The organism is Corynebacterium sp. MSK035 (assembly GCF_030232615.1).
Lineage (GTDB): Bacteria > Actinomycetota > Actinomycetes > Mycobacteriales > Mycobacteriaceae > Corynebacterium > Corynebacterium jeikeium_D.
Genome location: NZ_JASPJP010000011.1, coordinates 1 through 89,127 on the forward strand (window position 1 = coordinate 1; position 89,127 = coordinate 89,127).

Here is an 89,127-nt window from a genome sequence, read left to right on the forward strand (position 1 = left end):
ACCCGGAAGCTAAGTCCACCAGCGCCGATGGTACTGCACTCGGGAGGGTGTGGGAGAGTAGGTCGCCGCCGGCATAATAATCTTGTTTGTGGGTCGTGGTTGCCTTGCCCCTTGTGTGGGGTTGGGTGCTGCGGCCCACTTTTGTTTTACCCACAGGTTAACGGAATTAACTAAGCGTCGATCGGATCCTCGGTTTCCTCTTTTGGTGAATCCTCGTTGGCTCTCTGTGGCAGACTGTCTCTATGACTAATCAGACACCTAACTCCGATGTGGTTAACCTCGCTTCTTCTGAGGACGAGGCTCAAGACAACTTCACTCCCGTAACGACCGAAGAAGGTAAGCTACAACAGCTTATTGAATGGCTCGAAGAACACGTCTCGGCCTATTCCTACTTGAGCGAGGTTGTCCCCTTGGGTGCCTCTGAGGAAGACATTGAGAAGGCTCGTGCGTCAGTCAATGACCGCGGCGCTCGTATGCCAGACGCCATTATTCACGGTTCGATGATGGTCCTGGGGGCGGCTGTCAACCACTCTTCGCCATACCTTGCGTATGCCGACGGCAAGGTAGAGGTGACGGATACGACGGTGGGGGATAGTCCTAGCGTTCCGGTTCGGGTTTTTGTCCCGCAGGATCCAACCGGGTCTGTGGTAGTTGCTGCACACGGCGGCGCTTTCTGGATGGGTGACGGCAGTCTGCGTGAGGATTCCTTCGGCCCAAATATGGCTGCCCTGGCAGCCCGATCGGGCGCAATTGTTGTGGATGTGGATTACCGTCTCGCGCCAGAGCATAAAGTATCTGAGGCCGTCAATGACATCGCGCGGGTAGTCGCATCTGTTGCAGATGATTCGTTGCAGCTTCAAAAATTGGGTGCAATGCCCATCAGTGATCAGAACCCGATAGTTCTCTATGGTGTCTCTTCAGGCGGCCACAACGTTGTTTCTGCGGTGGACCAGATTAGTCAAGACACTCCGGTTGCTCTGTTGCTCGTTGCCCCGGCTCTAGACCTGCGTGGTGCTCCTGCGGTGTGGTTGCAGGCATTCTTCGGCACCTCTGATGATTCGGCAAAGGAAGTGTCACCGGGATTGCATGAGCCGTCGCGAAGCATGCGTGTCCACGTTCAGGCGGCCTCCCGCGATACTGTCGTTCGGCCAGCTACCGAGTACCTGAAGAAGGTTGAGGAGGCAGGGGGAGAGGCCTCTCAGGCGGTATTCTTGGCGACTCACCAGATTGCGGTTCCAAAGGTTCAGCGAGAACAGATTACGGACGCGGCGCGGTTCATTCTAGAGGCCACTCACACGGAACGTGAGCTGCCAGAGGATCCGGCAGGTGAATACGATAAGGAAGCGATCGACCGGCAGAACGAAGAGTCATGGGGCAAGAGCTAGTCAATCCGTTTCAGTTCCCAATGGCGCTCTCGCCGTGCATGTGAGCACCGCGGAGGGGGCGCTGCTAAGGGAAATCGGGGGCGGGTCTAGAACAGTTCAGTGCCAAAATGTCGGGGGCTAACAGCCCCCGACTAGTTCAGCGGCAGGAGATTGCGCTTCGTTGCGTGTACCTCTTCCACCCGGTCGATGTTGCGTTCGAGCACATTCCAATCGTTGACAGGAATATTGCGCTGGGCTTGGGCAATGATTGACTTGTCTGGAGTGGACCACGCGAGCGGCACTGGGGTGATTTCGTCGTAGAACTCGGTGCGGCTCTTGTGTGTACCGGCCACAGCAACAGCTGGCACCTTCGCGCCCACGCGGCGGGGAACACCGGAAATCGTGGTGACCGTACGTGTAGCCAGGGCCGGGACGGGCTCGCCATCGGAGGGGGTTTTACGCATGTCCACCAGGGTCATCAGCACCATGGTCCGCTCATCCACACGCGCAATCATGGCCGGAACCAGCGGGGATTCGTCGTAAAGCTCTTGCGGATCCTTAATTGCGCGTCGCACCTGGAAGGTAACGCCGACGTAGAGAGCTGCGAGGGCGAAAAGCATAACCGCGCTGCCGATAACAAACGGCGTGCGGTCGAAAACTATTAGAACCAGCACAGCGCCGACGAGCAGCAGAGCAGAGAAAATGCCGGAGGAGATGAGCAGTCGGCGGGCATCGCGGTAGTACTCGTTGTTGGCGTTGGTGTGCTCGCGGTTGACGGGGAAGTGAAAGTTCATGGCAGTCCTTTAGTTATCCAGTTTTCTAGGATTCCGAGCTAGCGGTGGAATCACCGGGCAGGGAGGGCCCGAGGTACTCGTCTGCGTCGACGATTCGGTAGGCGTAGCCCTGTTCCGCCAGGAAACGCTGGCGGTGAGCTGCGTATTCGGTATCGAGCGAATCGCGAGTCACCACCGAGTAAAAGACGGCGCCACCACCATCGGACTTCGGGCGCAGGAGACGCCCCAGGCGCTGTGCCTCCTCCTGTCGGGAACCGAAGGTGCCGGAGATTTGCACGGCGACGGAGGCTTCGGGAAGGTCGATGGAAAAGTTCGCAACCTTGGAGACCACCAGCGTGTTGATCTCGCCGCGCCGGAACTTCCCAAAGAGCTCCTCGCGTTTGGCGTTGGACGTCTTTCCTTCGATGACGTCGACGCCGAGCTCTTCGCCGATCTCTTCGAGCTGATCCAGGTAGGCACCAATCACCAGAGCGGGTTCGCCCTCGTGTCGGGCAAGGATTTGCTTGACGACGGGAATCTTCGTCGGCGTCGTTGCGGCCAGACGATACCTGTCGGAGGCCTCAGCCGTGGCGTAGAGCATGCGCTCGGACTCGGTTGGGGTCACGCGGACCTCAACGCAGTCAGCCGGTGCGATCCAGCCCTGGGCCTCGATGTCCTTCCACGGGGCGTCGTAGCGCTTCGGGCCGATCAGGCTGAAGACGTCGCCCTCGCGGCCATCTTCGCGCACCAGGGTAGCGGTGAGCCCCAGTCGACGGCGCGACTGCAGATCCGCACTCATTCGGAACACGGGAGCGGGCAGGAGGTGGACCTCGTCATAGATGATGAGGCCCCAGTCGCGGGAATCGAATAGCTCGAGTGCGCGGTATTCTCCCTTAGTCTTGCGCGTGACCACTTGGTAGGTCGCAATGGTGACGGGGCGAATTTCCTTCTTTTCGCCGGAGTATTCGCCGATTTCGTCTTCGGTCAGCGAGGTGCGTCGCAGCAGCTCGTCGCGCCACTGCCTGCCGGCGACGGTGTTGGTGACCAGGATCAAAGTGGTGCGCTGCGCGTCTACCATGGCCGCAGCACCGACGATTGTCTTGCCTGCGCCACAGGGCAGCACCACGACGCCGGAGCCGCCTTCGCGGAAGGAATCAGCCGCCATGCGTTGGTAGTCGCGCAGTTCCCAGGTGTCGTGGCCGCTGGTGCCCTGATCCTGCCAAGCGATGGCGTGTGCCTCACCATCGATGTAGCCGGCGGTGTCATTGGCCGGCCAACCGACCTTCAGCAGCTCCTGTTTGATTCGGCCTCGCTCGGAGGGGTGCACGGTCCAGGTGTCGGCGTCGATTTGCTCGCCGAGCATCGGACGAATCTTTTTGTGCTTGGTCACCTCGGCCAGTACCGCAGGGTCGTGTGAAACCAGAATAAGGCCGTGAGCTGGATGCTTGGTCAGGCTCAGGCGACCGTAGCGGTCCATGGTCTCCGCGACGTCGATAAGCAGCGGCTGTGGGACGGGGAACTTGGAGAAGCGCTCGAGGACATCGACCACCTGCTCCGCGTCGTGACCGGCGGCGCGGGCATTCCACAGCGCCAGCGGGGTGATGCGGTAGGTGTGCACATGTTCAGGAGCACGTTCGAGCTCCGCGAACGGTGCCAGCGCCGCGCGTGCCGCATCCGCCTCCGGGTTATCGACCTCCAGCAGCACCGTCTTATCCGATTGGACGATCAGCGGACCCGTACCGAAACCCATTATTCCCTCGCCTCGCAGACATTCGACCAAAAATAAGCTAAAGGTCAATTCTGCCACGATTACGCAGAAGATGCGGCACGGGCTCGAATTATCCCGAACCGCCACATTCGCTTCTGCATCGCTTTACGACGGTCCGCGCGCCCGCCGCCTAGTCGACAGGATGTACTTCGGTAATGCGATGCAGCAGGAAGCGCAGCACTTGACTGGTGGCCGGGTCGATAGCATCGACCTGCCCACCGGAGACGGTGACTGGGCGCACGCGCTTGCGGCCGGGTTTGCCGTTGCGGTCAACGTAGCTCAAATACAGGTCGTCGCCATGGCGAGCCGCGCGCTGCAGAAGCTTGAACGCTTCGGTGCCGGAGGCGTAGTCGCTCGTGCCACCGGTGCTAGCGCTGGCACCGGCAGCCGTGCCCGTACCTGTCGCCGAATCCGCAGCCGAGCCAGAGACCCCAGCAGTGTTGCCACTGGCTGCAGTGCCACTGGAACTACCAGCGTGCTCAGCAGCACGGTTGCCATCGGCAATAGCCGTCAACGCCTGGCTGATGCGTTCCGGTTCGGGCATCGTTGTACGCGCAGTAGGCACCGGAGCTGGCGCCTCAATGCGGCAGGGAGCGCGACCGAGATCCAGCACCAAACCCTCTGCATCTTCGGCGATGATGGAAAAGCCCGCATTTCTAGCGGTCTCAATCACCTGGGCAAGCGGGGCCTGGCTAATTAGCACCGTTTCGGCAATCTTCCGCAACGCCAGGCTTTGCCCAGCCTGGTGACTCTGGAATGAGGCCAGCAGGGCCGGATCGTCACAGCGGATAAACGAAGCTGCGGGGCCACCGCGGAGACGACCGTGGCGGCGGGCGACGTCGTCAAGCAAATAGGTAATGGACTGCGGCACCTCGCCGACGGCGTAGCGCGAAAGAAACTCCGAGATATCGGCGGCATTGATGCCGGCGTCGAGGGCATCGCGAAGGCTGTCTTCGGTCACGCGGTAGACGCTGGCGAGGCCGGGAGATTCCAGCTGCGCAATCGAACTGAGCATGCGTTCCATCTCCGGGGATGCGGGGCCCGGTACGACAATGGTGTTGTCCGCCTGAACCATCAGGTACGAGGCGTTCGGCGGCAAGAGGTTGTTACAGGCGGCACGCAGATCGTCGAAGGCCTCGGCGGTACCGGATTCGATGAGCGCGACCATGGCTTTGCCGACCTCGCTAAGGCCGACGGAAATCGTTTCCACGCCCGGGTCCCGCACGACGATGCCGAGGGCGACCAGCTCGTCGACCACGCCACTGAGCGTCTCGTCCGTGCACCTCGCGTTGGTAATCGGGTAGTAGTAGGCGGCGCATTCACGCAGGTCAGTCAGAGCAACGATGTCGTTGTCGCTTGCCGACGACGCCACCTGCGCACAGCAGGCCAGCACCATTTCCCGGATTGACGGTACCCCGGAGAGCCGAGCTTGTGGGGAGAGTAGAGCAATGCGCTTGCCTTCCTCATTGAGCTGGTCGACCCGCCAGGGAGCTGCGTCGCTAGTGCGAGTGCCGACCGTCAAACTCACCCACCGGTCAACCAGATCGGCGTCGAGGAAGCCGTCGGCTGCCAGCGTGGGGGCGAAATAGTCACCACCGCTGTCGTGCAGTGGCAGCGGATGCGGAGTGCCGACATGAACCAGGCCCGCTGCACTGAGGTTAGCCACGCCGCGAGCCAACTCCGAGATGTCGACGCCGAGCTCCTCGATGAGACTGCGGGTTTCCCGCACTCCGATGACACCGTTTTTCAAGGTCGGCGCGGGGGCGGTTCCCAGCAAGTCCAGCAGGTCAGTCGCCTGTCGCAAAGTTTCCCAGGCAGTGGCGGCAGCACGGTCGTTACCGCTGGCGATCACGTGGGTAGCGGGGGTTTCGGGGCGCAGGGGGACGTCGTCGTCGGCAAGCCCGACTCCACGCATAAGCGCGCGAACGGTGGCGGGCAGGCGAACGGTGCCCTCGTCGATGCGTTCGAGCAGGCCGGCGTTGATGAGCGCTGGGACCGGCAGCGAAGGGTCGGCATCCGGATGAGCGCCCTTTGTGACGCCGAGCCCTCCGGAGTTGGCGAGGGTATCCAGGAGACGCTGCTGCCTGTCTGTGACCTCGGTGAGTGCCGTGCGTAGCTGGCTGCGGCTGGGGCCATCGGGATTGGGCAGAAGATACCAGCCGGGTGGCAACGAGGTGGCGACCTCATCGCTGAGACAGAAGTAGTCCTGCCAGGGCAGAGGTTTCTTGCGGGTGGACTTGCCGGTGAAGGTGCCGCGGGGGCCGGGACCGTTGCCCCAGATGAGTCCGTATTCGCGCAGGGTATCGAGGCTTGTCCGAATATGCGTGGCCGTGGGCCGTTGATTGGCGGGAACCTCTGCTCGAGAGAGTAAGTCGAGAATGTAGTCGATGAGGGCGTCCGCAGTGACGGGTTCGGCGTCAGCACCGAGGTCGGCGGCGGCCTCAATGCAGGCGAGCTCCAGTGCGGGCAGTTTGGTCAGCGCGCGGGAGACAGAAGCGCGGAGCTGGAGCCTTGCCGCTAGCACCTGGGAAGACTTCGGCGGTGGCGACAGCGCATCGGGGCGATTGCTGAGGATAGTGCCCACAAATTGGTCTGGTTGACCTGCCAGCCAGTCGGAAAAGAGTGCAAAGGGGGTGGTGCTAGTCATGACAATCCCCACTTTAGTGAGATTTAAGGAGGGGAGAAGGTGACTGGGGAGAAAATTTTTGGGATAATCTCAGCATGGCTAACGTTGCAAAGAAATCCTATGTCGATCCCGGCTGGCCGAAGGACCTCGAGCCTGGTCAGCACGCTGTTACTGAACTGATTGCTCACCACGCTGGTGCAGATTCGCCTTTCGGCGACATTGAGTTCCCGGTTGATCCGGAGACTCTGGGTTACGTGCACCCGACCACGGTGATTAACAAGTAATCTTTTAGATTCTTAGCAGAGCTACTTCTGCTGGAGGCCCGCAGCCGTGACTGCTAGTTCAGCCATGGCTGCGGGTTTTCACATCAGTGGCCTCGGGGCGGGGGCTTGAGTAGGGGCGCTTGAAGTGGGGGCTTGAAGTGGGCGGGGGCTTATTCAAGCCCAGTTTTTTGGCCAATCCACCGGAATGGCCCCATGGATGCGGGCTGCAAATGTGAAACTGTGTAAGTTTATGACACTTTCAAGCCATTTTTCGGGCCATTTTTGTCATAAACGCAGTCACTAACTCGCGTTGGCACGCGGTCGCTAGCCATAAACGCAGGCAGTAACTCACGCAGTCACTAACTCGCGTTGGGTCGGTACCGCCAACCTGCGGAAGCCAAAAAGTAGCCCCGAGGGGGATTACCCTCGGGGCTACTGTGATGAGCTGGCTAGCTCGAAAGTCTTAAATCAGACCCTGCAGCTTCGACAGGTCGAACGGAATGGCTGCGACCAGTTCCTGCGGGAGCTCAACCTCGCCGGTCAGTGCACGGAACTCAGCGATGAGTGCCTGAGCGTCGGACAGGCTGTCGACGTTGGACAGGCGGTCAGCGAACTGCTGGACCAGGTCAGTCTTGGAGTCGGAAGCAGCAGCTGCCGGAGCGGCCTGTGCGCGAACAGGAGCGGAGCCCTGGCTCGGGTGCGGACGATCGGTCGGGCCGGAGGAGAGACCCAGGCTTGCGGAGCAAGCCGGCCATGCGCCCCAACCCTGCTGAGCCAGGACCTTCTCAGCAACGTAAATCTGCTGCTCGCGGGAAGCCTGATCAGCGGTCGAAGCGAACTCGTTACCACCGAAAGCGTTCCAGGTGCTTGCGGAGAACTGCAGACCGCCGTAGTAGCCGTTTCCGGTGTTGATGTGCCAGTTGCCGCCGGACTCACACTGTGCCAGGCGGTCCCAGTCGGAGTCCGGAGCTGCAGAAGCGGTCGGTGCGAAGATAGCGGCACCGGCACCGAGGATTGCGCCGGTCAGTGCAACCTTTGCCGAAGTGGAAGCGAAGGTGTTGGTCTTAGCTGCGTGGCGAGCCATATGAAAATTTCCTTTTCGTCGATTTTCTTTGTGGCGCCAGTGGGGCTAATGCAACCCCATCTCACTCTTATGGAAAGTTCTTCACGTTATTGATAACGGGCCGATGTCATCGCACTGGAGTGAGATGAAGGCGATCTATGCGACTTCGTCCGTTAAACGCGTCGATTGCACACCGTAGCGGTTGATAACGAAATAGTCACGCGAATCGCCGGATTCTTAATTTTGAGCGCAGGTGGGAAATATGCATAAAAGTAGGTGAAACTGCAGGTAAGAGACGTGACTGTTATTGGTGTTGTGTAAGTTAAAACTTCAAAATGTGATAAAGCTCACGTTATCGTCTTGTTATTTTTCCGGTTTTGGCGCGCCGCATGCACTGAGAAGGATGGCCATAAGAGATAGCCATAAAGAACCAACGCTGGCAGTTAGTTGCCGTCTCGGTGTGTCAATCCGCGAGCGTGCTCGCTTCACTCAAATCCGTCTTCCCTTTATGTCTCCATCTATGGGTATAATTGAGTTCTTTAGGTAATCGGAGGTGACGTGCACATGCACGCCGCTACCGCTGCCGCCACTTCGCACTAGTAAGCAGTAATAAATAATGTGTTCCCCGTTGGAGTGCGTCCTGTTTTGGTCGCACCTTAATTAAAGGAACACCATTAAGACAGCGCCCGGCCCGGCATATCCTCGCGATCCTGTCTGGCCAGGCTCGCCGCGAGCGAGCCTCTAACTCTGGCCGTTTGTGCGTGCGAGGACGGTGGCAAATGCGGAAGAATTGCATCTCCGATCCGAAGACCCCGAAGGGCAGTCACCGCTGCACAAGGGGGAACGAGGTTGAGTGCCCCCAGTCACAGGGCACGGGAAGGTTAGGTGGAAAGTGCCCATCGGTAAGGTCAGGTGGTACGACAAGGATCGCGGTTTTGGCTTCGTTTCGAATCCGGACGGTGAAGATGTCTACATCGGCAAGAACGTGCTGCCGAAAGGTGTGGAAGAACTCGTAACTGGTCAGCGCCTGGAGTACGACTACGCTGACGGCCGCCCAGGCCCGCAGGCTCTCCGGATCAAGGTGCTCGACGAGGGACCGCGCGGTGCCCGTCACCGCCGTGGCGGGGCAGGTGGGGGCGCAGGAGCCCGTCGTCAAGCAAAGAAGCACAGCCCCAGCGATCTCAACGGCATGATTTCGGACATGATTTCCATGCTGGAGTCGACGGTGCAGCGTGACCTGCGCGCCGGGCGTTACCCGGAGCGTAAGGACGGCCACCAGATGGCTGAAGTCCTGCGTGCGGTCGCGCGCGAGCTGGACTCGTAAGTCGGTAGAAGATGTGAAAAACGCCCGCTCACGAAGGTGGATAACCTCAGTGAGCGGGCGTTTTGCTGTGCTTTACGACTGTTCGTTGACGATCGACCAAGTAATACCGTAGGTGGTCTCTTCACCCTCGGAGTTCTTTCCGATGAGCGCGGTGGAAACCTCCACGACCCCGAGTGGGGTGCGTTTGCCGGCAACAGCTGCGGAGCCGGCGATGGTCTCGGTCGTGGCTTCGCCCGGATCCTTGCGAGAGGTGGAGTTGACCGCATCGTCGGAGAAGAAACGCTGCAGAGTCCAAGAGTTAGAGCCAACAGTGGAGCCGACGTTAACCTCAGCTGTCTCCTGCTCGCCCAGAGAAATCTTGGCGGCGTTGGCCTCAGTCGTGGTGCAGGCATTCTTCTCAAAGAGGTCGCAGACACGGTAGGGAAGAACCTCTGTGGTTTCGCCGTCCTGAATGACCTCGATGGACAGCGCGTGCGGGTCGTCGATTGCCTGGTTGGTCCACTTATTGACAGCAAGGACAATGCCGGTGACGACAAGACCCACCACGACAATAGCGCCGACAACCATGAACGCCTTACTATTCTGTTGCCAGCGGCGCCTACTCGATCCCATCAACTCTCACTTCCCGACATTCGTAACGGAATTGAAGCTACGTTCAGTCACACTAGCCGTTTTCGGGCCAGATACTGCTATTCACTCACGGTAACACGGTAGGCCGTGGGCCATTTCTTCCCTGTGAGCAGGAACTGGCGGGGGCCATTGGGGGAGGTAGAGGAAGAATCCGGCATTAGAGCAATGCCGTTGAGCACATCAATACTGTTTTGCTCTGCTGGGGAGAGCTGCGCGTACAAGTCGCGGAAGAGTTCGGTGGCATCGACGATGCCTGTGACCTTTCCGTCTTCCGGGTTGATGCGGTAGATGAATGGACTCTGCCAGACGTTGGCCCAAATCTCGCGGTGCGATTGCGGGGAGTTTGGTCCGTCCGCGTTGCTCTGGTTGTTTGAATCGCTCGTGTCCGCTGGTACTTCGTCCGGCACTTCGTCCAGAGCTGCGTCGCCGTTGACAGTGACGCACTCGAGTTCGTTGAGCCACGTTGTCTCTGTACCTGCTGCAGTGACCGCCAGTTGACGCTGGGAAGAGAGGTCATCGGGGGCGCGGAAAGTGAGGGTGCCACTGCCGTCGGAGGTCACGATGGTGTCATCGAAGGAGCACGCGCCCCAGCCCTCGGTGTCGAAGGGAACCTCGCGACGCTGCTTGAGAGTAGCCGCGTCGCGTTCAATGGCGCGTCCTTCCTTCCACGTCAGCTGCCACACGGTATCTCCATGACGGGTAATCCCCTCGCCGAAGAGTTCAGGCTGTAAATCTTCCACGTTGGTCGGCTCGGCTGCAGAGTTGTCGAGCCACTGCGGTAATCGGTAAATCTGGGACTCACCGTAGAGGCCGGTGCCCATCAACAAAGAACCATCGGGTTTGAACTCAAGGCCCTGGACAAAAGGCGCAGCGACATTCTTCTCCGTGGGAAGTGGTGGAGCCAAGACAGGATAGGACTGCTCGATGGCCAGTTTCAGTGTCGGAACGTCACCGAGCCCCGGCACCTTATCGGCACCGACCAGCTCGGAGGGATTAACCGATGCCGAAGTCGACCTTGGGGCGGTGCCGGAGTTCGAGTCCGCACTAGCTCCACTAGAAGGGGCCTCGCCTGAGGGATCGCCACCTGAACCAGTTTCAGCCGCACAGCCGGCCAATAGGGCGGCAGTTGCCACGGAGAGGATGGCAGCTCGGACCGTCGTAAAGCGTGATGAGTGGAAAGGGCGGGCGAGTTTTGCATCGCCCGACGGGAATCTGTCCATAGCTTCACTCTAGGATAGGAAACGTGACTGAAAATCGACGACGTTCCCGAAACAGCCGCCGACGGGGGAAGGTGATGAATCACCAGGCGGTCGACACTGCCCGTACCGCGATTGAAGAGCTCGGGGAGGGGCCTGCCGGCGCGCACACCGGTGTAAGTGTCGTAGGCGAGGGCGTTGCGGTGCATCGTTTTGCGGCTGACCTGCCCGGATACAGGGGCTGGGAGTGGCATGTGGTGGTCGCGTGCGCGCCGGGCACTCAACAGGCGACGGTCAGTGAAGTGGCTCTTGTCCCTGGCGAAACCGCGCTGCAGGCGCCTGAATGGGTGCCCTACGAGGAGCGGCTGCGCCCCGGTGACCTCGGTCCACGCGATTTGTTGCCGGCTGCAGTGGGAGATGAGCGACTCGACGGCGATGACTTGCAGACCCGCACCTTGTCGGCGCGTGGTGTGGAAGACACCGAGCAGCGTTGGGAAGAGGGCGATACCGGCCCCGAGAGTGACTTTGCTCGGGAAGCATTGCACCGTTGCCGAACCTGCGCCTTTATGGTCCCGCTGACCGGGCCGCTCGGTAAGAACTGGGGCGTGTGCGTCAACGAATGGACATTCGATGCCACGGCCGTAAGCTTTGACCACGGCTGCGGTGCTCACTCAGCTATCCCGGAAGTAACGGGGCAGGGTGCACCGGTGGCGGAACCCTACCAGGATTCCCACCTGTAGCTTTCCACCTAGGCAAACGCGATGACGAAGAAGGTGCAGTTTCGACGCCACCGTGGCCCCAGAGACTGCACCGTTACGGTTTTCGGCACAAAAATTCCGCTCTGACACGGATAAACACGTGACACGGATAGTAAAGAGACTCTAGAGAGGCATAAAAAATGGACAAAGGTACGTCCACCTCTGCAACATCCTCAGATGAGGCGAAGGACTCCAAGCCTGCACGGAAGGGGAGCCATCTTTCGGCAGTGGACCGCTATTTTCACATCACGGAGCGCGGTTCGACGACCGTGACCGAGATTCGCGGTGGCGTAGTGACCTTCTTCGCGATGGCCTACATCATTCTGCTCAACCCGCTGATCCTCGGCAATATCGAGGATGTCAACGGCAATAGCCTGGGGATACCACAGGTCGCTGCTGTCACCGCGCTCGCCGCGGGTGTCATGACCATTACTTTTGGTCTCTTTGCCAAGTACCCCTTCGGCATTGCGACGGGCCTGGGCATCAACACCCTGGTTGCCGTGACATTCGTTGCTAACGAGGGGCTGGCCTGGGAAGAAGCGATGGGCCTGGTCGTGCTGGACGGGGTGATTATCGTGCTGCTGGCGCTGACCGGATTCCGCACAGCTGTCTTCCACGCGATTCCGTCCGATATGAAGGCCGCGATGAGTGTGGGTATCGGCCTATTCATTGCCATGATTGGTCTGGTCGACGGTGGCCTGGTTCGCCGTATTCCCGATGCCGCTGACACGACTGTCCCGGTGCAGCTCGGCATCAATGGTCAGATTGCCTCGTGGCCGACCGCCGTGTTCGTCCTCGGGCTGATTATCTGCGGCATCATGGTTGTCCGCAATATTCCAGGTGGCCTGTTCATCGGCATCGTGCTGAATACCATCATTGCGCTCGCAGTCGAGGCCTTGACGGATGCGGGCCCCTCCTTCGCTGATGGCAAGCCAGTGCCGACCGGTTGGAATCTCGCGGTACCGACTCTGCCGGACCGCGTAGGCGGCATGCCGGACTTGTCCCTCGTTGGAGCTGTGGATCTTTTCGGATCCTTTGCCCGCGTCGGTGCCCTCAGCGCCACCATGCTGCTGTTTACCTTGGTCCTGGCGAACTTCTTCGATGCCATGGGCACGATGACTGGTCTGGGCAAGCAGGCCGCACTTGTCGATGAAGACGGTGTGCTGCCGGACATGAAGCGCGCACTGGTTGTCGAAGGCACCGGTGCCATTGTCGGTGGTGCAGTCAGCTCCTCGTCGAACACCGTCTTTGTGGATTCCGCAGCGGGCATCGCCGATGGTGCACGCACTGGCCTTGCCAACATTGTCACCGGCATCCTCTTTCTGGCAGCGATGTTTTTCACCCCGCTCTATGAAATCGTGCCCATCGAGGCTGCCGCGCCAGTGCTGGTCATCGTCGGTGCCATGATGATCGGGCAGATCACCGAGATTGATTTCACCCGTTTCGACATCGCACTGCCGGCATTTTTGACTATTGTCACCATGCCGTTTACCTACTCGATTGCAAATGGTATCGGCATCGGTTTCATCACCTTTGCTGCGATGGCTATCTTCTCGGGTCGTGCCAAGTCCGTACATCCGCTGATGTGGATTGTCTCCGGCCTGTTCATCATCTACTTCGCCGCCGATCCGTTCACCGCTCTGCTGGGCGGCTAAAGAGTTTCCATGAGTACCACCACATTCCTCGAACGCTTTGCGCCCATCGTCGTCGACGATCCCGCCGACAGCCGTCTCGATGACATCCGCAACCTCAACAAGTCCGATTCCCGCCCCGATTTGCCCGGTGGGAAGGGGCTGGTCATCGCCGAAGGCACGCTCATTGTGCCGCGGTTAGTGCGCTCACGCTTTCCGCTCCGCGCAGTCTTTGGTACTCGCCAGAAGCTCGCATCGCTTGCCGACGGACTGACCGCGAGCGAGGCCGCTATTGCGGAAACGGTGCCCTGGTTTGAACTCGACCGCGAGGTTCTGGCCGCAGCGGCCGGATTTGATCTTCACCGCGGCCTGCTGGCCACCGCTGACCGCGCGCCGGAGCTATCGGTGGACCAAGTTCTGAGCGGAGCCACCACCTTGGCCGTGATGGAGGGAGTCGGTGACCACGAGAACATCGGAGCCCTGTTCCGTAACGCGGCGGGCATGGGCGTGGATGGGGTCGTCTTCGGCGCGGCCTGCGCCGATCCGCTGTATCGCCGCAGTGTGCGCGTTTCCATGGGGCATGTGCTGACAGTCCCATTTGCGACTCTGCCCGGTACTACGACCACCTGGCAGCGAAGCCTGGACCAGCTCAAAGAGCAGGGCTTCCGCGTGGTGTCCATGACCCCTGCGGGCACGGTGGACCTGTGGGATGCCATGGACACGGACAAGGTCGCGATTCTCGTTGGCGCTGAGGGACAGGGGCTTACCGAGCACGCGATGGCAGCCACCGATGTGCGTGCTCGCATTCCCATGTCACCGGGAACTGACAGCCTGAATGTGGCTACCTCCGCGGCGATCGCGTTCTACGAGCGACTGCGCGTTCAGTCGCAGCGCGCAGGGCGGTAGAAACTATTTCCCGAACTTGCCTCGCGCCCGCTGCCAGGTGCGGCCAGCGAAGTTCTTGGCCTTAGCCCCAAAGCGACTGAGCTCCTCCAGAAAGTCTCGGTTCGGCTCTGCGTTGTGAACTTCGTAGTCGTCGTAGGCGCGGTCAAGCTCTGCGCCAGACTCGGACGAACCCGGCTCACCCATTAGCCCGCGTGGACTACGAGACGTCGAATACGAAGCCCCGGGAGCCGCACGACGGCCATCCACCGCAAAACCACTAACAGGGATATCGGTAGCGGGCGAATGCGGGTCGAATCCGAGCCAGTCGGTGATGACGGCGTCGGCAAGCTCTGCCGGAACGAACGGCAAACCGACCCCCTCGCGTGGACGTGAACCCGTATCTTCGAAAGCGTCGGGCAGCGGGCGGTGCTTGCCCGCCCAGAAACTGCCCTCTGCGGGGCAGGGAAGACCGATGTCTTCCAGTGTGCGGTAGCGAGTAGCGGAGAAAGCGCGCTTGAGCTCACCATCGTGCCAATGCGCAAAGGCACCGAAGCCCGTGGATTTATTCGACACACTCGCGTAGACGTCCGTGGCGGCAATCTCCTGCCGTAGACGAGGCGACAGCTTGGACAGCTGCGAGACATCATCGAGAACCGTCTGCAGTACGGCAACGCCCTCAAAGCCACCGATGTAGTATTCACCGTCACCGGTTTCCGCCGAGCGGTTGAGCGGGAAATCACCAATCGGTGTTACCGGCAGCGTTGAGTCATAGAGAGCTAGGAAACGACGCCCGAAACCGCGGTCGTGCTGAACACCTGTCTCCAGGGTCGCAGCAGGGTCATTGGTGCTGATAAACCAAATCGTGACTACACCGCGGCGAATCGCGGAGAATTCGAAATCAGAAGCGTTGCCACTGGTCATGGAGCTCATTGTCGAGGGAAACTCCTACTTCTTCGGGCCGTTCGGACGTACGCCGAGAAGCACATCCTCCCAAGACGGCATGACAGTCTTCTTCTTGCGCTTCGGCTGCTCCACGTCCGGGTGCTGCAAGAACTCCGCCTCGTCAATATCGTCGTCGGCGGCATCGCTTTGCGACGGAACATCCTGCTCCCCGTGGCCTCGCTGCGGCTCCGCCGAAGACTGCCATGCGGCTGGCATCTCAGAGGTGTCAGCGGTATCGGCAGCTCGATTGGCCTGCGGAGCCAAGTCTCGGTTGCGGCGGGCAAAGTCGGGGTCAATCAGCTCTGCTGCCAGCTCATTGCGAGCAATGGTGAGCGCGGAAAGTCCCTCCGCCTGGTAACTCCACTCGGCCACGTTGGTGGTATGGCCGACATTCCAAGTAACCGTCACAATCCACTGTCCACTCGGGTCGCGGTAGGCGTCCCACGAGGCATCGGCGAGTTCCTGGCCACGGGCGGCAAAAGCGGTGGCGAGAATCTCCCACAGGGACAACTTGGCCGGGCCATCAATGCGACGTGGCTTCGACTGCTTGCCGAGCTCCGCAATACGTGCGCGCTCTGCAAGCACCGGGTAGGCGAAGGACTCAATCTTGCGCGGCTGCATGCCGCTGTACTCAATGAGCTCCTCCACCGTTTGGCCGCTGCGAATGCGATCCTGGATTTCGCGCGGCGACAAAACTACGCGGGGCTCTTCCAGAACTGGCTTCGGTGCCGTTGGAGTCTTCTTCGGTGCCCCGCCTGCCGTAGCGGAGTTGCCGGTCGTCTCGCTGCCTTCCGCCGCGTCGCCGCTTGCGGTGGTGGCTTCCGCTGTGCTGTCACTAGTGGAACTTCCGTCGGTGGAGCCCCTCTCTGCGGTAGCACTCTCCCCAGAGCTACCGCTGGCAGTGGCGGTGGCGGCGCTGGATCCGTCGGCAAGCGATGCGGAATCAGCTACAGCAGGGGAACCAGTGGCATCGGCGAGCTCGAAGTGCTCGACCAGGAAAGTGCGCAGGTTCTCGTCGAGAGGCAGCGTGAAGCGAAGTCCCTCCTGCCGTTCCTGCTCGGTGATATCGGCGGGAACGAGAATCAGTGAATCGGTCACATCGCCGTCCAGAACGGGCTTCAGCTCCCTCATGCGAGAACCTCCTTGTTGGTCGACGTTATAAGTAATGCTCACTAATCATGGTAAACGACAAAACTCCCGCGTCACGGACAAATGGGGCAATGCCCTTGCGCGTGGCGCGGGAGTTATGCGGCTGAGGCCGGTATTTGGCTGTTACTTTGCAGCGTAGCCGTTGTCCAGAACCCAGTCGATAGCGCCAGTCAGACGACGGATGTCCTCCGGGTCGATGGCCGGGAACATACCGATGCGCAGCTGGTTGCGGCCCAGCTTGCGGTAAGGCTCGATGTCGAGGATGCCGTTGGCGCGCAGAACCTTGGCGATCTGTGCGGCGTCGATGTTGTCCTCGAAGTCGATGGTGCCGACGACCAGCGAGCGCTTTGCAGCATCGGTGACGAACGGAGTTGCCTCCGCGCGGTTCTCAGCCCAGTTGTAGAGGTGGGAGGAGGACTCGGTGGTGCGGGCAACCATGCCATCGAGGCCACCGTTGGCGTTCATCCACTTGACCTGATCAGCCAGCATCAGCAAAGTACCGACGGCCGGGGTGTTGTAGGTCTGGTTCTTGCGGGAGTTATCAACGGCAGTCTGCAGGTTCAGGAAAGCCGGGATGAAGCGGTCGGAAGAATTGATCTTCTCAATACGCTCGATGGCAGCCGGGGACATTGCAGCCAACCAGATGCCGCCGTCAGAAGCGAAGCACTTCTGCGGGGAGAAGTAGTAGACGTCAGCCTGGGACATGTCGACCGGGAGGCCGCCGGCACCGGAGGTGGCATCGATAGCCACGAGCTGGCCCTCGGAGCCTGCCGGGCGGGTGACCGGAACCATGGTGCCGGTGGAGGTCTCGTTGTGAGCCCAACCAATAAGGTCAACGCCCTCTTCGCCAGCGACAACCTCAGGTGCGGAACCCGGCTCTGCTTCGATGATCTGCGGAGCGTCGAGCCACGGAGCCATCTTGGAGGCCTTGGCAAACTTGGAGGAGAACTCACCGTAAGTCAGGTGAGCGGACTTCTTCTCGATGAGCCCAAAGGTGGCAGCATCCCAGAAAGCGGTTGCGCCGCCGAGGGACAGGACAATCTCGTAGCCTTCCGGAAGCTGGAAGAGCTCAGCCAGACCCTCGCGAACCTCACCAACAACGTTCTTCACTGCCGGCTGACGGTGGGAGGTACCCATGATAGAGGTACCGCCGTCAACGATTGCCTGAATCTGTGCCGGGCGAACCTTCGACGGACCGCAACCAAAGCGGCCGTCGCCGGGCTGGAACTCTTCAGGGAGGACTGGGAATTGATCGCTCATATGAGGCGCAACCTTTCAAAGTGCATTCAAAGTGAAGCTTGATATACAGCCGTTGTCTTCAAACTCTAGCGGTAATCGGGGGTACTTATAGCAAAAGGGTGGGGTTCAATTGCCCCCGCTTCCGTACTTTGCATAACAAAACAGGGTGGATTGGCGTATTTGCAAAGTTTGCGAAGAATTTTTTCCAGTTTTGTTGGTGCTGAAAACTTGGCGGTGTGGGGCCTCGGGCGGGCGGCGAGGGGTGAATTATTGTGGATTTAGTCGATGTGTTTTCGGGCGTCGGCTCGATGGCTTTTGAGCTTTTAAAGACATTGGCCGCTGAATGGGCTCCTGACCTCCTGATTAGTAAATGGGCAGTGACAACGTAATAAACCCGTTTTTTCCATTTGCATTTCGGGGTGAAGAAGGGTCAAGATTGGGTAAGCCCAGGCTGCCCGAATGGGGTAGAGGGTGTTGCACTGCTCACACTCTTTGATATTGTGTGTTCTAATCCACTGCAGGTGTCGGTTCTTTATGGTTACGACACGGTCGATGTGAACTAAGCAAACTTTTTTCACTGGGCAAGATGCAATGGAACGCAAATGTCGCGCATAATTGAATCATTGAAAACAATGCGACCCCGAAGGGGTGGCGTGGAGTTGGGAGGCAGCATGCTGTTTTCCGCTGTGCCTGCTTCCCCCGCACTCTGGAGTCGTTAAGAAGAATTTTTCTGTGAAAGGGAAGTTGTGGCTACTAAAGACGGCAAGGCTGTACTCCACTACCCGGGCGGCGAGTTCGAGATGGACATCGTCAAGGCAACCGAGGGTAACGACGGTATTGCACTGGGCAAGATGCTCCAGGAAACTGGACTGACCACCTTTGACCCGGGCTACACCGCCACCGGTTCTACCGAGTCCAAGATCACTTACATCGACGGCGGTAACGGCATCCTGCGCTACCGCGGTTACCCGATTGAGCAGCTGGCTGAGAAGGCTACCTTCAACGAGGTTTCCTACCTACTGATTCACGGCCACCTTCCGTCTGAGGAAGAGCTTGCGCAGTTCAACCACGACATTCGTCACCACACCCTGCTGGACGAGGACTTCCGTCGCGCATTCAGCATCTTCCCGCGTGGCGCACACCCGATGCAGACCCTGGCTTCCTCGGTCAACATCCTGGCTTCCTACTACCAGGACGAGCTGGATCCGCTGAACGAAGAGCAGCGCAACCTGGCTGCGGTTCGCCTGATGGCTAAGGTCCCGATGCTGGCTGCATACGCTTACCGCGCATCCAAGGGTGAGCCGTACATGTACCCGGACAACAACCTGAACGCTCGCGAGAACTTCCTGCGCATGATGTTCGGTTACCCGACCGCTGACTACGAGGTTGATCCGGTAGTGGTTGATGCTCTGGACAAGCTGCTCATCCTGCACGCTGACCACGAGCAGAACTGCTCCACCTCCACCGTCCGCATGGTCGCTTCCTCCGGCGCTTCCATGTTCGTCTCCATCGCTGCTGGTATCAACGCTCTGTCTGGCCCGCTGCACGGTGGCGCTAACCAGGCTGTTCTGGAGATGCTCGAGGACATCCAGCAGAACCACGGTGGCGACGCAACCGAGTTCATGAACCGCGTGAAGAACAAGGAGCCGGGCGTCCGCCTGATGGGCTTCGGTCACCGCGTCTACAAGTCCTACGACCCGCGTGCAGCTATCGCTAAGAAGACCGCTCACGAGGTGCTCCAGCACCTCGGCGGCGACGAGCTGCTGGATCTGGCTATGAAGCTGGAAGAGATTGCACTGGCTGATGACTACTTCGTCTCCCGCAAGCTCTACCCGAACGTTGACTTCTACACCGGTCTGATTTACCGCGCCATGGGCTTCCCGACGGACTTCTTCACCGTCCTGTTCGCCATCGGCCGCCTCCCGGGCTGGATCGCTCAGTTCAACGAGCAGGTCACTGACCCGGCATCGAAGATCAACCGCCCTCGCCAGATTTACACCGGCGAGACCGAGCGTGACTTCGTTCCGCGCGACCAGCGTTAAGGTTTTTAGCGATTACCGCGTAGGGGTTCCTCGCAGGTAACTCAGCATAGAAAAGTCCAGCGTTGAAAACGCGAAAAGGCGCGTACTAGCCTTCGAAAGGTTGGTACGCGCCTTTTATTTTTCCTAGAATTTTAAGAAGCCCCATTTGAGTTGGGTCCATTTAAGTTGGAATAATTGCCAGCTTTGATAAATGCCAACTGTGATAGGAGATTGTCTTGTCCAAGCCAGAACTCACTGCTAAGTCCGGTCCGGCTCCGACGGAACTCGTCATCAACGACCTCACTGTCGGTGACGGCAAGGAGGCCACCCCGGGTGCTCGCGTCGAGGTCCACTACGTGGGTGTTGACTACGAGACCGGTGAAGAGTTCGACTCTTCCTGGAACCGCGGCCAGTCCATCGAGTTCCCGCTGAACGGTCTGATTGCCGGTTGGCAGGAAGGCATTCCGGGCATGAAGGTCGGCGGTCGCCGCGAGCTGATTTGCCCGCCGGAGAAGGCTTACGGCCCGGCTGGTGCAGGACACTTCCTGTCTGGTAAGACCCTGGTCTTTGTCATCGACCTGTTGGACGTTAAGTAAAAGGCCACATGCTGGCTCTGTTGGCTGGCTGAGCTTCGCTTCGCGGTTCCTGTCCATTCCTCCGTCGTCGGTTTGCAGGATTTCCGGCGAAGAAAGTGACTGCGTTTATGACACTTCAGGCGTGAAAAATTGCCCAAAAGTGTCATAAACCCAGTCACTTTCTTGCTTTTTGAGGTTGGGGTGGGGCTGAAGGCCCAAACCAGGCCCAAACCAGGCCCACACCAGGCCCCAGCCCCCTTACTCGCTCAGCGCGAAGCGACGGTAGTGGTCGAAACGCTGCTCACGGCCAACGCGAGCCGGATTCTTCTCCAGCTCCCAGAGGGCGTGCTCGATAGCACTCAGAGCACGGCGGGGCAGTTCGGCCGGATTCTCAGGTTCGGCCACAATCTCGTCGATGACCCCGGTCTTCAGCATGGCCTCGGCGCCAACGCCCTGCTCCTCCATCATTTCCGGGGCATGCTCGGTGTCTCGGTAGATAATCGCCGAAGCACCCTCCGGCGGCAACGGAGACATCCAGGCATCGTGCATTGCCAGCACGCGGTCAGAGGGCAGCATGGCCAGCGCACCGCCACCGCAGCCCTGGCCGAGAATGAGTGACACGGTCGGAACCTTCAAGTTCACCAGCGTGGTCAAGGTGCGGGCAATCTCGCCGGCCATGGCATTTTCCTCGGCGTCCTTGGTCAACTCAGCGCCTGGGGTGTCAATGACCGTGACCAGCGGAATGTTCAGGCTTTCCGCGATGCGCATCGCACGGCGGGCAAAACGCAGTGAGCCCGGCCCCATTGGATGCGTGCCCAGCGGCGGCTGGTTATGGCGATCCTGGGCGACCAGAATCACCGGCCGCTCACCAATCCGCGCCAGGCGAGCCCGAACCGACAGCGACTTGTGGCCATCGCCAGTGCCGGAAATCGGCACGGAGCAGTCGACAAGGGCATCGATAATGTCGCCGCCACCTGGACGAGAAGTATCGCGGGTGCGCAGGATAGCTTCCCAGGTATCGCGACCGTCAATGGCTGCTACTGGCGGTGGGGTGGGTTCGCTGGGGTCTCCGTCGGCAAGCACGTCGATGGTGCGGCGGACAGCGCCGCGCAAACCTTCGAGCGGAATGATGCCGTCGATAATGCCCTGCTTGAACAGGTTCTCGGAGGTCTGAACGCCTTCGGGCATGGGTTCGCCGGTAGCCAGCTCGACGACGCGCGGGCCGAGGAAGCCGAGAAGTGCGCCGGGCTCTGCGAAGGTGAAGTGGCCTGCCGACCCCCACGACGCCATGACACCACCGGTGGTGGGATTGCGCAGGTACACCAGGAATGGCAAGTGAGAATCCTTGTGGCGCGCCACTGCGGTGGTAATAGAGATCATGAGCGCGAACGCCGCAGTGCCCTCCTGCATGCGAGTGCCACCCGAGGTCGGGGAGAGCAACAGCGGCAGCTGCTCCGCAGTCGCGCGCTCGATGCTGCGGATAATACGACGAGCGGTTGCGGCGCCGATAGAACCGCCGAGGAAGCCGAACTCAGAACAGATGACGGCGACGCGCTTGCCGCCGACGGTGCCTTCGCCGGTGATAACGGCCTCATCGAGACCGGTTTTCTCAGCGGCGCGGGACAGTGTGCCGCGGTAGGCCTCGTCGATGTTGCCGTGCTCGGGCGCGCCGTCCCAGGATGTGAAACTTCCGTGGTCGAGGACGGTATCTATTACTTGTTGGGCGCTGATTCTAGCCATACCTCCACGGTAGTAAACAAGGGGTAAACCGGCTTAGTTGATGGTGGGCGGAAAGGGGTAGCGCTATTGTCGGAAAAAACGTGTCCGCACTACCGAGGAGTCGAACCAATGCCGATTACTGAGCGCCTCACCGAGCTGGCTGAACAGAGGCCAAACGTATGTGTCGTCGGTTCCATCAACGCAGACCTGACCGTCACCGTGAAGCGCCTGCCGCATGGTGGCGAGACTATCGAGGGCAGTCCTCTGCGCATTCTGCCGGGCGGTAAGTCGGCGAATCAGGCGGCGACGGCTGGAAGACTGGGCGCGGCCGTGGAACTGGTCGGCGCGGTCGGTTCGGATCCCAATGCGCAGTTGCTGCGCGACGCGCTTACCGACGCTCACGTGGACATCTCTGCAGTTGAGACCGTCGACTTTGCCACTGGTACAGCCATGATTGTCGTTGATGATGCGGCGGAGAATTTCATTGTCATCTCCGCTGGCGCCAATGGTGAAGTCGATGCTGAGATGGTGCGCAGTCATGCGGACAAGATTCAGCGGGCTGGGTGCCTCGGTCTGTGTCTGGAGATTTGTGATGAGGCTGTCCTGGCCGCCGCACAGATTGCCCACGATGCGGGTGTGCCGGTGGTGTTCAACCTGTCGCCGATTCGGGCGGTCAGTGAGGATCTGCTCGCGCTGGTCGATGTCCTCATTGTCAACGAGCACGAACTCGCAGCCATCATCGGCTCCGAGCGCGCGGTCGCCGGTTGCGAGCACGGTCAGTGGGATGCGGTTGGGCGCGCGCTTGCCGACGAACACGGGATTTCCACTGCCATTGTCACACTTGGCGGGGAGGGGTCTGCGGTCTTGAGGACGTCGGAAAGCGAGGTGGCGGTCACTCGCATTCCAGCGCTGCCCATCGAGGTCGTGGACACCACGGGCTGCGGTGATGCGTACATGGGTACGGTCCTCACCGCGTTGGCCGCGGGCGATGATGTGGTGACGGCAGCTCGTCTTGCGGCGGTGGTCTCGGCTCATGCGGCGACAGGCGTGGGGGCGCAGACCTCCTATGGCGAGACAGGAAAAATCGCGCAGTTTGCGGCGGACCATGGTCTATAAGGTGCGCTGCGCAAAGGCCTATAAGGTGCGCTGAGCAAACTACGCGATTGACGATTATTCGGTTTTAGGTGACCGTGGCCGAAGGAGCCACGCTCTTTTGGGCAGGGCTGGGGCTAGCTCTTGGCTGTCAGAGCCTTCTTCCAGCTGACCGCGGCACCGGTGCGCAGGACATTGCGCGGGTAGATCCAGGCGGCGAGTGCGATGACTGCGGCTACTCCCACAACCATGATTAGCAGCGAAGCCGCCAACTGGAGTGCGGAGAAGTTGCCAACGGCGTACTGCATCGGGGCAGTGGTGATGGAAACCGGTGGAATCCACGCTGCAATCTGCATGACGGTAGAGTCCAGCTTGCTCCAGCCAAACAGCGGAACATACATCGTGATCAGCGAGAACACCAGTACCGGCATCTGTGCGCCCTGGAAATCTTCCATACGGCTGACCAAGGATGCGGAGGCTGCATACAGCGCGGCGAAGAAGAAGTAACCGAGGATGAAGCACGGGACCAGCAGCCAGACTGCGGACCACGGCACATCGAAGCTCTCCGCCAATCCGGTAATCATGAGGGCAACTGCGGCGCTGGCGGTCAGCACGCTCATCATGATGATGCCAGCCAGACCGGCGCCGAGGATCTTGCCGGCCAGCAGGTGCGCCGGGCGAACTGTCGAGAGAATGATCTCGATGACGCGGGAGGACTTCTCCTCGATGACGCTGGTGGCCACCGCGCCGCCGAAGACGAGGATGGCGGTCATCATGACCATCACACCAATCAGTGTGATGACCACTGCGGGCATCTTCTCGTCTTTGGCTTCATCCAGGGACTCCACCGACACGGCTGCGCTTTGAGTCTTGGAGAAAAACTCGCTGGGGTTGATTCCGTTTTCGCTGAGCAGCATGGCTTCATTTTGTTTCTGCAGCGATTCCTGCAGCATTGGGGCCAGCCAGGATGGGGCGTCGTCGGCAAGCAGCTTCCACGAGCCCTCCTTGCCTTCTGCGGTGTCGGGGACGAGAGCGGCGTCGGCGTCGCCGTCGGTGACGGCAGCGCGAGCGGCCTTGTCGTCTGCCGCGGACGTAATCTCCAACGGTGAGAGCGATGCTGTGGCAAATGCGCCGGCTGCGGCATCCGCGCCTTCAGCATCCTTTATTTCGGCGGTAGCGTCGGCGAGAGAGTCCGCGAACGGCGCTTCTCCGACGACCGCGATTTTTACGGTGTCATTATCGGACTTGGAGGTCATGTAGTCGGCAACGAAGATACCGCCGACGGCAGCCACCGCCATGATGATCAGCGTAATTAGCGAGCTCTTCTTCAGCAGATGCTCGCGGAGTTCGCGGACGAAAACAGTCTTAACGGCCGTTGAGGCGTTGTAAGTGTTGGTGCTCATTGCTGTACGGCCTCCTGGTAGAGCTCGGTAAGTGGAATTTGCAGAGGTCCAAACGAACGGACCGTTCCCGCTGCCATCGCGCTGTGTAGCAGCTTCTGGTCGGTGTCGGCGGGGGCGTTGGAATCGAGGTGAACGACGGTGGCACCGTGGGCATCACGCTCCACGCTTGTCACGCCTTCGACGGAGGTCGCCCAATCCTGGGGCGCACCATCGAGCTTGACGACGAAAGCCCGTGGGCCCCGTGCTCGCAGCTCATCAACAGTGCCTTCCACGAGCATGCGGCCGTCGCGGATGATGCCGACGCGGTCACACATGCGCTCGACAAGGTCGAGCTGGTGGGAAGAGAACACAATCGGGGTGCCGCGGTCGGCGTACTCCTTGAGTACGGAGCTCATCACCTTGACCGCAACTGGGTCGAGACCAGAGAAGGGCTCGTCGAGGACGAGTATTTCTGGGTCGTGGACGAGGGAGGCTGCCAGCTGCACGCGCTGCTGATTGCCGAGCGAGAGCGTGTCGACCTTGTCGTTGGCGCGCTCGGTGAGACCGAGGCGCTCCAACAAGTTGTCGGCGTTGGATTCCGCGCGCTTGGTGGGCACACCGTGTAGGCGAGCAAAGTAAATCAGCTGCTTGCGGACCTCATCCTTTGGGTAGAGGCCGCGTTCTTCTGGCATGTAGCCAATCGTGCGGCGCAGCGAGTCATTCATCGGGGTATTGCCGATGCGCACTTCGCCTTTATCGGTGGCCAGCACGCCGAGGGCAATGCGCATGGTGGTGGTCTTGCCGGCACCGTTAGAGCCGACGAAGCCGTAGATTTCTCCAGGGTGAACTTGGAAGCTCATGCCACGGAGAACCTGCAGGTCTCCGTAGGACTTCTCAAGCCCGTCAATAATGAGGCTGTTCATGGTGATCCTTAGATTGAGGAGTGAAGGGCAGAGGAGGGATGTGAGTTTTTTGAGCCAGTGCTAGTCGTCCCGCAGGTTCCAGGCGTAGACGACGGTGGGCAGCGTGGAAATGTAGAGGAAAGCGATAATTCCGAAGATTCCGAAGCTGTACGGAATGTAGTGTCCCCAGTCAGGCTGCGCGTTCAGGACATAGGTGCCCACCAGAACTAGAGCGAGGAAGGACACTAGGCCGAAGTAGATGAAGCAGCGGTATGTCAGTCCGCGCAGGTTCAAAATTTGTTCTTGCTGGTACTCGTCCAGCAGTGAGGTGGGTGCACTGTCGACCATGTCGACTGTGATGTTGAGGCTGGTCCAGACGACAATCACAATGAGGGAAATCACTGGCCAGAGCAGAGAAAGCCAGCCCGGGAAAATATCGGTCAGAGTGCCGAGAAGCGCGATGCCACTAATCAGCATCAGCACAAGGCATACCTCGAATGCGATGACCAGCTTCCGCCGCGCCGCCTGGTTGCGCCACTTGGGCAACCAGCTTGACATCTGCTCGACACGCTTTGTGTACTTCGCTTCGCGCCGGGCTTCTAGCTTTTCGAAAAAGTTCGGTGTTGCGTTTTCAGTCCGAATAGCTGGCATCGTTAGCTTTCCTTTCGGTATAGGGCAGAGGACATGGGCTTGAATTCCTCGCGAGAGAACACCGCCTCAACGGGGAGATCGAACACCGCGCAGATGCGAAATGCCAGATCCAAGCTGGGGTAGTGGTCACCTCGCTCCAACGCGCCAATCGTTTGAGGATTGACCTCTACTTGTTTGGCTAGTTCGGCTCGGCTGAGTCCGTGTTCTGCCCGCAGCACTGAAATTCTGTTGAATATCGGTTCTTTGGGTTTAATCTTTGGGGACACACTCCAAAGTGTTGTATAAACACAACGCTGCGTCAACTGTTTACAACAGAATGAAGCGCACTCACCTTTCTAAACCGCAGGTCAGCGGGGTAGAAAAAATCTAAAAAATTTTCAGTCCGTACACTCGGTTGGCATGACCACACTCAATCTGAAGTACGATGCAGCGACAACCGGAATTGCCAACGTGGAAATGGTCGATGGCAACGCCATCCCGATTCTGGGGTTCGGTACCTACAAGCTCGACGATGAGCAGGCGCGCGAATCCGTGCGCTACGCCCTGGAAGTCGGCTACCGCCACATCGACACCGCATCGCTCTATCGCAATGAGCGAGGGGTTGGGCAGGGTATTGCTGATGCGGTCGCTGCGAACGTCGTAAAGCGTGAAGATATCTTCGTGACCACGAAGGTCTGGAACGATGCGCAGGGGTCGGCGGCGACGCGCGAGTCCGTGCGGGCATCTTTGGAACGGCTCAGCCTTGACTACGTTGACCTGGTGCTTGTGCACTGGCCGGTGGAGAAGCAGGGGACGTTTGGGCAGTGTTTCGATACGCTGCTGGAGCTCAAGCGTGAGGGGCTGATTCGCTCGGTTGGTGTGGCGAACTTTTACCCAGAGGTGCTCGATCAGCTCTCGGAGACTCCGGTGGTCAATCAGATTGAGCTGCATCCGCAGTTCCCGCAGAATGAGCAGGTTGAAGACGATCGTCGTCGCGGTATTGTCACGCAGGCTTGGTCGCCGTTGGGGCGCGCGAAGTACTTTGAGGGCTCGCCGATTGCTGAAATCGCAGATCGCCTGGGTAAAACTCCCGCCCAAGTTGCTATCCGCTGGCACCTTCAGCGTGGCATCGTGGCCATCCCGAATTCGGGCACGCCGTCGCGCATCAAGGAGAACTTTCAGGTCACCGACTTTGAACTCACCGACGAGGACATGGAAACGATTGCGTCGATGGCGCGTGCCGACGGGCGCCTGAGCGGCGACCCGCGGGTATTCGGCAACGAATAAGCGAATTTAGATTTGCTTATAGCCCCATCACTATTGGTATTTCGCGGGTAGCCTAAATGCTATGACGAACCCAGCATCTGAAATCCGCGTCGAAGCCGACGGCGCAATTGTCACTATCACCATCGACCGAGATCATAAGCGCAACTCCTTGACTGCCGACGTGTGTCGTGACATCGCCGATGCGGTGGAAGCTGCCGCTGAGGTTCCAGAGCAGCGCGTTATCCTACTGCGCGGCGAAGGTCGTGCTTTCTGCGCTGGTGCTGACCTGAGTGGCCAGCATCATGAAGATTCCTTCCACGAACAGCTACGTCGAATGCTGCGCACAATCGAGGCCAGCCGTCTGGTGGTTATAGCGGATGTGCAGGGGCCGGCTGTCGGGGCTGGTATGCAGCTGGCGATGGCGGCCGATTTGCGCGTCGTGGGTGAGCGCGGCTGGTTTATGATTCCGCCGGTCAAGCTCGGTATCGCTGTCGATGCCTGGACAATTCGCCGCGTACGCGTACTCGTCGGCGGTGCCCGCGCCCGCACTATTTTGTTGGCGGCCGAGCGCATGGATCAGGAAGCCGCCCGCGGTTGTGGTCTGGCTTCCTACCTCGGTGGTCCGGACAAGGCGGAGGAGGTAGCGCTTCGTATCGCCACCTACGCGCCCCTGTCGCTGGCCTACCACAAGGCAGTGCTCAACGACGATGAGACACATAGCCCGTTGAAGGACTACCAGCAGGAGCTCTACGACACGGTGTGGGCTTCCGAGGATGCTGCGGAGGCATCGAAGGCGCGAGCCGAAAAGCGCGAACCAAATTTCATTGGCAAATAGGTCGAATAGGTTCAGCAATTAGGCGAATAGGGTAGGCAGGCATGGGCTCGTGGAAAACTCCCGACAGTGGTCTTACTCAACAGCAGGTCCAGCAACGCATCGAGTTGGGGCACGTCAACGAGCTGCCGCCAACATCCGGGCGCAGTGTGTGGGACATTATCCGTGCCAATGTGTTTACCCGGATTAACGGTATTCTCGCTGTTTTATTCGCAGTCGTGCTCTATACCGGCTCAATCGTCAACGGTGCCTTTGGTCTGCTGATTATCGCCAACTCTATCGTCGGCATCATCCAAGAACTGCGTGCCAAGCGCACACTGGACAAGCTTTCCATTGTCGGCCGTGCAAAACCCATGGTCATTCGCGACGGGGAGCCTGCTCGCGAGATCGACCGCGAGTCCGTCGTCCTCGACGATCTCATCGAGGTTGGTCCCGGTGACCAAATCGTCGTTGACGGTATTCTCCGCTACGCCTCTGACGTGGCTGTCGATGAGTCCTCTCTCACCGGTGAATCCGATGCCGTCGATAAGAGCGTTGGGGACATGGTCTACTCGGGTTCCTCGGTCGTGGTGGGGTCGGCGCGATATCAGGCCACCAAAGTGGGCAAGGAGGCTTACGCCGCCAAGCTCGCAGCTGAGGCCAACAAATTCACGCTGACTGATTCCCAGCTCTTCCGCGGCATCAACAAGATCCTGACCTACATTTCCTGGATTCTCATTCCCGTCGGCGCCTTGGCAATCTATACGCAGCTCTTTGTCGCCGGCGATGATTTCAACGATGCGCTGCTGGGGATGGTCGCCACGCTGGTGCCCATGGTCCCTGAGGGGCTTGTCCTCATGGCCACCATCGCATTTGCCCTTGGGGTGGTGCGCTTGGGGCGACATCGCGTGCTGGTCAATGAGTTGCCCGCCATCGAAGGTCTCGCGCGTGTCGACACCGTGTGTGTCGACAAAACTGGCACGCTCACCGAAAATGCGATGCAGCTAGTGGAAGTCGACATCGTATCGGGTGACGGTACCTCCCGCGATGAGGTCGACTCCGCACTCATCGATCTGTGCAAGCTCGACGATCGCCCCAACGCAACGGCTCGTGCACTGCTCGATGGGCTTGCGGACGCAGGGGACGTCGTAAAGCATGAACAAACCAAAACCCGCCCCTTTACCTCGGCGAATAAGTGGTCGGCGCTGACGTATCACGGCGGTGCGACGTGGGTTTTCGGCGCGCCCGATGTGCTTGTCGACGACTACGCGGTCGGCATGCAGAAAGCTCGGGAGCTTATGGAGGAAGGACTTCGTGTGCTCCTGCTCGCGCGGACCTCAGTTGGGGCAGATGACCTGCCCGGCGGTGCGCTGCGGAAGAGTGGCGAGGTGGAGTTGAAGCCAGTCGCACTTGTCGTGCTGGGGCAGAAGGTGCGTTCAGATGCGGCGGACACGGTGGCCTACTTCTATGAAGAAGGCGTCGAGGTCAAGGTCATTTCTGGTGACAATGACCGCTCCGTGGGGGCTGTTGCACGTGAGCTGGAAATGGAGGGGGCTAACAATCCTGTCGATGCGTCTGAGCTTCCGGTCAGCCGCGATGAGAATAGCGAAGCCAAGCCCACCGAGATCCGCAACGAGTTCGCAGACATTGTGGAGTCGCGGCAGATCTTCGGCCGTGTCACGGCGGAGAATAAGCGCGATATGGTTCATGCGCTGCAGTCGCGGGGGCATCATGTGGCGATGACCGGTGATGGTGTCAATGATGTGCTGGCGCTGAAAGCGGCGAACCTGGGCGTGGCTATGGGGGATGGGGCGCCGGCGACACGTTCGGTTGCGCAGTTGGTGCTGTTGGATAATCGCTTCGCCGTGATGCCGATGATTGTGGCGGAGGGGCGTCGCGTCATTGGCAATATCGAGCGTGTGGCCAACCTCTTTTTGACGAAGACCATCTACTCGGTGGTGCTGGCGCTGGCTGTGGGGCTGTGGGGGATGGATTATCCATTCGAGCCGATTCACGTGACGATTACGGGTTGGTTCACAATTGGAATCCCGGCGTTCGTGCTGTCGTTGGCTCCTAACTTGGAGCGTGCGCGCGATGGTTTCGTGCGGCGCGTGTTGCGCTTAGCGATACCGGCGGGCATCACGGTGGGGTTGTTGACCTTCATGTTTTGGTTGTGGGCAAACCCGGGAGTCGACGCCAGCGATGCGGCACGAGGGGAGGCGTCTACTGCGACCCTCATTGTGCTGATTGTTTCGGCATTTTGGGTTTTGGTGGTCGTGGCTAGGCCATACACCTGGTGGAAGGTTCTGTTGCTGGCGGTATCGGCAGGAGCCTACCTGTTCATCTTCTCGGTTCGTTCAGTGGCCACAGTGCTTAATCTGTACTGGGTAGGGCGGGAGCTGTTGATTCCCGCGCTGATCGTGGGGGCCATCGGCGCGGTCATTATCGAAGCGCTGTGGTGGTGGCGTCAGAGTAAGCCATTGCCGGAAGAAGCGGAGAACACGAGTACAACGGCGTAAATGGGGGTAGTAAAAACGGCGCCTAAGTATGCAGGTAATGGCGTTTTTGGGGGTGCCTTAAGGCTCGCTGAGAAGTAGTTAGCCGCATTTAACTTCTTTGCTAACTGTGTTCCAGGTAACTTTGTTTCCACACATAATGAAAAATGTGGTGCATGGCACACCTTCGGGGTGGCTGTGCTGAACCTCATTACGAACACCTGCATAACTTCCTGGAAAGGATTAGCCCGTGTCCGCAACTCCCTTGCCGGCAGACCGGCATAAGCCACAGGCGGCCGAGTACCGCTACGTGCAAAACTCAGCGCAGTTCCAAGAGCTCCGCTCTACATTCCGTTCTTTCGCCATCCCGATGACCGTCGCAGGTCTGGTGTGGTACATCGCATTCGTTTTGCTTGCGACGTTCGCGCCGGATCTCATGGCGACTCCCGTACTGGGCAATATCAACCTGGGCATCGTCCTTGGTCTGCTCCAGTTCGTGACCACCTTCGCCATCACCTGGGTGTACATCAACTTCGCCAACAAGAAGCTTGAGCCGATGCAGGCAGAGCTGCGCGAGGCACTGGAAAGCGGAGAAATCGCTGAAATCGTCGCAAAGAAGGAGGCATAGGCATGCTGACTAGTTTCTTTGCTGCAGATGACACTGCAGCAGCAGGTAACCCGATTCTCAACATCGCGGTCTTCGTCGCCTTCATTGTTGCGACCATGTTCATCGTTACTCGAGTGGGCAAGGGCGGAAACAAGGGAGCATCAGACTTTTACACCGGTGGCGCACAGTTCTCCGGTACCCAAAACGGTCTTGCCATTGCGGGTGACTACCTCTCGGCGGCTTCCTTCCTCGGTATCGTCGGCGCCATTGCGCTGACTGGTTACGACGGATTCCTTTACTCCATCGGCTTCTTCGTAGCCTGGCTGGTCGCGCTGCTGTTGGTTGCAGAGCCGCTGCGTAACGTCGGTAAGTTCACCATGGCCGACGTGCTGTCCTTCCGTCTTAAGCAGCGCCCGGTACGTACTGCGGCTGCTATCTCGACCCTCGCGGTGACCCTGTTCTACCTCATCGCGCAGATGGCCGGTGCAGGTTCCCTGGTCGCCGTGCTGCTCAACATTCACGACTCCACTCAGCAGTCCATCGTTGTCGCGGTCGTCGGCATCATCATGGTTGCTTACGTTCTCATCGGTGGTATGAAGGGCACGACTTACGTGCAGATGATTAAGGCCGTCCTGCTGGTCGGTGCTGTCATCATCATGACCCTGATCATCCTGGTTGGCGTTAAGGGTAACTTCTCCCAGCTCCTGCAGGACGCAGTGGACATGCACGCGAGCTCGGATCACATCGCCGAGAAGGGCTACGAAGCCTCCGCCATTCTTGAGCCGGGTCTGAAGTACGGCGGCTCCTTCGTTCAGCAGCTGGACTTCGTCTCTCTGGGCCTGGCACTGGTCCTCGGTGTTGCTGGTCTGCCGCACGTGCTCATGCGCTTCTACACGGTGCCGACTGCAAAGGAAGCTCGTAAGTCCGTGACCTGGGCAATCATCCTCATCGGTGGTTTCTACCTGTTGACCCTGGTACTCGGTTACGGCGCCGCCGCACTTGTTGGTCCGGACCGAATCAACGCCGCCCCGGGCGGAGCCAACGCTGCAGCTCCGCTGCTGGCCTTCGAAATCGGTGGCTCCATCTTCATGGCAGTGATTTCCGCAGTGGCGTTCGCTACCGTGCTGGCCGTGGTCGCTGGTCTGGCAATTACCGCTTCCGCGTCTGTCGGCCAGGACCTCTACCAGGCCGTGATCCGCAAGGGACAGGCCACGGAAGCCGAGCAGGTTCGTGTCTCCCGCATTACCGTAATCGTGCTGGGCGTTGTCGCCATTATCCTCGGCATCCTGGCCATGGGGCAGAACGTCGCCTTCTTGGTGTCGCTGGCCTTCGCAGTGGCAGCATCCGCAAACGTACCAACCATCCTGATGTCCCTGTTCTGGAAGCGCTTCAACACCGCAGGCGCAGTTGCCTCCATGTACACCGGTGTCATCGCCTCGCTGGTTCTGATTATCTTCTCCCCGGCAGTTTCCGGCAGCGAGTCCTCGATGATTCCGTCGGTTGACTTCTCCTGGTTCCCGCTGACCTCGCCGGGTCTGCTCGCAATCCCGCTGGCGTTCCTGGCTGGCATCATCGCCACCTACATGGGCAAGCCGGATAACTTCGATGACCTGGCAGCTGAGATGGAAGTTCGCTCCCTGACCGGTGTTGGCACCGAGGCTGCGGTTGATCACTAATAACCACTGAGTCCTTGGCTGGCAACGCTGCCCGAACAGCTCAGCCAATCTCAATTAACTGAATAGACAAATGCAAGGGCCCCGTTACCGTCACTGGTAGCGGGGCCTTTGTGGTGGCCGCGGGGTCGTCGTCAAGCATGTGCGAATCAGTGCATGATAGTTAATGGACGGGCCTGTTGCCCTGGCTCCGCAGGGGCTCGCGGAAGCGAGCGCGGAGTCTTAGATATAAGGTGGGAAGGTAACAATCTGGTTTGCCCCACCGCAATAATTGGAGTGTGTATGACTGACAATTCTGGCGCTTCTGAGAACAACAATTCTTTCCGTAGCGCCCTGCATGATGAGCACGTAAGCCTTGGCGCAGAAATGCGCAATGTTGGTGGCTACGAAGTGCCGTTCCGCTACTCTTCGGAAATTGCAGAGCACAACGCAGTGCGTGAGGCCGTTGGTGTTTTCGACCTGTCGCTGATGGGTATCATCCGCGTCACTGGTGAGGATGCGGCGGCGTTCCTTGCACACTCCCTGATTTCGGCAATCAAGCCGCTGGCGTTGGGTCGTGCCAAGTACACCATGATTGTGCAGGAAGACGGCGGCATTATTGATGACCTCATCATTTACCGCCTCGGTAGTCACGAATTCATGCTGGTGCAGAATGCCGCAGCCGCTGAAGATGTGTACTCGACGCTGCGCGAGCGCGTTGGTGGCTACAACGTCGAGGTTGAGCGCATGAATGACAAGAATGTGCTCCTGGCCATTCAAGGGCCGAAGGCTGCGAAGCTTCTGCGCCGTCTGTTGCCACAGGATCTGCACGCGACTCTCGATGGCATGAACTACTACTCTTGCACTCTGCTCGAGGTCGCAGGTGTGGAAATGATTGTTGCCCGAACCGGCTACACCGGTGAGGACGGCTTCGAGATCTTCCCGCCGGCTGACCGCGCCGTCGAGGTCTGGCGTGCAATCATTGCAGCAGGTGGCAAGGTGGAAAACCCGGAGGATCCGGCTGACAACGGCGCTGACCTCGGCCTGCTGCCGTGTGGTCTGGCCTGCCGCGACACCCTGCGTCTTGAGGCCGGTATGCCGCTCTATGGCTACGAGCTGACTCGAGACCGCACTCCGCTGGAGGCCGGCTTGAAGTCCATCATGGGGCCGACCAAGGGGCAGTTTATTGGTCGCAATGCCCTGATTAACCGTCCGCAGTCGAAGGAGCTGCTGGTTGGTCTGCGTTTCTCCGGTGATGAAGCTCCCAAGCGTGGCACCAAGCTCATTGATGCGGAAGGTAACGAGGTTGGTGTGCTGACTTCCGCCAAGGTGTCGCCGACTTTGGGCCACCCAATCGGTTTTGCATACGTTCAGCGTTGGCAGTCCTCCACTGGCACTGAGCTGACCGTTGAAGGCGCCGACATTACCGCCACCGTCGTGCCGACGCCGTTCTACAACCGCCGTCACCGCAAGTAGGGGAGCGCGGGTGCTCCGCCGCATTGTGGCGGGCTCAGATCTGTTCAGGTTCGTCTCTTCGTATCTGTTGGGTAAATAAAAAATCCGCTGCAGTATTGTTGCAGCGGATTTTGGTTTTTAGGGCGAGCTAGCGCACCTTACCTAACGGAGCCCCGAGCCGACGAACCTCGCAGCCCGAGACGAACCTAGCGGAACAGGCCGGTGAGCCCATGATTATCTTCGCTTGGCTGCTCTTCCTGCTCCGATTCTGTCGGCTCGCCGGAGGTTGTCGGAGTCGTTGAAGTATCGGGCGGCGTGGAAGTATCAGAGGTCGTCGAGCTCTCCGTTTCACTTGTCTCCGTTGTGCTCTCGCTCGGAGTCGTCGGCTCAGGTTCCTGAGGCAGTGGCTCAGTGGTCGTCGGAGTAGTGGAGATCCACATTTGCTGCGATGTCGGGTTCGCGGGGGTTTGCTGCAGCACCGTCCACACTTCCTGCTTGCCGACTTGTGCGCATTCAAGATTCTGGCCGTTGGCGCTCATTCGTATTTCGCCGGTCTGGTTCGGGCACAGCTGCCCGATGCGCGGCGTACCGCCTTCTCGAACCTTTGGTCCGGTCGTCGTCGGCGAACTCGTCGTCGACACCGTAGTAAGTTGGCTTGACGACGAGGTTTGCGTCGCGGCAACCTCCTCGCTTTCGCTGTTGGCACAGCTGGTGGCCGTGGCTGCGAAGGTGAGGAAGCAGCAGGCCAGCGCCAGCTGCCGGCGGTTCTTGCGCCGGACGGCAGTGAGTTTAGGGTGCTGTACGGCTGACAGCTGAGTTCGCGTATTCACATCCATCTCACTTTCTGGGCTTCTCGGGCCTGCGTCGCGTGGTTTAATTCTCGGCTTTCTGGGGCGGCGTCTCCTGAAAAACCACTGCGGGTGCCAGCTATAGGGGAACTTGCCAAGTTATTGGCAAGGTAGTTGCTGACACCCAATAGATAGGTTGATTCAACCGGCAACTATACAGTCAACTTTTCGATTTGCATACTGGATGCTTCTAATCGTGGCAGAACGGGTGCGGTAGGGAAAGGCAATTCGTCTGTGAAGTCATAAGTGGTTTTGATAGCGTGTGTCCCATGTATCGGCGCACCCCGAATCGATTCCCCGTAAAGAGTAATGCGGATTTGTTCGCTCGGCGCAGTGGCGCGTGGATACTGGATTCGTTCCTTGTAGGAATCTTTGTTGCCATCATTGTGGCACTTGGCAAACTTGCGTGGGAAGCAGCCATGGCGAACTGGGCGCTGCCGAGTCCGCCAGAGTTCAGGATTTTGTATGGTGTCATATTCCCAGCTGTCTTTTTCTTTGTGCGCGTGGTTGCAGAGGCTCGCGGTGAACAGACGTTTGGTAAAAGCGCATTTTTGCTACACGTTGTTCCAGCGCGGAAAGCAGACTCTGGGGCAACTCCGTTCGAAGTCGCTCAGCCAGAGGGAACATCGGAGCTCGAATCAGGAGACGATTCTTGGCACAGAGGTTGGCGGGCAGCGGTACGTAATTGTTACCTATTGTCGCTGGTTTTCTTGCCTACGGGTTTTGAGCCAAACGTTGAACTGTTTTTTGGTGTCCTGATGATTTGGGTTGCTGTTTGCCGCTGGCACCCATTCGACTGGTTGGCAGGAAAACGCGTCGTTGTTGAAAGGCGTAGCGAGCGCTAACGTTCGAGCAAGCGTCAGGCCCTGGCTCTTTCCTCCTCGGCCTCAACCTCAGCGTTGAATTCTCGTTTAGAAGACTGCCACTGGTCTTCGGTCATACCGATACGCCAGTAGCCAGAAATGGAAACGTCTTTCTTCGGGATCTCAGATTCGACGAAGAGGAAGCGGCGCAATTCCTTGATCATCTCGGCGACACCGTGGATGAACCAGCTAGTTTTCTTACCTTCTGGAATGCCCGCCTCGCGCACTGCGCGGGATAGCTCTGTGCCGTGGGTTGCGCCGTTGCGGAGGACCCAATGGACTTCCACACCCTCTCGGGTTGGGAGCTCAAACTTCCGATCTTCGGACTCGATTTCGATGTATGCGGTTGCGGTCGTGCCTGCTGGGAGGTGCTTCAGTCCGGCGCTGATAGCTGGCGCTGCGGACTCGTCTCCGGCGAGTACAAAGTGTTCATATTCTGCTGCAGGTCCCCATGCGCCTCCTGGCCCTAAGAAGCCACGCTTGTCTCCGATTTCGGCTACGCGTGCCCACGGTCCAGCCAGGCCGGAATCGCCGTGGGTGACGAAGTCGACGTCAAAGTCGCCGGTTTCGGAGTCCACATTAATCAGAGTGTAGGTGCGGGTGATTGGCAGTTTGTCTCGCGGCTGTTCGGCGCGAATTTTCGCAATATCGAACGGCCAGGAGTAATCAGCGTCCTCTGGCACAAACAATAATTTGATGTAATGGTCGGTAAACTCCAGCTCCTTGCCCACAAATGCAGGCGAGTTCATGCTCAAACGAACAAGGTCTGGGGAAATCTGGCGACGTCCAGTAACTGTTGCCTCGTGTGCCTTACGGGGCTTACGCTTCGGTGCTGCTGCTTTAGCTAGGCCAGCCATAGTTGTCACTGTCCTTCAACAAGTCTTGGGCTGTTTTGTACTGGCGGAAGTCTACACGCCACGTGATTAGGTAAGCCTAACACAAGTGTTTCTGGAAATTGCTGGGTGATGCGTTCTCAGGAGGGGGCGTAGTGGCCGGTCGTGAGAAAAACAAAGAACCCTCGCGCCCTATATGTAAAAGGTCACGAGGGCATTTGTGCCCCAGAGAGGAATCGAACCTCCGACACCGGCTTTAGGAGAGCCGTGCTCTATCCACTGAGCTACTAGGGCAATCATCTTCCGGGTAAAACAGCCGTGAAAACACATTCTCGGCGGCCGGAAAATTACTTCATCACTTTAACGCATCTGCGAGCTCTAGTGGCAATTGGGTCCTCGACCTGACACGCAAACATGCAGGAAGCTCGCTATTACCCCCATGTGCTTTTGTGCTCGGCGGTGCCGCCCGGAATCTGGCTAACATGGTTTATAACGAGCGACTTTCTTGCGCTTGCGGTCGCAACAGCGCTACTTATTTTCCGGTCGCTGTTTTGGAGGAGGATGACAATATGATTAAGCCAACTTTCACGGATGTCAACGGTGTCAAGATTAAGTGCTCCATGACCACGGACTCGGACAAGCCGCACCTTTTGGTTTCGCGCATGGAAGATGATGGCTCTTTGACTCCGATTCTGGAGATGAACGTGTACGACTCCAAGTACATGGCCAACGCTTGCGAGATTTACTTGAAGCAGGCCGCTTCGGCTAACCTCCAGGGTTCGATGGCTGGCCTGTCTCCAGATGAGATGGCTGAACAGTTCGGTTACGAGGGAGATCCGACCAATCACTAGTCGAAACGACGCCGCCCGCACTCAGGCCGAGAGCCCTGTATACAGCGGATATGTCGATGTAGACGTCATCGGAATCGGCGCCGGTAGTCCGAGCCACATTACGCTCGAGGCTATCGGCGCTCTTGCTGATGTCGACGTAGTTTTTGCTCTCGACAAGGGTGATGCCAAAGCGGACTTGTTGGCTGCGCGACAGGCGATCGTCGATAAGCATGCGCCGCATGTCGAACTCGTTGCCGTTCCCGACCCGCCACGTGACCGCACGCCCGATAACTACGGCGCAGTCGTCCGTGACTGGCATCAGCGCCGTGCAGAGCTGCTTGCCGACGCCTTCGTCGCTCACCTCGGACGAGAGGGCAAGCGCCGCGGTGCGTTCTTGGTCTGGGGTGACCCCTCCTTGTACGACTCAACATTGCGGATTTTGCAGCGCGTCCGCGACCTTGGGCTGGACGTGCGTTCGCGAGTTATCCCCAGTGTGACGGCGATTTCCGCGCTGACCGCAGCGCATGGAGAATGCCTGAACCAGATTGGTAAGCCGGTATTGATTACCACTGGTCGGCGCCTGGGGGAGCGTGCACCTGGCACGGATGCGGTGGTGATGCTCGATGGCGGTGCAGCCTGGCTCGACCACGCGGACCCGGAGGAAGAGATTCTCTGGGGTGCATTCCTGGGAACGGAGCTGGAAACGCTCCGCCGCGGCCGCGTTGGTGACATCGGCGAAGAGATTGCAGAGCTGAAAAAGAAGCTCCGTGCGGAGCACGGTTGGATTATGGATATCTACCTGCTGCGTTCCGGCGCCTAGGACTGAGCAGTCGCAGCGGTGCCAGTACGGCTAGCTGACTTTCTTGCCCAAGAAGCCCTCTGCCCATCGGTGGAGGGCTTTTTCGGCGGCTTCGACGCCGTCGGCGACGGTTACCTTGGTGAGGACCTGATCGTCGTTAGGCAACACGCGTGCGGGATCGCCTGCGGGACGGACGGTGATGCTGACGTGGTCGGCATTGATGACCTCGACGGTTGCTAGTGCGAGCATCTCGACGTTCGTCTGCTCAGCAACCGCAAAGCGGTAGGCGGTGTCGTTTTCCCACTCGGTGGTGGAGTTCCGAAGGAACTCGGCGACGGAGTCAGGGGCCAATTCTGTGAGTAATTGGGTTGCGACCGGGGCGTCATCGACGCGGGAATCGTGGCGCAGCGGACGGCAGTAGAAGCGGCCGGCATTTACTTCCATGGGTTCCATACCGTCCACTCTAGACGTCCTGAACAGTGTTTAAGGGCGCCGGGGGAGGGGCTGAAAAGAATCAAGCGGGGCTGGCTGCGAATCCCATCGCAACCAGCCCCGCTTAGAGCTTTAGAACTACTTCAGTTCCATCAGGACATCGCCCTTGCCGACACCTGAGCCAGCCTCGGTAGCCAGACCCGTGACAACGCCGTCCTTGTGAGCCTTGACTGGGTTTTCCATCTTCATGGCCTCAAGGACAACCACGGTGTCACCCTCGGAGACTTCCTGGCCCTCTTCGACGTTGACCTTGATGACGGTGCCCTGCATCGGAGCAACCACAGCGTCACCGGAAGCGGCCTTCTTGGAACCGCCAGCGCGCTTCTTCTTGCTCTTCTTCTTGGCACCAGCGTTGCCGCCGCCCAGAGCCAGGTCGCCCGGCAGGGCTACCTCGACGCGGCGACCGTCGATCTCGACGACAACCTTCTGAGCCGGAACGGTGTCGGTGTCAGCGTCGGAGTCACCGTCGTACGGAGCAATCGGGTTGTCCCATTCCTCTTCAATCCACTTGGTGTAGACGTCAAACTTCTCGCCATCGCCGACAAACGCCGGGTTCTCCACAATGTGGCGGTGGAACGGAATGACCGTTGCCAGGCCCTCAACCTGGTACTCGGACAGAGCACGAGCGGAGCGGCGTAGGGCCTCTTCGCGGGTCTCGCCCCAAACAATCAGCTTGGCCAGCATGGAGTCGAACTGGCCGCCGATGACGTCGCCCTCCTTGATGCCGGTGTCCATGCGGACACCCGGGCCGGACGGTTCGACGTACTTGGTGATGGTGCCCGGAGCCGGCATGAAGTTGCTGCCGGCGTCCTCGCCGTTGATGCGGAACTCGAAAGCGTGACCGCGCATCTCCGGGTCTTCCTTGATGGACAGTTCCTTGCCTTCAGCAATGCGGAACTGCTCGCGGACCAGATCGAGGCCGGTAATTTCCTCGGTGACCGGGTGCTCCACCTGTAGACGAGTGTTGACCTCGAGGAAGTTAATCAGACCGTCAGCGCCAACCAGGTACTCAACGGTGCCCGCACCGTAGTAGCCAGCCTCGCGGCAGATGTCCTTAGCGGACTGGCGCAGGCGCTCATCCTGCTCTGGGGTCAGGAACGGAGCGGGTGCTTCCTCGACGAGCTTCTGGAAACGACGCTGTAGCGAGCAGTCACGGGTGGAGGCGACAACGACGTTGCCGTGCTTATCAGCGAGAACCTGGCACTCGACGTGGCGTGCCTTGTCCAGGTAGCGCTCTACGAAGCACTCACCGCGACCGAAGGCCGCAACGGCCTCACGGGTAGCGGACTCGTAGAGGTCGGCGACCTCTTCCATCTTGTGTGCGACCTTCATGCCGCGGCCACCGCCACCGAAAGCGGCCTTAATGGCGATTGGCAGACCGTGCTCCTTAGCGAACGCGACGACCTCGTCTGCATCCTTAACTGGCTCCTTGGTGCCTGGAGCCATTGGAGCGTCAGCCTTCAGCGCGATGTGACGAGCGGTGACCTTGTCGCCCAGGGCGCGGATGGACTCTGGTGACGGGCCAATCCAGATCAGGCCAGCGTTCTCAACAGCCTCAGCGAAGTCGCCGTTCTCCGACAGGAAGCCGTATCCCGGGTGGATGGCATTAGCGCCGGACTTCTTTGCGGCGTCCAGAATCTTGTCGAAAACTAGGTAGGACTCAGCGGAAGTGGTGCCACCGAGAGCAAAAGCCTCATCCGCCATGGTCACGAAAGGAGCGTCCGCATCCGGCTCAGCGTAAACGGCGACGGAAGGAATGCCGGCGTCCTTCGCAGCGCGAATAACGCGAACGGCAATCTCGCCACGGTTGGCGACGAGAACCTTCGTGATTTTTTCAGTGGTCTGCTCGGACACGAAATCCTCCATTTTTCGTGGGCACCCCGAGAATTGGCCCTCGGGGCAAGGTTGCGACAGTCATTTGTAGGAATCACAAGCAGCACTGCAGTTAACTGAGTGGTGAACCGCAATACGGTTAACCACGCGGTAGCTAACAGCGTGTGACCCAATGTCTCCATTGTGTCACAGGTGCGGTAAGCAACCTCTTTTTGCTCGCTACATAAGGGGGTAGGGATTGTGGTCTTGAGCAGCGTTCAAGTGGTCATGGGGGCAGCTGAAGTGGCTATTTTCCGCCCAAAAACCTAGGTTTGTGGTTAAAATTATCACCCAAGAGTGCAAGAGCCGCCCCCTTGATTGGGGGCGGCAGGGGGAAACTAAATCTCCGGTGTAGCGTCAGCCGCTGACGCTGGAAAAACGGTGGGGGAAGCGCCCACCGGTTGCGTCGATCGCCTACAGGCTTCCCGGCTCCGAACCGTGGGCAATGGGCATGCCAATCATATTGCCCCACTCAACCCACGAGCCGTCGTAGTTGCGAACATTCTCGTGGCCGAGCAGGTGGTGCAGTACAAACCAGGTGTGCGCGGAGCGCTCGCCGATGCGGCAGTAGACAATCGCCTCATCTTCAAATTGGACGTGCGCGTAAATCTGCTCGAGCTCTTCGCGATCGCGGAAACGCGAGTTCGGGTGAACGGACTGATTCCATGGAATGTTTACCGCGGTTGGAATGTGGCCACCACGCAGGACGCCTTCCTGTGGGTAATCGACCATGTGGGTTCGTGCACCGGCATACTCCTCCGGAGTGCGCACGTCGATAATCGGAGCCTTTCCAATGAGCTCACGTGTATCGCTGAAGTAGGCGCGCAGTGTCTTGTCGTCGCGCTCGACGACAGGGTAGTCAGTGCGTGGGTAATTGGGGACCTCGAAGCTCGTGTCTCGTTCTTCAGTCATCCAGGCATCGCGGCCACCGTTAAGCAGGCGCACGTCGGGATGCCCAAAAAGCTCGAAAACCCAGAGTGTGTAGGCGGCCCACCAGTTGGACTTGTCGCCGTAGATTACGACGGTGTCATCGCGCGAGATACCCTTCTCGCGCATGAGCTCGGCAAAGCCTTCGGCGTCGATATAGTCGCGGCGCACAGGATCGTTGAGGTCGTGATGCCAGTCGATGCGAACCGCGCCCGGAATATGTCCAATGTCGTAAAGCAGTGAGTCCTCGTCGGATTCAACAACGCGCAGACCGGGAGAGCCCAGTCGGGCAGCAAGCCAGGAGCTAGAGACGAGGCGCTCAGGGTGGGCGTACTGCTGGAACTGGGGGTGCGGGTCGTGCGGAACAGCCATCGGATACTCCCTTGGCGCAAGTTGGGTGGGTGGGACTTTCTGACGTTTATCGTCAATTGCATATCTAGTTTACGGGTCGCGTGGCGAACGGCGGAATAGTCCCCAGTGTGAGCGCTTTCCGACGGCAACAATTGCGTCCGCGGCCACCCTGGGATACGCCTCACAGTTGGGGGTAAAAGCAGTGTTTTCAGCGCGCTTGGAGTCCAGGTAGTGCCCTAAAATTTAGCTGAGAGTTAGCGCAAAAACTGTGTTGATTCGTATCACTGGAAAATGGGCTGAAATGGGCTATCTGCCTGGGTATTCGCTGCGTTACGGAGACAATTGAGTGCCGGAAGTCCATGTATTTTCTTAAAAGGAGTGCCTGTGCACAAGAACATTGTTGTATTCGAGATCGAGGGCGGCTCGGACAAGTACTTCGACGGACACCGCAAGGACACCATGCCAATCGTCAACGCTATCCGCGAAGCCGGTTGGTCCGCTGAGGTCGTCTACTACCGACCGGAGTGGAAGGACGACCTGTACGACTACGTCTCCCAGAACTTCGACGGCTACATCTCCCGCGTAAACCCGGGCAACATCCCGGGTGGTGAGAGGGGCTACTTCGAGCTTCTGACCAGTCTCTCGGTCGCTGGTTTGGTTGGTATGTCCACCCCGGGCGAGATGATGGCCTACGGCGCAAAGGACGCACTGGTCAAGCTCAAGGATACTGACCTGGTTCCGTCTGACACCGCTGCTTACTACGACGTCGAGGCATTCCACAGCACTTTCCCGACCTCCCTGTCCTACGGCGAGCGCGTCCTTAAGCAGAACCGTGGCTCCACCGGATCCGGCATCTGGCGCGTGCGCATCGCTGACGAAGAGGTTGCTAAGAACGTTGAGCCGGGCACCCCGCTGCCGCTAAACACCAAGCTGAAGTGCACCGAGGCCGTGGACAATCACACTGAGACTCGTGAGCTCGGCGAGTTCATGGATTTCTGCGACCAGTACATCATCGGCGATAACGGCATGCTTGTGGACATGCGCTTCATGCCGCGCATCACCGAAGGCGAAATTCGCATTCTGCTGGTCGGCCCGCACCCGGTCTTCGTGGTTCACAAGAAGCCGGCCGAGGGCGGCGACGCTTTCTCCGCAACCTTGTTCTCTGGCGCGAAGTACACCTACAACAAGCCGGAAGAGTGGCAGGACCTCATCGACATGTTTGCTGAGGCTCGCCCGGTCATTGCCGAGAACCTCGGTGGCGACAATATCCCGCTGATCTGGACCGCTGATTTCATGCTGGCAGACGGCGAGAACGGCGAGGACACCTACGTTCTCGGCGAGATCAACTGCTCCTGTGTTGGCTTCACCTCCGAGCTGGATATGGGTATCCAGGAGCTTGTTGCTCAGGAGGCCATCAAGCGCGTTGAGGCTGCTAACAAGTAGTCTCAACAGCTAGGAAAACCGCACCAAATTGGTGCGGTTTTTGCTTTTCGACGGTTCTTGCGATGCCTACCGATTCCAGAACTGGGAGACCGAATAGCCGTAGCGATACAGAGCTCGGCGCACGACAGGTAGCGACAGTCCGATCACACTGGATGAGTCGCCATTGATGCCATCGACAAACCAGCCGCCTAGAGCCTCCAAAGTAAACGCGCCAGCGCACTTCAGCGGCTCGCCCGTCGCAGCGTAGGCACGGATGTCCTCTTCTGGGACTTCAGCGAAATCGAGGGAAGTAATCGCCACCTCAAGGTGCTCGCCCTTTGGTGTCACGACACAGTGACCAGTAATCAGCTCAGCCGTCCGGCCACTCTGTTGATGCCAGCGCTCAATGGTCTTTTCTTCCGTGTGGGGCTTGCCCTGCAACTGCCCGTCGAGAAGCAGCATTGAATCCCCGCCAATGACAATGTCATTGGGGTAGGCCGGAGAGGCAGCGTGTGCCTTGGCCTGCGCGAGTTCCTCGACGATGCGTACCGGCGATGCGTCCGGAAGGGCTGTGATTACGGCATCCTCGTCGACGTTGGGCGCTACTGTGATGGGCTCGATGCCTGCAGAGCGGAGAATGTGCAGTCGCGAAGGGGAAGTGGAAGCCAAGACGATTCGGGGGCTGCTCATAGTTAGTGATTTTAGTGAGGGCGGAATCGTAAAGCCTAATTTTTGTGGCAAACATGCGTGGGGTTGGCCCGATTGTAAGAACAGGCAGATTTTTTTAGATGGCAGCTGCCTTCTAGTGATGTAAAGTAAAGTGGACATCAAGTTAAAGAAAGTACACAGATGAGTGGGGAAGAACGTTCGAACCAGGTCAGGAGATACCGACGCTGGTTGGAGCTGAGCCAAGCGGATTTAGCCGCGCAGGTGGAGGTCTCGCGGCAAACCATTGCAAATATCGAGCGGGGAAATTACTCGCCTTCGGTGTATTTGGCGTTGCGTATCTGCAAGGTCCTGGGAAAAACAGTCGAAGAAATTTTTGGTGAGGAAGGATACTGACAATGTCCTATGCGGATGTCGTAATTGAACGCAACAGCGCCACGGTGGACGATGAGTATCAGCAGATGTTGCTGCATAAGTCCTACACGTACGGGTTCACAATGATGATGTGGGCTAACTACGTGCTTGCAACGGTACTGATTTGGCTCATTCCAGAGCCAAAGATGGTGGGCGTGACAGTGGCAATCATCTTGATGCCGCTGGTTGGACTCCTGTTTTCGCAGCGGTGGTTGCGACGTCAAGTGCCAATGCCGAAGATTAATGGTCTTACAAAAGGCGAGATTGCAGCACTCGTAGCCGTCATTGGGCTGTGGCTGATTGGTTTTATCAGAGTGCAATTGCTCTCTGAGGCAAGCGCTGGTGGGGCACTATCGGAATCGTGGGGATTCATTGCCGGCGCTGTGGTGGGTGCTGCCATCGGTCTGGCGTTTGTGTATTTCCTGTTCAAGGTGGTGTGGCCGGTAGCTCGCAACCGTGATCAGCGTCGGCTGGACCGGGAGCTCGATGACGAGTTTGATGGCGAGTCGCTGGGTGAACAACGCTAGTAATAAGCAGTGGTCAAGGCTAAGGCAGTAACAAAAACCAAAGCGCCACCATCGGAAAACCCGATGGTGGCGCTTTGTGCTAGCGAATCGACGCAGCTAGCGTGCGGTAACGACTACGCGCTAAGCGGTAGCTGTACTAGTAGAAATGGACGTTGCGGAACGTGCCCGGTACGTGCTGGTGCGGCTGGTGGAAACCCTCTTCCAGCCGACCCCAGTTGTTGCGCGGGCCGCGGTCCTCTGGGGCGCCGCCGGCTGCTGCCATACCTGCGAACAAAAGCGCGAGCGTGGCAGTTTCAGCGTCAGACGGGTTGCCCTTGAGGACGGACATGAACGGTGCAGCCGGGGCTGTAGCGGCGTCCTTGTCTTCGGTTGCTGGGGTGTTTTTGGAATCGGTCACAGCGGAATGTTCCCATGCTTCTTGGCGGGTACGTTAACAACCTTGCGATCCAGTAGACGCAGACCCTCGATGATCTGGCCGCGGGTCTCGCTCGGCGGGATAACGGCGTCGATGAAGCCGCGCTCAGCAGCCATGTACGGGTTGACCAGGGTGGCCTCGTACTCTGCCTCGTACTCCTTCTGCAGTGCGACGACATCCTTGCCCTCGGCCGCAGCAGCCTTGAGCTCCTTGCGGTAGATGAAGCCGACAGCGCCGGAAGCACCCATGACCGCAATCTGAGCGGTCGGCCATGCCAGGTTGATGTCAGCGCCCATGTCCTTGGAGCCCATCACACAGTAAGCTCCGCCGTAGGCCTTACGGGTGATGACGGTAATCTTCGGGACGGTGGCCTCAGCATATGCGTACAACAGCTTGGCGCCACGGCGGATGATGCCGTCGAACTCTTGGTTGGTGCCCGGCAGGAAGCCTGGAACGTCAACCAGCATGATGATCGGAATGTTGAAGGCGTCACAGGTGCGGACGAAGCGAGCCGCCTTCTCGGATGCCTTGATGTCGAGGCAGCCAGCGAACTGAATCGGCTGGTTGGCGACGAAACCGACCGAGCGACCCTCCACGCGACCGAAGCCGATGACCACGTTCTGTGCGTAGTCCTCCTGAATTTCCAGGAAGTCCTCGTCGTCGACCAGACGGGTGATGACGTCCTTGATGTCGTACGGCTGGTTTGGGGAGTCCGGAATCAGCGTGTCGAGCTCGAGGTCAGTCTCAGTGATGCTGTCAGCGATGGAGCCCTCGAACGGCTCAGCCTCCATGCGAGGAGCCTCAGCGCGGTTGTTGGACGGCAGGTAGCTGACTAATTCCTGAACGAAAGTCAGAGCGTCTTCGTCATCAGCGGCGGTGTAGTGCGAAGTACCGGAGGTGCTCATGTGAGTACCAGCGCCACCCAGCTCTTCCTGTGTGACCTCTTCGCCAGTGACGGTCTTAATAACGTCCGGGCCGGTGATGAACATCTTGGAAGTGCCATCGACCATGACAATGAAGTCGGTCAGAGCCGGGGAGTAGACGTGGCCACCAGCGCAGGCGCCCATGATCAGGGAGATCTGTGGAATAACACCAGAAGCCTGGGTGTTTCGGAAGAAAATCTGGGAGTAGAGGCCGAGGGAAACAACGCCCTCTTGGATGCGGGCACCAGCACCCTCGTTGATGCCGATAATTGGGACACCGGTCTTGATGGCCAGATCCATGATCTTGACAATCTTTTCACCGTAGACTTCACCGAGCGCGCCACCGAAGATGGCGCCGTCCTGCGAGAAGACACAGACCTGGCGGCCATCGATGGTGCCGTAGCCTGTCACAACACCGTCAGTGACAGGGCGCTTGGCGTCGAGGCCGAAGTTCTTGGAGCGGTGACGTGCGAGAGCGTCAACCTCCACGAACGAGCCCTCGTCCAAGAGGAACTCGATGCGCTCACGAGCGGTCATCTTGCCCTTGTCGTGGACGCGGTCAATGCTGGCCTGGCCCATTGGAGCCTGGGTCTCTGCGAGACGGGCTCGCAGATCGGCCAGCTTTCCAGCAGTAGTGGTCAAATCCGGGGTTTCACCGGTTGATGTATTTGCGGCAGTCGTCATACCAACTAGTTTACGTTTCGAAAACGGGGGGAGGTAGTTGGGGGGCAATCGCTGTTAACAAAAGTAGGGGTAATGACTAGCTCGTTGTACAGCAAAAAGCCTGCTCTTACAGTGGAATATTGCCGTGCTTGCGCGCAGGCCACGGTACTTTCTTTGAAGTTAGCAGGCGCAGATTTTTTATCACTCGAGTTCGTGTCTCGGAGGGGAGGATGACTTCATCAATTAACCCCCGTTCGGCGGCACGATAAGGCGTGAGCATGTGTTGCTCGTATCCCATTTCCAGTTCAGCAATGAGTTCTTTCACACTCTCGGGAGTGCCAAATCTATCGGCCGCTGGATCTGCTGCGAGAGCTGCTTCGGTGGCGGTTCGAATCTCGGCACGATGGAGGAAGCGTACTGCGCCAGAGGCGCCCATCACGGCGATCTGTGCCGTCGGCCAAGCCAGATTTACATCCGCGCCGAGCCCCTTTGACCCCATCACGCAATAAGCACCGCCATAGGCCTTGCGCATGGTGACGGTGATTTTAGGAACGGTTGCTTCTGCATACGCATAGAGCAATTTAGCGCCACGGCGCAGAATTCCCTGGTGTTCTTGATTTGAACCGGGGAGAAAGCCGGGTACGTCTACGAGAAAGACGAGTGGAATGTTGAAACAATCGCAGATTCGGACGAATCGCGCGGCCTTCTCCGCTGCATCGATATCTAGGCAGCCCGCGAATTCCATGGGCTGATTAGCGACAAACCCAACAGATTGACCATTGAGACGGCCAAGGCCAATTACGACATTGGCTGCCCGGTTTTCCTGGATTTCCAGGAACTCCGCATCGTCGCAAAGCGCGTAGATGACTTCATGCACGTCGTACGGCGTGGATGGGCTGTCGGGAATGAGACTGTCGAGGGTGCGATCAGTGTCGGTGATTTCGTCACTGGCATCGGAATCCCAGCTGGGCGCGGGGGAGGTTGTGTTGTTGGGGAGGTAGTCCAGCAAATCGCAGACCCAGTCGAGTCCATCCTGCTCGCTAGTGGCGGTGTAGTGGGAGTTTCCGGCGATCTCCATATGGGTGTCGGCGCCGCCGAGCTCGTGCTGGCTGATTTTTTCGCCAGTGACTGTTTCGATTACGTCAGGGCCGGTGACGAACATACGGGAGCTTTCCTCCACCATGACAACGAAGTCCGTCAGTGCTGGGGAGTAGGCATTTCCGCCCGCACAGGCACCAAAAATGACTGAAATCTGCGGAATGACGCCGCTGGCGCGAACGTTGTGGTGGAACGTCTGGGCAATAAAGTCCAGTGAGACTGCGCCATCTTGGATGCGGGCGCCGGCGCCTTCGTACATGCCAATAAGGGGGCGGCCGGTAGTGATGGCAAGTTCCTGAATCTTGACCATCTTTTCGCCGTAGACCTCTCCGAGTGCACCACCGAAGATTGTGCCGTCCTGAGAGAAGATGCAGACCTCACGGCCGTCTATGGTTCCCCAGCCGGTGATGATTCCGTCGGTCACGGGGCGTTTGGCTTCCATCCCAAATGCGGTAGTGCGGTGGCGGGCTAGCGCATCAAATTCGACAAAAGATCCTTCGTCCAGCAGGTAGTCAATGCGCTCGCGGGCATTCATGCGCTCAGTCAGTTTGAGCTTGTCGTAGCCCCGCGACCCCATCGGAGTCAGTGCAGCAGTGCGTCGGCGTAGAAGGTCTTCATTGAGAAAAGCGGTGGTGTGTTGCTCCGTCGCCAAACGTGAGGAAATAGTCATGTTATGGAATGTAGTGTTTGGGAAGGAAAATAGTAAAGCAGGCGAGCTGTGATGATTCTCACGCTGTCGAGCTCTTGAGAAAGGTCACGACTCAGTGAATCCGGCCATGGCGCTAGACTGCTGTGCATGACCAACCCCAGGATTGTTGCTTCCCGCAAGCCTCTTGACGCCACGCGTGTGCGCGCAGCCGCGCCGGGCTGGAATTCCATTGAGGTTGTCGAAACCACTGGTTCGACCAACGCTGATCTTCGGAAACAGGCGGCACTGGGGCAGGTGGCAGATCTCAGTGCGCTTATCGCCTCGGAGCAGACCGCAGGTCGCGGTCGACTGAGTCGTAGTTGGACGGCCCCGAAGGGTGCGTCCATTGCACTCAGCGCGCTGCTGCGCCCGGAAGGGCTCGCACCCGAGCAACTGGGTCTGTTGCCGTTAGTCGCGGGCCTCGCAGTTGTCGATGCTGTTGTGGAAGTTGCGGGTCTTGCGCCTGAACGCGTTTCCCTGAAGTGGCCGAACGATGTCCTGGTTGACGGTCGTAAGCTCTGCGGAATTCTGGTGGAGGCCGCGTCGCTGACACCGCCAATTCTCATTCCGGGAATCGGCATCAACGTTTCCCTGCAGGAAGATGAGCTGCCGGTGCCACACGCCATTTCGCTATACCTGGCGGGAGCGGAAAACCTCGACCGCGACGACATCTCCGCTGGTGTGCTGCGTGCGCTGGGACGTCGTCAAGCGCAGTGGCGAAAGGGCGATGCGGAGCTGCTGCGGGACTACGAGGCGGTGTGCGCGACCATCGGTTCGAACGTGCGCGTGGAGTTGCCGGGGGATCGCGTGCTGGTGGGCAAGGCGGTTGGCGTGCGTGCCGACGGCGAATTGATCGTCACCGATGAAGCTGGCACAAGTCACTTTGTTGCGGCCGGTGACGTGTTCCATGTTCGTGCCACTGACGGCGGCTATGCGTCCCCGCAGGCTGATTCGGAGCGGGGGTAGTGCTGTATGGCCTTTCCCGATGATGAGTTGGACACGCGCGAGGCAATTCTGCTGGACACCAATCCAACTTTTGGTCGGCTGGTGTGGCCGCTCTTGGAACTCATGGTTATCACGGGCGTCTGCTGGTTGCTGATTGGTTTTATCGACGGCCCTGGGATTGCTCCGGGAGATCTGCAAGGTGTGCGTCAGCTGCTGCTCTTCGCGTGGCTGGGGCTTATTCTCTGGCGCGTCGTTCGTCCGGTACTAAGTTGGCTGGGGGAGCGGTTTGTGCTGACTGATAGGCGGATTATTTTGCGCCGCGGCATTCTGCGCCCGCAGGTGGTCTCGATTGATCTGCGTTCGGTGCGTGCGGTCAATCGCAAGGGCGGCGTGTTGTATCTGCACACCCGCAGTTTCGGCCCGCCGCTGGCTGTAGAAGATATTCCCAGCTCCCGCAAGGTGGCTAAGTTGGTCTCCCGGTTGACTTAGAATTTTGGGTCATAACCTACAATCAGGGGTGTGATTGCTTCGGATACCCCTGAAAACTCCACTAATTCCACTTCTAATTCCGCTGCAGCGCTAACTGCTGCGCAGCATCCCGCGCATGCTGATGGCGTGCCGGTTGTGGCGGTGATTGGTGACGGTCAGCTGGCTCGTATGATGCAGACTGAGGCCATTGAGCTGGGACAGTCCATCCGTTTGCTCGCCGGTTCGCCGGATGCTTCCGCAGCGCAGGTGTGTGCGGACGTTATCATCGGCGACTACCACGTCTGGGAAGATGTTGAGCGCGCTGTCGCCGGTGCGCAGGCCGTGACTTTCGACCATGAGCACGTTCCCACCGAATTCCTCAACAAGCTGACCGAGATGGGCTACTCGGTTCAGCCTCAGCCGTCGGCGTTGCTGTACGCGCAGGATAAGCTGCTGATGCGCCAGCGCCTGGAGGAACTGGGCGCTCCAGTACCTGCCTACGCTGCAATTGAGTCCGCCGAGGATGCCGAAGCATTCTTCGACCGCGTTGACGGTGCCGTCTGCCTGAAGGCTCGCCGCGGCGGTTACGACGGTCACGGCGTGTGGTTCCCGAAGGACCGCGAGGATCTGCGTGCGCTTGTCGACGAACTGCTGGGCAAGGACGTGCCGCTGATGGCCGAGCGGAAGGTCGCGCTGGTTCGTGAGTTGTCGGCCATGTGTGCGCGCACGCCGTCGGGCGAGGTCAAGGCCTGGCCGGTCCTCGAGTCCGTGCAGCGTGACGGCATCTGTGTTGAGGCAATCTGCCCGGCGCCAGGGCTTGCCGACGACCTTGCGAGAGCGGCCGAAAAGCTCAGTGTGACCATCGCTTCCGAGCTGGGAGTAACCGGCGCGCTGGCAGTTGAGCTGTTCGAAACCGTCGATGCTGACGGCAACCCGGAGATTTTTGTCAACGAGTTGGCCATGCGGCCACACAACACTGGTCACTGGTCGCAGGACGGCTGTGAGACCAGCCAGTTTGAGCAGCACCTGCGTGCAGTTGCTGACATGCCACTGGGTTCCACTCGCCCGACTGCGCCGGTGACGGTAATGGTCAATACGCTCGGTGGCGATGAGGCCTCGGATGTACCTATTTCACAGCGTTTTGCTGAGGTATGGCGTCGTTTCCCATCAGCGAAGATTCACTGGTACGGGAAGGATTGGCGCCCTGGACGTAAGCTGGGGCACGTCAACCTGTGCGGCTACGACGCAAGCCCGGAAGGCATCGCGGAGACCCGGCGGGTTGCCAACCTCGCTGCTGGCTACATCGTCGATGGCGTGTGGGCAGACGGCTACACCGCATAGGTGGCTGGCGCTGTATAAGAATTAGATTGCTATCTCAAGGAGACAACATTGGCTGAAGCAAACCAGGTGGCAAGCCCGAAGTTGGCCAACGTAACCGGTCCGCTGGTCGGTCTGATTATGGGGTCGGACTCGGATTGGCCGACCATGGAGCCCGCAGCGGAGGTCTTGGCTGAGTTCGGAATTCCCTTTGAGGTAGGTGTGGTCTCTGCACACCGCACTCCGGAACGCATGATTGACTACGCAAAGTCCGCCGCTGACAAGGGGCTGCGCTGCATTATCGCTGGCGCCGGTGGTGCAGCACACCTGCCGGGCATGGTTGCGTCGGCCACTCCGCTGCCGGTTATCGGCGTGCCACGCGCGTTGGAGAACCTGGAGGGTGTCGATTCCCTGCTGTCAATCGTTCAGATGCCGGGCGGCGTTCCGGTGGCAACCGTCGGTGTGGGCGGCGCTAAGAACGCTGGCCTGCTGGCTGTGCGTATTCTCTCGGCCGGTTACCCGGAGCTCATTGTGGCGATGGAGAACTACCAGGCCAACATGCGCGATGAAGTTCTGGCGAAGGACGAGCGTCTGCGCAAGAAGCTGATGGGTGAGTAGGGCGCGCAACCAGCCCCGAACTACCCGCGCATATGAACTGCGGGGTAGTGGAACGTGTCCGGGTCGGCAGTCTCCCAGGCTTCGGCCCAGTTGTGGAAGCGAGTTCCGCTCAGCAGCTCGCCTGGCTGCAGCCAGTTGTAGAGCTCCGCGTAGGTCTCACCGACCTGCTCATTGGTGCGCCGCAGCAGGTGGGACGGCCCCAGCTCAGAGAAGCTATTCAGGCCCATCGATGCCAACAGGCTAGCTGCTTCCGCGACCGTGGCATTGTGATAGTTGGCCACACGCTGACCCTTGTCGTCGACATCCAGGGCCTTCCACAGGCTCGGATCCTGGGTAGCCACACCCACCGGGCAGGTGTTTGTATGACATAGCTGAGATTGGATACAGCCGGTGGCCATCATCATGCCGCGAGCCGAGTTCACAAAGTCAGCACCGATGCACATGCGCTTCACAATATCGAAGCCAGTAATGACCTTGCCGGACGCACCGAGCTTAATGCGATCGCGCAGACCGGCACCTACGAGCGCGTTATGGACGAGAATCAGGCCGTCGGTAAGCGGCAGGCCAACGCGGTCGGAGTATTCCAGCGGTGCAGCACCGGTGCCGCCTTCAGCGCCGTCGACGATGATGAAGTCCGGGGTGATGTTCTCTTCCAGCATGGCCTTGCACACGGCGAGGAACTCAAGCTGGGAGCCAACACACAGCTTGAAACCGACCGGCTTGCCACCGTTGAGCTCACGCATGGTGCCCATAAACCGAACAAGTTCACGCGGGGTGGAGTAGACGCGGTGGTACGGAGGGCTCATCACGCCCTTGCCAACTGGTACGTGGCGAGTAGCCGCAATCTCTTCGTTGACCTTGTGACCTGGCAGCATGCCGCCGAGTCCAGGTTTTGCGCCCTGGCTAACCTTCAGATAGGTTGCCTTGACCTGCGGAATCTTAGCCTTTTCGCGGAAGAGCTCCGGGTCGAAGTCGCCATCCTCAGTACGTGCACCGAAGTATCCGGACCCCAGCTGCCAATAGAGGTCTGCGCCATACTTCAAGTGGTAAGGGCTGATAGCGCCCTCGCCGGTGTCCTGTACGAAGTTGCCCAGCTTCGCGCCCTTATTCATTGCCATGACAGCGTTAGGGGACAGAGAGCCGAAACTCATGGCTGAGATGTTGAAGACAGACGCTGAGTACGGCTGGGCGCAGTCCGGACCGCCAATATCTACGCGCGGATCCTCGATGACGTGCTGGCTCGGCGCCATCGAGTGGCGGACGTACTCGTAGCCGGGCGCATTAATCTTTCGCTCAGTACCGAATGACTTCTTCGAGGACAGCCCCTTCGCACGCTCGTAGACCACGGTACGAGTATCGCGGTCGAACGGAGCGCCGTCGAAGTTGCGCTCGATGAAATACTGCTGCATCTCAGGGCGAATGGTCTCACCCATGTAGCGCAGATGGCCGATGACCGGGAAGTTCCGCAAGATGGAGTGCTTCTTTTGAAGCATGTCATAGATAGCCACAACATCCAGGAAGAGGATGAAGGCCATCAGAATCCACCACCATGGGCTCAGATCCCATACAGCCAGTGCGCCCAAGACGTTGATGAGGGCGAGAATCGCAAGAATATATGGTCGGGTAATCACGGTTTCCAGGTTATCGCGACTACTTAGAGCGCTTCTCGACGGGACAGCTGCGACTAAATCACACGGGCTTTTTCGGCCGTAGAAATAGCAGTGACACGCTCGCTATCACCACCGCGCACGACGACGGCAGCACCTCCACGAACCCAAGCCGACAGCACATTACGTGCCCATTTATCTGCGGTGACCTGTGAAGAATCAGGCACCAGCCAGCCGTCGGAAACGACGCGGGAACCGGTCGTGAGCTGCATCTCGTCCGCGTAATCGCCAGCAGATGAAAGCAGTTCTGCAGCCGACTTCTCCCCAATAACGGGGGTTTGGTCGGAGTCCGGGCCTGCGCCTAGATATGCGTCTGGGTGGAAACGAACTTCCGGACCAAAGTCAATGACTCCCGGTGGAATATCATCACCGCATTCCACGACACCACGGCCAAAGGGATCGTCGGTAAGCACTGCGAGGTAGGCATCTGGGAACTTCTCTTCCCACGTGCTGACGTTGCTGACAGTGGTGAATACGACCAGCGGCTCCTCATCGCTAACGGTGACGCCAGCACGCTCGCAGCCCAGGATGATGCAGGCGGACTGCCAGATCAACGGCAAGTCAATCCATACTTGGTCTCCGGCGACGAGGTCGAACTCATCGTGCAGCATGTTGGCGATCTTGCTGGCCCAGTTGTCCAGGGTTTGGGCCGATAAATCGGTACGACCGCCGGTAGTTTCGTCATAACAGGTCAAACGAGGCACGGACGGGTCGGCCTCGAGAAGTGTCTTCAGAATCTCCACGCCTCCAAGGGTAACGAGATTCTCTCCAGGCCGTCGGGAAGAGTCGCCTAACTCAATAGCAGGGTGAACAACAGGACCGTCGGCAAGCAGGCGATCGTCGTAATCACGCCACAATCGCGCGCCTGCTCAAGGTTCCGGCCGAAGCGGGAGGCGAAGGTGTAGACGTTCTGGGCTGTCGGCAGGCCGGCGATAATCACAGCTGCCAGCAGCGCATGCCCGTTGAGACCGAAGACGAAATGACCGAACAGCAGAGCGAGCGCGGGGTGGAGGAAAAGCTTCAGCATAGACGCCACCACGACGGCGCGACGAGGGGAGCGGCCGGCTTCCATAAACGGCATGCCATGCAGGCTAATACCGAAGGCCAGAAGTGCCATTGGCACTGCGGCTTGCCCCAATAGCCCCACTGGATGCGCTACGAACTGAGGTACTTCGATAGCAAACGCATTAACCGCAAGCCCCACCATCGCCGCCAGAAAGATTGGGTTCTTCAGCGGTGCCATGATGACATTGCGCGGTCGGAAATGGCCGCGGTTGGTGAGGATTTCCAGCACCGTCATGGAAGCGGGCGCATAGAAGGCAATCTGAAAGATAAGGGCCGGGACGACGGCGGTAGCGTCGTGAAGCACTGCGACTGCGATGGGCACGCCGAGATTAGCGACGTTGTTGTAACTCGTCGACATCGCGCCGACCACAGCATCGGCGCCGCGCTGTTTGAACATGGGCGCCACAAAAATCCGGTAGAACGCCGCCGTGCCAAGCGCCGACAGTGCCGCGACACCAAACGCCGAACCGAAGATGCTCGCCGAATCCGCCGTTGCGAGAGTGTGCGCGAGCATGCACGGCATCGCGATCCAGAACACGACCATGTTCAGGGTAAAAGATGCCCGCTTATCGACGATCTCACTGCGCCCAAACAACCAGCCAACAATGATCAGTACTGCGACGGAACCAAAGCCGGTGAATATTTCGGTGAGAGCGGGCATAAGTGCATATTTTAGACAATAAAAAACGGACCCAATCCAATCCCCTCGGTGGGGAAGGACTGAGTCCGTTTTACGCTGTTATCGCATGTATCGTCATGCGGCCAGCGCGTAAATAAGGCCTTTCGGCGGGTGTTCGAATGATCGGCTCCCGCCGACCAGCCATCTTTAGCGGCTGGTGAACGGCAGGAGTGCCATCTCGCGGGCGTTCTTCACAGCGGTAGCGACCTGGCGCTGCTGCTGCGGAGTCAGACCGGTGACGCGGCGGGAACGAATCTTGCCACGGTCAGAGATGAACTGGCGGAGCAGGTTAATGTCCTTGTAATCAACCTTCTCAACGCCTGCGGCCTTGAGCGGGTTCTTCTTCGGGCGGCGGGACTGCTCCATCCGCGCCTTCTTGTTAGAGTGATTGCGCTTCATTGGTGCTCCTCGACTTACCAGCTGGACTTACGGACGCCCGGGAGTTCGCCACGGTGGGCCATCTCACGAACGCGGACACGGGACAGACCGAACTTGCGGAGGTAGCCGCGTGGGCGACCATCTGCAGCGTCACGGTTGCGGACGCGAATCGGGGACGCGTCACGCGGCTGACGGTTCAGCTCGTACTGTGCGTCCATGCGCTCTTCGTCAGTGGAGTGCGGGGACTTGATGATGCGCTTCAGTTCAGCGCGACGTTCTGCATAACGAGCGACGATTTCCTTGCGCTGCTCGTTCTTGGCAATCTTGGACTTCTTAGCCATGAATTAGCGCTCCTCGCGGAATTCGACGTGCTTGCGGACAACCGGATCGTACTTCTTAATGGTGATACGGTCCGGGGTATTGCGCTTGTTCTTACGGGTCACGTAGGTGTAACCGGTGCCCGCAGTGGACTTCAGCTTGATGATTGGACGAATGTCATTACGTGCCATTTTTTAGATCTTCTCCCCACGTGCACGAATCTGAGCAACAACAGCCTCGATACCGTACTTGTCGATGGTCTTCAGACCCTTCGGGGACACATTCAGAGTGATGTGACGCCCCTCAGAGGCGAGGTAGAACTTCTTACGCTGCACGTTGGGGTTCCAACGGCGCGACGTGCGCCGGTGGGAGTGGGACACGGTCTTGCCGAAAGACGGCTTGCGTCCCGTAACCTGGCAAATCGCCGACATAGGGATTCCTTTGCTTCCTTGCCGCCCAATGCCGACATCACTGGTGCGCCACGCCGGACTATTGAATAACCGAGGAATCCACCTGGCCTTTTCCGGGGCGCTGCCCACTGACACTCGACGCTGAGCGCGTAAACGAATAACTAGACAACAGCGAGAGAACAGTTTACACACGAGTTGCGGGATAACCTAATCGCTGTTCCACTGTGGTTTTCTCGGCGCGACTCTCGCGGGTCGTCATAGAGTTCGTGCTTGTCGACGGGCGTTAGTGCAGGGCCCTTTTTTAATTTTCGGGCTCGAGCCTGTAATATTCCATCGAGTGTCACATGCCGGTTTATAGAAATATTGACCCGGTACGTGTCATTGTAAGTCGTGTTCGTACCCAACTCAGGCACGATTCTCTCACTCTTAGCTGGGGGAAAGCGACCTGAAGTTCAATCCTGAGGGAAACGAGAATTAATGAAGAAGGACATCCATCCTGATTACCACCCGGTGGTTTTCAAGGACGCAGGCACGGGTCACTCTTTCCTTACCCGTTCCACCGCCACCTCCGACCGCACTGTCGAGTGGGAAGACGGTAACGAGTACCCGCTGATCGTCGTTGACGTCACCAGCGAGTCGCACCCGTTCTGGACCGGTGCTCAGCGTGTCATGGACACCGCTGGTCGCGTCGAGAAGTTCCAGCGCCGTTACGGTAACCGCATTCGCCGCGCGAAGAAGAACTAAGAATAGGAGGGGAATAAGAAAATGGCAGTACCAAAGCGTCGCATGTCGCGTGCTAACACCCGCGCTCGCCGTTCCCAGTGGAAGAGCAACAACGTCGCTCTCCAGGAAGTCAAGGTAAACGGCCGCGTCTACAACGTTCCTCGTCGCATCGCCAAGGCTGTTCAGCTCGGCCTGGTTGACGTCGAGAAGTTCTAACGCGCATCTTTTAGGATGCTGACAACGTTCCTCGCTGAACCGCGAAGCGCTTCGCGTGCCCAGAGTGCGTTCAGTGCGTAAGGAACAGTTGATAAAGAGCTTTTTAAACCTCACTCCATCGCTTGTACTCGGCGATGGGGTGAGGTTTTTCAGTTCTATGGCCAGGTTTTATGGGAGCACTCTCACGAAGAATCTGTGTCACATTTACACTCACCTTATATTTTCAAGGCACAATGGGCAGTATGAAGATTTTGGTAGTTGATGACGATCAAGCGGTACGCGAAGCGTTGCGGCGATCGTTGACTTTTAATGGCTACACGGTCGAGCTCGCCGAGGATGGCGCAGAGGCCTTGGAAAAGATTGCCAAGGATCGTCCGGATTTGGCTATTTTGGATGTCATGATGCCGAAGCTGGACGGCCTGGATGTTTGCCGTCGGCTGCGCAGCGAAGGCGATGATCTGCCGGTCATGATGTTGACTGCACGTGATTCGGTCTCCGAACGCGTAGCTGGTCTTGATGCCGGCGCAGATGACTACCTGCCCAAGCCGTTCGCATTGGAAGAGCTGCTCGCTCGTGTCCGTTCGCTACTTCGTCGTTCTGCTTTGGAAGTGCCTGCGATGGAGGATGCCGCAACTCTGCAGTTTGAGGATCTCTCCCTGGACCCGGAAACTCGTGAGGTCTTCCGCGGTGAACGCCGCATTAGCCTCACTCGTACAGAATTTGCGCTGCTGGAATTGCTGATGAGCAACCCGCGGCGTGTACTCTCCCGTACCGCCATCTTGGAGGATGTCTGGGGCTATGACTTCCCGACGTCCGGCAATGCGCTGGAGGTCTACATTGGCTACCTGCGGCGCAAGACGGAGGCAGAGGGAGAGCCGCGTCTGATTCACACCGTTCGTGGTGTCGGTTATGTGATGCGGGAGACCGCACCGTGATGTTGCGCCGTCGTCGTTCGACCGGCGGTGGCGTGCAATCAAATCAGCGTTCTGCCACGGAGGCCAATCCGGGGCAAGGTACCGTCGGTAAGCAAGAGAAGTCCGCGAATACTGAGACGATGGCAGGGGAATCGCTTCCCGGCCTGCCGCGGAGCTCGCGTATCCCTTCGCTGCGTTGGCGGCTGACTATTCTGACAGCGCTCATTGTGGCGATGTCGGTGGGGCTGATGACGCTGGCTGCTTTTTTTACTGTGCAGGCAGCGCTATACCGCGAGGTGGACAGTAACCTCCGTAACCAGGCGGAAAAGCTGCTGATGTCACCGTACGCTTCGGAGTTTGCCATTGGCCCCTCCTTTGAAGCGGACTCGAACAGGATTCTGAACCCCGATCTGGACGCGGTGTACTTTGCCCACGGCAGTGTGGCGGGCAAAGGCGGTGGCTCAATCTCTATTGGTGGCCCCGAACTTGCGGTGTTGCGGGGGAATCGACAGGAATCGATTCGCACCGATGAGTACAACGGCCGTCGTGTATACGCCGTCCGCTCCGAAGACGGTGCGACGCTGATCCTTTCTCAGGATCTGAGCTCGACGCAGTCGGTCTTGAAAGCGCTCAGTGCAGTGCTGCTGAGTATCTCTGCTATCGGAATCCTCTTCGCAATCGGATCAGGTATTACGGTGGCAACAACGGGTCTGCGCCCGGTCACTCGGCTGCGCATTGCTGCGGAGCGAGTGACGGAAACCGACGAGCTGCGCCCAATCCCTGTGGAGGGCGATGATGAGCTTGCGCGCTTTACCCGCAGCTTCAATGAGATGTTGGCTGCACTTCAAGCGTCGCGCATTAAGCAGGCGGAGCTGGTTGCAGATGCTGGTCATGAGTTGAAGACTCCGCTGACGTCGTTACGCACAAATATTGAACTGCTGATGATGGCCTCCCGTTCGGGAGCGGCAATCTCGGATGAGGATCGCGCGGATCTGGAAGCTGACGTCATCGCACAGCTGGAAGAGTTGTCGACGTTGGTCGGTGACTTGGTTGATCTGGCACGCGAAGATGGCCCGCAACAGGTTATTGAGCATGTCGATGTCGACGAAATCATTTCCACGTCGCTGGCGCGTGTTGAGCGTCGTCGTCCGGATATTACCTTCGATGTGCAGACAGCTCCGTGGTATGTCTACGGGGATTCGGCGGGTCTTGGTCGCGCAGTTTTGAACTTGATGGACAATGCTGCAAAGTGGTCGCCAGAAAATGGCACCGTGCGGGTTCGTCTGACGCCGCTCAGCGAGGTTGTTGCTGAATTCACGGTGGCGGACTCGGGGCCAGGTATCCCGAAGGAAGATCGAGACAAGGTCTTCGAGCGTTTCTACCGTTCCATTCAGTCGCGGTCGATGCCTGGATCCGGCCTGGGCTTGGCCATTGTGAAGTCGGTCATCGTCCGCCACGGGGGTACGATTACTGCCGATGAGTCCGATGATGGCGGTGCCTTGATGCGAGTAACGCTGCCGGGCAGTCCGCACAGCGGAAAAGGTGACGACTCCGATTCAGCTCAAGAGCCTAGCTAGAAACGCATAACCCCACGTCAAAGCTGATGTAATCCCCGCTGCACGCGGCCTTTTAAGGAAGTGCGTGGCGGGGATTCGGTGTTTCATTCGGGGAATTATCGGCGAGACCGCAGACTGCTCTCAGCCAATTGTTAGACAGACAGTGCAAGGTATTACGTATGAGCAACTCTTTCAACGATTCCTCGCGAGGAGATGAGCGGGGACACTACTCCTCGCAATCTCACAACTTCAGCGAGAACCGTGCCATTGGGGATGCTGGTGAGACAAACCAGTTTTCTGTCAATGAGCGCGGCTGGGAGAATTCCCACTACAACACCATCCCGTCTCAGCCGAACGGCGCTTACGGAGGCGGTTCAGAGTGGGACGTTGCGGCCAATCAGCAGAAGACCAAGGGTGCCCAGGGGGCTAAGGGCATGGGGGCGCTGGCAGTCGCTGCCCTGATGCTGTGCTCGGCCGGTATCGGTGGCGGTGTCGGCGCATGGGTAGTTCACAACTCGCAGTCGTCGGCCCCCGCGGACAACGCGCTGGATAAGCCTGCGGAAACCCGTCAGGTAGCAGCAGCTGAGGGGTCCGTGGAGAAGGTCGCGCAGAAGGTCCTTCCCAGTGTCGTCTCCATCACCACTGCCTCGGAGCGGGGCATGGCGTCGGGGTCAGGCTCCATTCTGTCGTCCGACGGTCTGGTGCTGACGAATAATCACGTCGTCGCAGGCGCGGGTCCGGACGCACATATGGAAGTCCTGCTTTCCGACGGCACCACGCACCCGGCAACTCTGGTTGCAGGGGATGCGGCTACGGATATTGCCGTTATTCGAATTGAAGGTGTTAACGGGCTGCGCCCAATCTCGCTGGGCAACTCCTCGCAGGTTCAGGTTGGCCAGGAAGTGGTAGCCGTTGGTTCGCCACTGGGACTGACCTCCACTGTTACGCAGGGCATTGTCTCCGCTAAGAACCGTCCGGTGACCGCCGCTGGTGAAGACGGTCAGTCCTCGGTCATTGATGCAATCCAGACCGATGCGGCGATTAATCCGGGTAACTCCGGCGGAGCGCTAGTGGACATGGAAGGCAACCTCATCGGTGTGCCCAGCGTGATTGCCTCTAACAGTGAGGCATCGGAACAGGCGGGCAGCATTGGCCTTGGTTTCGCAATTCCGGTTAATCAGGCTCGTCGCATAGCGGAAGACCTGATCGATTCCGGCAAGGCGCGGATGCCTGTCATTGGCGCCCAGATCGATTCGCGTCCGATTGCACGTGGTGCACTGGTGCGAGAGGTAACGCCAGGTGGCCCAGCTGATAAAGCGGGGCTGAAAGATGGTGACCTGATTACCAAGGTTGATGACCGCACACTTGACAACGGCGTTGCACTAATTGCGGCTATTCGGTCGCATCGGATCGGGGATTCTGTCACACTTACAGTTACAGATGAGCGAGGCGGCAGCGAGCGAACGGTCGATGTCACCTTGGCAGAAGCCCAGGATTGATAGGCAGCGTGGTGGAGTGAGTATCTCACCATCTGTAGAAGAGTTTTCGAGTGAAACTTCGAGTGAAAAGCTGTGGGAGAAAGCGAGATAGAGCAGATGAGTGAAACCGTGAGTACTGAGCCAAGTGACGTCAACCTCGCTGAGATGGAGCGTCTTATCAACGACGACGGCCAGGTCCGAAATGCGTTCGTTGTCCTCGTGGGCGACCATTTCGAGAACCCGGATGGTGCGGCTTCGCTCATGGTTGAGCTGTTGGAAGAAGACGGCTACTCGGTCGATGCCGTGGTCAGCACTGGTGCAGTGAAGCGTGAGATCCGGAAGGCTCTAGATACCGCTGTTGTCGGTGGCGCAGATTTGGTCGTCACGGTGGGCGGTGTTGGAGTTGGTCCTCGTGCGAAGACTCCGGATGCCACTCGCAAGGTTCTCGATGTACGACTGCAGGGCATCGAGCAGGCTATTCGTAACTCCGGTATGGGAGCTGGCGCCTTGGATGCGGGGCTGTCCCGCGGTTTGGCCGGCGTGTCCGGTCAGACAGTGATTGTCAATCTCGCGGAGTCTCGCGCTGCAGTGCGCGATGGCATGGCGACAATTCTCCCGCTGGTCTCACATGTGCTTGACGATCTCTGCCGCTGGAGCGTCTAGGAATGGGCGACGCTAAGCAGCCCAATCAGCTTGAGCAAGCCGCGCCGCGCAGTGGCAGCCGTAGGCAACGTCGTCGCGCAGGTGCACCGGCGAAAAACTTTGCCCAGTCACGCAGTGCGAAAACTGCGCGCACAGTGCACTATCACGATGAATCCCCGGAGGATGCTCGTGATTTTGATGCGGACTACTGGACAAAACAGCGCCCACCCCATTGGGGATGAGCGCTGTGTAAAAAGCGTTAGTTAGCTTCTTATCGGAAGCTCGCAACTAGCAGCTAGAGGCTAGTTCAGCTCCGTCTTCGGCTTGCCGTTCTGCTCTGCCAGCAGGTCACGAATCTCAGTCAGCAGGTCAGCCTCGGTGACCTCCGGTTCAGCGGAGGTCTCCAGACGAGCCTCACGCATCGCGTTGAACTTGTTCATCGGAGCAACGATGACGAAGTAGACAACCGCTGCGACCAGCAGGAAGTTGATGACTGCGGTGATGACAGCTGCGAAGTCAAGGTAGGTCGACGGGTTGCCGCTGATGATTTCGAAGCCAAGGCCAGTGACCTCAGCGCCACCGATGGTGTTCAGCAGCGGCTCGAGCAGGCTGTCGGTGAAAGCAGTGACGATTGCGGTGAACGCAGCACCGATGACAACACCGACCGCCAGGTCGATGACGTTGCCGCGCATGATGAACTCTTTAAAGCCCTTAAGCATAGGAAATTTCCTTCTGTAGAAACGGAACAAACCAAACGAGACCTGTGAGTCATCGTGTTGCTCATGGCAGGCCCATACGATTTTGAGAAACGGGGCAGTGCGATATCAGGCAGTGCCACTCTTCTTCGCTCTAATCGTAGTTTTGAATTGCCTGGCCATTGTATCCCTGCACTAAGTTGTGGGACAAGTCAACTTTCTGCGAAAAAACACTGTTCAGAGCCGTAAATTCTTTGGATCAGTGAGATTTTGGTCACTAACCCGCGAGTAACAGTGTGAGCGGAGATGCTAGCGACGTCGCAGCCACCACCTCTGCGGCGCCGGTGGGCAGAGCGACCAAGACCACCTCATCGTCGACGATGTTGACCACCCTTGCCCCGTGTGCAAGCGGCGCCGCCATCCCGCGCTCATCCGCTGTCGACACAATATCCACGCTGTCACCAGTGCGAAGAGCGGACACAATGCCCGCATCAGTCAACGTGATGGCAATAATTTTGCTTTCCGGCGTCCCCGTCAGCGACTTCGCAAGTGACGGGCCGACCATTCGCTGCTCTGTAATTATCTCTCTCGGTGACATGCCGGTGGCCAGGGTGCGTCCCCGCACAGAGGCGATGTCCGTTACGGCTCCACCGGGAACGAGCTCCCGGGGAATGTCCTTGAAAGCCACATCTTGTTCTGCCACCGATGCGCCAGCGGCAATGGATTTGGCGCTAACCACTACCCGAATATGGCCGCTGCGGGGTGTCAATGACTCCACCGCCGCCAGGCCGACTGCGCATAGGAAAACAGTGAGGGCAACCATCCGCCGAATAGTTGTGGGGCGGAGCTTTCGGAATGGACGCGGAAACCGGGACGAATATTTTGGGCTCATATTAAGTTAGGCGCGAAAATCCCGGAATCGGTTCCATTAAATCTGTGAAATCCCCGCTGGCGTGATCACATAATCGGCAGGAATGTCGTGCTCATCGTAGGCAAGCTCCGTGCGCAATTCGGTGTCGAAAACAGCAACAGCGATGACCGCAGTTCTCGCTCCATCCGTATCGTCGTCGCGTCGAGCGAAAACCAAGCTGCGATCGTAGTAACCAGCGCCACGCCCTAACCGCATCCCGGTTGCGAGGTCGGCCGCAACTGCCGGCAGGATAATGGCGTCGGCAACTCCCAGCTCAGCTGGGCCAGCAGAGTCTTCCACCGAAACAGGTTCTAAGAGTCCAAATCGGCCCTTGTGGAAGCTGCCGTTGTAGTAACCCCAGTGCAGCGGTTGTGGTGGACCGGGCGGGCAGACGGGAAGCAGAATTCGTGCTCCGGGAACCGCGTTGGCCAGAGCTTCCACAAAGCCCTGGCCGGGCTCACCACCAGTCGAACTAGAAACGCTTGCGCCGGGTTCGTCGCCAGCGGGGACATAGGCGGCAATGATGGGTTTTGCGAGGTCGCCGACGGTATTGGATAACCATTCTTGCAACCGCTGTACCAGTGCTTCGTCGTCAAGCATGCGCTCACGCTGCCCCTTGGCGGCGCGTGCGGCGAGTACCTCGTGCCGTGTGCGGGCTTTGAAATCAAACGTGGTTTCGGGAAGCGGAGCCATACCTGCAAACCTACTCTGTCAGGTAGGGGAGCGACCGCTGTCGTCAGCGCAGGAGAAAATTTCTGATTAATGCGTTGAAAAAGCGGGGTCAGCCTCCGAGCAAATGGAAGTTATATAGGTATCGTTGCCATTATGGTCTCATCGTCTAAAGAGTCTGGTTCGGACATGACTACTCCGGTTCGAACTGTCATCGTTCCTGCCGCGGGCATGGGTACGCGATTCTTGCCTGCCACCAAGACAGTGCCGAAAGAATTGCTGCCCGTAGTTGATACGCCGGGCATCGAGATGATTGCTGAAGAGGCCGCCGCCACTGGTGCGCAACGCCTGGCTATTGTCACAGCGCCGAGTAAGGATGGCGTGCTTGGGCACTTCGACCCGCGCCCGGACCTTGAGCAGACTCTCGCCGAGCGTGGCAAGGACAAGATTGCAGCGAAGGTACGCCGCGCCACCGAGGTCATTCGCGTGGAATCCGTTGTTCAAGATCGACCGCTGGGCCTGGGGCATGCGGTGTTGGTCGCAGAGCCGCTGCTCGAAGACGATGAGGACAGCGTTGCTGTCATGCTTCCCGACGATCTCGTGCTCCCAGTGGGCGTAATGGACCGCATGACGGAAGTGCGCAAGCGCTTTGGTGGTTCGGTGCTGTGTGCGCTGGAAATTCCTCACGAAGAGGTCTACAACTACGGTGTCTTCGATATCGAGGACGCTACCCCGGCGGAGTCTGGTGAGCTCGGTGCAGACGCAGCCGACGCTGATGCCTGGGACGATGTGAAGCGAGTCAAGGGCATGGTGGAAAAGCCGGACCCTGCGGATGCTCCATCCAACTTCGTTGCAGTCGGACGTTACTTGCTCGATCGTGCCATCTTTGATGCGCTGCGTCGTATCCCGCGCGGCAAGGGCGGCGAGTACCAGCTCACCGATGCAATTGAGCTGCTGATTCAAGAGGGGCATCCGGTTCATGTGGTCGTTCACAAGGGGTTCCGCCATGACCTGGGAAATCCTGGTGGCTTCATTCGCGCTTGCGTAGACTTTGGACTCAGGCATCCGGACTACGGCGAGGGGCTGCGCGACTACATGCAGCAGCGTCTGGCGCAGGATGAACAGGCTTAAAGCCTTTTTTATAGAGGCTTGTACTGAGAAGCTGAATAGCCATAAAGCGCACCGCGGGTTGGTGCCGAGGAAGGTAAAACATGCGTTCTGTGGAAGAACAGTTGGCGGCAATCACCGCACACGCTGTGATGCCTGATCCTGTGCGCGTTGCTATTTCGGAATCCCTCGGCATGCTGTGCGCTGAGGATGTCATCGCTGAGCAGCCGTTACCGGGATTCGTGCAGTCAGCGATCGATGGTTATGCGGTGCGCGCTGTCGATATCGTCGGTGAATCTGGGTCTTTACCTCCGGATGCGCGTCAGAGTGATGTTGATTTTCGCGAGGTTGAGCTACCTGTTGTCGGTGAGGTGACAGCTGGATCTCACCATCCGATGCGGCTACAGCCGAAGCAGGCCGTGCGCGTACAAACTGGTGCGCCGCTGCCATCGCTTGCCGACGCCGTCGTGCCCCTAAACTGGACCGACCGCGGTGGCCGTCGAGTTAATGTTCTCCATCCGGTCTACTCCGGTGACTTTGTGCGCAAGGTCGGTGACGACGTGCAGCCGGGTGACGTGGCGGTGTCCTTGGACTCGGTGATTTCGCCGTCACAGGTTGGATTGCTGGCAGCGGTGGGGCGTTCGAAGGTTTTGGTGCACCCCAAGCCACGTATGTCCGTGATTTCCATTGGTAATGAGTTGGTCGATGTTGACCGCACACCGGGGCTCGGTCAGGTCTACGACGTCAACTCCTACGCGCTGGCTGCAGCCGGCCGCGATGCTGGGGCTGAGGTACACCGAGTGGGTATTGCCACCGGTGAGCCCCGCCGCATCCGGGAAATCATCGAAGGCCAGCTCATTCGCAGTGAGCTCTTGGTCATCACGGGGGCTGTCGGCGGTGCCGCGGGTGAGCAGATTCGCCGTGTGCTGGCTGAATTGGGCGAGGTTGATGTTTCCCGCATCGCTATGCATCCTGGTTCAGTCCAGGGCTTTGGTCTGCTGGGAGATGACAAGATTCCAACGTTCCTCCTGCCGTCGAATCCGGTCGGCGCATTGGTCGTTTTTGAGGTCATGGTTCGTCCCCTCATCCGACTGGCGTTGGGGAAGCGCAATCCCCGCCGCCGCGCTGTCACCGCTCGTGCTGTCGGCCCGATCGAGTCGGCGGAGAAGCGCCGTGGCTACATCCGTGGCCAGCTCATGCGCGACCGCGAGACCGGCGAATACATGGTGCAGCCGCTGGGAGGTTCCGGCGGTGCGCAAGCCCACCTTTTGGCCGGTATGTCGGAAGCCAACAGCCTCATCGTGATTCCGGAAGACGTGCTGCACGTGCGTCCGGGAGATGTAGTTGACGTGCTGTTCATGGCGCGCCAGGCCTAACCTCACTCCACTACCGCGAGTATTGTTGCTGTGCGTACTTCTCGTCTAGTAACCAGTGGCGGCCGAGTCCGCCTGCGTGTGCCAGAGCGCTCTGATGCCTCTGCATGGCGGGCACTGCGGCTGCGCGACGAGCCCATTTTGCGCCCCGTGGAGCCAACCCTCGAGGACGACTGGGATAACGCCCACAGGGCTTCTGTTTTCCGCCGTAACCTGCGCAGTTGGCGTCGTTCAGAGGCTGCGGGAGACATGATTGTCTCCACCATTGAGGTAGACGGCCAGTTCGCCGGCATGCTCACACTCGGCGGTATTACGCCTTTCCCCGTCGCTCACGCATGGATTGGCTACTGGGTCGGCAGCGGCTTTACATGTGGAGGGGTCGCCACTGCGGCAGTGGCGTTGGCGTCGGATTATGCCAAGAGAGTTGGTGTCCACCGAATTGAAGCGACTGTGTTGGACAGCAATGTCCCGTCGATACGCGTGCTGGAAAACTGTGGGTTCGAGTACGAAGGCGTGGCGCGGGAAGCCTTCCATATGGATGGCGCGTGGCGCGATCATCTGACCTATGCGCGGGTGGGGGAGGACAGTGCAGTGGACCTCATCGTGGCGAGTGGTCGCGCGCAATATGAAGAGGCGGAGAAATACCCACCGCAACGGCGCGCCTGAGTAGTCTGAGTAACACACGCCGATAGGGTGATGACAACTCTACTATTGGGCGAATTCGCTCTAGATACGCTGACTGCCTTCGCAAATGCCTCTGTGGAAGGGCATGTGGGTGGCGTATTTGGGCCGGGGAGAGACGGCGAAACCCCGGGCGAAATCGCAAGGAGACACAAAATATGTCAACTTCACTGTTGCTGATACTCATCGTTGTACTGTGGCTGTTTGTGCTTGCCCCGCTGGTGGTCAATACGCGCAAGCCGATTCGTCGTACCTCCGATGCGCTAGGTAAGACCCGCGTGCTGCATCGTGGTGGCGAGGAGTTGGCCACGACGCGCCGCCGTCCGTCTTTTAAGGAGTCGGACGTGCGCGTGGCCGAAGAAGTCGACGATTCTCTCGAAACCGTTGACGCGCAGGTCGACGATGACTTCGATGTCAGCGACGTGCTTATCGACGACACCGTGGACGAGGCGGCCGACCCGGCCGTCGTTGACGGCGATATCGTCTACGAGCTGGAAGCGGCAGATGCAGAGGAGGAGACCCCGCAGGCGGATGATTCCGCTACCGAGGAAGCCACTGCTGAGTCTTCTGACCGCTCTGACATGGACGTGTCCGATGATGAGTCTGCAGACCAGTCGCTGCAGGCTGTCGTTAATGACGAGGATGCTGAATCTGACTCCGCCGTTGCCTCCGCCGAAGGTGACGTGGTTCGTGCAGATGAGTCCTCTTCCGATGTGAGCGTTGACGTTCGCCGTCAGTTTGTCGACGCCGATGACTTGATGTTCGAAGATGCCGTTGAATCTGACGCTGATTCCGGTGCCGCGGCTGACGCTGAGCACGCGGACGCTGAGGCTCTCTCTGAGACTGAAGAGGCAGCAGACACCGTAGACGAGCAGGCGGAACCCGACGAGACCGTCGAGGACGACAGCGACCACAGTGTCGAGTCCAACGATGACGCAGTTGCTGTCGATGACATCTTGACCGAAGATGATTACGCGTTCGCTGAGAAGCGCCGTGGTCGTGGTGGGTTCGATCCGATTTCGGATGCTCAGTACGCTGAGACTCGCTTTGCCCGCCGCCGCCGTTCGGTTGCTGGGCTGGCAGCGTTCATCGCGGTCACGGTCATCATCGCTGCTTTCGCCGGTGGTTGGACCTGGTGGATTCCACTGGTCGGTGTCGGCTTGATGACCCTGTATCTGGTCAACCTGCGCCGCACCGTGCGTGCAGAGCAGGAACTGCGAGCTCGCCGAATTCGCCGGATGAAGATGGCCCGCCTCGGCGTGCGTAACCGCGAGGATGATGAGCTGGGAATTCCACAGCGACTGCGCCGTCCGGGCGCGGTAGTGGTCGAGCTTGATGATGAGGACCCGGATTTCGCAGATCTGGCCTACACTGACCACCGCTTTGATGACGACGATTATGACGAAATGCCACAGGCTCGTGTGAGCTAGTCCTGTGAACTGAGCCGTAGAACAACCTTAAAGTTGTCTGAGCACGTCAGCGCGATTTTTTGTTAGAAACTCGGCCTGTTACGATGTCACTACCTAAGACATGACACACCGGGTGTGTTTGGCGGAAGGCTTCTCCCGAGGGGTTGGGAGAAGCCTTTTTGCATGTTTAAGTCGCTGGCCTCTCGCAGCCGCAGTGCTACCGTGTTTTGACCGTGCCGTCGGGTAGCATGTCCCTCATGGATCGACCGGTAATGCGCGATATCGCGCTCGTGATTCTCCGCCTGATACTCGGAATTATCTTCATCTGCCATGGCTGGGACAAGATTTTTATCACCGGTATCGACAAGACGACCGGTTACTTTGTCGCCGCGAATATCCCGCAGGCGCACTTGACGGTCTGGGTTGTCGCTCTAGTCGAACTGGTCGGTGGCGCGTTGCTGATTCTGGGACTCTTGGCACCGACGGTGGCGATGGTCTTCATCATTGAGATGATTGGTGCCTGGTGGTCGATGCACTTGGGCAATGGCCTGTTTATCCGCGACAACGGTGCGGAGCTTGTGATGTCGCTCATCGGTGGTCTGGTGATGATTTTCGTTTTCGGGGCTGGCCGTTTCAGTTTGGACAGGCAGTTCATCAGGTAAGACCTCATTAGGTACAACCCCCTTAAGAGTTAAAGGCGGTGGAGATTCCCCGTGGAGTGCGAGGAAATTCGCGCAGCATTGTCAGCTCGCCTCGATGGCGAGCAGGCAAGCATTGCCGATGAAGTCATCGATGCCCATCTTGGGGCCTGCGAGGAGTGCCGAGCTTGGTACGAGCGAGCGGTGCGGCTGAACCGCGCCCTTACGGTTGGGCCTGCCGATGGTATGCCGGAGATTTCCACGGATGATCTCTCGGAGCGCATTTTGGTCTCCATCGAACCGGAGCGCCGGCGGCGTGAGCGCGCATGGCTGCTCATGGCCGGCACCGCCCGCGGGGTGCTCATTGCGCTGGGCCTTTGCTGGGCGGTCTGGGGGATTGCGACACTGGTCGACGCCTCCGGCATGATGACGCTCGGACTTTCCTTGGCGCAGCCGCAGGACGGTGCAGGAATCGCAACAAGCACGGGAGCGCCTATCGACGGTTCCACTGCCACTGTTGACCCAATGGAGCTCGGAGCACGCCTTGCCATCCAACTCGCGGCAATTCGGCTTGCGTTGGCAGTGGGATTGTTCTGGGCTGCCTGGCGGCCACGCGCTGCCATGGGCATGGCGCCGGTCTACGGTGCCGTCGCCACGTTCAGCATCGGTTTTGGTATTCGTGACATTCTCATCGGTGCTCAGGGAGCATCAGAGATCGCTGGCCTGGCCTTGATGTTTGTCTCCGCTTTGACGCTGGCCGTTGTGTGGCTGGGCGGTTATACGCCGACGGCAATCGCACAGGCATGGCGGGCTGCCTCCGGGTTGCCGGTCACAGGCGTGCCGCCACAGCGGGACTAGCTCCAGGACGGCAACCAGAACCGCCATTCAAAGTGGTTGAGAGGCAGCGGGTAGCCGGTCAAAATCGGCAGCCAGAACACAAACGCGGCCACCACTAGTGCGGCGTGCGTGCCAACGATTACCAACCCCACCGGCTTATCGCGGGGCCGCCAGTGTGAGAGATCGTCGGCAAGCAGAGCAAAGGCGATGAGTACAAATGGAATCAGCGCGGTGGCGTAGAAGAAGTACATCTGACGGTCGTAGCCGATGACCCACGGCAGCCACGAGGCGAGGAACCCGATGACTGGCAGCGCGTAGCGGCCGTCGCGGCGGCCGAGCCAGCGCCATGTGGCCCACAGGACCACGGGGACCAGCAACCACCAGATGGGCGGGGTGCCAAAGAGCATCATCCAGCCCTTGCACTCCTGGCCACCACTGCAGTTGGTTTCGGTGGAGTAGTAGAGCATTGGCCGCCAGCTGACCAGCCACTCCCAGGGCTTGGACTCCCAAGGGTGTTTGTGGCCATTAGAGGTGGTCAGCTCGGCGTGGAACTTCAGCACGCTGTTTTGGTAGTGCAGGTAGTTCTGCACGGCCTCGGGAAGCCATTCGGTGCCGGGGAGTCCCGTATCGCGCTCTTCGGGCGAGACATGGCGATAGACCGACGTTTCTTCGGCGAACCAGGAACGCCAACTTAAGAAGTAAACGCCCAGCGGAACCACCACCAGATCACGCAACGCCGGGGCGGTATCGCGGGCGAGCGCGCCGAGCACGGGCTTGTCCGCACCGGCATTCTTGCGTGACACCAGATCCGTGAAGACGGACCACAGGCCGAATGCGGCCATGTAGTACAGACCGGACCACTTCACCCCGGTGGCAAGCCCCAGCATGATGCCGGCGAGCAGTCGCCACCAGCGATAACTGAGATAGGGGCCGAAACTACCTAGCTCCGTGGCGGATTCCAGGCGCTTGCGGGCATCGGCCTGGTCAATGAGAAGTGCCCACGCGGCCGCGATGATGAAGAAGGTCTGAATCATGTCCAGCATGCCGACCCGAGAGGAGACAAACAGCACTCCGTCGGCAAGCGCGTAGAGACCAGCAATACCCACCGCCAACCGCGAGCCGCGAGAGATGCGTCGGACGATGTCCATGAGCAGCAGGATGACCAGCGTGCCACACACCGCCGACATAAATCGCCAGCCCATTGGTGAATAACCGAAGATCCACTCGCCCAAGGCGATGACCTGCTTGGCCACTGGCGGATGCACAATCAGACCGTAGCCGGGATTGTCCTCAATGCCAGATGAGATGGGGTCGCGCGTGGACTCCAGAATCTGCCAGGCCTGTGGCACATAGTGCTTTTCGTCGAAGAGCGGGGTGCCATTGTCGGTCTTGGCAGCAAGCCCGATGAAACGCGTTAGCGCTGCGACGATTCCGAGAACCACAAAAGTGGCGGTATCCCATTTGTCCCACCGCCGCAGTGGCGGCAGCGGGGGAACCGGGGGAATCGGGCGCAGGAAACGTTTTTTCGCGCGGCGCTCGGTTTCCGGTGGTGGGGTTAAAGCGGCATCGGTCACGAATGTCAGTTTAAGCTATGGAATCATGACGCATTCGGCATCGAACTTCCAACCGCACGAGAACGAGCCCCTCAGCGAGGCTACGACGCTGGCTCCCGGCATCACTCTGGTGGCAACGCCGCTGGGCAATATAGCCGATGCCTCCGACCGCTTGCGCGGTGCGCTTATCGACGCCGATATCATCGCCGCGGAAGACACCAGGCGGGCGCGCAACCTAGCCACAGCGCTGGGCATTTCCCCCAAGGGGAAGTTTGTTTCGAACTTCGATCACAACGAAGAGAGCCGCACTGAGTCGCTGATTCAGGCGGCGAAGGCGGGACAGAAAGTCATTGTGGTGACCGATGCGGGGATGCCGGTGGTGTCAGACCCCGGCCTGGCTGTGGTGGCGGCTGCTCACGACGCGGGTGTGCCGGTGTCCTGCGTACCGGGACCGAGCGCGGTGACTACCGCATTGGCTCTCAGCGGCTTGGGTGTCGGCCACTTCTGCTTCGATGGCTTTGCACCTCGTAAACAGGGGGCGCGCCGGGCCTGGTTGGAATCACTGAAGACAGAGAAGCGAGCCTGTTGTTTCTTTGAGTCGCCGCATCGATTGGCTGCCACGTTGGCGGATGCCGCGGAGATTTTAGGTGAGGAGCGGCGCGCGTCGGTAAGCCGTGAGTTGACCAAGCGCTTTGAAGAGACTCGCCGCGCGACGCTGGGAGAGCTGGCTGCGTGGGCGGAAGAAGGTGTCCGCGGAGAAATTACGGTGGTGATTGAGGGCGCGGGGCAGCAGGCGACGGAGGTATCCACGGAGGACCTAGTTGACCGCGTGGAGGAGCTCGTGGCTGATGGCATGCGGTTGAAGGATGCCGCGAAGCAGGCTGCGGCGGAGGCTGGAATGACAAAGCACCGTGATCTCTATCAGGCGGTTTTGGCTGCTCGCGAGGAAAATCGTTAGGCGATTGTTACTTTGTGCCAGGAAATGCCCAGCGCACGACAGTGAACAGGGTAAACGCCATTATTGGCAGTTTTTGCAAGCTGGGAAAAATGAAGAAAACCTGAGAAAACCCGCATTCTAAGTTGAAATCCCAGGTCAATGGTGGACATGGTGGAGGAATGACGAATCCACCAGAGCATGAAATACAACAAGAAGTAGGGGAGTCAGTCGTCGGCGAAGTCAGGGCCGACGATTCTCACGCTCCCGTGAACCTCGGGGTTACCATCCCCGCCGTTGTCGCAATTCTGGCAATCATCGTCTGGGGCCTGGCGTGGCCGGATAGTTTCTCGACGTTTGCATCTAGCTCTCTGAACTGGGTCGTGGAGAACATCGGCTGGCTGTTTATCTTGGCCAGTACCGTCTTTGTCTTCTTCATTGTGTCCATCGCGATTTCCAAGTTCGGTCACATCCGCTTGGGCAAGGACAACGAGAAACCAGAGTTTTCCACGCCTAGCTGGATTGCGATGATGTTCGCCGCCGGTATGGGCATCGGTCTGATGTTCTACGGTGTCGCTGAGCCGCTGACCTTCTATCGCGATGGCGTGCCGGGCCACCAGCCGAAGGAAGTCGGTACCGCCATGGCTTCGACGATGTTCCACTGGACTCTGCACCCGTGGTCGCTCTACGCCATCGTCGGTCTCGCAATTGCTTACTCGACCTACCGCCTCGGCCGAAAGCAGCTGATTTCGGCGGCGTTCATCCCGCTCATCGGCGCGCGTCGCGCTGAGGGGCGGTTGGGCAAGCTTATCGACGCGCTTGCGATTTTTGCCACCGTCTTCGGTACGGCAGCCTCTCTCGGTGTGGGCGTACTTCAGATTTCCGCCGGTTTGGAAATCAACGGGTTCAACGCCATCAAGGGCGCACCTTTGTGGATTGGTCTTATTCTCGTTCTGGGCTGTGCCTTCTTGGTCTCTGCACTGTCGGGCGTGGGCAAGGGAATTCAGTACATCTCGAACTTCAACATGGTTGCCGCAGGTCTGCTGGCTCTGCTGGTGTTGGTCCTCGGCCCTACCGTGGTGATTCTGAACCTGATTCCGACCTCTATTGGCAGCTACCTGGATTCCTTCTTTGAGATGGCCTCCCGCTCCAGTGCTTCCGCTGACGGCACCGCCGGTGAATGGCTCTCTTCCTGGACAATTTTCTACTGGGCCTGGTGGATCTCATGGTCGCCGTTTGTCGGTATGTTCATCGCACGTATTTCTCGCGGCCGTACTATCCGTGAGTTCGTCTTCACCGTCGTCGCAGTTCCGTCGATTGTCTCTGCCGTATGGTTCTCCATCTTTGGCGGCACCGCCATTACTCGTGAGCAGCAGGGTGCTTCCATCTATGGCGACGGCTCGGCTGAGAGCCAGCTGTTCAACCTGCTGGAATCCCTGCCGGGTGGCGCGATTACTTCCGTCATCGCAATGGTTCTGCTGGCTACCTTCTTCATTACCTCGGCGGACTCCGCCTCCACGGTGATGGGCACCATGAGCCAGTTCGGTCGACTCACAGCATCGCGCACGGTCACTGCTATGTGGGGTATTTTCACCGCTCTGATTGCGATTGTCCTATTGGTCACCGGCGGCAGCGATGCCCTGTCCAACCTGCAGAACATCACCATTTTGGCGGCAAGCCCGTTCGTCATTGTTATCTTGGCGCTGATGGTGGCGCTGGTTAAGGGGCTTTCCGACGATCCGATGTACCTCGATGACAAGGAACAGCGTCAGTTTGCCCTGCGCATGGCTCGCGAGCGCCGCTTGGCGGAAGCGGCCGAACAGCGCGAACGCCGCCGTGCTCGTAAATTGCGCAACTAGCTTTCCAACAGCAGCGGTGCGGCCTTGGCCTCAATCTCGGCCCATTCGCCCTCGGGCGTAGACCCGATGGTGATGCCACCGCCGATGCCAGCTTCGACCCGAACTCTCCCCGAGTTCGGGTCTTTTGCATACTCAGCGGTACGAATGGCGACATTGAGCTCAAGTGCATCCCCGTGGGCCGCACCAATCGCGCCACAGTGAGCGCCACGGGGCTCGGGTTCCCACTCGCGCAGAAGCTCAATTGCTCGCAGCTTCGGTGTACCGGTGACTGAGGCCGGTGGGAAGCAGGCATCGATCAGCTCAGCGTGGCTGAGCTGATCGGGAAGTTCCGCGGAAACTGTGGAAAACAGGTGCCACACGCCCGGTGCCGGACGCACACTGAGCAGATCCGTGACCTTCACAGTGCCAGTTTTGGCCACCTGGCCGAGGTCGTGGCGCACCAGGTCGACAATCATGATGTTCTCGGCGACATCCTTATCGCTGCGCAACAGCTCATGCGGTGGCCGGTCAGCGGGAATCGTGCCTTTGATAGGAGTTTCAGTCACGCTTGTGCCAGCGCGGATGAGGAACTCCTCAGGACTCAGCGAGGCCAGAATTGGAATTCCAGCATCGAGGTTGCCGGGCAAGAATGCCGCTCGAGCCGGCTGATACCGCGCCACGCGGGAGGAAAACCACGCGCCGGCGTGGGCTAGTGCAGCATTGTCCACATCGACGTTCGTGCCCGATCCCGCATTCAGCTCCGCGTGAAAGCGTGTAGAGATGCAGGTTTGGTACACCTCGCCCGCGGCAATTGCTTCCTTACAGTTCTCCACTGCAAGCTGGTGGCGTTCTCGGTCGCCCTGATCCCACTCCAGTGGTGTGGCCGCGGGGAGCGCGTCGTCACGCGTGTTTTCGTGCGAGTATTTGATGGTCTCCTGAAGGGCTTGGAAATCCGGATTTGAGGGGTCATCGGTGCCGGGGCCGTCGAAATGCCACGTGCCGTCGTCGGCAAGCAATGCGACGCAGGCAGCGATCCCATGCGCGCTGGTGCCGGAGTAGGGGCGGAACCCAAATAGCCACGCATTGGGGTCGGGGCTGGTGAAAAGCGCTGTCGAATCGCAGGCGGTGAGCTCGACGTTAGCGGCGAGAACCGCGCGATAACCGAACCAGGAGCCGACGAGTGCGGCGGGGCGATGACCGGCGGCGATAAGACGAGCTAGCGCAGTGGTCGCGCGCGAAGTGAAGTCAGCGGCCGAGTCGGAGGAGGTGGACCGAGTGGACATAGGACATAAGCGTAGTGACTGCGCGAGCGCGCGATGACGCTAGGGGACAGTTCTTGGAAGACTTCATGAGGGCACAGTTCATCGTGATGGTAGGTCATCTATTACCCTGTTAAATATGTCTCGCATTTTCACAGCAGTTGCGTGGCCGTACGCTAACGGTCCGCGACATATCGGCCATGTTGCAGGTTTCGGTGTCCCCTCGGACGTTTTCGCTCGCTACCAGCGAATGATTGGCAATGACGTGCTGATGGTCTCCGGTACTGATGAGCATGGCACGCCACTGCTTGTGCAGGCGGAGAAGGAAGGCGTTTCTGTCCAGGAATTGGCCGACCGTTACAACCGCCAGATTGTGCAGGACCTCGCGGGTCTGGGGCTTTCCTACGACCTGTTTACGCGCACCACCACGCGCAATCACTACGCCGTTGTCCAGGAGCTCTTCCGGGGACTCTACGAAAACGGCTATATGGTCAAGCAGACCACGATGGGTGCGATTTCCCCGTCGACCGGTCGCACGCTGCCGGACCGTTACATCGAAGGTACCTGCCCAATTTGTGGCGCTTCCGGTGCCCGCGGCGACCAGTGTGACAACTGCGGTAACCAGCTTGACCCGGCCGATCTGATTGATCCGGTGTCGAAAATCAACGGCGAGACCCCGAAGTTCGTTGAAACTGAGCACTTCCTGCTAGACCTGCCGGCTCTGGCAGAGGCCTTGACCGAGTGGCTGCAGGAGCGCAAGGACTGGCGCCCGAACGTGCTGAAGTTCTCCCTGAACATCCTGAAGGACATCCGTCCGCGTGCAATGAGCCGTGATATTGACTGGGGTGTGCCGATTCCGCTGGAGGGCTGGTCGGAAAACGGGACGAAGAAACTCTACGTTTGGTTCGACGCCGTCGTCGGGTACCTATCCGCTTCCATCGAGTGGGCCTGGCGCATTGGTGCTCCGGAAGCGTGGCGCAAGTGGTGGAATGACCCGGAGGCGCTGTCCTACTATTTCATGGGCAAGGACAACATCACCTTCCACTCCCAGATTTGGCCGGCTGAGCTGCTGGGCTACCGTGGCGAGGGCTCCCGCGGGGGCGAGGTCGGGGAGCTCGGTGAGTTGAACCTGCCGACGGAGGTCGTCTCCTCGGAGTACCTGACCATGTCGGGCTCGAAGTTCTCCTCTTCCAAGGGCGTTGTCATCTATGTGAAGGACTTCCTGGCGGAGTTTGGTCCGGATCCGCTGCGCTACTTCATCGCGATGGCAGGCCCGGAGAACCAGGACACCGACTTCACCTGGGATGAGTTCGTCCGCCGCGTGAATAACGAGCTGGCCAACTCCTGGGGCAACCTGGTCAACCGCACCGTGTCCATGGCTTTCAAGAACTTCGGTGAGGTGCCAACTCCAGGCGAACTCACTGACGCTGACCGTGAACTGCTCGATTTGGCTGAGCGCTCCTTCGCCGAGGTCGGCGACGCACTCGCACTGTCCCGCTTCCGCGCTGGTATCACTGCCGCAATGCACCTGGTCGGAGAGGCCAACGCCTACATTGCTGCGCAGGAGCCGTGGAAGCTAGCCAAGGATGAGTCTCAGCGCGAGCGCCTGGCCACCGTGCTGTGGACAGCACTGCAGGTAGTCAGCGATGCCAATGTGCTGCTGACCCCGTACCTGCCGGAAAGTGCACAGAAGGTCTTCGAGACCCTGGGCGGCGAGGGCATCTGGGCCGCAATGCCGGAAGTGCAGGAAGTCCAGGACGACATGCCGGTCGAACCGGTCGGCGCTGACCTGCCGGCAGAGGGCAGGAGCTACCCAATCATCACCGGTGACTACGTCAATCAGAAGGCCGCCTGGCGTCGCTTCGACATTGAGCCGGGTACGGCGCTGGCCAAGCCGAAGCCGATTTTCACCAAGCTCGACGCTGAGTTGGCTGAGCACGGCCCCGAGTGGGCACAGGTGAAGTAGGGGCTCAGTAGAGGTATGGGAAAGCGCAAACGCAAGATTGCAGAACCCGCGGAGTATCTCACTCCGCTGTTTGACGCCCACACGCATCTCGCGTCCTGTGGGGCGCAAACTCCGGAAGAGATTGCGGCGCTCATGGACCGGGCCGCCGCAGCGGGCGTCGTCGGAGTCTGCACGGTCGGCGATGGCATGCCGGAAACCGAACTGGCCTTTGCCGCTGCGCACGCGCACCCCAACGTCTGGGCCGCCGCCGCCATCCATCCGACGCGCGCGCACGAGCTTGACGACGACGCCAAGGCCCGCTTAACCGAAATGGCTGCCGACCCCAGGGTTGTGGCCGTGGGGGAGACGGGATTGGATTGGTACTGGCTGGATTCCCTCGACGGCTGCGCGTCGAAGAGCGAACAGCTGGCTGCGTTGCAGTGGCATATGGAGCTCGCAGCAACCGTCGGCAAGCCGTTGATGATTCATAACCGCGACGCCGATGAAGACCTGATGGCGGCGTTGGACGGCTACGACAATACGGTCATTTTGCACTGTTTCTCTTCGCCCATCGAGGTTGCCCGCGAAGCCATTGCACGCGGTTACCTGCTGAGTTTTACCGGCAACGTGACCTTCAAACGCAATGATTACCTGCGGCAGGCTGTGGCTGAGGCGCCGGCGGAGCAGCTGCTGGTGGAAACCGATGCCCCGTACATGACCGCGGAGCCTTTCCGAGGTGCGCGCAACGAGTCCACTTTTATCGGTCATCAGGCGCGTGCGATGGCCGCAGCCCGAGAAATCGGGGCGGAGGAGATGGCACAGATTTTGACGGATAATGCACGTCGGGTGTACGGCATTTAAGCACGTGCTGGCGTATTGCCGCCCCTGAGCTGTGGAAATGCAGCCGGGGCGGTTTGTTGTATTTCCCGTCACTTTTATCGATATATTTTAGACAACACTGAATCTTTACCGTACTGTTACAAACTGTATTTCTTTCATTTGCTAGCTGCCCCATCCTCCGAAAGGCTGTGACGAACCCCGTGAGTGCTGCGAAGAAGCGTCATCTCAATCGTGCTAATGACGGAGTCTCCACTTCGTCCAAGATTGCCGCAGGCGGTCTGGTCGCTGCTGTTGCTCTGGGTGGTACTGTCGCAGCATCCAACTATGACACCATCACCGTCGAAATCGACGGTAAGGTTGAGCAAATCGCAACCTGGTCCAAGGATGACAAGGCCATTCTGCAGAAGGCTGGTGTCGAAACCACCGGTGGCGACCTGGTTCAGCGTCAGGGCGATCTCACGGACGGCGGCAAGCTGGTCTACCGCTCTGCCAAGCCAGTCACGATGATTGTCGATGGCAAGCCGCAGGAGCACAAGACCAATGCCATCACTACCGATGAGCTGATTGAAGGTCTGAAGAAGCAGGGGCTCATCTCCGATAAGGACAAGGTCGAGGTCGAAAAGGGCGAGATTTCCGCTAAGGGAGTCGAACTCGACGTCGTTCGTGCCAAGAATATTGTGCTTCACGACGATGCCAAGGACATCGACCTGACCGTCCCGGCTATGACCGTCGGAGATGTGCTGGCTCAGCGTGGCATTGAACTGCGTGAAGATGACACCGTCGAGCCGGGTCTGGATGCTCCGGTCACCGAGGGGATGCGCATCGCTCTGTCTCGTCTGATTGATAAGACCATCACCGAGACTGAGGAGATTCCAGCTCACGAGAACATCATTGAAGATGATTCGATGTTCGAAGATGAGCGCATCGTTGAGCAGGAAGGTGAACCGGGCCAGGTAGAGCGTCAGGTCAAGGTCACCTCTCGCGATGGTGAAGAGCTCGGACGCGAGGTCCTGGAAGAAAAGGAGCTAAAGGCTCCGGGTATCTCCACTATTCGCCAGGGCACTAAGTCTCGCATTGCAGCTCCGGCCGCTGGCTACGGTGTGTGGGATCAGCTGGCTCAGTGTGAGTCCGGCGGCGACTGGGCTATCGATACCGGTAACGGTTTCTCCGGTGGTCTGCAGTTCACCGATTCCACTTGGGCAGCTTACGGCGGTACTGAGTATGCACCGCGTGCATCGCAGGCTTCCCGCGAGCAGCAGATTGCTGTCGCTGAGCGTGTCCAGGCTGGTCAGGGTTGGGGCGCATGGCCCGCTTGTACCGCTTCCATGGGGCTTCGTTAAAGCTAGTTCCGTCTAGCCATAACGAGCTAAGCCTATTTTTTGTGTTGACCCCGTAGTATCTAACTGTGACTAAAGCAGAAGTTTCTTTCTTGGGGCCGGTCGAAGTACGCGACTTGGCGGCGCAGTTGGATATTGTCCCGACGAAGAAATTGGGGCAGAACTTCGTCCACGACGCCAACACCGTGCGTCGAATTGTCGCTGCGGCGGACTTGCCGGAGGATTACTACCCTGTTGAGGTTGGCCCCGGCTTGGGCTCGCTGACCCTCGGGCTGCTCGAACACTGCGGCCGCGCGGCGGCTGTTGAAATCGATTCGCGGCTGGCGGCGCGTCTGCCCCAGACAGTCACTGAGCGCGCCGAGGGCTGCGCACTTGAGCTCATTGAGAAAGATGCGCTGAAGGTCAGCCGCGAGGACTTTCAGACTGCCCCAGATGCGCTGGTGGCCAATCTGCCATACAACGTTTCTGTACCGGTGCTGCTGCACATGCTTGCCGAGCTGCCCACCATCCGTCGCGTGCTCGTGATGGTGCAGTCTGAGGTCGCTGACCGGCTGGCGGCTCAGCCGGGCTCCAAGATCTACGGTGTCCCCAGTGTCAAGGCCGCCTACTACGGCACAGTGCGTCGCGCCGGTGCCATTGGTCCGCACGTCTTCTGGCCGGTCCCCAAGGTTGATTCCGGGCTCGTTCGCATTGACTGCTACGCTCGCTCCGACGCTCCAGAGAACTCCAAGACCGCCGATGCCCCCGAGGCCCCGTGGGAAATCTCGCCGCAATTCCGCGCGCGCCTTTTCCCGCTTATCGACGCTGCTTTTGCGCAACGCCGCAAGACCCTCCGGGCGGCCCTATCGGGGATTTACGGATCTGGTGCCGCAGCCGAAGAGGCGCTTATGGCAGCGGGGATTGACCCCAAGCAGCGAGGAGAGAAGCTTGAAATTGCCGATTTCGTTCGTCTCGCTGAGGTCTCACGAGACCAGCGCTTTTAATAAAGGACAGGCAATCTTTCCCCATGCACCGTGACGACACCCCCAGTAGGGCCGAGATCGGCCGGCGCGAACCGCGCAGCCTGGCTTGGACTAAGTTCTGGCCTGACGACGACGGCTGGGTGTGCAACTGCATAGTTTTCCGCGGTGACCGCTTGCTGCTTCTGCTGCGTGAATACGAGGGCTTCCTCGGGGGCCAGTGGGATTTGCCCGGTGGCAAGCTAGACGCGGGGGAGGAGCCCGTGGAGGCCGCTGTGCGCGAACTGCGTGAAGAGGCCGGCTTGCGCGCAGCGGAGGTCAGCGAATTTGCCCATTATTCCAATCCGGACTTGGGCGGGGAGAATTTCCGCTTCCACACGGTGACCTTTCTAGTACGCGAGGCCGACGACACGCAGAATGTCCAGCTCAGCGGCGAGCATCCGGAATTTAAATGGGTAACCCGAGAGCAGTTCGATGAGCTGCCGGTGGCCTGGTATGTCCGGCGTGTGCTTGGCAACGTCGAATGGGGCACAATAAATACTCATCATGGCGAATCTGATTAATTGCGAGAATATTTCTAAGTCCTTCGGGCTCAAGACTCTGCTCGACGGCGTCAGCCTCGGTGTTCAAGAGGGCGACCGCATCGGTGTTGTCGGTTTGAACGGTGGCGGCAAGTCCACACTGCTGAAGATTCTGGCAGGCGTGGAGCCAGCGGACTCCGGACGTATTTCGCGAGCCAACGACATGGCCATGGCGCATGTCACCCAGGGCGCCGAGCTCGACCCGAATTCCACCGTGTTTGAGTGCGTCATTGCACCGCTGGGACTCGCTGAACACGAGTGGGCGGGTAACGCTTCCATCCGCGAGGTCCTCGATGGCATCGGTATCAATGACCTCGGTATGGATACCAAGGTCGCCAATCTCTCCGGTGGTGAGCGCCGTCGCGTTAACCTGGCGGCCGCGCTGGTCCGAGATCTGGATCTGCTCATTCTCGATGAGCCAACGAACCACCTCGATATTGAGGGTGTGCAGTGGTTGGCCGATCATGTTCTTTCGCGCCGGGCAGCCCTGGTCGTCGTCACGCACGATCGTTGGTTCCTGGATACCGTTGCCACGAAGACGTGGGAAGTCCACGATGGCACCGTCGATTTTTACGATGGCGGTTACAACGACTGGACGTTCGCGCGTGCCGAGCGTGCGCGCCAAGCCGATGCCGCCGAGCAGCGTCGCCAGAACCTTGCGCGTAAGGAACTCGCGTGGTTGCGCCGGGGTGGGCCGGCCCGCACCTCGAAGCCTCGCTACCGCATCGAAGCAGCTGAGGCTCTCATCGCCGATGTCCCGGCGCCGCGTGATTCCGTGGAGTTGATGGCGTTTTCGCAGCGTCGACAGGGCAAGGTGGTCGTAGAGCTAGAGCATGCGTCCCTGGAAACGCCCGATGGTAGGGAATTGCTTAACGACGTCACGTGGCGTCTGGCCCCCGGCGAGCGCATTGGCCTGGTCGGTGTCAACGGCTCGGGTAAGACGACTTTGTTGCGCGCATTGGCGGGAGACTACCCCTTAAGCGATGGCAAGCGGATTGAGGGCAAGACGGTGCGTCTGGGTTGGCTGCGACAGGAGCTCGATGATCTGCCGCTGGATATGCGTGTGCTCGACGCTGTGGAGGACGTGGCGACCTACATTGACCTGGGCAAGAAGCAGATTAGCGCCTCGCAACTGGCGGAGCGACTGGGTTTTTCCCCGAAGCGGCAGCGCACCCCAATCGCAGACCTCTCCGGCGGTGAGCGTCGCCGCTTGCAACTCACACGCGTGTTGATGAGTGAGCCGAACTTCCTGCTGCTCGACGAGCCGACGAATGACCTGGATATTGACACGCTGCAGGAATTGGAAGACCTGCTGGACAATTGGCCGGGCACGTTGGTGGTCATCTCGCACGACCGCTACCTGATTGAGCGTATTGCGGACTCGACCTGGGCCCTTTTCGGCGATGGTGAGCTGACGAACCTGCCAGGTGGGATTGGTCAGTACCTCCAGCGCCGCGCACAGCTGGCTGACAGGGGTGCACGCGTCACTGCCACGCGAACTCGTGAAGATGATGCTGCCGAAGAGACATCGAAGCTCTCAGCTGCGGAAGCTCATGCTGTCCAGAAGAAGATGAGTGCTCTGGAGCGGAAGATGGCGAAGCTCAGCCAGCAAGAAAGTGAACTGCATGCGCAGATGGCGGAAGCGAGTGCTGATGTAGCCAACTTGGACACACAAAAGCTGGCGGACCTCGATCGCCGTGCTGCGGAGGTGGTTGAGCAGAAGGCAGAGCTGGAGATGGAGTGGCTGGAGCTAGGGGAGCAGCTCGAGGGCTAGCATCTTACTTCAGCTACTAGCCGAACATTTTAGGTATGAGCCGGGTACTCGTGGTCAGCGTGCCCGGTTCTTTCAATTTGCACCGTGGCGTGTTCAATCCCGTGGACGTCGTGAAGCAGTGCCTGCGCGCGGTCGAGCAATGCGTGCTCGTCGCCGTTGGGGAGCGTGTCGCAGCGCACGAGATGGACAGATGCCAGTAGGTCGCTGCCGTTGAGGGACCAGACGTGGAGATCGTGGACATCGACCACTCCGTCCAAGTCAGACAGGTCAGCAGTGATTCTCTCAGTGTCGACGCCCTTCGGGGTGTACTCCAGCAACACGTGGAGACAGTCGCGCACCAGAACGGCGGCTCGGGGGACGATGAAGAGCGCAATCACGATAGAGACCACCGAGTCGATGGCAGTCCAGCCGGTGTATGCGATAGCGATAGCGGAGATAATGACGGCGACCGAACCAGCGGCGTCGACAAGCACGTGCAGATACGCGCCGCGGACGTTGACGCTTTCCTTGGCAGCGCCGGCGAGCAGAAACGCCGCAATCACATTGGTGAGCAGGCCGATGACTGCGATGATGAGCATCGACGTGGTTTGAATCTCAGATTGCTCCACTGACCCGAATCGCCGGATTGCGCCCCAGAGAATCACAGCGGCAATGATGAAAACTGTCAGACCGTTGACGAGAGCAGTCAGAACCTCAACACGACGGTACCCGTACGTCGCGCGGTGATTGGCTCCGCGCTGGGCGATAGCCAAACCGGCAACTGCCATAAGCAGGCCTGCGGAGTCCGTCACCATATGGCCGGCATCTGCCAGCAGCGCCAGTGAACCCGAGACCAAGCCGCCGATGAGCTCGGCGAGAAATACGACAAGAGTTAGACCCGCAGCTGCGAGCAGGCGACGGGCAGGAGTATTCGCGGGGTCAATATGAGCGTGGTCATGGCCGTGTGAATGACCGTGTGAATGACCGTGGCCGTGTGAGTGGCCAGAGTGTTCAGTTGTGTCCATAACCCCTAATGATAACAGGGCTATTCAGCCTCCGGAAGATAGCTATCCGCCCACGCATAAATCAGGTCAGCAGCGCGCGCGGCGGACTTAGCGCGAGTGAGCAAGTGGTCTGCGCGATCCAAGCTCATCAGGGATTTTGGATAGCGAGAGACCTGGAAAATCTTCTGGGCGCTATCGATACCAACAGTCTGGTCGGTCGGGGAGTGCAGAATAAGCAGTGGCTTGCGCAGCTGGCTGAGATAAACCTCCGGGTTGTAGTCCGCCAACACTTCCAAGAACTCACGGGAGATGGGAATGCCACGACCTTCAATCTGCAGAACCTGCGTGCCGTGCTCATCGACCGTCGAAATGTCACCGGCGATGCGCACAATCGAGTGTGCCGGATCGAAGGGTGCACCGATTGTCGCTACCGCCTTGATTTTCGGCATATCGTGGCCGGCGTTCAGCGCCGCTGCGCCACCGAGCGAGTGCCCAATCAGTAGCGAGGGGGCCTCAAATTCTGCCTCCATGAACTCGTAGGCGGCCTTAAGGTCATCGATGTTGGTCTGGAACGTCGTCTCACCGAAATCACCAGTGGACTGCCCGAGGCCAGTGAAGTCGAACCGGAATGCCGCAATGCCCTTCTTCGCCAGCGCCTTGCAGGTGCGTGACGCGCCGGGCACCATCCGATTACACGTGAAGCAATGACCAAATAGCGCCCACGCGCGTGGCTGACCGTCCGGCAAATCAATTGATGCAGCCAGAGTCTCGCCGGTCGATCCCGTAAATTTTAGGTGCTTTGTTGGCATAGGTTATATCCGCGTCTCAGTGTGTGCTCAATGTGTGTACGTTTTCGCTTTACGACGCCCGTTGTGGTGGCGACCGTACGCAATATTAAGCCCGGGTGCCACAAATAAGTGAGGGATTGGGCGAAAAACTCGACCAATCCCTCAATCTCCTAGTGGCTGTGAGTTAACGCACCGGAACCCCCGGCCCCAGCGGAATGCCCGCGAGATACCACACGACAAAGAATAGGAACCAGCCCACCAGCATGCACAACGAGTACGGGATGGCCAGTGACATCAGCGTGCCGACACCCGCCGGCTTGTAGTACTTCTGCAGGAAGGTCAAGGCCAGCGCAAAGTACGGCGACATCGGTGTAATGATGTTGGTCGGGGAGTCACCAATACGGAATAGCTGCTGAGAGACCTCCGGGGAGACGTTGACGTACATCAGCATCGGCACCACGACCGGCGCCATCAGTGCCCACTGTGCAGAGCCCGAGGTAATCAGCATGTTGAGAACAGCCACCATCAGGACGAAGGCAGCAAAGAGCAACAGTGGCGGCAGATCCGCCTTGGTCAGGAATTCGGAGCCCTTGATGGCGGTCCACTGGCCGATATTGGACCACTTGAAGTAGGCCGTGAACTGCGAAACAGCGAAGAAGAGCACCATCATTGTGGTCAGTGTGCCCAGGCCACGTTCCATGAAGGCGGGCACATCTGCAGAGGAGGTGATGGTCTTGGCGCCAATGCCGTACGCAATACCGACCACGGCGAAGAAGAGGGCAATGGACACCACGACGTCGGTAAGCAGCACGGAATTCAAGATGCCGTCGCCTTCGCCGCGCAGAGGCGAACCCGGGATGAACAGGGCAGCGAACCAAAGCGCCAGGAAGATGACAGCGGCGATGTTGCCGTAGCGGAGGCCACGTCGTTCGGCATCGTTGAGGATTAGCTTGTCGCGGCCATTGCTGGAGCTGCTAGATGCGGTGTTCCGCTCCTCCTTCTTGGCGTTTTCCTCGGCAGCTTCCTCCGAAGCGCCCGGTTTGGTGAATTCCGCGGCATCGTGGTCAATGTGGTCGTCGTGGACGGTCTTCTCCACGTGCTTGGTAATAAACAGTTCAGTAACGGCGGTAATAATCAGAGCCAGCACAATCGACGAGGCCATAGTGAAGAAGTAGTTGGCCAGCGGTGAAACTACGTATTCCGGATCCACGAAGTGCGCTGCATGCGTGGAGATACCTGCCAGCAGCACATCGGTGATGTTGAGCACCAGTGACGAATTGAACCCGGCCGACGAGGCGGCAAAGGCGACCATCGCACCGACAATAGGGTTACGACCAACTGCGGCGAATGAGGCGGCACCCAGCGGAATGAGAATCACGTAGACGGCATCAGAAGCGATTGAACCAGTCACGCCGGCCAGTGCAACAATGAATGTCAGCAGGACAGGGGAGTGCACCTTGGAAATTGCCGCGCGGATTGCCGAGCCGATGTAACCGGAGTACTCCGCAATTGCGACACCGAGCATGCACACCAGAATCAGGCCAACTGGTGCGAAGTCCGTGAAGTTCGTTACCGCCTCAGAGACCATCTTTTGCAGGTACTCTGCGGTAGCAAGGCTTTCCACCTCGATGATGTCACCCGACGCGGGATCCTTGGCCTGCATACCCGCAGCCTCACCGAGCCACGAAGAAACGATGACTACACCGGCAAGAATCACGAATAGCCAAAATGGATTTGGCAGTGCGTTGCCGATACGTTCCAGTGTTGCTAGGAACCCCTTTGGCTTCGGTGGCGCTTTGTCCGGTTCCAACGTTTTTGACTGTCCCATATATATAAATCCCTCTGTGTTAGACGTTGGTAAAAGGTTAGGGGAAAGTAAGTTGCGTCACAACGTAAAAGGCCAGAGGCATATGTATGTCGGGTGCGAGCAGGCGCATAAGGGAAAGTTAAGGGAATAGCTAGGGAATAGCTGTAGTGCACCTTCTTCGACTAGAGTTAATCAGGTTATGGGCAAGAAGAAGTCGAAGAAAGAAAAGGTCAGCGCCAACAACGCGGTGGTGGCCACCAATCGTCGTGCCCGCCATGACTACAACATTCTGGACACCTACGAATGCGGTGTCGTTCTCGTGGGCACTGAGGTCAAGGCGCTGCGCGAGGGCAAAGCATCGCTTAATGACGCCTTCGCGACCATCGACGACGGCGAAGTGTGGCTCCGCGGGCTGCATATCCCGGAGTACTCCTACGGTTCGTGGACTAATCACTCACCGCGTCGCTCGCGCAAGCTGTTGTTGCACCGCAAGGAGATTGACACCCTGTGGGGCAAGGTCCGCGATGGCAACAACACGCTTGTACCCCTGAAGCTGTATTTCACCGACGGCCGCTTGAAGGTCGAGCTCGCACTCGCCCGCGGTAAGCAGGATTATGACAAGCGCCAGGACATCAAGCGCCGCACGGAGGAGCGCGAAGCTACTCGTGCGCTGGGCCGTCGTGTGAAGGGCATCAAGGGGTAAAAGAGGTCTTCATTAGAAGAAACCCTTTTTAGAAGGGGAACTCAGTCGCATCGACTGGGAGGATGAGTAGGCCAATGACGTTTTCGTGACGGTCAAAGGCAACTCGAGCCATCCATTCGCCAGCCTCATGTTTGAGGGTGGTGATGACGAGACTTGTGCCGAGAATCTTCGACAGGAGTTTCTGCGAGGTCGGTTCCTTAGTCCTGGTTCCCCCGAGGCTGGTGACTTGGGTGTCGTCGAAAGATTCGAACGCCCCAGTCTCGGTGAGAACATCTTCCCAGACAGAGTAGATAGTGGACCAGGGGAGATCCTTCCGGAGCTTTGGGGAAATCATGCTTACGGTTTCTGCTTCTTCGCCGTTGATGATGTGGCGAAGGAATTTTTCGCCGAGCTCGGCGATATGTGTAGTTTTTGTGGCAGTCATCAATTCTCCTGAAACGGGGTTTTGGACACTTCCGAACCGCTTGAATGCCGCTTGCCGGGAGATATTGAGTACATTTCCAATCTCTGCCCATGAATGGCCCGCTGCGCGAGCCTGCGCCACGGCATCTTCAAGTTCTTGTTCGGCAATGTTCGTTGCTTGCAGTCGGTGACGGATTGTCGTCAATGGATCCATGACTGCAGTCAACCATTGGTTGACGTCAGTGTCAACCCGGAGTTGACATTCGGGTGGGGGGGGCGGAGCCTTGCGGCGAAGCTTGTTGACTTTTCCCGTCGTAAAGCGTTATTCTTGAACATCCTTTGAGCGCAACGCACTTTCCCGTGCTCGAAGGCATTGTATGGGGCTGACATGGTTTCGACACCGTACAGTGAGCCAGGGGAAGCGTGCCGGTGCAGGCTAGAGACCACCGTTTAAGCGTCGTAGCAACTGATTAAGCGCCGAGAACACTCAGCGCGACTACGCTCTCGCTGCCTAATTAAGCGACTAGCGTGTCTGTCAGACCGGGCTTGCCCTTTGGTCCGGACCCTGGCATCGACTTAAAAGGGCTCGCCCGATGGGTGTGCCGTAAGGCTCATCAGGGATCTTCTTACTTGCGGCTGGGCCCGTCATTCGGACATGTTTGCCTGAGCCGAAGGGTCGAGTAGAGGCGATCGTGCGAACTGCGCACGGAGAAGCCCTGGCGAGTTGGCGGTGGACCCGAGTTCAATTCTCGGCAGCTCCACAGATTAAAATCCCCGGTCATTACGGGTTAAGTAGCAAAAAGTGTGTCCGCTCGGCGTGTTGCGGGGCGGGCACACCGTTTGTTACTTCATGGGGCCTTTT

The 89,127-nt window shown here is 59.0% G+C and carries 85 protein-coding genes, 1 tRNA gene, 1 rRNA gene and 1 other RNA gene; 48 read left to right on the forward strand and 40 right to left on the reverse strand.

The genetic code is table 11. The annotated features are described in order from the left end of the window. Both rrf and QP978_RS07720 read left to right on the forward strand, forming a co-directional pair. A 5S ribosomal RNA gene (gene rrf, locus QP978_RS10895) occupies positions 1-74 on the forward strand; the annotation flags it as partial. Positions 75-242: 168 nt separating this feature from the next. Further along, entirely contained in the window at positions 243-1,385 is a 1,143-nt protein-coding gene (locus tag QP978_RS07720; RefSeq protein WP_284857027.1) for an alpha/beta hydrolase, read from the forward strand. 131 nt (positions 1,386-1,516) lie between these two features. Here the strand turns inward: QP978_RS07720 and QP978_RS07725 are convergent, their stop codons facing one another. From QP978_RS07725 to QP978_RS07735, 3 genes are all read right to left on the reverse strand, one after another. Then, positions 1,517-2,158: a DUF3239 domain-containing protein gene (locus QP978_RS07725; protein WP_048733732.1), complete on the reverse strand. Its 642-nt coding sequence runs from the start codon at positions 2,156-2,158 to the stop codon at positions 1,517-1,519. Positions 2,159-2,183: 25 nt separating this feature from the next. Then, positions 2,184-3,887 carry a DNA repair helicase XPB gene (locus tag QP978_RS07730; RefSeq protein ID WP_284857028.1) on the reverse strand — a complete coding sequence of 568 codons (1,704 nt, stop codon included), beginning with the start codon at positions 3,885-3,887 and terminating at the stop codon, positions 2,184-2,186. Between the two features lie 148 nt (positions 3,888-4,035). Beyond that, positions 4,036-6,552 carry a helicase-associated domain-containing protein gene (locus tag QP978_RS07735; RefSeq protein ID WP_070862790.1) on the reverse strand — a complete coding sequence of 839 codons (2,517 nt, stop codon included), beginning with the start codon at positions 6,550-6,552 and terminating at the stop codon, positions 4,036-4,038. 74 nt (positions 6,553-6,626) lie between these two features. Here QP978_RS07735 and QP978_RS07740 point away from each other — a divergent pair, with 74 nt between their 5' ends. Further along, positions 6,627-6,815 (forward strand): hypothetical protein, encoded by a 189-nt coding sequence (locus tag QP978_RS07740; protein ID WP_016423317.1) that lies wholly within the window; start codon positions 6,627-6,629, stop codon positions 6,813-6,815. 442 nt (positions 6,816-7,257) lie between these two features. Here the strand turns inward: QP978_RS07740 and QP978_RS07745 are convergent, their stop codons facing one another. Further along, positions 7,258-7,878, reverse strand: a complete 621-nt coding sequence (locus tag QP978_RS07745; protein ID WP_016423316.1) for a transglycosylase family protein — start codon at positions 7,876-7,878, stop codon at positions 7,258-7,260. Positions 7,879-8,749: 871 nt separating this feature from the next. Here QP978_RS07745 and QP978_RS07750 point away from each other — a divergent pair. Beyond that, complete coding sequence (locus QP978_RS07750) at positions 8,750-9,181, forward strand: cold-shock protein (RefSeq protein ID WP_005511873.1); 432 nt, start codon at positions 8,750-8,752, stop codon at positions 9,179-9,181. A gap of 72 nt (positions 9,182-9,253) precedes the next feature. Here the strand turns inward: QP978_RS07750 and QP978_RS07755 are convergent, their stop codons facing one another. Beyond that, entirely contained in the window at positions 9,254-9,748 is a 495-nt protein-coding gene (locus tag QP978_RS07755; protein WP_049193037.1) for a DUF2771 family protein, read from the reverse strand. 122 nt (positions 9,749-9,870) lie between these two features. Further along, positions 9,871-11,031 (reverse strand): glutaminyl-peptide cyclotransferase, encoded by a 1,161-nt coding sequence (locus tag QP978_RS07760; RefSeq protein ID WP_284857029.1) that lies wholly within the window; start codon positions 11,029-11,031, stop codon positions 9,871-9,873. A gap of 23 nt (positions 11,032-11,054) precedes the next feature. Between QP978_RS07760 and QP978_RS07765 the strand changes: the two genes are divergently transcribed. The 3 genes from QP978_RS07765 to QP978_RS07775 all read left to right on the forward strand — a co-directional run bounded on the left by QP978_RS07765 (position 11,055) and on the right by QP978_RS07775 (position 14,302). Further along, the gene (locus QP978_RS07765) at positions 11,055-11,747 is read left to right on the forward strand and encodes a DUF3027 domain-containing protein (protein WP_224433761.1); all 693 of its coding nucleotides are present in this window, start codon (positions 11,055-11,057) and stop codon (positions 11,745-11,747) included. A gap of 158 nt (positions 11,748-11,905) precedes the next feature. Then, a complete protein-coding gene (locus tag QP978_RS07770) occupies positions 11,906-13,420 on the forward strand; it encodes an NCS2 family permease (RefSeq protein WP_016423312.1) in 1,515 nt (504 codons plus the stop codon). Positions 13,421-13,429: 9 nt separating this feature from the next. Next, positions 13,430-14,302, forward strand: a complete 873-nt coding sequence (locus tag QP978_RS07775) for a TrmH family RNA methyltransferase (protein WP_016423311.1) — start codon at positions 13,430-13,432, stop codon at positions 14,300-14,302. A 3-nt stretch (positions 14,303-14,305) separates the two neighbouring features. On the opposite strand, the gene QP978_RS07780 is transcribed toward QP978_RS07775, so the two are convergent. The 3 genes from QP978_RS07780 to serC form a co-directional block, all read right to left on the reverse strand. After that, positions 14,306-15,211, reverse strand: coding sequence for a DUF6928 family protein (locus QP978_RS07780; RefSeq protein WP_049193040.1), 906 nt, complete (start codon positions 15,209-15,211; stop codon positions 14,306-14,308). Between the two features lie 15 nt (positions 15,212-15,226). Then, the gene (sepH, locus tag QP978_RS07785) at positions 15,227-16,354 is read right to left on the reverse strand and encodes a septation protein SepH (protein WP_016423309.1); all 1,128 of its coding nucleotides are present in this window, start codon (positions 16,352-16,354) and stop codon (positions 15,227-15,229) included. Between the two features lie 141 nt (positions 16,355-16,495). Next, the gene (gene serC / locus QP978_RS07790; RefSeq protein WP_049171366.1) at positions 16,496-17,632 is read right to left on the reverse strand and encodes a phosphoserine transaminase; all 1,137 of its coding nucleotides are present in this window, start codon (positions 17,630-17,632) and stop codon (positions 16,496-16,498) included. Between the two features lie 725 nt (positions 17,633-18,357). On the opposite strand from serC, the gene QP978_RS07795 reads away from it, so the two are divergent. Beyond that, a complete protein-coding gene (locus tag QP978_RS07795) occupies positions 18,358-19,653 on the forward strand; it encodes a citrate synthase (protein ID WP_016423307.1) in 1,296 nt (431 codons plus the stop codon). Positions 19,654-19,868: 215 nt separating this feature from the next. After that, complete coding sequence (locus QP978_RS07800; protein ID WP_005511805.1) at positions 19,869-20,228, forward strand: FKBP-type peptidyl-prolyl cis-trans isomerase; 360 nt, start codon at positions 19,869-19,871, stop codon at positions 20,226-20,228. A gap of 237 nt (positions 20,229-20,465) precedes the next feature. Here the strand turns inward: QP978_RS07800 and QP978_RS07805 are convergent, their stop codons facing one another. Then, positions 20,466-21,947: a carboxyl transferase domain-containing protein gene (locus QP978_RS07805; protein ID WP_069359660.1), complete on the reverse strand. Its 1,482-nt coding sequence runs from the start codon at positions 21,945-21,947 to the stop codon at positions 20,466-20,468. 108 nt (positions 21,948-22,055) lie between these two features. Here QP978_RS07805 and QP978_RS07810 point away from each other — a divergent pair, with 108 nt between their 5' ends. Beyond that, a complete protein-coding gene (locus tag QP978_RS07810) occupies positions 22,056-23,042 on the forward strand; it encodes a ribokinase (protein WP_049171360.1) in 987 nt (328 codons plus the stop codon). 113 nt (positions 23,043-23,155) lie between these two features. On the opposite strand, the gene QP978_RS07815 is transcribed toward QP978_RS07810, so the two are convergent. Genes QP978_RS07815 through QP978_RS07830 form a run of 4 tightly spaced genes read right to left on the reverse strand, consistent with a single transcriptional unit; the run spans position 23,156 to position 26,219 of the window. After that, positions 23,156-24,421, reverse strand: coding sequence for an ABC transporter permease (locus tag QP978_RS07815; RefSeq protein ID WP_016423304.1), 1,266 nt, complete (start codon positions 24,419-24,421; stop codon positions 23,156-23,158). Further along, entirely contained in the window at positions 24,418-25,323 is a 906-nt protein-coding gene (locus QP978_RS07820; RefSeq protein ID WP_284857030.1) for an ABC transporter ATP-binding protein, read from the reverse strand. The genes QP978_RS07815 and QP978_RS07820 overlap by 4 nt, the downstream gene beginning before the upstream one ends. Positions 25,324-25,383: 60 nt before the next feature. Further along, positions 25,384-25,953, reverse strand: coding sequence for a hypothetical protein (locus QP978_RS07825; protein WP_284857031.1), 570 nt, complete (start codon positions 25,951-25,953; stop codon positions 25,384-25,386). A 2-nt stretch (positions 25,954-25,955) separates the two neighbouring features. Then, entirely contained in the window at positions 25,956-26,219 is a 264-nt protein-coding gene (locus QP978_RS07830) for a helix-turn-helix transcriptional regulator (RefSeq protein WP_042388879.1), read from the reverse strand. Between the two features lie 133 nt (positions 26,220-26,352). Between QP978_RS07830 and QP978_RS07835 the strand changes: the two genes are divergently transcribed. From QP978_RS07835 to gcvT, 6 genes are all read left to right on the forward strand, one after another. Continuing rightward, a complete protein-coding gene (locus QP978_RS07835; protein WP_284857032.1) occupies positions 26,353-27,219 on the forward strand; it encodes an aldo/keto reductase in 867 nt (288 codons plus the stop codon). 61 nt (positions 27,220-27,280) lie between these two features. Next, positions 27,281-28,033, forward strand: coding sequence for an enoyl-CoA hydratase (locus QP978_RS07840; RefSeq protein WP_048733677.1), 753 nt, complete (start codon positions 27,281-27,283; stop codon positions 28,031-28,033). A 41-nt stretch (positions 28,034-28,074) separates the two neighbouring features. Next, on the forward strand, positions 28,075-30,528 hold the full coding sequence (locus QP978_RS07845) for an HAD-IC family P-type ATPase (protein ID WP_284857033.1): 2,454 nt from the start codon (positions 28,075-28,077) through the stop codon (positions 30,526-30,528). 226 nt (positions 30,529-30,754) lie between these two features. After that, positions 30,755-31,132, forward strand: coding sequence for a DUF485 domain-containing protein (locus QP978_RS07850; RefSeq protein WP_070429956.1), 378 nt, complete (start codon positions 30,755-30,757; stop codon positions 31,130-31,132). A gap of 2 nt (positions 31,133-31,134) precedes the next feature. Next, positions 31,135-32,787, forward strand: a complete 1,653-nt coding sequence (locus QP978_RS07855) for a monocarboxylic acid transporter (protein WP_016423297.1) — start codon at positions 31,135-31,137, stop codon at positions 32,785-32,787. Positions 32,788-33,066: 279 nt separating this feature from the next. Then, entirely contained in the window at positions 33,067-34,239 is a 1,173-nt protein-coding gene (gene gcvT / locus QP978_RS07860; protein ID WP_016423296.1) for a glycine cleavage system aminomethyltransferase GcvT, read from the forward strand. 185 nt (positions 34,240-34,424) lie between these two features. On the opposite strand, the gene QP978_RS07865 is transcribed toward gcvT, so the two are convergent. Further along, complete coding sequence (locus QP978_RS07865; protein ID WP_284857034.1) at positions 34,425-35,054, reverse strand: hypothetical protein; 630 nt, start codon at positions 35,052-35,054, stop codon at positions 34,425-34,427. 281 nt (positions 35,055-35,335) lie between these two features. Between QP978_RS07865 and QP978_RS07870 the strand changes: the two genes are divergently transcribed. Beyond that, positions 35,336-35,911, forward strand: a complete 576-nt coding sequence (locus QP978_RS07870) for an RDD family protein (RefSeq protein WP_150963363.1) — start codon at positions 35,336-35,338, stop codon at positions 35,909-35,911. Positions 35,912-35,925: 14 nt separating this feature from the next. Here the strand turns inward: QP978_RS07870 and QP978_RS07875 are convergent, their stop codons facing one another. Next, positions 35,926-36,786: a siderophore-interacting protein gene (locus QP978_RS07875; RefSeq protein ID WP_016423293.1), complete on the reverse strand. Its 861-nt coding sequence runs from the start codon at positions 36,784-36,786 to the stop codon at positions 35,926-35,928. A 197-nt stretch (positions 36,787-36,983) separates the two neighbouring features. Next, positions 36,984-37,056 (reverse strand) — tRNA-Arg (locus tag QP978_RS07880). Positions 37,057-37,331: 275 nt separating this feature from the next. On the opposite strand from QP978_RS07880, the gene QP978_RS07885 reads away from it, so the two are divergent. Together QP978_RS07885 and cobF are read left to right on the forward strand one after the other, a co-directional pair. Then, the gene (locus tag QP978_RS07885) at positions 37,332-37,613 is read left to right on the forward strand and encodes a cg0963 family protein (protein WP_016423292.1); all 282 of its coding nucleotides are present in this window, start codon (positions 37,332-37,334) and stop codon (positions 37,611-37,613) included. Beyond that, entirely contained in the window at positions 37,564-38,412 is an 849-nt protein-coding gene (gene cobF / locus QP978_RS07890; protein ID WP_284857035.1) for a precorrin-6A synthase (deacetylating), read from the forward strand. Before QP978_RS07885 ends, cobF begins: the two co-directional genes overlap by 50 nt. 30 nt (positions 38,413-38,442) lie before the next feature. On the opposite strand, the gene QP978_RS07895 is transcribed toward cobF, so the two are convergent. The 3 genes from QP978_RS07895 to QP978_RS07905 all read right to left on the reverse strand — a co-directional run bounded on the left by QP978_RS07895 (position 38,443) and on the right by QP978_RS07905 (position 42,054). Continuing rightward, entirely contained in the window at positions 38,443-38,844 is a 402-nt protein-coding gene (locus tag QP978_RS07895; RefSeq protein WP_042388876.1) for a hypothetical protein, read from the reverse strand. A gap of 117 nt (positions 38,845-38,961) precedes the next feature. After that, a complete protein-coding gene (locus QP978_RS07900; protein WP_042388874.1) occupies positions 38,962-40,749 on the reverse strand; it encodes an acetyl/propionyl/methylcrotonyl-CoA carboxylase subunit alpha in 1,788 nt (595 codons plus the stop codon). Between the two features lie 420 nt (positions 40,750-41,169). Continuing rightward, complete coding sequence (locus QP978_RS07905) at positions 41,170-42,054, reverse strand: sulfurtransferase (protein ID WP_049189714.1); 885 nt, start codon at positions 42,052-42,054, stop codon at positions 41,170-41,172. Positions 42,055-42,417: 363 nt separating this feature from the next. On the opposite strand from QP978_RS07905, the gene QP978_RS07910 reads away from it, so the two are divergent. Then, on the forward strand, positions 42,418-43,476 hold the full coding sequence (locus QP978_RS07910) for a Cj0069 family protein (protein WP_016423287.1): 1,059 nt from the start codon (positions 42,418-42,420) through the stop codon (positions 43,474-43,476). Positions 43,477-43,542: 66 nt separating this feature from the next. Here the strand turns inward: QP978_RS07910 and QP978_RS07915 are convergent, their stop codons facing one another. Continuing rightward, complete coding sequence (locus tag QP978_RS07915; protein ID WP_016423286.1) at positions 43,543-44,145, reverse strand: Maf family protein; 603 nt, start codon at positions 44,143-44,145, stop codon at positions 43,543-43,545. 159 nt (positions 44,146-44,304) lie between these two features. Between QP978_RS07915 and QP978_RS07920 the strand changes: the two genes are divergently transcribed. Together QP978_RS07920 and QP978_RS07925 are read left to right on the forward strand one after the other, a co-directional pair. Beyond that, positions 44,305-44,517 carry a helix-turn-helix transcriptional regulator gene (locus QP978_RS07920; protein ID WP_042388872.1) on the forward strand — a complete coding sequence of 71 codons (213 nt, stop codon included), beginning with the start codon at positions 44,305-44,307 and terminating at the stop codon, positions 44,515-44,517. A 2-nt stretch (positions 44,518-44,519) separates the two neighbouring features. Beyond that, positions 44,520-45,062: a hypothetical protein gene (locus QP978_RS07925; protein WP_016423285.1), complete on the forward strand. Its 543-nt coding sequence runs from the start codon at positions 44,520-44,522 to the stop codon at positions 45,060-45,062. A 136-nt stretch (positions 45,063-45,198) separates the two neighbouring features. Here the strand turns inward: QP978_RS07925 and QP978_RS07930 are convergent, their stop codons facing one another. From QP978_RS07930 to QP978_RS07940, 3 genes are all read right to left on the reverse strand, one after another. Then, positions 45,199-45,459: an acyl-CoA carboxylase epsilon subunit gene (locus tag QP978_RS07930; RefSeq protein ID WP_016423284.1), complete on the reverse strand. Its 261-nt coding sequence runs from the start codon at positions 45,457-45,459 to the stop codon at positions 45,199-45,201. Continuing rightward, on the reverse strand, positions 45,456-47,084 hold the full coding sequence (locus QP978_RS07935; RefSeq protein WP_284857036.1) for an acyl-CoA carboxylase subunit beta: 1,629 nt from the start codon (positions 47,082-47,084) through the stop codon (positions 45,456-45,458). Before QP978_RS07935 ends, QP978_RS07930 begins: the two co-directional genes overlap by 4 nt. Positions 47,085-47,190: 106 nt before the next feature. Further along, complete coding sequence (locus QP978_RS07940) at positions 47,191-48,831, reverse strand: acyl-CoA carboxylase subunit beta (RefSeq protein ID WP_284857037.1); 1,641 nt, start codon at positions 48,829-48,831, stop codon at positions 47,191-47,193. Positions 48,832-48,957: 126 nt separating this feature from the next. Here QP978_RS07940 and QP978_RS07945 point away from each other — a divergent pair, with 126 nt between their 5' ends. From QP978_RS07945 to purE, 4 genes are all read left to right on the forward strand, one after another. Beyond that, positions 48,958-49,815, forward strand: a complete 858-nt coding sequence (locus tag QP978_RS07945; protein WP_016423281.1) for a biotin--[acetyl-CoA-carboxylase] ligase — start codon at positions 48,958-48,960, stop codon at positions 49,813-49,815. Between the two features lie 6 nt (positions 49,816-49,821). After that, positions 49,822-50,283 (forward strand): PH domain-containing protein, encoded by a 462-nt coding sequence (locus tag QP978_RS07950; protein WP_016423280.1) that lies wholly within the window; start codon positions 49,822-49,824, stop codon positions 50,281-50,283. Positions 50,284-50,313: 30 nt separating this feature from the next. After that, positions 50,314-51,603 carry a 5-(carboxyamino)imidazole ribonucleotide synthase gene (locus QP978_RS07955; protein ID WP_016423279.1) on the forward strand — a complete coding sequence of 430 codons (1,290 nt, stop codon included), beginning with the start codon at positions 50,314-50,316 and terminating at the stop codon, positions 51,601-51,603. Between the two features lie 117 nt (positions 51,604-51,720). Continuing rightward, complete coding sequence (purE, locus tag QP978_RS07960; RefSeq protein ID WP_042389458.1) at positions 51,721-52,197, forward strand: 5-(carboxyamino)imidazole ribonucleotide mutase; 477 nt, start codon at positions 51,721-51,723, stop codon at positions 52,195-52,197. Positions 52,198-52,217: 20 nt separating this feature from the next. Here purE and QP978_RS07965 read toward each other — a convergent pair whose 3' ends face one another. The 7 genes from QP978_RS07965 to rpmB form a co-directional block, all read right to left on the reverse strand. Beyond that, positions 52,218-53,828: an FMN-binding glutamate synthase family protein gene (locus tag QP978_RS07965; protein ID WP_016423277.1), complete on the reverse strand. Its 1,611-nt coding sequence runs from the start codon at positions 53,826-53,828 to the stop codon at positions 52,218-52,220. Positions 53,829-53,881: 53 nt separating this feature from the next. Further along, positions 53,882-54,607 (reverse strand): TIGR03089 family protein, encoded by a 726-nt coding sequence (locus QP978_RS07970; RefSeq protein ID WP_016423276.1) that lies wholly within the window; start codon positions 54,605-54,607, stop codon positions 53,882-53,884. A 47-nt stretch (positions 54,608-54,654) separates the two neighbouring features. Continuing rightward, positions 54,655-55,590 carry an AEC family transporter gene (locus tag QP978_RS07975; RefSeq protein WP_049171304.1) on the reverse strand — a complete coding sequence of 312 codons (936 nt, stop codon included), beginning with the start codon at positions 55,588-55,590 and terminating at the stop codon, positions 54,655-54,657. A 165-nt stretch (positions 55,591-55,755) separates the two neighbouring features. Then, the gene (gene rpsR / locus QP978_RS07980; protein WP_005511410.1) at positions 55,756-56,007 is read right to left on the reverse strand and encodes a 30S ribosomal protein S18; all 252 of its coding nucleotides are present in this window, start codon (positions 56,005-56,007) and stop codon (positions 55,756-55,758) included. Between the two features lie 14 nt (positions 56,008-56,021). After that, on the reverse strand, positions 56,022-56,327 hold the full coding sequence (rpsN, locus tag QP978_RS07985) for a 30S ribosomal protein S14 (RefSeq protein ID WP_005511414.1): 306 nt from the start codon (positions 56,325-56,327) through the stop codon (positions 56,022-56,024). A gap of 3 nt (positions 56,328-56,330) precedes the next feature. Next, the gene (rpmG, locus tag QP978_RS07990) at positions 56,331-56,495 is read right to left on the reverse strand and encodes a 50S ribosomal protein L33 (RefSeq protein ID WP_005511413.1); all 165 of its coding nucleotides are present in this window, start codon (positions 56,493-56,495) and stop codon (positions 56,331-56,333) included. A gap of 3 nt (positions 56,496-56,498) precedes the next feature. Next, the gene (gene rpmB / locus QP978_RS07995) at positions 56,499-56,735 is read right to left on the reverse strand and encodes a 50S ribosomal protein L28 (RefSeq protein ID WP_016423274.1); all 237 of its coding nucleotides are present in this window, start codon (positions 56,733-56,735) and stop codon (positions 56,499-56,501) included. A 456-nt stretch (positions 56,736-57,191) separates the two neighbouring features. On the opposite strand from rpmB, the gene QP978_RS08000 reads away from it, so the two are divergent. The 6 genes from QP978_RS08000 to QP978_RS08025 all read left to right on the forward strand — a co-directional run bounded on the left by QP978_RS08000 (position 57,192) and on the right by QP978_RS08025 (position 62,264). Further along, positions 57,192-57,458, forward strand: a complete 267-nt coding sequence (locus tag QP978_RS08000) for a type B 50S ribosomal protein L31 (protein ID WP_005511390.1) — start codon at positions 57,192-57,194, stop codon at positions 57,456-57,458. Between the two features lie 21 nt (positions 57,459-57,479). Then, positions 57,480-57,653, forward strand: coding sequence for a 50S ribosomal protein L32 (gene rpmF, locus QP978_RS08005; protein WP_005511439.1), 174 nt, complete (start codon positions 57,480-57,482; stop codon positions 57,651-57,653). Positions 57,654-57,895: 242 nt separating this feature from the next. Continuing rightward, entirely contained in the window at positions 57,896-58,588 is a 693-nt protein-coding gene (locus QP978_RS08010) for a response regulator transcription factor (protein WP_005511429.1), read from the forward strand. Further along, entirely contained in the window at positions 58,588-60,144 is a 1,557-nt protein-coding gene (locus tag QP978_RS08015; RefSeq protein ID WP_016423272.1) for a sensor histidine kinase, read from the forward strand. The genes QP978_RS08010 and QP978_RS08015 overlap by 1 nt, the downstream gene beginning before the upstream one ends. A gap of 158 nt (positions 60,145-60,302) precedes the next feature. After that, positions 60,303-61,622, forward strand: a complete 1,320-nt coding sequence (locus QP978_RS08020) for a S1C family serine protease (protein WP_284857038.1) — start codon at positions 60,303-60,305, stop codon at positions 61,620-61,622. Positions 61,623-61,694: 72 nt separating this feature from the next. Then, positions 61,695-62,264, forward strand: a complete 570-nt coding sequence (locus tag QP978_RS08025; RefSeq protein WP_126108175.1) for a MogA/MoaB family molybdenum cofactor biosynthesis protein — start codon at positions 61,695-61,697, stop codon at positions 62,262-62,264. Between the two features lie 281 nt (positions 62,265-62,545). Here the strand turns inward: QP978_RS08025 and mscL are convergent, their stop codons facing one another. From mscL to QP978_RS08040, 3 genes are all read right to left on the reverse strand, one after another. After that, positions 62,546-62,962: a large-conductance mechanosensitive channel protein MscL gene (gene mscL / locus QP978_RS08030; RefSeq protein ID WP_016423268.1), complete on the reverse strand. Its 417-nt coding sequence runs from the start codon at positions 62,960-62,962 to the stop codon at positions 62,546-62,548. 253 nt (positions 62,963-63,215) lie between these two features. Further along, the gene (locus QP978_RS08035; RefSeq protein WP_284857039.1) at positions 63,216-63,761 is read right to left on the reverse strand and encodes an SAF domain-containing protein; all 546 of its coding nucleotides are present in this window, start codon (positions 63,759-63,761) and stop codon (positions 63,216-63,218) included. A gap of 105 nt (positions 63,762-63,866) precedes the next feature. Then, on the reverse strand, positions 63,867-64,541 hold the full coding sequence (locus QP978_RS08040) for a 5-formyltetrahydrofolate cyclo-ligase (protein WP_284857040.1): 675 nt from the start codon (positions 64,539-64,541) through the stop codon (positions 63,867-63,869). Between the two features lie 132 nt (positions 64,542-64,673). On the opposite strand from QP978_RS08040, the gene QP978_RS08045 reads away from it, so the two are divergent. The 6 genes from QP978_RS08045 (at position 64,674) to QP978_RS08070 (ending at position 70,583) form a co-directional block, all read left to right on the forward strand. Then, complete coding sequence (locus QP978_RS08045; protein ID WP_187404803.1) at positions 64,674-65,648, forward strand: UTP--glucose-1-phosphate uridylyltransferase; 975 nt, start codon at positions 64,674-64,676, stop codon at positions 65,646-65,648. Between the two features lie 80 nt (positions 65,649-65,728). Continuing rightward, complete coding sequence (gene glp, locus QP978_RS08050; RefSeq protein WP_005511382.1) at positions 65,729-67,000, forward strand: molybdotransferase-like divisome protein Glp; 1,272 nt, start codon at positions 65,729-65,731, stop codon at positions 66,998-67,000. A gap of 30 nt (positions 67,001-67,030) precedes the next feature. Further along, positions 67,031-67,663, forward strand: a complete 633-nt coding sequence (locus tag QP978_RS08055; RefSeq protein WP_048733595.1) for a GNAT family N-acetyltransferase — start codon at positions 67,031-67,033, stop codon at positions 67,661-67,663. Positions 67,664-67,836: 173 nt separating this feature from the next. Beyond that, entirely contained in the window at positions 67,837-69,108 is a 1,272-nt protein-coding gene (gene sepX / locus QP978_RS08060; RefSeq protein WP_049189706.1) for a divisome protein SepX/GlpR, read from the forward strand. Between the two features lie 236 nt (positions 69,109-69,344). Next, positions 69,345-69,749 (forward strand): DoxX family protein, encoded by a 405-nt coding sequence (locus QP978_RS08065; RefSeq protein ID WP_038629133.1) that lies wholly within the window; start codon positions 69,345-69,347, stop codon positions 69,747-69,749. A 51-nt stretch (positions 69,750-69,800) separates the two neighbouring features. Next, positions 69,801-70,583, forward strand: a complete 783-nt coding sequence (locus QP978_RS08070) for a zf-HC2 domain-containing protein (protein WP_284857041.1) — start codon at positions 69,801-69,803, stop codon at positions 70,581-70,583. Here QP978_RS08070 and QP978_RS08075 read toward each other — a convergent pair. Then, positions 70,580-72,076 (reverse strand): dolichyl-phosphate-mannose--protein mannosyltransferase, encoded by a 1,497-nt coding sequence (locus QP978_RS08075; RefSeq protein ID WP_373271113.1) that lies wholly within the window; start codon positions 72,074-72,076, stop codon positions 70,580-70,582. The two genes, QP978_RS08070 and QP978_RS08075, sit on opposite strands and share 4 nt — an antisense overlap. A gap of 85 nt (positions 72,077-72,161) precedes the next feature. On the opposite strand from QP978_RS08075, the gene rsmI reads away from it, so the two are divergent. Both rsmI and QP978_RS08085 read left to right on the forward strand, forming a co-directional pair. Next, positions 72,162-73,073, forward strand: coding sequence for a 16S rRNA (cytidine(1402)-2'-O)-methyltransferase (gene rsmI / locus QP978_RS08080; RefSeq protein ID WP_016423259.1), 912 nt, complete (start codon positions 72,162-72,164; stop codon positions 73,071-73,073). Positions 73,074-73,231: 158 nt separating this feature from the next. After that, entirely contained in the window at positions 73,232-74,908 is a 1,677-nt protein-coding gene (locus QP978_RS08085) for a BCCT family transporter (protein WP_049193060.1), read from the forward strand. Here QP978_RS08085 and QP978_RS08090 read toward each other — a convergent pair. After that, positions 74,905-76,170 carry an aminodeoxychorismate synthase component I gene (locus tag QP978_RS08090; protein ID WP_284857042.1) on the reverse strand — a complete coding sequence of 422 codons (1,266 nt, stop codon included), beginning with the start codon at positions 76,168-76,170 and terminating at the stop codon, positions 74,905-74,907. The two genes, QP978_RS08085 and QP978_RS08090, sit on opposite strands and share 4 nt — an antisense overlap. A 115-nt stretch (positions 76,171-76,285) precedes the next feature. Between QP978_RS08090 and metG the strand changes: the two genes are divergently transcribed. From metG to QP978_RS08120, 6 genes are all read left to right on the forward strand, one after another. After that, positions 76,286-78,112, forward strand: coding sequence for a methionine--tRNA ligase (gene metG / locus QP978_RS08095; RefSeq protein WP_284857043.1), 1,827 nt, complete (start codon positions 76,286-76,288; stop codon positions 78,110-78,112). A gap of 15 nt (positions 78,113-78,127) precedes the next feature. After that, positions 78,128-78,952: a TatD family hydrolase gene (locus QP978_RS08100; protein WP_049171274.1), complete on the forward strand. Its 825-nt coding sequence runs from the start codon at positions 78,128-78,130 to the stop codon at positions 78,950-78,952. A 179-nt stretch (positions 78,953-79,131) separates the two neighbouring features. Then, entirely contained in the window at positions 79,132-80,271 is a 1,140-nt protein-coding gene (locus QP978_RS08105; protein ID WP_049193061.1) for a resuscitation-promoting factor, read from the forward strand. Positions 80,272-80,336: 65 nt separating this feature from the next. Further along, a complete protein-coding gene (gene rsmA / locus QP978_RS08110; RefSeq protein ID WP_284857044.1) occupies positions 80,337-81,251 on the forward strand; it encodes a 16S rRNA (adenine(1518)-N(6)/adenine(1519)-N(6))-dimethyltransferase RsmA in 915 nt (304 codons plus the stop codon). 23 nt (positions 81,252-81,274) lie between these two features. Beyond that, positions 81,275-81,790 (forward strand): NUDIX hydrolase, encoded by a 516-nt coding sequence (locus tag QP978_RS08115; RefSeq protein ID WP_049171266.1) that lies wholly within the window; start codon positions 81,275-81,277, stop codon positions 81,788-81,790. Next, positions 81,774-83,582, forward strand: a complete 1,809-nt coding sequence (locus QP978_RS08120; RefSeq protein WP_284857045.1) for an ABC-F family ATP-binding cassette domain-containing protein — start codon at positions 81,774-81,776, stop codon at positions 83,580-83,582. The genes QP978_RS08115 and QP978_RS08120 overlap by 17 nt, the downstream gene beginning before the upstream one ends. Before the next feature lie 29 nt (positions 83,583-83,611). Here the strand turns inward: QP978_RS08120 and QP978_RS08125 are convergent, their stop codons facing one another. The 3 genes from QP978_RS08125 to QP978_RS08135 all read right to left on the reverse strand — a co-directional run bounded on the left by QP978_RS08125 (position 83,612) and on the right by QP978_RS08135 (position 87,181). Then, positions 83,612-84,586, reverse strand: a complete 975-nt coding sequence (locus tag QP978_RS08125; RefSeq protein ID WP_016423250.1) for a cation diffusion facilitator family transporter — start codon at positions 84,584-84,586, stop codon at positions 83,612-83,614. 20 nt (positions 84,587-84,606) lie between these two features. Further along, a complete protein-coding gene (locus tag QP978_RS08130; protein WP_048733555.1) occupies positions 84,607-85,374 on the reverse strand; it encodes an alpha/beta hydrolase family protein in 768 nt (255 codons plus the stop codon). 163 nt (positions 85,375-85,537) lie between these two features. Beyond that, entirely contained in the window at positions 85,538-87,181 is a 1,644-nt protein-coding gene (locus QP978_RS08135) for an AbgT family transporter (protein WP_284857046.1), read from the reverse strand. 178 nt (positions 87,182-87,359) lie between these two features. On the opposite strand from QP978_RS08135, the gene smpB reads away from it, so the two are divergent. Further along, positions 87,360-87,863 carry an SsrA-binding protein SmpB gene (smpB, locus tag QP978_RS08140; RefSeq protein ID WP_038626299.1) on the forward strand — a complete coding sequence of 168 codons (504 nt, stop codon included), beginning with the start codon at positions 87,360-87,362 and terminating at the stop codon, positions 87,861-87,863. 28 nt (positions 87,864-87,891) lie between these two features. Here smpB and QP978_RS08145 read toward each other — a convergent pair whose 3' ends face one another. Further along, a complete protein-coding gene (locus QP978_RS08145; protein WP_016423247.1) occupies positions 87,892-88,287 on the reverse strand; it encodes a DUF3887 domain-containing protein in 396 nt (131 codons plus the stop codon). 357 nt (positions 88,288-88,644) lie between these two features. Between QP978_RS08145 and ssrA the strand changes: the two genes are divergently transcribed. Beyond that, positions 88,645-89,029: a transfer-messenger RNA gene (ssrA, locus tag QP978_RS08150) on the forward strand. Positions 89,030-89,127 lie beyond the last annotated feature (98 nt).

Coding starts and splice junctions, on each gene's coding strand:
- metG (WP_284857043.1), top strand. CDS start 76,286: ATGTCTCGCATTTTCACAGCAGTTGCGTGGCCGTACGCTAACGGTCCG.
- QP978_RS07810 (WP_049171360.1), top strand. CDS start 22,056: ATGCCGATTACTGAGCGCCTCACCGAGCTGGCTGAACAGAGGCCAAAC.
- QP978_RS07845 (WP_284857033.1), top strand. CDS start 28,075: ATGGGCTCGTGGAAAACTCCCGACAGTGGTCTTACTCAACAGCAGGTC.
- QP978_RS08125 (WP_016423250.1), bottom strand. CDS start 84,586: ATGGACACAACTGAACACTCTGGCCACTCACACGGCCACGGTCATTCA.
- QP978_RS07835 (WP_284857032.1), top strand. CDS start 26,353: ATGACCACACTCAATCTGAAGTACGATGCAGCGACAACCGGAATTGCC.
- QP978_RS08040 (WP_284857040.1), bottom strand. CDS start 64,541: ATGGCTCCGCTTCCCGAAACCACGTTTGATTTCAAAGCCCGCACACGG.
- QP978_RS08035 (WP_284857039.1), bottom strand. CDS start 63,761: ATGGTTGCCCTCACTGTTTTCCTATGCGCAGTCGGCCTGGCGGCGGTG.
- QP978_RS07895 (WP_042388876.1), bottom strand. CDS start 38,844: ATGGAACCCATGGAAGTAAATGCCGGCCGCTTCTACTGCCGTCCGCTG.
- QP978_RS07915 (WP_016423286.1), bottom strand. CDS start 44,145: ATGAGCAGCCCCCGAATCGTCTTGGCTTCCACTTCCCCTTCGCGACTG.
- cobF (WP_284857035.1), top strand. CDS start 37,564: ATGAGATGGCTGAACAGTTCGGTTACGAGGGAGATCCGACCAATCACT.
- QP978_RS07875 (WP_016423293.1), bottom strand. CDS start 36,786: ATGGCTGGCCTAGCTAAAGCAGCAGCACCGAAGCGTAAGCCCCGTAAG.
- QP978_RS08090 (WP_284857042.1), bottom strand. CDS start 76,170: ATGTCCACTCGGTCCACCTCCTCCGACTCGGCCGCTGACTTCACTTCG.
- rpsN (WP_005511414.1), bottom strand. CDS start 56,327: ATGGCTAAGAAGTCCAAGATTGCCAAGAACGAGCAGCGCAAGGAAATC.
- QP978_RS07940 (WP_284857037.1), bottom strand. CDS start 48,831: ATGACTATTTCCTCACGTTTGGCGACGGAGCAACACACCACCGCTTTT.
- QP978_RS08045 (WP_187404803.1), top strand. CDS start 64,674: ATGGTCTCATCGTCTAAAGAGTCTGGTTCGGACATGACTACTCCGGTT.
- QP978_RS07870 (WP_150963363.1), top strand. CDS start 35,336: ATGTATCGGCGCACCCCGAATCGATTCCCCGTAAAGAGTAATGCGGAT.
- QP978_RS08135 (WP_284857046.1), bottom strand. CDS start 87,181: ATGGGACAGTCAAAAACGTTGGAACCGGACAAAGCGCCACCGAAGCCA.
- QP978_RS07775 (WP_016423311.1), top strand. CDS start 13,430: ATGAGTACCACCACATTCCTCGAACGCTTTGCGCCCATCGTCGTCGAC.
- QP978_RS07900 (WP_042388874.1), bottom strand. CDS start 40,749: ATGGAGGATTTCGTGTCCGAGCAGACCACTGAAAAAATCACGAAGGTT.
- QP978_RS07945 (WP_016423281.1), top strand. CDS start 48,958: ATGACCAACCCCAGGATTGTTGCTTCCCGCAAGCCTCTTGACGCCACG.
- QP978_RS07975 (WP_049171304.1), bottom strand. CDS start 55,590: ATGCCCGCTCTCACCGAAATATTCACCGGCTTTGGTTCCGTCGCAGTA.
- QP978_RS07725 (WP_048733732.1), bottom strand. CDS start 2,158: ATGAACTTTCACTTCCCCGTCAACCGCGAGCACACCAACGCCAACAAC.
- QP978_RS08000 (WP_005511390.1), top strand. CDS start 57,192: ATGAAGAAGGACATCCATCCTGATTACCACCCGGTGGTTTTCAAGGAC.
- QP978_RS07820 (WP_284857030.1), bottom strand. CDS start 25,323: ATGAACAGCCTCATTATTGACGGGCTTGAGAAGTCCTACGGAGACCTG.
- serC (WP_049171366.1), bottom strand. CDS start 17,632: ATGAGCGATCAATTCCCAGTCCTCCCTGAAGAGTTCCAGCCCGGCGAC.
- QP978_RS08085 (WP_049193060.1), top strand. CDS start 73,232: ATGACGAATCCACCAGAGCATGAAATACAACAAGAAGTAGGGGAGTCA.
- QP978_RS07740 (WP_016423317.1), top strand. CDS start 6,627: ATGGCTAACGTTGCAAAGAAATCCTATGTCGATCCCGGCTGGCCGAAG.
- QP978_RS08020 (WP_284857038.1), top strand. CDS start 60,303: ATGAGCAACTCTTTCAACGATTCCTCGCGAGGAGATGAGCGGGGACAC.
- QP978_RS08010 (WP_005511429.1), top strand. CDS start 57,896: ATGAAGATTTTGGTAGTTGATGACGATCAAGCGGTACGCGAAGCGTTG.
- QP978_RS07735 (WP_070862790.1), bottom strand. CDS start 6,552: ATGACTAGCACCACCCCCTTTGCACTCTTTTCCGACTGGCTGGCAGGT.
- QP978_RS07885 (WP_016423292.1), top strand. CDS start 37,332: ATGATTAAGCCAACTTTCACGGATGTCAACGGTGTCAAGATTAAGTGC.
- QP978_RS08015 (WP_016423272.1), top strand. CDS start 58,588: ATGTTGCGCCGTCGTCGTTCGACCGGCGGTGGCGTGCAATCAAATCAG.
- QP978_RS07745 (WP_016423316.1), bottom strand. CDS start 7,878: ATGGCTCGCCACGCAGCTAAGACCAACACCTTCGCTTCCACTTCGGCA.
- QP978_RS07935 (WP_284857036.1), bottom strand. CDS start 47,084: ATGACGACTGCCGCAAATACATCAACCGGTGAAACCCCGGATTTGACC.
- QP978_RS07730 (WP_284857028.1), bottom strand. CDS start 3,887: ATGGGTTTCGGTACGGGTCCGCTGATCGTCCAATCGGATAAGACGGTG.
- QP978_RS08115 (WP_049171266.1), top strand. CDS start 81,275: ATGCACCGTGACGACACCCCCAGTAGGGCCGAGATCGGCCGGCGCGAA.
- gcvT (WP_016423296.1), top strand. CDS start 33,067: ATGACTGACAATTCTGGCGCTTCTGAGAACAACAATTCTTTCCGTAGC.
- QP978_RS08130 (WP_048733555.1), bottom strand. CDS start 85,374: ATGCCAACAAAGCACCTAAAATTTACGGGATCGACCGGCGAGACTCTG.
- QP978_RS07825 (WP_284857031.1), bottom strand. CDS start 25,953: ATGCCAGCTATTCGGACTGAAAACGCAACACCGAACTTTTTCGAAAAG.
- mscL (WP_016423268.1), bottom strand. CDS start 62,962: ATGCTTAAGGGCTTTAAAGAGTTCATCATGCGCGGCAACGTCATCGAC.
- QP978_RS07760 (WP_284857029.1), bottom strand. CDS start 11,031: ATGGACAGATTCCCGTCGGGCGATGCAAAACTCGCCCGCCCTTTCCAC.
- QP978_RS07855 (WP_016423297.1), top strand. CDS start 31,135: ATGCTGACTAGTTTCTTTGCTGCAGATGACACTGCAGCAGCAGGTAAC.
- QP978_RS07950 (WP_016423280.1), top strand. CDS start 49,822: ATGGCCTTTCCCGATGATGAGTTGGACACGCGCGAGGCAATTCTGCTG.
- smpB (WP_038626299.1), top strand. CDS start 87,360: ATGGGCAAGAAGAAGTCGAAGAAAGAAAAGGTCAGCGCCAACAACGCG.
- QP978_RS07905 (WP_049189714.1), bottom strand. CDS start 42,054: ATGGCTGTTCCGCACGACCCGCACCCCCAGTTCCAGCAGTACGCCCAC.
- QP978_RS07720 (WP_284857027.1), top strand. CDS start 243: ATGACTAATCAGACACCTAACTCCGATGTGGTTAACCTCGCTTCTTCT.
- rpmB (WP_016423274.1), bottom strand. CDS start 56,735: ATGTCGGCGATTTGCCAGGTTACGGGACGCAAGCCGTCTTTCGGCAAG.
- sepX (WP_049189706.1), top strand. CDS start 67,837: ATGTCAACTTCACTGTTGCTGATACTCATCGTTGTACTGTGGCTGTTT.
- QP978_RS08100 (WP_049171274.1), top strand. CDS start 78,128: ATGGGAAAGCGCAAACGCAAGATTGCAGAACCCGCGGAGTATCTCACT.
- QP978_RS07815 (WP_016423304.1), bottom strand. CDS start 24,421: ATGAGCACCAACACTTACAACGCCTCAACGGCCGTTAAGACTGTTTTC.
- rpsR (WP_005511410.1), bottom strand. CDS start 56,007: ATGAAGCGCAATCACTCTAACAAGAAGGCGCGGATGGAGCAGTCCCGC.
- rpmG (WP_005511413.1), bottom strand. CDS start 56,495: ATGGCACGTAATGACATTCGTCCAATCATCAAGCTGAAGTCCACTGCG.
- QP978_RS07780 (WP_049193040.1), bottom strand. CDS start 15,211: ATGAGCTCCATGACCAGTGGCAACGCTTCTGATTTCGAATTCTCCGCG.
- QP978_RS07865 (WP_284857034.1), bottom strand. CDS start 35,054: ATGGATGTGAATACGCGAACTCAGCTGTCAGCCGTACAGCACCCTAAA.
- QP978_RS07925 (WP_016423285.1), top strand. CDS start 44,520: ATGTCCTATGCGGATGTCGTAATTGAACGCAACAGCGCCACGGTGGAC.
- QP978_RS08065 (WP_038629133.1), top strand. CDS start 69,345: ATGGATCGACCGGTAATGCGCGATATCGCGCTCGTGATTCTCCGCCTG.
- QP978_RS07770 (WP_016423312.1), top strand. CDS start 11,906: ATGGACAAAGGTACGTCCACCTCTGCAACATCCTCAGATGAGGCGAAG.
- QP978_RS07920 (WP_042388872.1), top strand. CDS start 44,305: ATGAGTGGGGAAGAACGTTCGAACCAGGTCAGGAGATACCGACGCTGG.
- rpmF (WP_005511439.1), top strand. CDS start 57,480: ATGGCAGTACCAAAGCGTCGCATGTCGCGTGCTAACACCCGCGCTCGC.
- purE (WP_042389458.1), top strand. CDS start 51,721: ATGGGGTCGGACTCGGATTGGCCGACCATGGAGCCCGCAGCGGAGGTC.
- QP978_RS08120 (WP_284857045.1), top strand. CDS start 81,774: ATGGCGAATCTGATTAATTGCGAGAATATTTCTAAGTCCTTCGGGCTC.
- QP978_RS07840 (WP_048733677.1), top strand. CDS start 27,281: ATGACGAACCCAGCATCTGAAATCCGCGTCGAAGCCGACGGCGCAATT.
- QP978_RS07755 (WP_049193037.1), bottom strand. CDS start 9,748: ATGGTTGTCGGCGCTATTGTCGTGGTGGGTCTTGTCGTCACCGGCATT.
- QP978_RS07805 (WP_069359660.1), bottom strand. CDS start 21,947: ATGGCTAGAATCAGCGCCCAACAAGTAATAGATACCGTCCTCGACCAC.
- sepH (WP_016423309.1), bottom strand. CDS start 16,354: ATGAGGGAGCTGAAGCCCGTTCTGGACGGCGATGTGACCGATTCACTG.
- rsmI (WP_016423259.1), top strand. CDS start 72,162: ATGACGCATTCGGCATCGAACTTCCAACCGCACGAGAACGAGCCCCTC.
- QP978_RS08145 (WP_016423247.1), bottom strand. CDS start 88,287: ATGACTGCCACAAAAACTACACATATCGCCGAGCTCGGCGAAAAATTC.
- glp (WP_005511382.1), top strand. CDS start 65,729: ATGCGTTCTGTGGAAGAACAGTTGGCGGCAATCACCGCACACGCTGTG.